Source organism: Rhizobium sp. C4 (assembly GCF_021026315.1).
GTDB lineage: Bacteria > Pseudomonadota > Alphaproteobacteria > Rhizobiales > Rhizobiaceae > Ensifer_A.
Genome location: NZ_JAJNCX010000008.1, coordinates 56,524 through 169,718 on the forward strand (window position 1 = coordinate 56,524; position 113,195 = coordinate 169,718).

The 113,195-nt window shown below is 62.7% G+C and carries 102 protein-coding genes (2 of these 102 only partly in view); 51 read left to right on the forward strand and 51 right to left on the reverse strand.

Translation table 11 applies throughout. From position 1 onward, the window contains the following. The 7 genes from LQK84_RS14985 to LQK84_RS15015 form a co-directional block, all read left to right on the forward strand. On the forward strand, positions 1 to 571 hold the 3' portion of the coding sequence (locus LQK84_RS14985; protein ID WP_269072089.1) for a Gfo/Idh/MocA family protein. It extends 461 nt beyond the left edge of the window; 571 of the gene's 1,032 nt are visible here — the last part of the coding sequence; its start codon lies off the left edge, out of view; it ends in the stop codon at positions 569 to 571. Positions 572 to 585: 14 nt separating this feature from the next. Further along, positions 586 to 1,518, forward strand: coding sequence for a sugar phosphate isomerase/epimerase family protein (locus tag LQK84_RS14990; RefSeq protein ID WP_230829536.1), 933 nt, complete (start codon positions 586 to 588; stop codon positions 1,516 to 1,518). 55 nt (positions 1,519 to 1,573) lie between these two features. Continuing rightward, positions 1,574 to 2,782, forward strand: a complete 1,209-nt coding sequence (locus LQK84_RS14995) for an ABC transporter substrate-binding protein (RefSeq protein ID WP_230829537.1) — start codon at positions 1,574 to 1,576, stop codon at positions 2,780 to 2,782. Between the two features lie 114 nt (positions 2,783 to 2,896). After that, entirely contained in the window at positions 2,897 to 3,799 is a 903-nt protein-coding gene (locus LQK84_RS15000) for a carbohydrate ABC transporter permease (RefSeq protein WP_230829538.1), read from the forward strand. Further along, complete coding sequence (locus tag LQK84_RS15005; protein WP_230829539.1) at positions 3,789 to 4,619, forward strand: carbohydrate ABC transporter permease; 831 nt, start codon at positions 3,789 to 3,791, stop codon at positions 4,617 to 4,619. Before LQK84_RS15000 ends, LQK84_RS15005 begins: the two co-directional genes overlap by 11 nt. Further along, entirely contained in the window at positions 4,616 to 5,698 is a 1,083-nt protein-coding gene (locus LQK84_RS15010; RefSeq protein ID WP_230829540.1) for an ABC transporter ATP-binding protein, read from the forward strand. Before LQK84_RS15005 ends, LQK84_RS15010 begins: the two co-directional genes overlap by 4 nt. Positions 5,699 to 5,851: 153 nt before the next feature. Beyond that, entirely contained in the window at positions 5,852 to 7,708 is a 1,857-nt protein-coding gene (locus LQK84_RS15015; protein WP_230829541.1) for a DEAD/DEAH box helicase, read from the forward strand. Between the two features lie 56 nt (positions 7,709 to 7,764). Here the strand turns inward: LQK84_RS15015 and LQK84_RS15020 are convergent, their stop codons facing one another. Beyond that, a complete protein-coding gene (locus LQK84_RS15020; RefSeq protein WP_230829542.1) occupies positions 7,765 to 8,676 on the reverse strand; it encodes a LysR family transcriptional regulator in 912 nt (303 codons plus the stop codon). Between the two features lie 105 nt (positions 8,677 to 8,781). On the opposite strand from LQK84_RS15020, the gene LQK84_RS15025 reads away from it, so the two are divergent. From LQK84_RS15025 to LQK84_RS15040, 4 genes are all read left to right on the forward strand, one after another. Continuing rightward, positions 8,782 to 9,111, forward strand: a complete 330-nt coding sequence (locus LQK84_RS15025; RefSeq protein WP_230829543.1) for a nuclear transport factor 2 family protein — start codon at positions 8,782 to 8,784, stop codon at positions 9,109 to 9,111. After that, positions 9,108 to 9,890 carry an SDR family oxidoreductase gene (locus LQK84_RS15030; protein ID WP_230829544.1) on the forward strand — a complete coding sequence of 261 codons (783 nt, stop codon included), beginning with the start codon at positions 9,108 to 9,110 and terminating at the stop codon, positions 9,888 to 9,890. Before LQK84_RS15025 ends, LQK84_RS15030 begins: the two co-directional genes overlap by 4 nt. Positions 9,891 to 10,151: 261 nt before the next feature. After that, positions 10,152 to 10,442, forward strand: coding sequence for a GIY-YIG nuclease family protein (locus tag LQK84_RS15035; protein ID WP_112693966.1), 291 nt, complete (start codon positions 10,152 to 10,154; stop codon positions 10,440 to 10,442). A 285-nt stretch (positions 10,443 to 10,727) separates the two neighbouring features. Then, the gene (locus tag LQK84_RS15040; RefSeq protein WP_230829545.1) at positions 10,728 to 11,540 is read left to right on the forward strand and encodes a hypothetical protein; all 813 of its coding nucleotides are present in this window, start codon (positions 10,728 to 10,730) and stop codon (positions 11,538 to 11,540) included. A gap of 64 nt (positions 11,541 to 11,604) precedes the next feature. Here LQK84_RS15040 and LQK84_RS15045 read toward each other — a convergent pair whose 3' ends face one another. Together LQK84_RS15045 and LQK84_RS15050 are read right to left on the reverse strand one after the other, a co-directional pair. Beyond that, a complete protein-coding gene (locus LQK84_RS15045) occupies positions 11,605 to 13,215 on the reverse strand; it encodes a cisplatin damage response ATP-dependent DNA ligase (RefSeq protein WP_230829546.1) in 1,611 nt (536 codons plus the stop codon). Continuing rightward, positions 13,215 to 14,225 (reverse strand): ligase-associated DNA damage response exonuclease, encoded by a 1,011-nt coding sequence (locus tag LQK84_RS15050; RefSeq protein WP_230829547.1) that lies wholly within the window; start codon positions 14,223 to 14,225, stop codon positions 13,215 to 13,217. Before LQK84_RS15050 ends, LQK84_RS15045 begins: the two co-directional genes overlap by 1 nt. Before the next feature lie 261 nt (positions 14,226 to 14,486). On the opposite strand from LQK84_RS15050, the gene LQK84_RS15055 reads away from it, so the two are divergent. Next, the gene (locus LQK84_RS15055; RefSeq protein WP_230829548.1) at positions 14,487 to 15,068 is read left to right on the forward strand and encodes a hypothetical protein; all 582 of its coding nucleotides are present in this window, start codon (positions 14,487 to 14,489) and stop codon (positions 15,066 to 15,068) included. 54 nt (positions 15,069 to 15,122) lie between these two features. On the opposite strand, the gene LQK84_RS15060 is transcribed toward LQK84_RS15055, so the two are convergent. From LQK84_RS15060 to LQK84_RS15075, 4 genes are all read right to left on the reverse strand, one after another. After that, the gene (locus LQK84_RS15060) at positions 15,123 to 15,836 is read right to left on the reverse strand and encodes an ABC transporter ATP-binding protein (RefSeq protein ID WP_230829549.1); all 714 of its coding nucleotides are present in this window, start codon (positions 15,834 to 15,836) and stop codon (positions 15,123 to 15,125) included. Beyond that, the gene (locus LQK84_RS15065) at positions 15,833 to 17,647 is read right to left on the reverse strand and encodes a branched-chain amino acid ABC transporter ATP-binding protein/permease (RefSeq protein ID WP_230829550.1); all 1,815 of its coding nucleotides are present in this window, start codon (positions 17,645 to 17,647) and stop codon (positions 15,833 to 15,835) included. Before LQK84_RS15065 ends, LQK84_RS15060 begins: the two co-directional genes overlap by 4 nt. A 3-nt stretch (positions 17,648 to 17,650) precedes the next feature. Further along, a complete protein-coding gene (locus LQK84_RS15070) occupies positions 17,651 to 18,682 on the reverse strand; it encodes a branched-chain amino acid ABC transporter permease (protein WP_230829551.1) in 1,032 nt (343 codons plus the stop codon). A 121-nt stretch (positions 18,683 to 18,803) separates the two neighbouring features. Further along, entirely contained in the window at positions 18,804 to 19,952 is a 1,149-nt protein-coding gene (locus LQK84_RS15075; protein WP_230829552.1) for an ABC transporter substrate-binding protein, read from the reverse strand. 329 nt (positions 19,953 to 20,281) lie between these two features. Between LQK84_RS15075 and LQK84_RS15080 the strand changes: the two genes are divergently transcribed. Beyond that, a complete protein-coding gene (locus LQK84_RS15080; protein ID WP_230829553.1) occupies positions 20,282 to 20,545 on the forward strand; it encodes a hypothetical protein in 264 nt (87 codons plus the stop codon). Positions 20,546 to 20,607: 62 nt separating this feature from the next. Here LQK84_RS15080 and iolB read toward each other — a convergent pair whose 3' ends face one another. From iolB to LQK84_RS15105, 5 genes are all read right to left on the reverse strand, one after another. Next, on the reverse strand, positions 20,608 to 21,402 hold the full coding sequence (iolB, locus tag LQK84_RS15085; RefSeq protein WP_230829554.1) for a 5-deoxy-glucuronate isomerase: 795 nt from the start codon (positions 21,400 to 21,402) through the stop codon (positions 20,608 to 20,610). A gap of 262 nt (positions 21,403 to 21,664) precedes the next feature. Then, positions 21,665 to 22,582 (reverse strand): myo-inosose-2 dehydratase, encoded by a 918-nt coding sequence (gene iolE / locus LQK84_RS15090; RefSeq protein ID WP_230829555.1) that lies wholly within the window; start codon positions 22,580 to 22,582, stop codon positions 21,665 to 21,667. Positions 22,583 to 22,637: 55 nt separating this feature from the next. Further along, positions 22,638 to 24,500 (reverse strand): 3D-(3,5/4)-trihydroxycyclohexane-1,2-dione acylhydrolase (decyclizing), encoded by a 1,863-nt coding sequence (iolD, locus tag LQK84_RS15095; protein ID WP_230829556.1) that lies wholly within the window; start codon positions 24,498 to 24,500, stop codon positions 22,638 to 22,640. Between the two features lie 40 nt (positions 24,501 to 24,540). Further along, on the reverse strand, positions 24,541 to 26,478 hold the full coding sequence (locus tag LQK84_RS15100; protein WP_230829557.1) for a bifunctional 5-dehydro-2-deoxygluconokinase/5-dehydro-2-deoxyphosphogluconate aldolase: 1,938 nt from the start codon (positions 26,476 to 26,478) through the stop codon (positions 24,541 to 24,543). Positions 26,479 to 26,576: 98 nt separating this feature from the next. Beyond that, positions 26,577 to 27,434 (reverse strand): MurR/RpiR family transcriptional regulator, encoded by an 858-nt coding sequence (locus tag LQK84_RS15105; RefSeq protein ID WP_230829558.1) that lies wholly within the window; start codon positions 27,432 to 27,434, stop codon positions 26,577 to 26,579. A 227-nt stretch (positions 27,435 to 27,661) separates the two neighbouring features. On the opposite strand from LQK84_RS15105, the gene iolG reads away from it, so the two are divergent. Beyond that, entirely contained in the window at positions 27,662 to 28,654 is a 993-nt protein-coding gene (iolG, locus tag LQK84_RS15110; RefSeq protein ID WP_230829559.1) for an inositol 2-dehydrogenase, read from the forward strand. Positions 28,655 to 28,710: 56 nt separating this feature from the next. Here iolG and LQK84_RS15115 read toward each other — a convergent pair whose 3' ends face one another. Together LQK84_RS15115 and LQK84_RS15120 are read right to left on the reverse strand one after the other, a co-directional pair. Next, positions 28,711 to 28,953 carry a WGR domain-containing protein gene (locus LQK84_RS15115; protein WP_230829560.1) on the reverse strand — a complete coding sequence of 81 codons (243 nt, stop codon included), beginning with the start codon at positions 28,951 to 28,953 and terminating at the stop codon, positions 28,711 to 28,713. Between the two features lie 386 nt (positions 28,954 to 29,339). Beyond that, on the reverse strand, positions 29,340 to 30,023 hold the full coding sequence (locus LQK84_RS15120; RefSeq protein ID WP_230829676.1) for a TetR/AcrR family transcriptional regulator: 684 nt from the start codon (positions 30,021 to 30,023) through the stop codon (positions 29,340 to 29,342). A 144-nt stretch (positions 30,024 to 30,167) separates the two neighbouring features. On the opposite strand from LQK84_RS15120, the gene LQK84_RS15125 reads away from it, so the two are divergent. From LQK84_RS15125 to LQK84_RS15190, 14 genes are all read left to right on the forward strand, one after another. Beyond that, the gene (locus LQK84_RS15125) at positions 30,168 to 33,029 is read left to right on the forward strand and encodes an amino acid permease (RefSeq protein WP_230829561.1); all 2,862 of its coding nucleotides are present in this window, start codon (positions 30,168 to 30,170) and stop codon (positions 33,027 to 33,029) included. Continuing rightward, the gene (locus tag LQK84_RS15130; RefSeq protein ID WP_230829562.1) at positions 33,026 to 33,844 is read left to right on the forward strand and encodes an SDR family NAD(P)-dependent oxidoreductase; all 819 of its coding nucleotides are present in this window, start codon (positions 33,026 to 33,028) and stop codon (positions 33,842 to 33,844) included. The genes LQK84_RS15125 and LQK84_RS15130 overlap by 4 nt, the downstream gene beginning before the upstream one ends. Before the next feature lie 314 nt (positions 33,845 to 34,158). Next, entirely contained in the window at positions 34,159 to 35,076 is a 918-nt protein-coding gene (gene osmF / locus LQK84_RS15135) for a glycine betaine ABC transporter substrate-binding protein OsmF (protein WP_230829563.1), read from the forward strand. 55 nt (positions 35,077 to 35,131) lie between these two features. Beyond that, complete coding sequence (locus LQK84_RS15140; RefSeq protein WP_230829564.1) at positions 35,132 to 36,334, forward strand: ABC transporter permease; 1,203 nt, start codon at positions 35,132 to 35,134, stop codon at positions 36,332 to 36,334. After that, positions 36,331 to 37,266: an ABC transporter ATP-binding protein gene (locus tag LQK84_RS15145; protein ID WP_230829565.1), complete on the forward strand. Its 936-nt coding sequence runs from the start codon at positions 36,331 to 36,333 to the stop codon at positions 37,264 to 37,266. Before LQK84_RS15140 ends, LQK84_RS15145 begins: the two co-directional genes overlap by 4 nt. Then, positions 37,263 to 38,009, forward strand: coding sequence for an ABC transporter permease (locus tag LQK84_RS15150; RefSeq protein WP_230829566.1), 747 nt, complete (start codon positions 37,263 to 37,265; stop codon positions 38,007 to 38,009). The genes LQK84_RS15145 and LQK84_RS15150 overlap by 4 nt, the downstream gene beginning before the upstream one ends. A gap of 146 nt (positions 38,010 to 38,155) precedes the next feature. Beyond that, a complete protein-coding gene (locus LQK84_RS15155; protein WP_230829567.1) occupies positions 38,156 to 39,250 on the forward strand; it encodes a LacI family DNA-binding transcriptional regulator in 1,095 nt (364 codons plus the stop codon). A 103-nt stretch (positions 39,251 to 39,353) separates the two neighbouring features. Continuing rightward, entirely contained in the window at positions 39,354 to 40,619 is a 1,266-nt protein-coding gene (locus LQK84_RS15160; RefSeq protein ID WP_230829568.1) for an ABC transporter substrate-binding protein, read from the forward strand. 228 nt (positions 40,620 to 40,847) lie between these two features. After that, positions 40,848 to 41,753 carry a carbohydrate ABC transporter permease gene (locus tag LQK84_RS15165; RefSeq protein ID WP_230829569.1) on the forward strand — a complete coding sequence of 302 codons (906 nt, stop codon included), beginning with the start codon at positions 40,848 to 40,850 and terminating at the stop codon, positions 41,751 to 41,753. Continuing rightward, positions 41,753 to 42,571 (forward strand): carbohydrate ABC transporter permease, encoded by an 819-nt coding sequence (locus tag LQK84_RS15170; protein ID WP_230829570.1) that lies wholly within the window; start codon positions 41,753 to 41,755, stop codon positions 42,569 to 42,571. Before LQK84_RS15165 ends, LQK84_RS15170 begins: the two co-directional genes overlap by 1 nt. 8 nt (positions 42,572 to 42,579) lie before the next feature. Next, the gene (locus tag LQK84_RS15175; RefSeq protein WP_230829571.1) at positions 42,580 to 44,826 is read left to right on the forward strand and encodes a glycoside hydrolase family 2 protein; all 2,247 of its coding nucleotides are present in this window, start codon (positions 42,580 to 42,582) and stop codon (positions 44,824 to 44,826) included. Positions 44,827 to 44,841: 15 nt separating this feature from the next. Then, entirely contained in the window at positions 44,842 to 45,915 is a 1,074-nt protein-coding gene (locus LQK84_RS15180) for an ABC transporter ATP-binding protein (RefSeq protein WP_230829572.1), read from the forward strand. A 321-nt stretch (positions 45,916 to 46,236) separates the two neighbouring features. Then, positions 46,237 to 47,019, forward strand: coding sequence for a 2-dehydro-3-deoxy-D-gluconate 5-dehydrogenase KduD (gene kduD / locus LQK84_RS15185; RefSeq protein ID WP_230829573.1), 783 nt, complete (start codon positions 46,237 to 46,239; stop codon positions 47,017 to 47,019). Between the two features lie 71 nt (positions 47,020 to 47,090). Continuing rightward, the gene (locus tag LQK84_RS15190; RefSeq protein ID WP_230829574.1) at positions 47,091 to 48,638 is read left to right on the forward strand and encodes a cryptochrome/photolyase family protein; all 1,548 of its coding nucleotides are present in this window, start codon (positions 47,091 to 47,093) and stop codon (positions 48,636 to 48,638) included. 4 nt (positions 48,639 to 48,642) lie between these two features. Here LQK84_RS15190 and LQK84_RS15195 read toward each other — a convergent pair whose 3' ends face one another. The 11 genes from LQK84_RS15195 to LQK84_RS15245 form a co-directional block, all read right to left on the reverse strand. Then, complete coding sequence (locus tag LQK84_RS15195) at positions 48,643 to 49,998, reverse strand: alpha-glucosidase/alpha-galactosidase (protein WP_230829677.1); 1,356 nt, start codon at positions 49,996 to 49,998, stop codon at positions 48,643 to 48,645. A 213-nt stretch (positions 49,999 to 50,211) separates the two neighbouring features. Further along, positions 50,212 to 50,589: a DUF6165 family protein gene (locus LQK84_RS15200; protein ID WP_230829575.1), complete on the reverse strand. Its 378-nt coding sequence runs from the start codon at positions 50,587 to 50,589 to the stop codon at positions 50,212 to 50,214. Further along, positions 50,589 to 52,193, reverse strand: coding sequence for a tetratricopeptide repeat protein (locus LQK84_RS15205; RefSeq protein ID WP_230829576.1), 1,605 nt, complete (start codon positions 52,191 to 52,193; stop codon positions 50,589 to 50,591). The genes LQK84_RS15200 and LQK84_RS15205 overlap by 1 nt, the downstream gene beginning before the upstream one ends. Before the next feature lie 81 nt (positions 52,194 to 52,274). Next, complete coding sequence (locus LQK84_RS15210) at positions 52,275 to 53,870, reverse strand: FGGY family pentulose kinase (RefSeq protein ID WP_230829577.1); 1,596 nt, start codon at positions 53,868 to 53,870, stop codon at positions 52,275 to 52,277. Then, complete coding sequence (locus LQK84_RS15215) at positions 53,863 to 54,570, reverse strand: HAD family hydrolase (protein WP_230829578.1); 708 nt, start codon at positions 54,568 to 54,570, stop codon at positions 53,863 to 53,865. Before LQK84_RS15215 ends, LQK84_RS15210 begins: the two co-directional genes overlap by 8 nt. A 12-nt stretch (positions 54,571 to 54,582) precedes the next feature. Then, positions 54,583 to 56,058 carry a mannitol dehydrogenase family protein gene (locus LQK84_RS15220; RefSeq protein ID WP_230829579.1) on the reverse strand — a complete coding sequence of 492 codons (1,476 nt, stop codon included), beginning with the start codon at positions 56,056 to 56,058 and terminating at the stop codon, positions 54,583 to 54,585. A 37-nt stretch (positions 56,059 to 56,095) separates the two neighbouring features. Beyond that, complete coding sequence (locus tag LQK84_RS15225; RefSeq protein ID WP_230829580.1) at positions 56,096 to 56,872, reverse strand: L-iditol 2-dehydrogenase; 777 nt, start codon at positions 56,870 to 56,872, stop codon at positions 56,096 to 56,098. Continuing rightward, on the reverse strand, positions 56,869 to 57,867 hold the full coding sequence (locus tag LQK84_RS15230; protein WP_230829581.1) for an ABC transporter ATP-binding protein: 999 nt from the start codon (positions 57,865 to 57,867) through the stop codon (positions 56,869 to 56,871). Before LQK84_RS15230 ends, LQK84_RS15225 begins: the two co-directional genes overlap by 4 nt. A gap of 10 nt (positions 57,868 to 57,877) precedes the next feature. Then, the gene (locus LQK84_RS15235; RefSeq protein ID WP_230829582.1) at positions 57,878 to 58,708 is read right to left on the reverse strand and encodes a carbohydrate ABC transporter permease; all 831 of its coding nucleotides are present in this window, start codon (positions 58,706 to 58,708) and stop codon (positions 57,878 to 57,880) included. A 3-nt stretch (positions 58,709 to 58,711) separates the two neighbouring features. Further along, positions 58,712 to 59,581 (reverse strand): carbohydrate ABC transporter permease, encoded by an 870-nt coding sequence (locus tag LQK84_RS15240; protein ID WP_230829583.1) that lies wholly within the window; start codon positions 59,579 to 59,581, stop codon positions 58,712 to 58,714. Positions 59,582 to 59,894: 313 nt separating this feature from the next. After that, a complete protein-coding gene (locus tag LQK84_RS15245; RefSeq protein ID WP_230829584.1) occupies positions 59,895 to 61,208 on the reverse strand; it encodes an ABC transporter substrate-binding protein in 1,314 nt (437 codons plus the stop codon). A 254-nt stretch (positions 61,209 to 61,462) separates the two neighbouring features. Between LQK84_RS15245 and LQK84_RS15250 the strand changes: the two genes are divergently transcribed. The 3 genes from LQK84_RS15250 to LQK84_RS15260 are packed head-to-tail and all read left to right on the forward strand — an operon-like array spanning position 61,463 to position 62,405. Continuing rightward, positions 61,463 to 61,729, forward strand: coding sequence for a type II toxin-antitoxin system Phd/YefM family antitoxin (locus tag LQK84_RS15250; RefSeq protein ID WP_230829585.1), 267 nt, complete (start codon positions 61,463 to 61,465; stop codon positions 61,727 to 61,729). Further along, positions 61,726 to 62,148, forward strand: coding sequence for a type II toxin-antitoxin system VapC family toxin (locus tag LQK84_RS15255; RefSeq protein ID WP_230829586.1), 423 nt, complete (start codon positions 61,726 to 61,728; stop codon positions 62,146 to 62,148). Before LQK84_RS15250 ends, LQK84_RS15255 begins: the two co-directional genes overlap by 4 nt. A gap of 47 nt (positions 62,149 to 62,195) precedes the next feature. Next, positions 62,196 to 62,405: a type II toxin-antitoxin system VapB family antitoxin gene (locus tag LQK84_RS15260; RefSeq protein ID WP_230829587.1), complete on the forward strand. Its 210-nt coding sequence runs from the start codon at positions 62,196 to 62,198 to the stop codon at positions 62,403 to 62,405. Between the two features lie 37 nt (positions 62,406 to 62,442). On the opposite strand, the gene LQK84_RS15265 is transcribed toward LQK84_RS15260, so the two are convergent. The 6 genes from LQK84_RS15265 to LQK84_RS15290 all read right to left on the reverse strand — a co-directional run bounded on the left by LQK84_RS15265 (position 62,443) and on the right by LQK84_RS15290 (position 68,736). Then, complete coding sequence (locus LQK84_RS15265; RefSeq protein ID WP_230829588.1) at positions 62,443 to 63,396, reverse strand: sugar-binding transcriptional regulator; 954 nt, start codon at positions 63,394 to 63,396, stop codon at positions 62,443 to 62,445. Positions 63,397 to 63,445: 49 nt separating this feature from the next. Then, entirely contained in the window at positions 63,446 to 64,705 is a 1,260-nt protein-coding gene (repC, locus tag LQK84_RS15270; RefSeq protein WP_230829589.1) for a plasmid replication protein RepC, read from the reverse strand. Between the two features lie 321 nt (positions 64,706 to 65,026). Further along, entirely contained in the window at positions 65,027 to 66,088 is a 1,062-nt protein-coding gene (repB, locus tag LQK84_RS15275) for a plasmid partitioning protein RepB (RefSeq protein ID WP_230829590.1), read from the reverse strand. Between the two features lie 26 nt (positions 66,089 to 66,114). Beyond that, positions 66,115 to 67,359, reverse strand: coding sequence for a plasmid partitioning protein RepA (gene repA, locus LQK84_RS15280; RefSeq protein WP_230829591.1), 1,245 nt, complete (start codon positions 67,357 to 67,359; stop codon positions 66,115 to 66,117). A 265-nt stretch (positions 67,360 to 67,624) separates the two neighbouring features. Continuing rightward, on the reverse strand, positions 67,625 to 68,326 hold the full coding sequence (locus LQK84_RS15285) for an RES family NAD+ phosphorylase (RefSeq protein WP_230829592.1): 702 nt from the start codon (positions 68,324 to 68,326) through the stop codon (positions 67,625 to 67,627). Further along, positions 68,323 to 68,736 (reverse strand): MbcA/ParS/Xre antitoxin family protein, encoded by a 414-nt coding sequence (locus LQK84_RS15290; protein WP_230829593.1) that lies wholly within the window; start codon positions 68,734 to 68,736, stop codon positions 68,323 to 68,325. Before LQK84_RS15290 ends, LQK84_RS15285 begins: the two co-directional genes overlap by 4 nt. Before the next feature lie 171 nt (positions 68,737 to 68,907). Between LQK84_RS15290 and LQK84_RS15295 the strand changes: the two genes are divergently transcribed. Beyond that, entirely contained in the window at positions 68,908 to 70,332 is a 1,425-nt protein-coding gene (locus LQK84_RS15295; protein WP_230829594.1) for a phosphomannomutase, read from the forward strand. Between the two features lie 129 nt (positions 70,333 to 70,461). Here the strand turns inward: LQK84_RS15295 and aroQ are convergent, their stop codons facing one another. Then, positions 70,462 to 70,920, reverse strand: a complete 459-nt coding sequence (aroQ, locus tag LQK84_RS15300; protein WP_230829595.1) for a type II 3-dehydroquinate dehydratase — start codon at positions 70,918 to 70,920, stop codon at positions 70,462 to 70,464. 98 nt (positions 70,921 to 71,018) lie between these two features. Beyond that, positions 71,019 to 72,098, reverse strand: coding sequence for an MBL fold metallo-hydrolase (locus tag LQK84_RS15305; RefSeq protein WP_230829596.1), 1,080 nt, complete (start codon positions 72,096 to 72,098; stop codon positions 71,019 to 71,021). Between the two features lie 238 nt (positions 72,099 to 72,336). Between LQK84_RS15305 and LQK84_RS15310 the strand changes: the two genes are divergently transcribed. From LQK84_RS15310 to LQK84_RS15320, 3 genes are all read left to right on the forward strand, one after another. Continuing rightward, the gene (locus LQK84_RS15310; RefSeq protein WP_230829597.1) at positions 72,337 to 73,365 is read left to right on the forward strand and encodes an enoyl-CoA hydratase/isomerase family protein; all 1,029 of its coding nucleotides are present in this window, start codon (positions 72,337 to 72,339) and stop codon (positions 73,363 to 73,365) included. Between the two features lie 15 nt (positions 73,366 to 73,380). Beyond that, positions 73,381 to 74,256, forward strand: coding sequence for a 3-hydroxyisobutyrate dehydrogenase (mmsB, locus tag LQK84_RS15315; protein WP_230829598.1), 876 nt, complete (start codon positions 73,381 to 73,383; stop codon positions 74,254 to 74,256). A gap of 402 nt (positions 74,257 to 74,658) precedes the next feature. Further along, the gene (locus LQK84_RS15320) at positions 74,659 to 75,975 is read left to right on the forward strand and encodes a TadE/TadG family type IV pilus assembly protein (protein ID WP_230829599.1); all 1,317 of its coding nucleotides are present in this window, start codon (positions 74,659 to 74,661) and stop codon (positions 75,973 to 75,975) included. A 131-nt stretch (positions 75,976 to 76,106) separates the two neighbouring features. Here the strand turns inward: LQK84_RS15320 and LQK84_RS15325 are convergent, their stop codons facing one another. Continuing rightward, complete coding sequence (locus LQK84_RS15325) at positions 76,107 to 78,797, reverse strand: ATP-binding protein (RefSeq protein WP_230829600.1); 2,691 nt, start codon at positions 78,795 to 78,797, stop codon at positions 76,107 to 76,109. Positions 78,798 to 78,967: 170 nt separating this feature from the next. Here LQK84_RS15325 and LQK84_RS15330 point away from each other — a divergent pair, with 170 nt between their 5' ends. Together LQK84_RS15330 and LQK84_RS15335 are read left to right on the forward strand one after the other, a co-directional pair. Next, on the forward strand, positions 78,968 to 79,450 hold the full coding sequence (locus LQK84_RS15330) for a response regulator (RefSeq protein WP_230829601.1): 483 nt from the start codon (positions 78,968 to 78,970) through the stop codon (positions 79,448 to 79,450). Between the two features lie 18 nt (positions 79,451 to 79,468). Then, the gene (locus LQK84_RS15335; RefSeq protein ID WP_230829602.1) at positions 79,469 to 80,209 is read left to right on the forward strand and encodes an EAL domain-containing protein; all 741 of its coding nucleotides are present in this window, start codon (positions 79,469 to 79,471) and stop codon (positions 80,207 to 80,209) included. 24 nt (positions 80,210 to 80,233) lie between these two features. Here LQK84_RS15335 and LQK84_RS15340 read toward each other — a convergent pair whose 3' ends face one another. From LQK84_RS15340 to LQK84_RS15350, 3 genes are all read right to left on the reverse strand, one after another. Continuing rightward, entirely contained in the window at positions 80,234 to 81,940 is a 1,707-nt protein-coding gene (locus LQK84_RS15340) for a M23 family metallopeptidase (RefSeq protein ID WP_230829603.1), read from the reverse strand. Between the two features lie 288 nt (positions 81,941 to 82,228). Next, positions 82,229 to 83,386, reverse strand: a complete 1,158-nt coding sequence (locus LQK84_RS15345; RefSeq protein WP_230829604.1) for a tyrosine-type recombinase/integrase — start codon at positions 83,384 to 83,386, stop codon at positions 82,229 to 82,231. Positions 83,387 to 83,789: 403 nt separating this feature from the next. Then, a complete protein-coding gene (locus LQK84_RS15350; RefSeq protein ID WP_230829605.1) occupies positions 83,790 to 84,362 on the reverse strand; it encodes a TetR/AcrR family transcriptional regulator in 573 nt (190 codons plus the stop codon). Positions 84,363 to 84,521: 159 nt separating this feature from the next. Here LQK84_RS15350 and LQK84_RS15355 point away from each other — a divergent pair, with 159 nt between their 5' ends. Genes LQK84_RS15355 through LQK84_RS15365 form a run of 3 tightly spaced genes read left to right on the forward strand, consistent with a single transcriptional unit; the run spans position 84,522 to position 88,316 of the window. Then, entirely contained in the window at positions 84,522 to 85,019 is a 498-nt protein-coding gene (locus LQK84_RS15355; RefSeq protein ID WP_230829606.1) for a (2Fe-2S)-binding protein, read from the forward strand. Then, positions 85,016 to 86,071: an FAD binding domain-containing protein gene (locus LQK84_RS15360; RefSeq protein WP_230829607.1), complete on the forward strand. Its 1,056-nt coding sequence runs from the start codon at positions 85,016 to 85,018 to the stop codon at positions 86,069 to 86,071. The genes LQK84_RS15355 and LQK84_RS15360 overlap by 4 nt, the downstream gene beginning before the upstream one ends. Next, positions 86,064 to 88,316 (forward strand): xanthine dehydrogenase family protein molybdopterin-binding subunit, encoded by a 2,253-nt coding sequence (locus tag LQK84_RS15365; protein ID WP_230829608.1) that lies wholly within the window; start codon positions 86,064 to 86,066, stop codon positions 88,314 to 88,316. Before LQK84_RS15360 ends, LQK84_RS15365 begins: the two co-directional genes overlap by 8 nt. A gap of 10 nt (positions 88,317 to 88,326) precedes the next feature. Here LQK84_RS15365 and LQK84_RS15370 read toward each other — a convergent pair whose 3' ends face one another. From LQK84_RS15370 to LQK84_RS15385, 4 genes are all read right to left on the reverse strand, one after another. Beyond that, complete coding sequence (locus LQK84_RS15370; RefSeq protein WP_269072116.1) at positions 88,327 to 88,842, reverse strand: ferritin-like domain-containing protein; 516 nt, start codon at positions 88,840 to 88,842, stop codon at positions 88,327 to 88,329. Positions 88,843 to 88,990: 148 nt separating this feature from the next. After that, a complete protein-coding gene (locus LQK84_RS15375; protein ID WP_230829609.1) occupies positions 88,991 to 92,149 on the reverse strand; it encodes an efflux RND transporter permease subunit in 3,159 nt (1,052 codons plus the stop codon). Positions 92,150 to 92,161: 12 nt separating this feature from the next. Further along, positions 92,162 to 93,358: an efflux RND transporter periplasmic adaptor subunit gene (locus LQK84_RS15380; RefSeq protein ID WP_230829610.1), complete on the reverse strand. Its 1,197-nt coding sequence runs from the start codon at positions 93,356 to 93,358 to the stop codon at positions 92,162 to 92,164. Between the two features lie 45 nt (positions 93,359 to 93,403). Further along, positions 93,404 to 93,958 carry a TetR/AcrR family transcriptional regulator gene (locus tag LQK84_RS15385; RefSeq protein WP_230829611.1) on the reverse strand — a complete coding sequence of 185 codons (555 nt, stop codon included), beginning with the start codon at positions 93,956 to 93,958 and terminating at the stop codon, positions 93,404 to 93,406. A 428-nt stretch (positions 93,959 to 94,386) separates the two neighbouring features. Here LQK84_RS15385 and LQK84_RS15390 point away from each other — a divergent pair, with 428 nt between their 5' ends. After that, positions 94,387 to 94,935, forward strand: coding sequence for a cysteine hydrolase family protein (locus tag LQK84_RS15390; RefSeq protein WP_230829612.1), 549 nt, complete (start codon positions 94,387 to 94,389; stop codon positions 94,933 to 94,935). Positions 94,936 to 94,984: 49 nt separating this feature from the next. Here the strand turns inward: LQK84_RS15390 and ggt are convergent, their stop codons facing one another. The 10 genes from ggt to LQK84_RS15440 form a co-directional block, all read right to left on the reverse strand. Further along, positions 94,985 to 96,580: a gamma-glutamyltransferase gene (gene ggt, locus LQK84_RS15395; RefSeq protein WP_230829613.1), complete on the reverse strand. Its 1,596-nt coding sequence runs from the start codon at positions 96,578 to 96,580 to the stop codon at positions 94,985 to 94,987. Between the two features lie 37 nt (positions 96,581 to 96,617). Then, positions 96,618 to 97,307: an ABC transporter permease gene (locus tag LQK84_RS15400; protein ID WP_230829614.1), complete on the reverse strand. Its 690-nt coding sequence runs from the start codon at positions 97,305 to 97,307 to the stop codon at positions 96,618 to 96,620. Continuing rightward, positions 97,304 to 97,966: an ABC transporter permease gene (locus LQK84_RS15405; protein ID WP_442966968.1), complete on the reverse strand. Its 663-nt coding sequence runs from the start codon at positions 97,964 to 97,966 to the stop codon at positions 97,304 to 97,306. The genes LQK84_RS15400 and LQK84_RS15405 overlap by 4 nt, the downstream gene beginning before the upstream one ends. 161 nt (positions 97,967 to 98,127) lie before the next feature. After that, entirely contained in the window at positions 98,128 to 98,979 is an 852-nt protein-coding gene (locus tag LQK84_RS15410; protein WP_269072119.1) for a lysine/arginine/ornithine ABC transporter substrate-binding protein, read from the reverse strand. Positions 98,980 to 99,069: 90 nt separating this feature from the next. Continuing rightward, positions 99,070 to 99,744 (reverse strand): GntR family transcriptional regulator, encoded by a 675-nt coding sequence (locus tag LQK84_RS15415; protein WP_230829679.1) that lies wholly within the window; start codon positions 99,742 to 99,744, stop codon positions 99,070 to 99,072. Between the two features lie 160 nt (positions 99,745 to 99,904). Further along, positions 99,905 to 100,825, reverse strand: a complete 921-nt coding sequence (locus LQK84_RS15420; protein ID WP_230829617.1) for a homocysteine S-methyltransferase family protein — start codon at positions 100,823 to 100,825, stop codon at positions 99,905 to 99,907. 19 nt (positions 100,826 to 100,844) lie between these two features. Beyond that, a complete protein-coding gene (locus LQK84_RS15425; protein ID WP_230829618.1) occupies positions 100,845 to 101,534 on the reverse strand; it encodes an ABC transporter permease in 690 nt (229 codons plus the stop codon). Further along, positions 101,531 to 102,271: an ABC transporter permease gene (locus LQK84_RS15430; protein ID WP_230829619.1), complete on the reverse strand. Its 741-nt coding sequence runs from the start codon at positions 102,269 to 102,271 to the stop codon at positions 101,531 to 101,533. Before LQK84_RS15430 ends, LQK84_RS15425 begins: the two co-directional genes overlap by 4 nt. A gap of 9 nt (positions 102,272 to 102,280) precedes the next feature. Beyond that, positions 102,281 to 103,054 (reverse strand): transporter substrate-binding domain-containing protein, encoded by a 774-nt coding sequence (locus tag LQK84_RS15435; RefSeq protein ID WP_230829620.1) that lies wholly within the window; start codon positions 103,052 to 103,054, stop codon positions 102,281 to 102,283. 46 nt (positions 103,055 to 103,100) lie between these two features. Further along, on the reverse strand, positions 103,101 to 103,880 hold the full coding sequence (locus tag LQK84_RS15440) for an ABC transporter ATP-binding protein (protein ID WP_230829621.1): 780 nt from the start codon (positions 103,878 to 103,880) through the stop codon (positions 103,101 to 103,103). 159 nt (positions 103,881 to 104,039) lie between these two features. On the opposite strand from LQK84_RS15440, the gene LQK84_RS15445 reads away from it, so the two are divergent. The 10 genes from LQK84_RS15445 to LQK84_RS15490 all read left to right on the forward strand — a co-directional run. After that, entirely contained in the window at positions 104,040 to 104,531 is a 492-nt protein-coding gene (locus tag LQK84_RS15445) for an Lrp/AsnC family transcriptional regulator (RefSeq protein WP_230829622.1), read from the forward strand. Between the two features lie 72 nt (positions 104,532 to 104,603). Next, complete coding sequence (locus LQK84_RS15450; protein WP_230829623.1) at positions 104,604 to 105,479, forward strand: helix-turn-helix transcriptional regulator; 876 nt, start codon at positions 104,604 to 104,606, stop codon at positions 105,477 to 105,479. Positions 105,480 to 105,564: 85 nt separating this feature from the next. Continuing rightward, positions 105,565 to 106,587 (forward strand): HupU protein, encoded by a 1,023-nt coding sequence (locus tag LQK84_RS15455; RefSeq protein ID WP_230829624.1) that lies wholly within the window; start codon positions 105,565 to 105,567, stop codon positions 106,585 to 106,587. After that, a complete protein-coding gene (locus LQK84_RS15460) occupies positions 106,584 to 108,023 on the forward strand; it encodes a nickel-dependent hydrogenase large subunit (protein ID WP_230829625.1) in 1,440 nt (479 codons plus the stop codon). The genes LQK84_RS15455 and LQK84_RS15460 overlap by 4 nt, the downstream gene beginning before the upstream one ends. 263 nt (positions 108,024 to 108,286) lie before the next feature. Then, on the forward strand, positions 108,287 to 109,369 hold the full coding sequence (locus LQK84_RS15465) for a hydrogenase small subunit (RefSeq protein WP_112693885.1): 1,083 nt from the start codon (positions 108,287 to 108,289) through the stop codon (positions 109,367 to 109,369). A gap of 22 nt (positions 109,370 to 109,391) precedes the next feature. Next, complete coding sequence (locus LQK84_RS15470) at positions 109,392 to 111,182, forward strand: nickel-dependent hydrogenase large subunit (protein ID WP_230829626.1); 1,791 nt, start codon at positions 109,392 to 109,394, stop codon at positions 111,180 to 111,182. A gap of 15 nt (positions 111,183 to 111,197) precedes the next feature. Further along, the gene (gene cybH, locus LQK84_RS15475) at positions 111,198 to 111,920 is read left to right on the forward strand and encodes a Ni/Fe-hydrogenase, b-type cytochrome subunit (RefSeq protein WP_230829627.1); all 723 of its coding nucleotides are present in this window, start codon (positions 111,198 to 111,200) and stop codon (positions 111,918 to 111,920) included. Between the two features lies 1 nt (position 111,921). Then, positions 111,922 to 112,509, forward strand: a complete 588-nt coding sequence (locus LQK84_RS15480) for a HyaD/HybD family hydrogenase maturation endopeptidase (RefSeq protein ID WP_230829628.1) — start codon at positions 111,922 to 111,924, stop codon at positions 112,507 to 112,509. Between the two features lie 59 nt (positions 112,510 to 112,568). Continuing rightward, entirely contained in the window at positions 112,569 to 112,865 is a 297-nt protein-coding gene (gene hypC, locus LQK84_RS15485) for a HypC/HybG/HupF family hydrogenase formation chaperone (protein ID WP_230829629.1), read from the forward strand. Positions 112,866 to 113,035: 170 nt separating this feature from the next. Beyond that, positions 113,036 to 113,195, forward strand: partial view of a hydrogenase accessory protein gene (locus tag LQK84_RS15490; protein ID WP_230829630.1) — the beginning only. The gene runs 290 nt beyond the window's last position; the window shows 160 of its 450 coding nt (coding positions 1–160); its start codon is at positions 113,036 to 113,038; the stop codon falls past the right edge of the window.

Here is a 113,195-nt window from a genome sequence, read left to right on the forward strand (position 1 = left end):
TGTCGATTTCTTCATCGGCGCCCATTTCGGCGGCTTCCGCGATGCGATGGACCATGTGCTGCTTCTCGACATGGCGATCCATACATTCGATGCCGCACGCTACCTGATCAACCGCAAGCCTGTTTCCGTCTATTGCCGCGAGACCAATCCCAAGGGCTCCTGGTATGCCCATGGCGCGGCGGCTGACGCGCTCTTCGATTTTGAAGACGGCGTCGCCATGACCTATCGCGGCTCATGGTGCGCGGAAGGGGCGAATACCGCCTGGGAAAGCACATGGCGCATCATCGGCACGAAGGGCACCGTCCTCTGGAACGGCAATGAGGGCTTCGAGGCACACGTGGTCGCCGGCGAAGAAGGCTTTTTCCGGCCGCTCGAAGCCATCGACGTTCCGCCGCTCTCCGAACCGCTGATCGAGGGCCATGGCGGCGTGATTGCCGATTTCGTCCGCGCGGTCTTGAGCGGCAGCACGCCGCTCACCGTCGGCTCGGACAATATCCAGAGCCTCGCCATGGTGGCCGCCGCCATCGAGAGCGCGACCGCCGGCGAGAAGCGCCGCGTTGATTTGACTTGATAAAGGAACCTCCCATGACCAATCCCGCAAAATCGATCCGCATCGGCACCATGGTCGCAGCCCATGGCGGTCAGGCAGCCGAGCGCATCGCCGAGATCGCCGATCTCGGCTTCGAGAGCTTCGAGCCGTTCTTCTGGCAGACGACCAACGGGCAGAACCTTGCCGATCTCGGCAAGCGCTGCGTCGAGGCCATCGGCGACCGCGACATCACGATCTCGACGCTCGGCATGTTCGGCAATCCGCTGGAAGCCGACACGATGGATCTCGAAACGCTGCAGGGCTGGAAGGATTGCATCGACAATGCCCATCACTTCGGCGCCACCTGCGTCGCCGGCTTTACTGGCCGTGTCCGCAACAAGCCGCTGACGGACAGCCTGCCGCGCTATCGCGAGATCTGGAGCGAGCTTGCCAGGCGCGCCGCCGACAAGGGCGTGAAGATCGCCTTCGAAAACTGCGCCATGGACGGCAACTGGCAGACCGGCGACTGGAACATCGCGCATAACCCGGATGCCTGGGAGCTGATGTTCAACGAGACGCCGGACGACAATCTCGGCCTCGAATGGGAGCCCTGCCACCAGCTCGTCTATCTGATCGACCCGCTGCCGCAGATCCGCAAATGGGTACACAAGTTCTTCCACGTTCACGGCAAGGACGCCACCGTGCGCTGGGATGTGGTGCGCGAGCACGGCATTTTCGGCAAGCACCCCTTCGTCCTGATGCGCACGCCGGGCTTCGGCGACAGCAACTGGACCGACATCATCAGCGAGCTTCGCCTCGGCGGCTATCAGGGCGCGATCGACATCGAGGGCTGGCACGACCCGGTCTATCGCGATGCGCTGGAGATGACCGGCCAGGTTCGCGCGCTCAACTATCTGAAGGATTGCCGGGGCGGCGACTTCGTCGACATCACGGCGCAATATGAAGGCGGCGACCCGTCGCTTTTGTGAGGAGGAGACGCCGGTAGACCGGCAACATCGTCATCATGATCAAAGGAGGAGTATCATGAATATTGCAAAGCTGATGGGCGCTGTCGCGCTTGTAACGCTGTCGACGCCCGCCTGGGCGGAGCCTGTCACCATCAATCTCTGGACCGTCGACCGGCCCGGCGAATATCACTACAAGATGGCCGAGGAGTTTTCGGCCAAGAACCCGGACATCAAGGTCAATGTCCGCTCGGTCCAGTTCCCGGACATGGTCAACGAGCTGGCGAAGGCGATGGCGACCGGCGAAGCGCCGGATGTCACCTATATCGACAATCCGGACGTGGCGCTCTTTGCCTCGCGCAAACTGCTGCTCGACCTGAAGCCGATGGTCGACAAGAGCTCGGTCATCAAGCTCGACCAGATCTTCCCCGGCCCGCTCGCCTCGGTGAGCTACAAGGGCGGCATCTACGGCATTCCGCGTGGCGCCAACACGATCGCGCTCTACTACAATGCCGACCTGTTCAAGGCCGCCGGCCTTGATCCGGCCAAGCCGCCGAAGACCTGGGACGAGGTCTATGATGCCGCCAAGAAGCTGACGAACAAGGACAAGGGCGTCTACGGCCTCGCCTTCTCGGCAGCAGCGTCGGAAGAAGGCACCTTCCAGTTCCTGCCCTGGCTGCAGATGGCCGGCGGCGACTATAACAAGGTCAATGTTCCGGGCGGCGTTCAGGCGCTGGCGCTGTGGAAGAAGTTCATCGACGAGGGTCTGGCTTCCAAGGACACGCTGATCCGCGGCCAGTGGGATTCGACCGGCACGTTCAATGCGGGCAACGCCGCCATGGACATTTCCGGTCCCTGGGAACTGCCGCGCATGAGCAAGGATGCGAAGTTCGACTATCGCGTCGCCCTCCTTCCCGTGCCGAAGGACGGCGCACCGCGCGCGTCGGCTCTCGGTGAAGGCGACAACGTCATCGTCGCCAACTCCAAGCATCCGAAGGAAGCCTTCAAGTTCGTCGAATACATGTACGAGCAGATGCCGCGCGTGTGGAACGAATTCGGCTACATGCCGGCCTATCCGGTGAAGGTCGACAAGCCGAACTATCCGCAGGCTTATGAGGTCTTCAACGAGTCGATGAAGTTTGCGCGCAATCGCGGGCCGAGCCCGGATTGGGCGAAGGTCTCCAAGGCGATCCAGACGGCCATCCAGACCACGCTGACCGGCCAATCCTCCCCGGAAAATGCGTTGGCGGCGGCCCAGAAGTCCATCGATGGGGTTCTGAGCAAATAAGGCCTCCGTTGGTCACCTTGTGAAACGGCCGCGGGCAGGCGTCCCTTGCCCGCGGCCAGTTGAGACATCGCGAACAAGATGCTCATCTGGAATCCATGCATGCTGGGAGGCGAGATGTTACGTTTCAACCGTGTTTTCCGCGATGGCGGCGGCTTTGACAGCGCGCTGGTGCTGCTGGCGCTCGCCTATCTCGTCTTCTTTTCCGCCTTCCCGCTTATCTACAATCTGGTGATTTCCTTCCAGAGCGTCGATCTCTTCACGATCGCGACCTTCGACCGGCCCTTTGTCGGGCTCGAAAACTATCGCGACATCGTCAACGATCCGCTGTTCTGGCCGGTCGTACGCAACACCATCCTGTTCGTCGGCGTTTCGGTCGTCTTCCAGCTCGCGATTGGCCTGGCGCTGGCGCTCTTCTTCCGGCTCGATTTTCCGGGCGCGACCTGGCTGCGCGGCCTGTTTCTCGCCGGCTGGATCATGCCCGGCCTCGTCGTCGGCGCCATCTGGGGCTGGCTGCTTGCCGGCGATTTTGGGGTGGTGAACTGGCTCATCCAGTCGCTCGGGCTGACGCAGCAGAAGATCTTCTGGCTCTCCGATCCGTCGATCTCGATCTACTCGGTCATCATCGCCAATGTCTGGCTCGGCGTGCCCTTCAACATGATCCTGCTGTCTGTCGGCCTCGCCGCGATCCCGGCGGATGTCTACGAGGCGGCAGAACTGGATGGCGCGACGCGGCTGCAGCGCTTCTTCACCATCACGCTGCCGATGATGCGGGCGCAGCTTGGCGCCGTCATCTCGCTCGGCATCATCTTCACGCTCCAGCAGTTCGACCTTTTCGCAGCATTGACCCAAGGCGGGCCGTCGAATGCCTCCAACGTGTTGCAATACTGGTCCTGGGAGCTGGCCTTCCGCGAATACCGCATCGGCCATGGCTCGGTCGTCTCGGTCTTCATGATCCTCGTGGTGATCTTCGTCGCCACCGCTTATGTCCGCTCGACGAGGCACGAACATGTTGTCTAGCACCCCCTGGAAACGCTGGCTGCTGCTGGCCATCGCCGTCGTGCTTGTCGCGATCTACCTCTTCCCGCTCTACTGGATGTATGTGACGGCGCTGAAGACGAATACCGAAACGTTTGCCAACCCGCCGACGCTCTGGCCGCATCATGCCGAGCTGAAGGTGACGCGCGTCTGGAACGACATGGGCATGGGCTCCTTCATCCAGAACTCGCTCGTCATCGCCTGCGGCACCGTTACGCTTGTCGTGCTCTTCGGCACGGGCTGCGCCTATGGGCTTGCCCGGGTGCGCTCGGTCTGGATGGATGTGGCGCTGTTCCTCGTGCTCATGCTGCAGGTCCTGCCGGCGTCTCTGATGGTTACGCCGATCTTCGTCGCCTTCAGCCAGCTTGGGCTTCTCTCCTGGCCGCGCACGGGCACCATTCTTGCCACCGCTGCCAACAAGCTGCCGCTCTATATCGTGCTCGTGCGCGCCGCCTTCACGCAGGTGCCGCGCGAACTGGAAGAGGCAGCCCTTGTCGACGGCAACAGCCGCATCGGCGCGTTCCTCTCCATTTCCGTGCCGCTTGCCCGCAACGGCATTCTCGTCTCGGCGATCCTCATCTTCCTGCAGGCGCTGGGGGAATATGTCTATTCCCGCTCGCTGATCACCGATCGCGCCTATCAGCCCGCGACCGTCGGCCTGCAATTCTTCGTCGGACCGAATGCCTCCGACTGGACCGGCATCATGACCTTCGCGGCGATCTATGTGACGCCCATCCTCATAATCTTCGTCCTGCTTCAGCGCCGTATCGTCAGCGGCCTGACTTCCGGAGCGCTCAAATGACCTTGCAGATCGAACTTGCCGGCATCCAGAAATATTACGGCGGCTATCACGCGCTGCGCGGTATCGACATCGCCATCCCCAAGGGCCAGTTCGTGGCGCTTGTCGGTCCCTCCGGCTGCGGCAAGTCCACGCTTCTGCGCACCATTGCGGGGCTGGAGACGATCACCAGCGGCGCGATCCGCATCAAGGGCGAGGACATCACCCGCCAGCCGCCGCGGCTTCGCGACATCGCCATGGTGTTCCAGTCCTACGCGCTCTATCCGCATATGACGGTGGAAAAGAACCTCACCTATTCGCTCCGCCTCAAGGGCGTTCCGAAGGCGGAAGCCCGGCGAAAGGCCGAGGAAATTGCGGAGATCACGGGGCTTGGCCAGCTGCTCGACCGCTATCCGCGCGAACTCTCCGGCGGCCAGCGCCAGCGCGTCGCCATGGGCCGCGCCATCATCCGCAACCCAAAAGCCTTTCTCTTCGACGAACCCTTGTCGAACCTCGACGCAGCGCTGCGTGTCCACATGCGCGCCGAAGTCCGCAAGCTGCATAACAGCCTTGGCGCGACCTCCGTCTATGTCACCCATGACCAGATCGAGGCCATGACCATGGCCGACCATGTTGTCGTCATGCGCGCCGGTGTCATCGAACAGCAGGGCGCGCCGCTCGACCTCTACGACCGCCCCGTCAACCGCTTCGTCGCCGGCTTCATCGGCTCGCCGGCGATGAATTTCATCGATGGCATCGTGACTGAGGCAGGCGACCGCGTGCGCCTGACCCTCCCGGGCGATCCGATCGTCAGCTTTGCCGGCCACCGCCCCGCCGGCGAAGCCGTGACCGTTGGGCTCCGCCCGGAACATCTGAACGTGGTCTCCGAAACTCAGACCGGCAACACGTTGCGCCTGCCGGTTTCACTCGTCGAGCAGACCGGCTCGATGACCTATGTCGTCACCGAAACCGAGCCCATGCTGACCATTGCCGCCAATATGAGCCGGGCGATCCTGACGGCGAAAAGCATCGACGTGCAGATCGACCCCGGCCATGTCTACCTCTTCGACCGGACAAGTGAGGCGGCGCTGCAGAGCCTCTGAAACCGCAGCCGCGCGGTAACCTTGAAACGGCATCTCCGCATGCCGTTTTCCTCTGCCCTGTACATTTTGCCAAAGTGCAGGTAGAAGGCGCGCATGATTGATCCCGCAGCATGCGTTCCCGCATCAGCCGGTCCTGTTCCGAAAGATTTCCGCATGACCCTATTCGACGGCGTTGCGACGCCGCTTGGCAACGCGCTTCAAAAGCGCGGCTACAGCCAGTTGACACCTGTTCAGGAAGCAATGCTCGCTTCCGACCTGCAGGGCCGCGACGCCCTCGTTTCCGCCCGGACCGGCTCCGGCAAGACCGTTGCCTTCGGCATCTCCATCGCGCCCGACATCCTGGGCGAGAGCCGCCTCTTCGGCCCGGCGGAGGCGCCGCTTGCGCTCGCCATTGCGCCGACGCGCGAGCTTGCCGTCCAGGTCGCCAGTGAACTCGAATGGCTCTATGGCGAAACCGGTGCGGTGATTGCCACCTGCGTCGGCGGCATGGATACGCGGAAAGAACGCCGCGCGCTGGAGCGCGGATGCCATATCGTTGTCGGCACGCCGGGGCGTCTGCGCGACCATATCACCCGCAACGCGCTTGACCTCTCCAACCTCGCCGCCGTCGTGCTGGACGAGGCCGACGAGATGCTGGACCTCGGCTTCCGCGACGACCTCGAATTCATCCTCGGCACGTCGCCGACCGAACGCCGCACGCTGATGTTCTCGGCCACCGTGCCGAAGTCGATTGCGGCGCTCGCCAAGAGCTACCAGCGCGACGCGCTGCGCATCACCACGTCGGCAGAAGAAATGCAGCACACCGATATCGAATATCGCGCGCTGCTGTGCACCGGCCATGACCGCGAAAACGCCATTCTCAACACGCTGCGCTATTACGATGCGGCCAGCGCAATCGTCTTCTGCTCGACGCGCGCCGCTGTCGCGCATCTGACGGCGCGCTTTTCCAATCGCGGCTTCCCGGCCGTGTCGCTTTCGGGTGAACTCTCGCAGAGCGAACGCAGTCATGCGCTGCAGGCCATGCGCGACGGACGCGCCCGCGTCTGTATCGCGACTGACGTTGCCGCGCGCGGCATCGACCTGCCGAGCCTCGAACTCGTCGTCCATGCCGACCTGCCGACCAATGCCGAAACGCTGAAGCATCGCAGCGGCCGCACGGGTCGCGCCGGCCGCAAGGGCGTTTCCGCCCTCATCGTGCCGCTGGCCGCCCGCCGCAAGGCCGAGCGCCTGCTCGACGCCGCCGGTATCCAGGCCGAATGGGCCAACCCGCCGACTGCCGCCGCCATCCTGAAGCGCGACGACGAACGGCTCATCTCCGACCCGGAACTGAGCATTGCCGTCGACGCGGACGACCGCGAAATGATCGCAAGCCTCATCGAAGCGCATGGCGCCGAGAAGATCGCCGCCGCCTATATCCGCCATTTCCGCTCAACGCGCTTTGCGCCGGAAGACATCCAGGAAATGGCCGTCTACGCGCCGAAGACCCGCGAGGCCAGAGAAGGCACGCGTGAACGCCGCACGTCGGATTTCGAGGCGCAACCCGCCCGCGCCCGCGAAGACTTTGACGAAAGCGTCTGGTTCTCGCTCTCGGTCGGCCGCAAGCAGAATGCCGAGCCTCGCTGGCTCATCCCCATGCTCTGCCGCGCCGGCAATATCGGCAAGCGCGACATCGGCTCGATCAAGATGCAGCCCAGCGAAACCTATGTCGAGATCCACGCCAGCGCCGCCGATGGCTTCCTCGCCTCGCTCGGCCCGAAGATGATGATCGAAGACAAGCTTCGCGTCAAAAAACTCGACGCCCGCCCTGAAATGTCCCGCAGCGGCCCCCGCGAGGGCGGCCAACGCGATGAGCGCCCGCAAGGCGACTTCAAGAAGCCGGACTGGAAGAAAAAGGGCGACTATGCCGGCAAGAGCGAGGCCGGCGCCAAGCCCTACAAGGCGAAGAGCTTTGACGGCAAGCCGGGCGGCGGCAAGGGCGGCAAGCCGGACTGGAAGAAGAAGAAGGGGTGAGGCGTCAAAGCCTCGCTTGAAGGCCTATTGCCGGTTTCTGAAACCGTGCTGTCCTTCTATGCGCCTTGCATCGCAGCCCTTGCAAAATTCCGCGCCATCTCAATGAAGGCGCGGAATGCTGCGGCCTGGTTCCTGCCCCCGGGATAGTAGAGACAGAGCGGCACCGTTGGCGGGGTCCAGTCCTGCAAGACGCGCTCGAGCCGCCCGGCGGCCATGTCTTCGCGCACATCGGCTTCCATGAAGAAGCCGATCCCCATTCCATCGAGAACGGCGATCCGCGAGAGCGTGCCCTCATCAAGGGTAATCGGCCCTTCGACCTCGATCTGAACAGACTTTCCGTCCTTCTCAAAGTGCCAGCGATAGGGCGCGCCGTTTGGCAGCCGGATGCGGATGCATTTGTGGCCGAGAAGATCGGGCGGCACGCGCGGCCTTCCATGCGCCTCGAAATAGGACGGTGTCGCCACCACGGCGAGGCTGCGCGGCAGCCCGAGCGGAACCGCGATCATGTCGCTCGGCACCAGATCAGCCGCCCGAAGCCCCAGATCGAACCCTTCCGCAACGATATCGACGATACGCCCCTCGGTGACGAGATCGACATGGACTTGCGGATAGCGCCGCAGAAAGGCCAGCACCAGCGGCGCCAGGATCTCGCGGGCGCCGGAGGCAAAGGCGTTGATGCGCAAAGTCCCCGATGGCGTGTCCTGTTGCGAACGGGCGGTTGCCATTGCGTGCTGAATGTCACGCAGCGCGGGCGATACCTGCTCGACGAAGGTTCTGCCGGCATCGGTCAACGAGACGCTGCGCGTGGTGCGGTTGAACAGCCGTATGCCGAGCTGCCGTTCGACCTTGCCGATCAGATTGCTGAGCGCGGTCGTTGACAGGCCGAGTTCCGTTGCCGCGGCGCGGAAGGAGCCCCGCGCGGCAATCACCAGCACCGCCTCGAGTTCGATGAGACCTTGTCGCGACATTATCCTGATTTTCGCAATATTAGATCCATCTTTGTCCCACTTATCGCAACGGGTGTCCAGCCTTAGATTGTCGTCATTGAACAACACCAGACATGGAGACGTGACATGGACATGCAGCTACCCAAGGCGATTTCCGCCTATTTCCAGGCCGACCAGAACACCGATGCCACCGCAATTGCCGAATGCTTCAGCGACGACGCGGTCGTGACCGACGAACAGAATGTGTACCGGGGACGGGACGCGATCCGCCGCTGGAAAGATGAATCCTCGGCAAAATTCTCCTACACGGTCGAGCCTTTCGCGATTGCCGACGACGGACACCGCACCGTCGTCACAAGCCACCTCGTCGGCGACTTCCCCGGCAGCCCGATCGACCTTCGCTATTTCTTCGTCCTCAAAGGCGACAAGATTGCTGAACTGGAGATCATCCTGTGATCCCCTTCATCAATCTTGAGGGCAAGCGCGCGCTCGTCACTTCGGGCACGCGCGGCGGCGGGGCCGCAACAGCGAGACTGTTGCGCGACCTCGGGGCCACCGTGCTGACCACCGCGCGGAACCGGCCGGAGGTGCCTGAAGACGGCATCGACTTCGTCGCCACAGACCTGACATCCCCTGAAGGCTGCGCCACGCTGGCGGAGGCCGTCCGCGATCGTCTCGGTGGCGTGGACATTGTCGTGCATATGCTCGGCGGCTCGTCGTCGCCCGCCGGCGGGTTCGCCGCACTCGGGGACGCGGATTGGATGCGCGAGCTCAACCTCAACCTGATGCCGGCCGTGCGGCTCGACCGCGCCCTCCTGCCCGACATGATCGCCCGTGGCCACGGCGTCATCATCCATGTCTCGTCCATCCAGCGGATCATGCCGCTGCCGGAGGCAACGACCGCCTATGCGGCGGCAAAGGCAGCGCTGTCCACCTACAGCAAGGCCCTGTCGAAAGAGGTGTCGCCCAAGGGCATCCGCGTCGTCCGCGTCGCGCCCGGCTGGATCGAAACCGAGGCGGCCATCCGCTTCGCCGAACGGCTCGGAACCGAAGCCGGCGGCGATATCGAAGAAGGCAAGCGCATCATCATGGCCTCCCTCGGCGGCATCCCCCTCGGCCGCCCCTCCACACCACAAGAGATCGCCAACCTCATCGCCTTCCTCGCCTCCGACCGCGCGGGGAGTATTACGGGTTCGGAGTTTGTCATTGATGGGGGGACGGTGCCGACGGTTTGAGAAGGCGAGGCTGGGGTATTTGGGGTCAGTCCGACGAAGCAGTTTGCGCCGCGAGCAACCCCATTCTCCGTCATACCGGCCTTGCGCCGGTATCCAGCCACGGCGCGTCTGCGCCGTGAAAGGACTCTTTCGCGATCACGGACGTGATCGCACTGGATGCCGGATCGAGTCCGGCATGACGGAGAGAATGGGAAGCCGTCGCGGCCAGACAGCCTTCGTCAGCGTGTTGCACCAAAATGCAACCTGAATTACAACCATAGCATGAAAGGCTATGTGTATATCCTCGCCTCGAAACGCAACGGAACGCTCTACACCGGCGTCACCAGCGACCTGCCGCGCCGACTCTACGAACACCAGAACAATGTGACACCAGGATTCACCTCGACCTATGGTGTGAAGACATTGGTCTGGTTCGAGGAATTCGATCTCGTGACCGATGCAATTGCGCGCGAGAAAGCGATCAAGAACTGGCCGCGCAAATGGAAGCTGGAACTGATCGAGGCGATGAACCCGGATTGGGAGGATATCGCGCATTATCTGCTGTTGTTGTGAGAGCCATACCACACCCGGAACGGCCAATGTGTCGTTTGGCGCTCCCCCGCACTCCGTCATCCCGGACTCGATCCGGGATCCAGCCAGCCTGCGTCTGCAGGCTGAAAGGACTCATCAACGTGCGTGCTTCGTAAGAAGAGTCTTCCGCGCGATGGACATCGCGCACTGGATGCCGGATCAAGTCCGGCATGACGGAGGATTATGTAAATGGAACCGCGATACAGGTTGCACCTTTACACCCTGAGACTGTAGGTTGACGAGACTGTGTCACCTACCGGGTATTTGATGATGAGCAAAGAACCAGAATTTGGGCAGAAATTCTCCAAAATCTATCTTGTACCGGCAGAGCTACTGCAAGATAGCACTCGTATGAGACGAAGAATTGGAGCGGTTGTTTTTGATCACGCTGGAAATGTAAGAGATTTACTTAACCGTGAAATCGGAACCGCACTTGATGCAGGCGGGTCCGCACTTGCTGACTACTGGCCTTCGGCATTCACAAGAATTGAGCTTAGGGACGTGCTCGACGCAATAACTATCATCGCCAAGCGATTGGATAACAGAGTCCGTTTTTTGAGAGAGGTTGAGCGAATATTCGATGAAGAACAAGTCCGCTATACGCTTGACCACCTCGGAGGTGTTCACTTCAGAGTGGATGCGGAATTCGAACGCTCTCGTACCTCAACAATAGGCACTCTGGTAGGTTCAAGATACGATGGGGTCAAAGATCAAATCGACCGCACATTCAGAGCTCTCGACAGTGTCCCACCTGATGGAAAGTTAGCCATCCGATCCGCGTTTTTTGCCACTGAAGGATTGTTCAGGTTGATGTTCCCTAACGCACACCAACTGAGCTCAAGCGAGATAGCTAAACATCTTAAGCCAATAATCGATCAGCGATTTTCTGGGACGCGCCCAGCTTTACAAGTTGTGCTGAAGCAATTGGAAGCCTTTAAGGACTGGATCGATGGCGCTCATTTCTATAGGCATGAGCCCGGATCGGAAGAGCCTACACAACCACCGCTCGACTTGGCGATTTTAATGGTGTCCCAGGCAACAGCTTACATCAGGTGGCTTCAACAGTTTGATCAGAACTAGATTCTATGTTTTCCGCATTCACAAAGGTCGTTGAACTGTGAGGCCGCAAGGCACTGATTTTTCCTCACCTCTCCCCCACCAACCCCATCAGCGTCTCCAGCCGATCCGCCTCGATCGGCGGCTTGTCCAGCCTCAGCCGTGCGATCCGCGGAAACCGCATCGCCACCCCCGACTTGTGCCGGTTTGACAGCGCAATCCCCTCAAAGGCCACCTCCAGCACGAAGCCCTTCTCCGCCTCGGCGCGCACGGCTCGGACCGGGCCGAAGCGGTCTGTCGTGTTGTTGCGAACGAATTTGTCGAGCACTTCCAGTTCCTCGTCGGTGAAGCCGAAATAGGCCTTGCCGACGGGGACGAGAACTTCTTCGCCGGGTGGGCCGGTCCAGACGCCGAAGGTGAAGTCGGAATAATAGCTGGAGCGTTTGCCGTGGCCGCGCTGGGCATACATCATCACCGCGTCGATGAGATAGGGGTCGCGCTTCCACTTGAACCATTCGCCCTTGACGCGGCCGGCCTGATAGGCGCTTTCGCGGCGCTTGATCATGACGCCTTCGATGACCGGATCGGGCGGATCGAGGCGGAGCTTTTCCAGGCTCTCCCAGCTGTCGAAACCGACGGTCGGCGAGAGGTCGAAACGGTCATGGGCGGCGCGCTCGATAAGGTCGCCGAGCCGCGCGCGGCGCAGCTCCAACCCCTCGCCGCGCACATCCTTCTCGCCCTCGAAAAGGAGATCGTATGCACGGATGAAGGCGGGATAATCGCGCAGATGCGCCGGCGTCACCGTCTTGCGGTTCAGCCGCTGTTGCAGGTCGGAAAAGGTCTGCGTTGGCGAATTGGTGCGCGCCGTGCCGCCGATCAGCAATTCGCCATCGATGACGCCCTCGAAATCCACCGCCTCCAGCACATCCGGGAAAGTCTCGGAAATATCGTCGCCGCTGCGCGAATAGAGTTTCTTGCGGTCGCCCGACGCGGAGAGCTGCACGCGGATGCCATCCCATTTCCATTCGGCCAGATAATCGGCCGGGTCCATTTTCTTCAGATCCTCGTCGCCAACGGGATGGGCCAGCATGACGGAATGGAAGATGGCGGGTGTCGCGAGCATGGGTTTGGCCGCCCGGCCTTCCAGCCAGGCGAAGAGATCAACGTAAGGCGGGGCCAACCCATGCCACAGCGTTTCAATCTCGGTAATGTCGATGCCGCTCATCTGGGCAAGCGTCTGCTTGGCAAGCCGCGCGGAGACGCCGATGCGCAAATTGCCCATGGCGAGCTTCAGGAAGGCATAGCGGCCGCTGGCATCCAGCCGGTCGAGCAGCGCGCGCAGATGCGTGCGGATATTGCTGCGGCTCAAGCCGTTCAGCTCCTCGACGACGGCGCTGAGGCGCGGCGGTTCCGGTTTTTCGCCCGGGGGAGCCTGCCAGACCAGCGACACGGTCTCCGCGAGATCGCCTACATAATCATAGGAATAGCGGAAAAGCTCCGGGTCCATCTGTTCCAGCACCAGCTGGCGGATCAGCGCTGGCTTGACGAGATGGATGTCGAGCGTGCCGGTGAGCGCGGCGAGCGCATAGCCGCGATCCGGGTCCGGCGTGGTGGCGAAATAGTCGGCCAGAAGCGTAAGCTTGCCATTACGCTGCGGCGTCAGCACGAGACGGTCGAGAAGATTGGCAAAGGCTTCCATCAATCGCCCTCGTCTTCATAGCCAACGAGATGCAGCGGCTTGGCGGCGATGCCGTTCAGCGAACACCAGCGCACCAGCGCCTCCTCGCGTCCATGCGTCACCCAGACCTCCTGCGGGCCGATCTCGCGGATCGTCGCCGTCAACTCGTCCCAGTCGCAATGGTCGGAAATGATGAGCGGCAGTTCGACGCCACGCTGGCGCACCCGCTGCCGCACCATCATCCAGCCGGAGGCAAAGCCGATCAGCGGCTCGGCAAAGCGCCGCGCCCAGCGATCGGAAAAGGAGGATGGCGGGCCGATGACCACCGCGCCGCGATAATCCGCGCGCTCGGATTTTTCAACCGTCGCGGGCCGCAGATCGCCGAGATCGATCCCTTCGCTCTGATAATAACGGCAGAGCTTGTCGAGCGAACCGTGAATGTAGATCGGCGCGTCATAGCCCTTTCGGCGCAGCAGCGCGATCACCCGCTGCGCCTTGCCGAGCGCATAGGCGCCGATCATATGGGTGCGCTCGGGGAAGAGTTTCAGCGATGCGATCAGCTTGCCCATTTCCTTGTCGGGATCGGGATGGCGAAATACGGGAAGCCCAAAGGTCGCCTCGGTGATGAAGACATCGCAGGCGATCGGCTCGAACGCCTCCGCCGTCGGGTCCGGCGAGCGCTTGTAGTCGCCGGAGACAACAATGCGCGTGCCGTCCATCTCGACAGCGATCTGCGCCGAGCCCAGCACATGGCCGGCGGGGTGAAAGCTGACGGTCACGCCATTGATATTGATGGTCTCGCCGAAGGCTGCGGCCTGTTCGGACCCGCAGAAATCCGCTCCATAGCGCAGTGCCATGATATCGAGCGTGCGCCGCGTGGCGAGCACCGCGCCGTGTCCGGGCCGCGCATGGTCGGAATGGCCGTGGGTGATCAGCGCCCGCTCGACCGGCCGCACGGGGTCAATGTAAAAACCGCCGGGCCGGCAATAAAGCCCTTCCGGTCTCGGGCTCAGAAGTTGCTCGGCATCCATGGGGTGATGGGACCTCATCAAGGGGCGGTGTGACATGATCAACGCCCATATGTTGCTTGGGTTCCGGAAGAATTCAAGGTTGGGCAGTGAGGTATACGGCAACGGCGGCCTCACGGTTTGCGCAACCGGGAGCACCGCAGCTGGCAGGAAAATCAAGGAGCGCCGTGACCATCGCTTCAATTACGTGATGTTTCGAGATAGTCTTCCGGATACTTGGAGTGCTGTTCTCTCCAAGTCCTTTTTTGAAGCACAATCCCGTCGATGCTCGTTTCACGCCAGACGGATTATGCTTCCAGTATAAAAGCTGTAAAACGTAGAAATGGGTTGATTTTCGTGAGAGCTTTACCTTTGTGCCTTGCCTGCATTTATCTATTCTTGGGTGTCAGCAATGCGCGGGCTGACGATTGGCCGTCCGATCGTCAAAAAATAGAAACACTCTTGGCTGGGCGCGATTGTGCAAGCGCCTGGAAGACGCTCTGGCCGTGGGCGAGGACCGGCAATAAAGACGCGTTGAATATGATTGCCGATGGCATGTTCGTGCATGGAATGGCGGTGCCGGGCATTTCCGACGCGATTTCAAGATTGCGATATGTCAATCTGTTCAGCATTTACGGCCTGCAAAGCAAGCGATCCTTTGCCTATAAATGGGTCTCGAATATGTACGAAATCAAGTATTTTACACCTTCGTTCCAGACTTGCGTCAAGGAAGCGAAGACACTCTCCAAATGCGCCCAGATTGCAATCGACGATAGAGTTTTACCGGAGTTTAAGCAGTTCGTCAGAGAGGTTGATTTTCTGTCCGAAGGCAAGAATTCCAAATGCTCACTTCAAGAGCTCCGCTGACATACTCCAGGTCACGAAACACGGCGAGACCGGGTCGATCGGATTCCGCCTCATTCAATGCAGCCCGAGATAGCTCCGTTCAATCTGCGGATCATTCGCGAGATCCGCAGCCTTGCCGCTCATGGTGATTTCGCCGAGTTCCATCACATAGGCGCGGTCGGCGGCATTCAGCGCGGCGCGGGCGTTCTGCTCGACCAGCAGAATGGCGACGCCGCTTTTGCGTAGATCCTCGATGATGGTGAAGATGTCGGCGACGATGCGCGGCGCGAGGCCGAGACTCGGCTCGTCCAGCATCAGCACTTTCGGCCCGGCCATCAGCGCCCGGCCCATGGCCAGCATCTGGCGTTCGCCGCCTGACATGGTGCCCGCCTCCTGGCGGCGGCGTTCCTTCAGGCGCGGGAAGCGGTCGAAGACGCCCGCCATGCGCGCCTGCGCCTCGCGCTCGGAAAAGCGCACGGCGCCGAGGCGTAAGTTATCCTCGACACTCATGGAGGAGAAAAGCTCGCGCCGTTCGGAGACGAGCGAAAGCCCCGCCGCCACGCGGTCCTCGACCTCCAGCCGGCCGATGGAGGCGCCATCGAATGTCTGCTCGCCCACCGCCGGCAGGATGCCCATGGCGGCGTTGAGAAGCGTCGACTTGCCTGCACCATTGGCACCGATGACGGTGACAATTTCGCCGGCAAAGACTTCCAGCGACACGCCACGCACGGCCTCGACCTTGCCATAGGACACCGAGAGGTTGGAAAGGGACAGAAGTGGTTTCGTCATGCCTCGGCCCCTCCGGAAACGGCGTCTGACCTCTTGGCGGGTTCGGCAGCACCGCCGAGATAGGCTTCCAGCACGGCCGGATGCTTGCGGATCACATCCGGCGGACCTTCGGCGATCTTGGTGCCGAAATCGAGCACGACGATATGGTCGGTCAATCCCATGACGAAGCCCATATCGTGTTCGACCAGCAGCAGGCTCATGCCTTCGGCGCGCAACTGGCTCAAGAGTTCCGAAAGCTGGCCCTTCTCGAAATGGCGCAGGCCCGCCGCCGGTTCGTCCAACAGCAGCAGCGAGGGGTTCATGGTAAGAGCGCGGGCGATTTCGACAATGCGCTGCTGGCCGAGCGCAAGACTGCCGGCGGGCTTGTGCATATGTTCGGAAAGACCTACGCGCTCGATCTGGCGCGCTGCTTCGGCAAAGAGCGATGCTTCCTCGCGCCGGTCGGCCCGGACAAGAGCCGAAAGGAAACCCTTGCGGCCACGCAAATGACCGCCAAGCGCCACGTTTTCCAGAACAGACATATCCGGCAACAGCTTCACATGCTGGAAGGTGCGGGCAATGCCGAGGCCGGCGATGCGGCGCTGACCGATGCCGGAGATCACCTGGCCGGCAAAGCTCACCGAGCCGGAGCTGAGGCTGAGCACGCCGGTGATCAGATTGAAGGTCGTGCTCTTGCCGGCCCCGTTCGGGCCGATCAGGGCGACGATTTCACCCGCCTTGACGCCGAAGTTGACACCGTTGACGGCTGTCAACCCGCCGAACTTTTTGGTGGCGTCGGTAACCTTCAGGATCTGCTCGCCACGCGCCGTCGGCATGTCGCGCCCGGCCAGCGTGTCGGCATGGACAGGCACGGGGCGCGGCTTCGGTTCCGGCAACAGGCGCTGCACCAGCGGCCAGAGGCCATCCGGCGCGACCTGCAGGAGAATAATCAGGAGCACGCCGAAGACGATCGGCTCATAAAGCGCGCTGTCGCTGAGAAGCGCCGGCATGACGCGCTGGATGACGTCGCGCAGTTCGGTGATGATGAAGGCGCCTGCTATCGCCCCCCAGACCTGCCCTGCACCGCCGACGACCGCCATGAAGAGATAGCTGATGCCGGAATTGAGATTGAACGGGCTCGGCGTCACCGCACTCTGGAAGAAGGCATAGAGCCAGCCGGAAAGGCCGGCGAGAACCGCCGCGTAAACGAAGACCGTGAGCTTGGCGTAGCTTGCCGAAATGCCGAAGGATTCCGCCATGGTCGAGCCGCGGCGGAGCGACCGGATGGCGCGGCCGACGCGGCTGTCGAGAAGGTTGAGCGTGGCAATGCCGCTCAGCAGCAGCGCACCCCAGATGACGGCATGCAGCCTTGCCGGCTCATGAAAGCTGAACCCGCCAACGGTGAGCGCCGGGATCGAGCTGATACCGTCATGCCGGCCCAGCAACTCAAGCTGGCCGAACAGATAGTAGAGCGCCAGCCCCCAGGCGATCGTGCCAAGCGGCAGGTAGTGGCCGGCCAGACGCACGGTGACGAAGCCGAGGAAGAAGGCGGCGAAGGCCGAAACGGCAAGCGCCACCGGCAGCGTTGCCAGCGGGCTCCATCCATAATGCGTGGTGAGCACGGCGGCCGAATAGGCGCCGAAGCCCGCCAAGGCGGCCTGCCCGAAGGACGTGAGGCCACCCACACCGGTCAGCACGACAAGCCCGATAGCCACAATGGCGGCCAGACCGATATTGTCGAGCAGGATGATCCAGAAGGGCGGGAAGCCCGGCAGGAAGGGCGCGAGAATGACGACGAAAGCGAAGAGGCAAAGGGCGATACGATTGGTCATGGCTCAGTCCTCATCCTCTGTGTGCTTGCCGGTAAACGACCGAACCAGAAGGACCGGGATCAGCAGCGTGAAGACGATGACTTCCTTGTAGTCGCTGGCAAAGAAGGAGGAGAAGCTTTCAATGAGCCCCACGGTGATGGCGGCGGCGGCCGTCAGCGGGTAGCTGGCCAGCCCGCCGATGATGGCGGCGACGAAACCCTTGAGGCCGATGACGAAGCCGGTGTCGTAGTAGATCGTGGTCATCGGCGCCAGAAGCACGCCGGAGACGGCGCCAATGCCGGCGGCAAGCGCCAGCGCGACCTTGCCGGTGCCCTTGGTGCGGATGCCGACGAGGCGCGCGCCCAGCCGGTTGACGGCGGTGGCCCGCAGCGCCTTACCCTGCACGGTGCGCTCGAAGAACCAGTAGAGCCCGGCAATCAGCAGCAGGGTCGCTGCATAGACGGCGATGTTCTGGCCGCTGACCGGCAGGGGGCCGAGATCGACCGAGAAATCGGTGAGTGCATCGGCACGCAGGCCTTCCGCGCCGAAGAAGACGAGGCCGAGCCCCGTCAGCGCCAGATGCGTGCCGACGGCGGCAATCAGCAGGACGAGAACGCTGCGATCGGCGAGCGGCTGGAAGGCGATGCGATAGAGATGCGGCCCGAGCGCGGAAACGATGGCCACCGTCAGGACGAGGCTTGCGATGGTGGAGACACCGGCCAGCTCGCGGGCAGCAAAGAGGAGCGCCAGCGGCACGACGATCTTCTCGATCCCCTGGCGGATCAGAAATCCGCCGGTGATGCGGCTGCGCTCGGCATAGAGATCGAAGAGAAGCGCGATGAGCGCAAAGATCGGCAGCAGATAGGCCGTGCCCGGCACATGGCCGGCCTGCAACATGGCATAGGTCAGCGCGCCATAAGCGACGAATTCGCCCTGCGGGATGAAGATGATGCGCGTCACCGCGAAGACAAGCACCAGCGCGAAGCCCAGAAGGGCATAGATCGCGCCATTGGTGACACCGTCCTGCACCAGAAAGAGCAGAATCGTCAGATCCAAGTTTTGTCTCCTCTGGACGCAGGTTTAGAGAAGCCGCAGTCTGCAGCCTGACATGATTGACTGTTTTGGGAAAGGGACCCGGCGCGGGGCCGGGTCCGATTTCGACACGATGCGGTTCGGCTTACTTGATCAGCTCGAACTTGCCGTCCTTGACCGTCAGCATGATGCGGGCGCGTTCATCGACGCCGTAACGATCCGTGGCGGTGAAGTTGTAGACACCCTGCGAGGCGCCGATATCCTTCTCGGTGACGAGCGCATCGGCAATCGCTTCGCGGAATTCCGGCGTACCGGGCTTGGCCTTCTTCAGCGCCACCGGAATGACGCGCTTCAGCACCTCGAACGCATCCCACGGATGGCCGGCGAACTGGTTGCGCGGGCCGAACTTCGGCTCATAGGCCTGAACCAGCGCGAGGCCGGGAGCCTTGGTGAGCGCGCTGTCGGGCTGGCCTTCCGGCAGCATGTCGGGGCCGGAAGCCATGATCACGCCTTCGGCAGCCTTGCCGGCAATGCGGATGAAGTCCTGCGACACCGCACCATGCGTCTGGTAGATCGGGCCCTTGTAGCCGCGTTCGCGCAGCGTGGCCTGCGGCAGGGCTGCCCCCGTGCCGGAAGCGGCAACAAGAACGGCGTCCGGCTTGGCAGCCACCAGCTTCAGCACCTGGCCGGTGACGGAGGTGTCGGCGCGGGCATAGCGCTCGTCGGCAACCAGCTTCAGACCATACTTGTCGGCGGCGGCCTTGAACTGGCCGAGCCAGAGATCGCCCCAGCTGTCGGAGAAGCCGATCATGCCGACCGTCTTCACGTTGTTCTTCTTCATGTGGTCGAAGAGACCGGCGGCCATCAGCGGCACCGGCTGCGGCATGACCACCGTGTAGCGTTCCTTGCCGGCAGTGATCGGCATCGGGCCGAGGCCGAAATGCGGAACCTTGGCATCGAAGGCGACCGCCGAAACGGCAATCGTCGGCGGCGTGGTCGAGGATCCGAGGATCACGTCGACCTTGTCATCGTTGATGAGACGCTTGGCGTTGGTGGTCGCCTGTGTCGGGTCGCCGGCGTCGTCCAGAACGATGAGCTTGACCTTGAGGCCGCCGATTTCGGTCGGAACCAGGGTCAGCGCGTTCTTTTCCGGAATGCCGAGCGCAGCGGCCGGACCCGTGGTCGACAGGGTCGCGCCAACCGTGAGAACACCGTCCTCAGCCTTGACGCTCGCATTCGAGACGGCCAGTGCAGCGACGCAGGCTGCGGCCAATAATGAGAATTTGTATTTCATGGAACTCCTCCCGTGACTTCCGATTGAAATGCCCGTCCTGGAAAATGAGTTCAAACGCGACCGCGCGCGGTCATCGCCTTGCTGCCATGTCCCCTCCGGACATGACACCCCCTCCCCCGACGGAAACCGTCAGATGATTATGTTATATAACTTGTAAGGACCCTGCAAGCAGTTCGCTCGGGAATTTCAATCGAGGCGAATGCACCGCAAGATACAGCCGAAAATAGAAAATTCCGGGCCATGGCGTGGCTCTGTTAACCTTAACAAATGGTTATCGGGAAATGTAGAGAAAATCGGTTATGATAATTCCGTGTCTTGGGGACATTTTCATGAAGAAACTAGAAATTTATCTTATTAGAATTTTCTTGATTGCAGTCTTGGCCGTCATGGCAGTGTCGCCATTTTTGGCGGCGAGCCATCTTGTGCATGGCCTTGCCACACGGACCATCGATATCACGCACGTTCTCTCGCTCGGATATCTTCTCCTGATCGCGCTGGCTCTTTTCCTGATCAGTCCGGCTTTCACCCATCACGGACCGCGGGACCGGCGTCAGGTGAGGCGCAGCATGCCAGGCGACGGCAACGCCGTCTGACGTCGTGACCGATCAGATTGAGGGCAGTTTTCGGGTGGGAACAGCCCCGCCCTCTTGCATCCTTACGCCAGCAGCCACTCGTGCTCTTTCTGATTGTGGAATTTCCAGACCCGCTTCGGGCCGGCCATGACATTGAGATAGTAAAGGTCATAGCCATGAATGGTGGCGCAGGGGTGATAGCCCTTCGGCACCAGCGCCACATCGCCGTCTTCCACGGCCATCGCCTCGTCGAGCGAGCGATCGTCCGTATAGACGCGCTGGAAGGCGAAGCCCTGCGGCGGGTTGAGGCGGTGGTAATAGGTCTCTTCCAGGAAGCTCTCGTTCGGCAGATCGTCCTGATCATGCTTGTGCGAGGGATAGGACGAGGTATTGCCGTTCGGCGTGATGACCTCGACAACCAGCAGCGAATGCGCCGAATTGTCATCCTCCGGCATGATGTTGTGCACGAGGCGGACATTCGAGCCCTTGCCGCGCGTGATCTGCGGATGGGAGCCTGGCGCAATGCGCTTGGCCTTGTAATCGCCGCCGCCGGGCGCCGAGCAGATGGCCAGTTCCAGATCGCTCTCCGCCGTCACCGACCAGTTAGAGCCCATCGGCACATAAAGCGCATCCGGCGCGCCCTCGAACGGGCTTTTACGGCCGCCGAGCGTCCCGAAATTCTCAGTGCCCGCCTTGGCCTTGGCGGAGCCTGAAATCCACACAAGGCAGACTTCGCGCTCGCCGGTCTCGGCAGATACCGTCTCGCCGGGCTTCAGCTTGTGCAGTTCAAACCCGACATAGGTCCAGCCCGCTGTTTCCGGCGTGACCTTCGTCACCAGACCATGATTGCCCTGCGGCTTGACGAGAAGTTTGGACATGGGTTGCTCCTGCTCAAGTTGACGTTTTGCGGAGGTGTTACCCCCCTCTGCCCTGCCGGGCATCTCCCCCGCAAGGGGGGAGATTGGCAGAACGGCACGCGCTCTGCCTAAAATGGGACGAAGGCAGCGCCTCTTTCCGTCTCCCCCCTTGTGGGGGAGATGGCGGCAGCCAGAGGGGGACTTTGCCACAGGCTCTTTTCTTAGCCGAGCGGCGCCCCTCATCCGGCCCTTCGGGCCACCTTCTCCCCGAGGGGAGAAGGGGTCACTTCAACGGAAACCCCTGCGTCTCGACCGTATAGCCAGCCGCCGTCATGACGCGCATCAGCTCGGCATGGCCGATCTCGGCCATCTTCTGCGGCGGGGCCTTCTTCGGGTCCTGCTCGGCTTCAACGACGAACCAGCCCTCATAGCCGTAATCGGCAAAGCGCTTGACGATCGCGCCGAAATCAAGCGAGCCGTCGCCGGGAACCGTGAAGGCGCCAAGCGCCACGGCATCGAGGAAGGATTGCCGGCTGCGGTCGAGGCTGTCGACGACCGAGCGGCGGATATCCTTCACATGCACATGGTTGATGCGGGCATGGTGGTTGTCGATGGCGCGCAGCACGTCGCCGCCGGCAAAGGCGAGATGGCCGGCATCCAGCAGCAACGGAATGCCCTCGCCGGAATTCCGCATGAAGGCGTCAAGCTCCGGCTCGGTCTCGACCACGGCAGCCATGTGGTGGTGATAGGAGAGCGGCATGCCCTGCTCCGCGCACCATTCGCCGAATGCGGTGACGCGGCGGCCATAGGCCTTCATCTCGTCGTCAGAGAGCTTCGGCTTTGTGGCGAGCGGCTTGGAGCGGTCGCCCTGGATCGAGAGGCCCACTTCGCCATAGACGATGCAGGGCGCGTCAACCGCCTTGAACAGCTCGATCATCGGCGCGATGCGGTCCTTGTTGGCGGACAGCTCTTCATTGACAAGCGTGCCGGAGAACCAGCCCCCGCACAGCGTCACATCGGCGGCGCGCAGGATCGGCAGCATGACGGCCGGATCGTCGGGAAAACGGCGGCCCTTTTCCATGCCGGTGAAGCCCGCAGTACGCGACTGGCGCAGGCATTCTTCCAGCGATACGTCGTCGGAAAGGTCCGGAAGGTCGTCGTTCCACCAGGCGATGGGCGACATGCCGAGTTTGGCTTTCATAGGTGTCTCCTCGAAAAGAAGCGGGAGCGGACTGCGCTCCCGGAAAATGGAATATTTAGCCGAGACGCTGGAAGGCGAGCGCCTTTTTATAGGCCTCGTGCGCCTTGTTGACCTCTGCGCGCGGGCTCACTTCCGGCACCGCGACATCCCACCAATGGCCGCCATCGCCGGTCGTCGTCAGCGGATCGGTATCGATGACGATGACGGAGGTGCGATCGTTCGACCTCGAGGCGGCCAGCGCCTGTTCCAGTTCGGCCAACGTCGCGACCTTGACGGCAATCGCCCCCATCGCTTCGGCATGCGCGCGGAAATCGATGTTGGACGGCACGACGTGATAGGCGTCATCCAGCAGATTGTTGAAGTTTGCCCCGCCGGTCGCCATCTGCAGCCGGTTGATGCAGCCATAGCCGCGATTGTCGAGCACGACGACGGTGATCTTGCGGCCGATCATGACCGAGGTGGCGATCTCGGAATTCGCCATCATATAGGACCCGTCGCCGACCATGACGACGATGTCGAGCTCGGGCCGCGCCATCTTGGCGCCGAGCCCGCCGGCAATCTCATAGCCCATGCAGGAGAAGCCATATTCCATATGGTAGCTGCCGGGCTTGGTCGCCGGCCAGAGCTTGTGCAGCTCGCCCGGCAAACCGCCGGCCGCACACAGAACCATGGACTTTTCCAGATCGATGGCGCGCGTCACCGCGCCGATCACCTGCGCATCCGACGGCAGGCCCGTGCCGGTGACGAAATCGGGCGAGAACATCCTGTCGACCGACTTCGCCCATGTCGCCTTGGCGAGATCGGCCTTGTCGGCGAGCGTCGTCGGGGCGCGCCAGTCGCCCAGCTTTTCGGAGATCAGCGTCAGCGCCTCGCGGGCATCCGCAATCAGCGGCTCCGCGCCATGCTTGCCACCATCGATCGGGGCAACGTTGATCGACAGAACCTTGAGGTCTTCATGCTTGAACAGCGCCCAGGAACCGGTGGTGAAATCCTGGAAGCGCGTGCCGATGCCGATGACCAGATCGGCCTCTTCGGCAATCGCATTGGCCGCCGAAGTGCCCGTCACACCGACCGAGCCCAGCGCCAGCGGATGGCGCTCGTCAATCGCCGACTTACCTGCCTGTGTCACGACAACCGGAATGCCATGCTTGTCGGCAAAGGCGGTGAGTTCGTCGCTCGCCAGCGAATAGAGCACGCCGCCGCCGGCCACGATGACCGGCTTTTTCGCCGCCGAAATCAGCGCGATGGCGTTCGCCAATTCATTCTCGTCCGGGCGGATGCGGCGGTTGGTGGTCCAGACGCGTTCCTCGAAGAAGTTTTCCGGGTAATCAAAGGCTTCCGCCTGCACATCCTGGCAGAGCGACAGCGTCACCGGACCGCAATCGGCAGGATCGGTCAGAACCTGCATGGCGCGGCGCAGGGCCACGATGATCTGCTCCGGCCGGGTGATGCGGTCGAAATAGCGGGACACGGGGCGGAAGGCGTCGGAGGCCGAGACAGTGCCATCGCCGAACGCCTCGATCTGCTGCAAGACCGGATCCGGCGCACGATTGGCGAAGACATCGCCGGGCAGGAACAGAACCGGCAGGCGGTTGACATGGGCAACGCCCGCCGCCGTCACCATGTTCAGCGCGCCGGGGCCGATGGAGGTCGTGCAGGCCATGAAGCGGCGGCGGAAATTCGCCTTGGCATAGGCAATCGCCGAATGCGCCATCGACTGCTCGTTATGGGCACGATAGGTCGGGAAACCGTTGCGGGCCTGATAAAGCGCCTCGCCGATGCCGGCGACATTGCCATGGCCGAAAATCGCCCAGCAGCCGCCAAAGATCGGCTGCTTGACGCCATCGATCACCGTCATCTGGCTGGAAAGAAACTTCACGAGGGCCTGCGCCATCGTCAGCCTGATCGTCTTGCCCATTGGGGACCTCCCGGTATTTTCTTGTTCAGTTCAACCTGACTTAGTTCAGGCCGCGCGTCTTCAGCCAGGCTTTTGTCAGCCCTTCAAACCTTGCAGCCATATCGGCGATCGCCGCCTCGTCGTCCATCTTGCCGCCAAGCCACTGGCGCGCCGCATCCGCAAAGATCGTCCGACCAACCGCGAAACCCTTGACCGAAGGCGCGACCAATGTCGCGGCAAAGGCCTTTTCCAGCTCCGCCGCCGGGGCTTCGAGCCCGAGAAGCACGATGCCACGGCAGAAGGGGTCGTTTTCGGCAATCACGGCCTCGATCTTGCCCCAAGCGATTTCGGAGGCCTGCGGCTCCAGCTTCCACCAGTCCGGCTTGATGCCGAGATCGTAGAGCTCGCGAAGCGCGGTCGCAATGGTGTCGTCGGTGAGCGGGCCATTCTTGCCGGCGATGATCTCAACCAGCAATTCGCGGCCAACCTTGCGGGCGGCATCGAACAGCGCGCGCAGCTTTTCCTGCTGCTCGGCCTTGAGAGCTGCCGGATCATCAGGATGGTAGAAGCAGAGGCACTTGATGCAATGCTCAACCGGCCAGGCAACAAGCTGCGAGCCGATATCCTGCGAGAATTCGAATTTCAGCGGCTTGGAGCCCGGCAGTTCCACCGGACGGCCGATCCATGAGAAATTCTGCTTCATCGCATCAAAGAAGGCATCGCGGCCGAAGCGCTCGTCAATCAGCATGCCATAGCCCGGACGCCCCTTGGCGACGCGGGCGGCAGCGGCCACGGCGAGGCGCTTGAAGGCGGGAATGCGTGTCTCCGGCACGTTGAGTTCGCGGGCGACGTCGACCAGCTGCGACCGGTGGTCGATGGCGAGCGCCATCAGCAGCGGGATCTCGCCGGCAATGCGCGTCGTTGCCCAGTGGACGTGGTTGAGGTCGGCATCCTTGCGCAGCGCATGTTCCTTGCTGCCATGCTTGAGGAAATATGTGAGCTCGGTGAAGGTCGGGATTTCCGGCGAGCAGAGCAGGCGCGAGACGGCAAAGGCGCCGCAGGCATTCGCCCAGGTCGCCGAGGTCTGATGCTCCTCGCCGCGCAGCCAGCCGCGCAGGAAACCGGACATGAAGCTGTCTCCAGCGCCGAGCGTATTATAGACCTCGATCGGGAAGCCCTGCCCCACGATCCCCTGGTCCAGATCGTCCGGGATCGTCCCGTCATAGACGATGCAACCCATCGGCCCGCGCTTGAGCACGATTGTGGCGGACGATGAGGCACGGATCGCTTTGAGCGCGGCCAGAAGATCGGCCTCACCAGAGGCGATCAGCACTTCCTCTTCCGTGCCGACAATGAGGTCGCATTCGGCGAGAACCGGCTTAAGGCGATTGGAAACGGCGTCCGAGGCAATATAGCGCTCCTCGCCCGCCCGGTGGCCGGCAAGGCCCCAGAGGTTCGGGCGATAGTCGATATCGAAGATTACCTTCGCGCCGTTTGCCTTGGCGATGCGGATCGCCTTCTTCTGTGCGGCTTCGGTGTTCGGCTTCGAAAAATGCGTCCCCGTGACCAGCACGGCGCGGGCGGACTTGATGAAATCCTCGCTCACATCCTCTTCCGCAATCGACATGTCGGCGCAGTTTTCGCGATAGAAGATGGTCGGGAAGGTCTTGTCGTTCTCGACGCCGAGGAGAACCAACGCGGTCAGCCGCGTCGGATCGGTCTTGATTCCTCGCGTCTCCACGCCCTCGCGGGTCAGATGTTCCTTGATGAAGGAGCCCATCTGCTCGTCGCCAACGCCGGTGATGATCGCCGATTTCAGCCCCAGCCGCGCCGTGCCGATGGCGATATTGGCCGGGCAGCCGCCGACAGAGCGGGCAAAGCTCACCGTGTCTTCGAGACGCGCGCCGATCTGCTGGCCGTAGATGTCGACGGAGGAGCGGCCGATGGTGATGACATCGAGTTCAGCCTCAGGCTTGAAGCCCGGATCAAGGCGCGGCATGCGGTCCTCCACGTTCTGTTTTATCGACCGTCAGGTCGCTTGCGGCGGATGAAACACAAAAGCCATTAAGTTGTCAATTCGGAATTTATATTCCAAATTTATTCCGCGTCATTCTGTTGATGCCGGCGATATTCCGCAATGCCAACAGAGAGCGCCATGGTCAGCGCCATCGAGGCCGAGAGCGAGCGAAACCCGGCAAAATCGGCCTCCGCCACCTCGAACCAGAGGGTGGAAATGGAGGCGAGCGGCGAGAAGGCGGAATCGGTGATGGAGACTAGCGGCACACCTTGGGCGTGGAGCGCGCGGGCATGGTCCAGGCTTTCGGCCGCATAGGGCGAGAAGGAGATGGCGAGCGCGGCATCTTCAGGCCTCGCAAACTGCACGGTTTCCAGATCCACGCCATTGGTCGATGCCACCATCTGGTGGCGGATGCCGAGCTTGGAGAAGGCGTAAGATAGATGCGCCGTCAGGGAGTAGGAGCGCCGCTTGGCGATCAGATAGATCGTGTCGGCCGCGCCCAGGACATCAATGGCACGCTTGAAATCCTCCTCGCGGATTGCCTCCTCCATCTTGATAATGGACGAACGCGCGGCGCCAAAGAACCCATGCAGAAGTGCGGATTCCGGAGCGGCATCGCCGGATTTCTCGATCTGCGTCAGCCGCTCCTCATAGGAGGGCGTGCGCAGGCGCAGGCGCTCCTTGAAGATGGTCTGGAAATGCGAGAAGCCGTCATAGCCGAACTGATGCGCCAGCCGCACCAGCGTCGACGGCTGGACGGAGGCCGCCTGCGCGATGCTCGCAGCCGTGCCGAAGGCGATCTCGTCGGGATTTTCCAGCGCATAGGCTGCAGCCTGTTTCAGCCGCTTCGGCAGCTTTACGTGATTGCCGACCACCTGGGCTTTCAGGCTGTCGAAATCCGCAGGTGGCGCAGCACCCGTCTCGTTCACGTCCGGCAAATCAGTTCTCCGCGTCCCCATCCAATGATGGAATATTTATGCCAAAAATGGAATTCAGCAACTGCCTCTTCCAAAATTGATGAGAGACCCGTTGTTTGAGGCGAGACATTCCTTTATGACCCTTGAAATGAAATCTTCGTTCCAGTCGGATCGGCAGTTCCACAAAGGCCTGTTGTGGCTTTCGATGGAATCGCGGCAAACAAAGTGACTATTTCGGGAGCACACTCATGACAGTGAAATTCGGACTTTTGGGCGCAGGCCGCATCGGCAAGGTACATGCCAAGGCTGTCGCCGGCAATGCGGATGCCAAGCTGGTCGCCGTTGCCGACCCTTTTGCGGACGCCGCAAACGCCATTGCCAAGACCTACGGCTGCGACGTGCGCACGATCGAAGAGATTGAAAAGTCGGCCGATATCGATGCCGTCATCATCTGCACGCCGACCGACACCCATGCCGACCTGATCGAGCGCTTTGCCCGCGCCGGCAAGGCGATCTTCTGCGAAAAGCCGGTCGATCTGGATGTGGCCCGCGTCAAGGCCTGCATCAAGGTGGTCGAGGAAACCAAGGGCAAGCTGATGGTCGGCTTCAACCGCCGCTTCGATCCGCATTTCATGGCCGTGCGCAAGGCCATTGCTGACGGAAAGATCGGCGCCGTCGAAATGGTGACGATCACCTCGCGCGATCCCGGCGCTCCGCCGGTAGACTATATCAAGCGTTCGGGTGGAATTTTCCGCGACATGACGATCCACGACTTCGACATGGCCCGCTTCCTGCTCGGTGAAGAGGTGGCTTCCGTATCCGCCCATGCCGCCGTTCTGGTCGATCCGGAAATCGGCAAGGCCGGCGATTTCGACAGCGTGACCGTGATCCTGGAAACCAAGTCCGGCAAGCAGGCCGTCATTTCCAACTCGCGTCGCGCAACCTATGGCTATGACCAGCGCATTGAAGTGCATGGCTCCAAGGGCGTCGTGTCGGCCGAAAACCAGCGCGCCGTGTCCATCGAGATCGCCAATGGCGATGGCTATACCCGCCCGCCGCTGCATGATTTCTTCATGACGCGCTACACGGAAGCCTATGCCAACGAAATCGCCGCCTTCATCGCGGCCATCGTTGACGGCGCCGCCATCAGCCCGACCGGCACGGATGGCCTCAAGGCCCTCCAGCTCGCCGACGCAGCACTTGAAAGCGCCAAGACCGGCAAGCGCGTGTCGCTCGCCTGATATTCTGATTTGAAGGCCTGCGCGGACAAAACCCGCGCAGGCCACCAATTCCGCCCTCACGCTTCGCCATAGCCGCGCCGGCGCTTGGCCTTCAGCAGATGGGTGAACAAGGCCTGCGCCTCTTCGCGCCTGGCAAAATCGTGCAGCTTGACCTGCCCCCGCGTCCCGATCCGCCCCCAATGCCGCCGCAGCCGCACATCGCCGAACAATGTCGGCTCGATGGAGAGCATGTAGAAGCGCGCCATGTTTTTGTCCGCATCGCGCCGTTCCAGATAGATATCGTCGGAATTCATCGTCATGCGCGCAAGAGTCGCCGATCGCGACTCCCGCGTCCAATGAGACTTATGAATCCAAGGGGTTGCACCGATTCACGGGCGTGATGCGTTGGCCTTGCGGAGACTGTCTTTCAGGGATTTTCCGGAAGCCAGAATCGAAAAAGCCTGCCGCGGGAGGAGGTGCGGCAGGCTTTTCGAAATTCAGAACAGCGACGGGGAGGAGGAGTGCCGCTGCTCTATTTCAGGCCCTTCGGGAGGAGAGAAGGCCTGAGCTTCGAAGCGGGCGGGAGGAGGTGCCGCGCTTCGATGAGTTCAAGATACCAAACCGCGCGGCGATCGCCAGCACTTATATTGCATTGCAGCCATGCAAATGCTGCATTGCAACAAAGACGGGATGGCGCAGCGGGCTTTCACCTGTTCGACAGCTGCAGGCCGCGCACTGTCACGGTGGCAAAGCGGGCGAGCGACTGCATCAAAGCCGGCTGCCGCTCGGGCGGTGCATGCATGATCACCATGAGATTGCTCTGCAGCGCCTCGATGAGGATGAGGCAGAAGTCCTGCATCTCGTCCGGCGTCATGGTGCCGGCAATGCGCGCCATGTAGGGCGCAATGAAGCGCGCGTTTGCTGCCGTGTCTTCCATGTCGAGCGCCCGCAGTTCCGGCACGGCGCGCAGCGCATCCCAGATCGTGGCGGTCGCCGTGCGTGAGGAAAGATAGATCGCGACATCCATCACCACCCGGCCCACCGCCTCCGGGGCATCGTCAGCCTTGATGTCCGCCTCCATGTGGCGCTCCATCGAGGAGGCGATCACGGCCTGCAATTCCGCCAGATGCTTCTCGGCGAGCGCCCTGAGCACGGCCACATTCGAGGGGAAATAGTGGTAGATCGAGGCGATCGGCAGGCCTGCCGAGCGGGCCAGTTCCCGCATCTTCAGGCCATCGAACCCTTGCGCCGTCACCAGCGCTTCGGCGGCGTCCAGCAGTTGGTCGACCCGCTCGCGGCTGCGCGCCTGCTGGCCAACGCTCCGTCGCGAAGAACGGCCTTTCGGCGCTTCCTCGGTCGCCTCGGCTTCTGCGGTCGATGGCTCATCCACTTGATTCAAAAGATCTTCCTCCAGTCGCACCAAATGCTCATAACTCGATCAATGCTCGACTATTGACAGCCATCAAAAATCGATCAATGCTCGAATTATCAATTATCCCAACATAAAACGTCAAGAGAGCGGGAGCAAATGGGGATGACAGAGACGATAGCAGCGAAATTTCCATCCACGGGAGGCAAGGAGAAGAAGAAGATTTCCACCGGACGCGTCATCGTCCTGGTAATCGCGGCGGCAGCACCGCTGGCCGCCATGGTCGGCAACACGCCGCTGGGGCTTGCGCAATCGGCGGGCCTCTCCATGCCGATCGCCTATCTGCTGGTCGGCCTCACCCTTCTTGCCTTTGCCGCCGGCTATACCGCGCTCAGCCGCGAGATCGTCAGCCAGGGTGCCTTCTACACCCAGGTCGGGCAGGGTCTAGGCCGCCCGGCCGGCGTCGTCGCCGCCTATTGCGCGGGATTTGCCTATGCCGTCTATTCGGTCGGCATGGCCGCCGCCTTCGGCTATTTCACCTCGCTGCTCTTCCATGAGCTTGGCATCGACATTTCCTGGATGGCCATTGCCGCCGGCGGCATGGCGCTGGTCGCGATCCTAGGCTATCGGTCGCTGGATTTGTCAGCCCGCGTGCTGATGTTCTTCATGCTGGCCGAATTCGCCATCCTCTTCGTCTTCGACATCTGCGTGATTGCGCAGAAAGGTCTTGCCGCCTTCCCGCTCGAGGTCTGGTCGCTCGGCAATCTCACCAATCCCGGCATCGGCGCGGTGATCCCCTTCGTTGTCGTCTCCTTCATCGGCTTCGAGGCGGCAGCACTCTACGGCGAGGAAACGCACCAGCCCCGCCGCTCGATCCCGCGCGCGACCTTCATCGCGCTCGGCGTCATCATGGTCTTCTACATGCTCTCCGTCTGGGTGATCATCGGCGCTGCCGGTGCCGCCGATGCGCAGGCGCTTGCGGCCAGGGAAAGCGGCAATTTCGTCTTCGCGCTCGCCCAGACCTATGGCGGCGAAGGGCTTGTCGCCGTCATGGGCCTCTTCCTCGTCGCCTCGTTCCTCGCCAGCTATCTGGCGATCCACAATGCGGCGAGCCGCTACCTCTTCGCGCTCGCCAATGACAAGCTGCTGCCCGGCGCGCTCGCCTCGATCCATCCGGATCACCATGCGCCGCATGTCGGCAGCGTCGCCATGTCGGTGCTGGAATTCCTGCTGGTCATCGGTCTCGGCCTTGCCGGTGCCTCGCCCTATGTGGGCATTGCGTCCGGCATGATCGGGCTCGGCACGATCGGCATCATCGCCATGCAGATCGCCTCGGCGCTCGCCGTCTACGGCTTCTTCGCCCGCCTTGGCCGCGGCGGCCTCTGGGCCACGCGCATCCTGCCGCTTGCAAGTGCCGCCGTCATGACGGCCTTCCTGATTGCCATCTTCATGAGCTATGGCCAGCTGACCGGCAGCGATCTCTGGATCGTCAACCACCTGCCCTGGCTCTTCGTCCCACTGGTCGCCGCTGCCCTCCTCTATGCGAACTGGATGAAGCGCAACCGGCCGAACGCCTATGCGCAGATCGCCAGCACGTCCTATCGCTTCAACGGCGAACGGGCTGCACCCTCGGTCGCCAGCTACAAGCGCCGCTACTGCATCATCGGCGCGGGTCCGTCGGGTCTCATCATGGCGCGCGCCTTTCTGAAGGAGGGCGTTCCCTTCGACTGCTTCGAGCGCCACGGTGATGTCGGCGGCCTCTGGGACCCGGAAAACGAAGGTACGCCGATCTATGACAGCGCACATTTCATCTCGTCGAAATGGACCTCCTATTTCTACGGCTTCCCGATGCCGGCGAACTATCCGGATTATCCGTCCGCATCCCAGATCCTCGACTATATCCGCGCCTTCACGGACGCCTATGGCCTGCGCGAGCACATCACCTTCCAGACGGAAGTGAAGAAGGCCGAACCCGAGGGCGATCGCTGGCGGGTCGAACTCGGCAATGGCGAGGTGCGCTATTATGACGGTGTCATCGCCTGCCCCGGCGTCACCTGGCATGCCAGCATGCCGAAGCTTCCGGGCGCGGAGACATTCGCCGGCGAAATCCGCCATTCGGTCAGCTATCGCTCGACGGACGAATTTGCCGGCAAGCGCGTGCTGATCGTGGGCGCCGGCAATTCCGGCGTCGACATCGCCTGCGACGCCGCCAAGCATGGGGCGAAGGCCTTCTTCAGCGTGCGGCGCGGCTATCGCTTCGTGCCGAAGCACATTTTCGGCATTCCGACCGATGTGCTGACAACCGGAAAGGCCCTGCCGCCGAAGGGCGCACCCATCATCACCGACATCAACAAGATGCTCGACACGATGAATGGCGACCTCACCCGCCTCGGCCTGCCCAAGCCCGACCACGATGCACTGTCCAGCCATCCGATCATGAACACGCAGATCCTGCACTATCTCGGCCACGGCGATCTGATCGCCAAGGGCGACGTCAAGGGTTTCGACGGCAAGGACGTGATCTTCGCCGACGGGTCGCGCGAGGAGATCGACCTCGTGATGTTCTGCACCGGCTACGAATACAAGCTGCCCTTCTTCGCCGACGATCTCTTCGAATGGAAGGGCGGGCGGCCGCAGCTCTATCTCAACATCCTGCATCGCAAGCAGCGCGGTCTCTACATTCTCGGCTTCACCGAGTTTGCCGATGCCGCCTATCGCCGCTTCGACGAGATGGCGCAGCTGATCCTCGCGGACGTGAATGCGACGGAGACCGGCGTCGGTCGCGCCTATCTGGACGATCTGCGCGCCCATGACCGGCCGGACCTGCGCGGCGGCAAGGTCTATCTCGATAGCCCCCGCCACGCCAATTACGTCTACACGCCGACCTTCATCCGGCTGCTGGCAGAGCTGCGCCGCAAGCTGGGCTGGCCGGATCTCGATGACGCGAGCTATGAGGCGCTGCGCCGTCAGACCGCGACGCGCGTCCAGCCCACCGCGACCGAAGCACGCAAGGAGAACGCGGCATGACCCGGTTCGACGGTAAGCTCGCCCTCATCACAGGGGCCGCCGGCGGCATCGGCTCGGCAGTTGCCAGGCGCTTCCATGCGCTCGGTTTCAGGCTCATGCTGGTCGATATCGACCTCGCCCGGCTGGAAGCCAGCGCCCGGAACTATCCGGGCGCGATCCTGAAGGTTCTGGACCAGCGCGATCCCTCAGCACTCAACCGCTTCTGCGACGAGGTGATCCGCGACGGCGATTTCATCGACGTGGCGGTCATCAATGCGGGCATGCTGGTGATCGGCGATCTCGGCGATATCACCCAACAAGGGATGCTCGACCAGCTTCAGGTGAACCTGATCAGCACCTCGATCCTGATCCAGGCGCTGGCGCGGCGCATGACGCTCGCCCGCAAGGGTCACATCATGGCGACCGTCTCCATGGGCGGCATTGTCTCGCTCAAAGGCTCGGCCACCTATTCGGCCTCCAAGTTCGGCGTACGCGGCCTGCTCTGGGGGCTGAAGGATGAACTCAAGCCTCATGGAGTCCACGTCACCGGCATCTATCCCGCCGGCGTCGATACGCCGATGCTGCGCCACGAGGCGATGCATGGGGGCTCCGCCCTCAACTTCGTCGGCGTGCCCGTGACGGCCGACGATGTCGCCAAGGCCTATGAAAAGGCGCTGAGCAAGCCGAAGCTTGAGGTTTACGTCCCCTATTCGGAAAGCATCACCGGCCGGATCGCCGGGGCGTTCCCCTGGTTGCTCGGCGGGCTATATCCGACGCTCGAAAAGATGGGCGAAGCGGGGCGGAAGAAATTCCTGAAACGCATCGGGGTGACCTAGACCACCCTTCAACATCGGGTCACCCAAGGGGGCGTCTCATCGCCCCCTTTCTTGCGCCTACCTTCCTCCTTAACGATCCTGTCCGAAAAAACATCGGTCCCCACTGAACGGATCGGCTCCCGCCAACGTATCCACTCCTGACAATCTTTGGCAGCAAGGCGGTTTACGAAGAATCTGACGCAGACGGCAGCTGCCCTGGAACCTTGGCGGCCGCCATCCATTTTCATCAACGTAAGCCACAAGACTGAAAACGATCGGGACAGACGCTGCATCGGCCCTCGGACGCCGGCAGCCGTGAGAGGAAGGGAAGAAACATGAACAGGCTTCTGAAATTTGCCGGAGCGCTGGCACTGGCCGCATTCACCGCCGCCCAGGCCACAGCCGCCGACAGCGTGGTCGTCTCCTCGAAGATCGACACGGAAGGCGGGGTCCTCGGCAACATCATCCTGCAGGTGCTGAAGGCCAACAACATTCCCGTCGAGAGCAAGATCCAGCTCGGCGCGACGCCCATCGTCCGTCAGGCGATCACCCAAGGCCAGATCGACATCTATCCCGAATATACGGGCAATGCCGCCTTCTTCTTCAACAAGGCCGACCTGCCGGTCTGGAACAAGGCGGATGAAGGCTATGCGCAGGCCAAGGAACTCGACTATGCGGCGAACAAGATCGTCTGGCTGACGCCGGCCAAGGCCAACAACACCTGGGCGATTGCGCTGCGCGGCGATGTGGCGGACGCCAACAAGCTCGCCACGCTCTCCGATTTCGGCGCCTATGTCGCCAAGGGCGGCCAGGTGAAGCTCGCGGCCTCTTCCGAATTCGTGACCTCGCCCTCGGCGCTCCCCGCGTTCGAAAAGGCCTATGGCTTCAAGCTCAAGCCTGACCAGCTGATCACGCTCTCCGGCGGCGACACGGCCGCCACGATTTCCGCCGCTGCCCAGCAGACCTCAGGCGCCAACGCGGCCATGGTCTATGGCACCGACGGCGGGATTGCGCCTTCCGGCCTCAAGGTGATGGAAGACGACAAGGGCGTGCAGCCGGTCTACCTGCCCACGCCGATCATCCGCGAAGAGAAGCTGAAACAGTATCCGAAGATTGCCGACCTGCTGAAGCCGATCTTCGAGGCGCTCGATCTGCAGACGCTGCAGACCCTCAACGGTCGCGTTCAGGTCGGCGGCGAGCCGGCCAATGCCGTTGCGGCGGATTTCCTGTCGTCTCACGGTTTCGTCAAGTAACATGCCAGGCCGGATGGGCCGGGCGCAGACGGCCGGCACCGGTTTGGCGGTGGGGATGAGAACAGGCACGTACACGGATGCGGGACGCAAACGACGCTCCGGGCTGGACAGGCTCGGGGCAGTGCTTGTCGTGATCGCGGCGGCTGGCCTCGTGTTTCAGCCCTTCAGCCTCGTGCGGCCCAATCGGATCGTGGCTGCAAAACCGGTGGCTCTCCTTTCGGCGCTGCCGCCGCTGGAGGCCGGGCTGGTTCTGGCAGTTGTCATCGCGGCCTGCGCAGTCCTGCTGTTCCGCACCGGACCTGCCCTTCGGCTTGGTGTTTCCGTATTGACGCTTGCGGTTCTTGCGATGGCGATCGGGCGGGCGGGCGTCTATCTGACGCCAACCGCCAACAGCTATGCCCGCGTCGCACCCGGCGGTGCATTCTGGATGATGGCCTTCGCCTTCTCCATCGTTCTCGCCGATGCATCCGCCCGGCTCAGGTTGACGCCGCTCAGCCGACTCGGGCTGCTGGCGCTCATCGCCGGTGCTGTGGGGCTGCTTCTGTATTCCGGCGCATGGGATTCGCTCTCGATCCTGCGCGAATATGCAAACCGCGCCGATGTGTTCTGGCGCGAGGCGCGCGTGCATCTGCTGCTGGCGGTCGGCTCTCTCGCGGCTGCCGCGCTTGTCGGCATTCCGCTCGGCATCCTCTGCTTCCGCGTCCGCCCGTTGAGGGCGGCACTGCTGAACAGTCTCAATATCCTGCAGACCATCCCCTCCATGGCGCTTTTCGGCCTGCTGATCGCGCCGCTCGCCTGGGTCGGTGCGCATGTGCCGGGCGCTTCGGCCATCGGCATTGCCGGCATCGGCGTCGCGCCGGCCTTCGTCGCGCTCTTTGCCTATTCGCTGCTGCCCATGGTTTCCAACACTGTGGCCGGGCTCGAAAGCGTGCCACCGCAGGCCCGCGACGCGGCGCGCGGCATGGGCATGACGGCGCGGCAACGCTTTTTCGAAGTCGACATGCCGCTCGCCTTCCCCGTGGTGCTCACCGGCATCCGCATCGTGCTGGTGCAGAATCTGGGCCTTGCCGTGCTCGCCGGTCTCATCGGCGGCGGCGGGTTCGGCACCTTCGTCTTTCAGGGCATCAGCCAAACGGCGACCGACCTCGTGCTGCTCGGCGCGCTGCCCACCGTCGCGCTCGCCTTTGCCGCAGCCATTGTCCTCGACGCACTGGTCGAGATTGCCAATCCCACACCCGCACGGAGCCCCGAGGCATGATTGAAATCCAGGGGATCACCAAAGCCTATGACGATGTCCGCGCCGTGGACGATGTCTCGCTGACCATCGAAAGCGGCGAGATCGTCACCGTCGTCGGTACCTCCGGCTCGGGCAAGACGACCCTGCTCCGGATGATCAACCGCCTTGTCGAGCCGACCGCCGGCGCGATCCTGATCGACGGGCGCGACAACCGCGACCTTCCCGGCCACGAACTGCGCCGCGCCATCGGCTATGCCATCCAGGGCTATGGCCTCTTCCCGCACCGGACGGTCGCCGAAAACATCGCGACCGTGCCGAAACTGCTGGGCTGGGAGAGGAAACGGATCGACGCCCGCGTCGATGAATTGCTCGCCCTCTTTCATCTGGAGCCGGACCAGTTTCGCGCGCGCATGCCGCATGAGCTTTCCGGCGGTCAGCAGCAGCGCATCGGCGTTGCCCGTGCGCTCGCCGCCGAGCCTGCCGTTCTCCTGATGGACGAGCCCTTCGGCGCGCTCGACCCGATCATCCGCGGCAAGGCGCAGGATGATCTCATCGACATCCAGCGCCGGTTTTCAACCACGATCGTGCTGGTGACCCATGGCATGGAGGAGGCCATTCGGCTGGGTGACCGGATCGCGGTCATGGACAAGGGCAAGCTTTTGCAGTTTGCCACGCCGGCCGAGATCATTGCGCATCCGGCAACCGATTTCGTCGCAGAGCTTGTCGGCAGCGACGACCGGGCCTTTCGGCTTCTCTCTCTGGCACCCGTCGCGGACCTGCTGGAGCCGGGAGACGCATCGGGAGAGCCGATCGACGCGGCAGCCTCGCTGAAGGACGCCCTGGCCGAGGCCCTGTGGTCGGGTCGCGCGGCGCTGCCGGTCCGGCGCGATGGCGCGATCGTCGGGCGGGTTACCCGCGACAGCCTGATCGCCAGGGCGGGACGGCCACAATGAGCGTGTCTTTCCTTCTGCGGCTGGCGCTTCTCGTTCTACTTCTCACTTTCCTCGCCAACCCGCAGGCGTTCGAACCTGTCTTCGCACCCTTCGCGGCCAATGGCGCGCCGGCCATCTACACACAGTCGAGCCTTGTGGCGCTGACGCTCAGCCATCTTGCCATGGTGGCAGCGGCGACACTTGCGGCCACCATCGTCTCGGTCGGGTTTGCCATCCTCGTCACGCGCCCCTCGGGCCGCGAATTCCTGCCGCTCTCACGCTCGATCGCCAATATCGGCCAGACCTTTCCGCCGGTCGCGGTGCTGGCGCTGGCCGTGCCCGTCTTCGGCTTCGGGCCGATCCCCACGCTGATTGCATTGTTTCTCTACGGCCTCCTGCCTGTCTTCGAAAATGCGCTGACGGGGCTTACCTCCATTCCCGCGTCTGTCCAGGAAGCCGCACGCGGCGTCGGGATGACCGGTGGGCAAAGGCTCGTCGGTGTCGAGCTGCCGCTGGCGCTTCCGATCATTCTCGCCGGCATCCGTCTCACCGCCGTCATCTCGCTCGGCACGGCAACCATCGGCTCAACGGTTGCGGCCCGCACACTTGGCGAGGTGATCATTGCCGGTCTGACCTCCAACAACACAGCCTTCGTGCTGCAGGGCGGGCTCATCGTCGCAATGCTTGCCCTCTTCATCCACGAGGGCTTTGCGCTACTTGAAACGGCGCTGTCCCGGCGCACCGGCGGCGCCCAGCCGGCCTGAAGCGCGGGCAAGCTCTACACGCGCTAAAACTCCGTGACCAAACCGTGACAAGGGGCAGACAATCGGCTGAATTTGCGCTATCAAGGATAAATGGCGCAGTAAAATTTTACTAAACTCACGACGCCGTGACGATCGAGGCAAGAAGCATGGTCACCATCAAGGAGATCGCAAAGGCTGCCGGCGTTTCCGCCGCCACGGTTTCGCGCGTCCTGAATTATGACCCGACGCTGTCGATTTCGCCCGGCAAACGCCAGGCCGTGATCGAAACGGCGGAAGCGCTGAACTACGAAACACCGCGCAACCGAAACCGGGCGGCCGCGCCCCTGCCGCTCGGCGCGTCGGCCGTCGCGCTCTCGCGGCTGGTTCTCGTGCATTTCCTGCAGTCCTCGGAAGAGCTCGCCGACCCCTATTACATCGGCGTTCGCCTCGGCATCGAGAACCGCTGCCGCGACATGAAGACCGAGATCGTAAAAGTTTACCACAGCGACCAGCTTCCGGACCCCGTGATCCTGCACGGCGCCTCGGGCGTCATCGTCATCGGCAAGCATTCGCCGCGCGAAATCGACTGGCTGCAGGACAATTGCCGCAATCTCGTCTTTGCCGATTTCAACCCGAAGCGGGACGATCTCGACAGCGTCTATAGCGACCTCAACGAGACGACGCGGAAGCTCCTCGACAATCTCTCCAGCCTTGGCTACCAGCGCATTGCCTTCATCGGCAGCTACGAGAATATCGACGGCCGCTCCGAGCCGCATGGCGAAACGCGCTGTCGCGCCTATATCGAATGGCACAAGGAAAAGGGGCTGTTCAACCCCGACCGGCTGGTGCTCGGCAATATCTGCGACACGGGGCAGAACCTCCGCCTTGAAACCGGATATATGCTGGCGAAACAATTGCTTGAGCGCGGCGAACGGCCGGACATCGTTGTCACCGCCAACGACAATATGGCAATTGGCGCCTATCGCGCCTTCCAGGAGGCAGGCCTCTCCATCCCGCAGGATATCTCGGTCGCCTCGTTCAACGACATTCCGGTCTCGCAATTCCTCAATCCGCCGCTCTCCACCGTTCGCATCCGCAGCGAAAGCATCGGCGAGACGGCGGTCGATCTGCTGGTGGAAAGGCTCGCGGGGCGCGACTATGCCAAGCGCGTGATCATCCCTACCACCATGATTTGGCGGCAGAGTTGCCTGTCACCCGCAGCGCCTGCGACATCCGTCCCCAGCCTCGCTGCAGCGCAATAAATATTTACTAAAAATTTTCTTGCACGGCAAAATGATTTAGGCTTTACTCCCGGTCAGCGGATGGAGATACCGCGCGACTTTTGCATTCTCGGGAGGAGATCTGATGAACAAGACTTTCAAGACGTCGCTCGCTGCGCTCGTCTTCAGCACGTCGAGCGTGCTGGCGATGGCAGCTGCCCAGGCCAAGGAAATCACCATCTGGTGCTGGGACCCGAATTTCAACGTTGCCATCATGAAGGCAGCTGGCGAAATCTATTCGAAGACGCATCCGGACATCAAGATCAACGTCGTCGACTTCGCCAAGGCCGACGTGGAAGCCAAGCTGCAGACGACGCTCGCCTCGGGCGTGACGACCAGCCTGCCGGATATCGTTCTCATCGAAGACTACGGCGCGCAGAAATACATCCAGTCGTTCCCGGGCGCGTTTGCGTCGATGAACGACGTTGTCGATTACTCCAAGTTCGCGCCCTACAAGGTCAAGCTCGCCACCGTCGACGGCAAGACCTATTCCATGCCCTTCGATTCCGGCGTGACCGGTCTCTACTACCGCAAGGACTACCTGGAGCAGGCCGGCTTCAAGCCGGAAGACATGCAGAACCTGACCTGGGACAAGTATATCGAGATCGGCAAGAAGGTCTCCGAAAAGACCGGCAAGAAGATGATGGGTCTCGACCCGAACGACGCCGGCCTTATCCGCATCATGATGCAGTCGGCTGGCGGCTGGTACTTCAACGACAAGGGTGAGCTGAACATCACCGGCAACGAGGCGCTGAAGGCCGCGCTGAAGACCGAAGGCAAGCTGCTGTCGTCCGGCATCACCAAGCCGGCTTCCGGCTGGTCGAACTGGGTCAGCACCTTCACCTCGGGCGATGTCGCAACCGTCATCACCGGCGTCTGGATCACCGGCACGATCAAGGCCACCAAGGACCAGGAAAACAAGTGGGGCGTCGCCCCCATTCCGAAGCTTGACGTCAAGGGCGCCACGGATGCCTCCAACCTCGGCGGCTCCAGCTGGTACGTGATTGCGTCTTCGCCGGAAAAGGCAGAAGCGATCGACTTCCTGAACTCGGTCTATGCCAAGAATGTCGACTTCTACCAGAAGATCCTCGTCGATCAGGGCGCCGTCGGCTCGCTGATGGAAGCCCGCAAGGGTGCAGCCTATGAAACCGCCGACAAGTTCTTCGGCGGCGAAAAGATCTGGCAGAAGTTTGCCGACTGGCTCTCCAAGGTACCGTCGGTCAACTACGGCGTCTTCACCAACGAAGTCGACTCCGCCGTCGCAGCCCAGCTGCCGGCCCTCGGCAAGGGTGGCGATGTGGACGCAGCCCTGAAGGCGATCGAGGCACAGGCCAAGTCGTCGATGCAGTAAGATCCTCCCCCGTGGCGGCGGGCCGTTCGAAAGATCGGCTCGCCACCGCACCTCTGCATGGATGACAGAACCCTGCCAAGGGTCAGAGCAATTCCAGCAAAAGTGGAAACCGGTTTCGCGTCCGGAATTGCGTAGAGACAAAACGATCGAGCCGCGCCTCCCACGGCGCAAGTCCTGCCCGCTCGCGCGGGCGGGCAATACCCTGGACAAGAAAACCGGATAATCACGATGGCAAGCGCAAACCGCAGCCTGAACCGCTATTTCAACATCAACGGCTGGTTCTTCGTCGCACCCGCCGCGCTGCTGATCGGCGTCTTCATGGTCTATCCGATCCTTTACTCGCTCTGGATGTCGTTCCAGACCGGAAAGGGAATGATGACGCAGTTTGGGGGGCTCGCGAATATCAAGCGGCTCTTCGATGATCCGATGTTCGTGCTGGCGCTCTACAACACGATGATCTTCTTCATCGTGCAGGTGCCTGTCATGCTGACGCTGGCGCTCTTCCTTGCGTCGCTGCTCGACAATCCGAACCTGAAATTCCGTGGGCTTATCCGCACCGCCATCTTCCTGCCCTGTGTGTCGTCGCTCGTCGGCTACGCCGTGCTCTTCAAGAGCATGTTCGTGCAGGATGGCCTGATCAACTCGACGCTCGTCGGCCTTCACATCACCGACCAGCCGATCCCGTGGATGACCGATCCCTTCTGGGCGCGCGTGCTGATCATCATCGCCATCACCTGGCGCTGGACCGGCTACAACATGATCTTCTTCCTGGCCGCATTGCAGAACATCGACAAGTCGATCTACGAGGCCTCGCGCATCGATGGCGTGCCGTCCTGGGGCCGGTTCTTCTACCTGACCGTGCCGATGCTCAAGCCCGTGATCCTGTTCACCACCGTCACCTCCACGATCGGCACGCTGCAGCTCTTCGACGAGGTGCGAAACATCATGACGAGCGACGCTGGGAGCGCGGCCGGGCCGTCGAATTCCGCGCTGACGCTCTCGGTCTATATCTACAATCTCACCTTCAAATTCGTGCCAAGCTTCGGCTATGCGGCCACTGTCTCCTACGTGATCGTGCTGGCCGTCGCGCTTCTCGCCATCATCCAGTTCTATGCACTGAGGGAGAAGGACTGATGGACCGGTTCACCCGCGCGCTCGCCGCCTTCTTCACCTATGCCTTTCTCGGCATCATGGCATTTCTCTCGGTCTTCCCCTTCATCTGGATGGTGATGGGGGCGACCAACACGTCGATCGACATCGTCAAGGGCAAGGTCGGCATCGGCTCCGCGCTGATGGACAATATCCGCGCCTTCGCCACCACCGTCGATGTGCCGCTGGTTTTCTGGAACTCGATCAAGATCGCGCTGATCGCGACGGCGCTGACGCTGATCGTTGCCTCGCTCGCCGGCTACGGCTTCGAGGTCTTCCGCTCGAAATATCGCGAGCGGGTCTATAGCGCGATCCTGCTCACGCTCATGGTGCCGTTTGCGGCGCTGATGATCCCGCTCTTCATCATGATGGGCAAGCTCGGCCTCATCGACACCCATTGGGCGGTCATCCTGCCGACCATCGGTTCTGCCTTCGTCATCTTCTATTTCCGCCAGTCCACCAAGGCCTTCCCGTCGGAGCTGCGTGACGCAGCGCGCGTCGACGGCCTGAAGGAATGGCAGATCTTCCTGCTGATCTATGTGCCGGTGATGCGCTCGACCTATGCGGCGGCCTTCATCATCGTGTTCATGGCCTCCTGGAACAACTATCTCTGGCCACTCATCGTTCTGCAGAGCAACGAGATGAAGACGATTACCCTCGTCGTCTCGTCGCTCGCCTCGGCCTATTACCCGGATTTCGGCGCCGTGATGGTCAGCGCCATCCTCGCCACCCTCCCCACCCTCATTGTCTTCTTCGTCATGCAGCGCCAGTTCGTGCAAGGCATGATCGGCTCGGTCAAATAGGACTTCCCATGCGCAATACCTCCCTTTTCAACGACAACTGGCTCTTCGCGCACGGCTTCGACAAGGCCTCCGTCGGCGCCCCGCTCAAGGGCGAGACCGTGCGCCTGCCGCACAACGCGCTTGATCTGCCGCTGAACTACTTCGACGAGACGAGCTATCAGAAGCCCTTCACCTACCAGAAGGTTCTCGCCTGGGCGCCCGAGTTTGAAGGCAAGCAGGTCTCGATCGTCTTCGACGGCGCGATGGCCGATGCCGTCGTCTATGTGAACGGCACAGAAGTCGTCGCCCACAAGGACGGCTATACCCCCTTCGAGGCGCCCCTCTCGGGCCTCCTCAAGCAGGGCGACAACCTGATCACGGTGAAGATCGACGGATCGGAAAACCCTGCAATCCCGCCCTTCGGCGGCCGCATCGACTACCTCACCTATGCCGGCATCTATCGCGACGCCTGGCTGAAGGTCGCAAGCCCGATCTCGATCGAAAACATCAAGATCGAAACGCCGGTGGCGCTGGCCGAAAAGAAGTCCGTCACCGTCCGCGTCGACCTGCGCGCCGCGTCCGGCCTCGCGCTGGAAGGCACACTCACGCTCGCCGTGAAATCCGCCGACGGCACGGTGATCACGTCGACGGAGAAGACCGTTTCCGGCGCCTCCGAAATCGTCTCCTTCACCGACATGGCAGGCCTTTCGATCTGGGAGCCGGAAAACCCGGTTCTCTACACGATCGAAGCCGTGCTTACGACCGCAAGCGGCACCGACAATCTCTCCGCCAATTTCGGCTTCCGCACCGCGCAGTTCACGCCGGAAGGCTTCTTCCTCAACGGCAAGCCGCTCAAGATCCGTGGCCTCAACCGCCACCAGTCCTGGCCCTATACCGGCTATGCCATGGGCAAGCGCGCACAGGAGCGCGACGCCGAGATTCTGAAATATGATCTCAAGTGCAATCTGGTGCGGACCTCGCATTATCCGCAGTCGCCCTGGTTCCTCGATCATTGCGACCGCATCGGCCTTCTCGTGTTCGAAGAAATCCCCGGCTGGCAGCACATCGGCGACAAGGGCTGGCAGGCCGAGAGCGTCAAGAATGTCGAGCGCATGATCCGCCGCGACTGGAACCACCCCTCCATCATCATGTGGGGCGTGCGCATCAACGAGTCGCAGGACAATCACGACTTCTATGTCGAGACCAACAAGACGGCGCGTGCGCTCGACCCGACCCGCCAGACCGGCGGCGTGCGCTACATCACCGACAGCGAATTCCTCGAAGACGTCTTCACCATGAACGACTTCGTTCTGGGCTCGGAAGAAATGCCCGGCGCCAATCGCGGCCGCATTCCGCTGCGCGACCAGCAGGAATGCACCGGCCTCAAGCAGAAGGTGCCCTACATCATTACCGAATTCGGCGGCCATATGTATCCGACGAAGCGGCATGACCAGGAACAGCGCCAGGCCGAACACGTCACCCGCCATCTTCAGGTACTGAACGCCATGTATGGCGACCCGTCGATTTCGGGCGCCATCGGCTGGTGCATGTTCGACTACAACACGCACAAGGATTTCGGCTCCGGCGACCGCATCTGCCATCACGGCGTGATGGACATTTTCCGCGAACCGAAATTCGCCGCTTACGCTTACAAGAGCCAGTGCGAGCCGTCGGATGAAGTCGTCATGCAGCCCGCCTCCTTCTGGGCGCGCGGCGAGCGCAATATCGGCGGCATCCTGCCGCTGATCGTGCTGACGAACTGCGACGAGGTCGAGATCGCCTATGGTTCCGGCATCCGCAAGCGCATCGGCCCGGATCGCGAGCGCTTCCCGCATCTGCCGCATCCGCCCGTCGTCATCGACCATCGCCATTTCTCCAAGGACGAACTCGGCCTCTGGGGCATGGAATGGCAGCCGGGCGAGCTGATCGGCTTCATCGGCGGCAAGGAAGTTGCCCGCCTCAACATGGTCGCAGACCCGGTTCCGGCAACGCTTCAGGTCGTCGCCGACGACAAGACGCTGCCTGCCGCCACCAAGGATCAGGTCCGCTTCATCGTCCGCGCGCTCGATCAGGCCGGCAATATCCTGCCCTTCCTCGACGAACCGGTGACAGTCGAGGTGACGGGCGCTGCCAAGCTCCTCGGCCCGGAGACGATCATTCTGACGGGCGGCGCGACAGGCTTCTGGATTGAATCGACCGGAACAACCGGTGCCGTTACGGTCAAGGTCACCTCGCCGCGCTTTGCGGCGCAGACCCTGTCACTGACTGCCGTTTAAGGGGACATCATGGCGATGAGCGAGCTGTCACTGAAATCCGTCCGCAAGACCTTCGGCGCGCTGGAGGTCATCAAGGGCGTCGATCTGGAGATCGAAAAGGGCGAGTTCACCGTCTTCGTCGGCCCGTCCGGCTGCGGCAAATCCACGTTGCTGCGCATGATCGCGGGGCTGGAGGATATTTCCTCCGGCGACCTCGAAATCAGTGGGCAGCGGATGAACGAGACCGATCCGTCGAAGCGCGGCATCGCCATGGTCTTCCAGTCCTACGCGCTCTATCCGCATCTGACGGTGCGGCAGAACATGGGCTTTGCGCTGCGCTTCGCCGGCGTTCCCAAGGCCGAGATCGAGAAACAGGTCATGGATGCCGCCCGCATCCTCGAGCTTGAAAAGCTGCTCGACCGCAAGCCGAAGGCGCTCTCCGGCGGCCAGCGCCAGCGCGTCGCCATCGGCCGCGCCATCGTGCGCCACCCCAAGGTCTTCCTCTTCGACGAGCCGCTGTCGAACCTCGACGCCGAACTGCGTGTCCACATGCGCGTCGAGATCGCCAAGCTGCACAAGAAGCTCGGCTCGACCATTGTGTACGTCACGCACGACCAGGTCGAGGCGATGACGCTCGCCGACAAGATCGTCGTGCTGCGCGATGGCCGGATCGAGCAGGTCGGCTCGCCGCTCCAGCTCTACTCCGACCCGGACAACCGGTTTGTCGCCGGCTTCATCGGTTCGCCGAAGATGAATTTCCTGCCCGCGACGGCTGTTACGCAGAACGGCCAGTCTCTCATCCGCCTGGACGATTCCGGCATTCTGCTGCCGGCCGGTCATCTGGCGACACAGCTCGCCGATGGGACGCGGCTTGTCGCCGGGCTCCGCCCGGAAATCTTCAAGGATGGCGGCGATTCGAGCCTGCTGCTCGATGTCGAAATGGTCGAGCATCTGGGCTCCGAAACGCTGGTCCATGCCCGCAGCGGCGAAACCCTCCTCATCGTGAAATTCGGCGGCATCCGCCCGATGAAGGATGGCGAGACAATCCGCGCGGAATTCGATGCGGCCAGCGTCCTGTTCTTCGGGGCGGATGAGCAGCGGATCAGGTAACGGTGCATTTGGCGATGGGCTGACATCTTACGGCGCGAACCGTCTTCCGTTCTGCCGTGCCGCCCCCTCACCCCGCCTCCGCTATCGCTCGGCGGACCTCTCCCCGATGGGGCGAGGATATCCGGGAGGCTGCGGCAAAACCTCTTCTCCCCACCGGGGAGAAGATGCCGGCAGGCAGATGAGGGGGCGTCCCGCAACCGCAAAATGCCCTGCCCGACGAGCCTAAAACCCCAACCGAACGCAAATTATTTTCAGACTTGCACGCGCGGCACGGAGCCTTCATGACTTCGCTCGAAAGACGACCACATGCGGGAGGATACGATGACGGCGACATTCGATTGGGCAAAGGCTTTTTCGCTTGCAGGCAAGCGGGCGCTGGTCACGGGCGGAGCCGCCGGCATCGGACAGGCAATTGCCGTGGCGCTCGCCGCCTCCGGCGCCGATGTCGCCTTCACCACCCATTCGCGTCCCGGCGATGAAACCGCCGCTGCCATTGCCGCCCAAGGCCGCAAGGCAAAGGACGTTCACGCCGATCTCGGCACGCTCGATGCCGCCGGCGCCGAAGCACTGGTGGACAAGCTCGAAGCCGAATTCGGCGGCATCGACATTCTGGTCAACAATGCCGGCATCATCCGCCGCGCCGATCTTGCCGTGCATAGCGAGGAAGACTGGCGCGCGGTTCTCTCCACCAATCTTGATTCGGTCTGGTATCTCTCGCAGGCCGCCTCGCGACGGATGCAGGAACGCAAGCACGGCCGCATCATCAACATCGCCTCGCTGCTCTCCTTCCAGGGCGGCATCCGCGTTCCGGGCTACACCGCCTCCAAGCATGCCGTCGCCGGCCTGACGAAGGCGCTCGCAAACGAGCTTGCCCCGCATGGCGTGACGGTCAATTCGATTGCGCCCGGCTATATCGCCACCGACAACACGACGGCGCTACGCGCCGATCCCGATCGCTCGCGCCAGATCCTCGAGCGCATCCCCGCCGGCCGCTGGGGCGAGGCCTCGGACATTGCCGGCACCGCCGTCTTCCTCGCATCGCCCGCCGCCAATTACATGACCGGCGCGATCCTCAATGTCGATGGCGGCTGGCTGGCGCGCTGATCAGACGCGCAGCAATCTGTCCAAGCCCTGCCCTCGTATCTGCTGCATGACCCCAGCCAAAGCCGGAGCCCATGCAGCAGACCCGCAACCTCATCTTCATCCTCGGCGACCAGCTGTCGCCGGCCCTGTCCAGCCTGAAGGATGCCGATCCTGCGCACGACGTGGTGCTCATGGTCGAGGTCGCGGAAGAGACGACCTATGTCCGGCATCACAAGAAGAAGTTGCTGCTCATTCTCTCGGCCATGCGGCATTTCGCCGAAGAGTTGGAGGGGCTGGGCTTCACCATCCGCTATGTCCGGCTGGATGATGCAGGCAATAGCGGCTCGTTCACGAAGGAACTCGTCCGCGGCGTTGAGAGCTTGAAACCGGAACGCATCATCGCCACCGAGGCTGCCGAGCGCCGCGTGGTCGAGGCAATGCAAGGCTGGGAGCGGGAGACCGGCATACCCGTCGAGATCCGCGAGGACGATCGCTTTCTGGCAACGCATGCCGAGTTCGAGCAATGGGCGGAAGGTCGGCGCGAACTGACGATGGAATATTTCTACCGCGACATGCGGCGCAAGACCGGTCTTCTGATGGAGGCCGACAAGCCCGCCGGCGGGCGCTGGAACTTCGACGCCGAGAACCGCAAGCCCGCCAGCGCCACGCTGTTCAGGAAGGAGCGCAAGGGCATTCCGCCGGACGCGATCACGAAGACGGTCGCGGCCCTTGTCGAACTGCGCTACCCTGATCATATGGGCTCAACGAAGGACTTCTCCTTCGCCGTGACCCGCAAGGACGCCGAGGCGATCGCGGACAGGTTCATCGCCGACTTCCTGCCCGCCTTCGGCGAAACACAGGATGCGATGCTGGCCAGCGATCCGTTCCTGAACCACGCGCTCCTCTCCTTCTACATCAATATCGGCCTTCTCGACCCGCTCGCCCTCTGCCGCGCCGCCGAGCGCGCCTATATGGAAGGCAATGGTCCGATCGAAGCGGTGGAAGGGTTTATCCGGCAGATCATCGGCTGGCGCGAATATGTGCGCGGCATCTACTGGCTGGCGGGTCCGGGCTACGAACACAAGAATTTCTTCGAGGCGAAACGCCCCCTGCCCGACTTCTTCTGGACGTCAAAGACCGAGATGCGCTGCCTTTCGACCGTCATCGGCGAGACCATCGATCACGCCTATGCGCATCATATCCAGCGGCTGATGATCACCGGCAATTTCGCGCTGCTGGCGGGGCTTGATCCCCATGCGCTGCATGTCTGGTATCTGGAAGTCTATGCGGATGCGTTCGAATGGGTCGAACTGCCCAATGTCATCGGCATGAGCCAATATGCCGATGGTGGCTTCCTCGCCTCCAAGCCCTATGCGGCCAGCGGCGCCTATGTCTCGCGCATGTCGGATTATTGCGCCGGCTGCCGCTATGACGTGAAGCAGAAGACGGGCGACAAGGCCTGTCCGCTCAATGCGCTCTACTGGCATTTCCTCGACCGCCACACTGACAAACTCTCCCGCAACCGCCGCCTCGCCCAGCCCTATGCCACATGGCGACGGATGGACGAGGGGCAGAAGGCGGTTTACCGCGCCAGCGCGGAAGCGTTTCTGGCGCGGCTCGATAAGGGCGAGAAGGTGTGAGGCGTCACTTCGCCCGCACCCATTCCGGCAGCCAGTCGCCGTGCGCAGCGATCAGATCATCGGTCATCGACCAGATCTGGTCGAGATCGAGTTCGGCGGCCGTGTGCGGGTCCATCATCGCGGCGTGATAGATATGCTCGCGATTTTCCGTCATCAGCGCCTGAACGGTCAGTTCCTGCACGTTGATATTCGTCCGGATCAGCGCGGTCAGCTGCGGCGGCAGCGCGCCGATGAAGGTCGGCTGGATGCCGTTATTGTCGACCAGGCAGGGCACTTCCGCGGCACAGTTTTCCGGCAGCGAGGTGATGCAGCCATTGTTGCGGACATTGCCGTAAATGACCGAAGGTTCGCCGGTCCAGACCGAGTTCATGATTGAGGAAGCATATTCATGGCTCGCCTTCACCTCGATCTTGTCGGCCGCCTTGTAGGCATCGGCCTGCGACTTCCAGCGCTCGATCTGTTCGATGCAGCGCTTGGGATATTCATCGAGCGGAATGCCATATTTCTCGATCAGGTCCTCGCGGCCTTCCTTGATGAAATAGGGCGTGTATTCGGCGAAATGTTCCGAGCTTTCGGTGACGAAATAACCGAGCCGCGTCAGCATTTCGTAGCGCACCTTGTTGGGGCAGCGCGGGTTCCAGTGGCTGGGCTTGGGGAAGCGGCCTTCGCGATAGCCCTTCAGCAGCTCCGGATAGAGGTTCTTGTAGGACCCGTCCGCCTGGCGATGCTCGAAGTTGAGGTAGAAGGCCATGTGGTTGATGCCGGCGGCGCGGTAGCGGATTTCCTCGACCGGAATGTCGAGATCGCGCGCCAGTTCGTAAGCCGTGCCCTGCACGGAATGGCACAGCCCCACCTGCTTGATCGTCGGGTACTTCTCCGCAATCGCCCAGGTGTTGATCGCCATCGGGTTCACATATTGCAGCATGACCGCATTCGGGCAAACGGCAAGCATGTCCTCGCAGATCGACCAGAGATGCGGCACGGTGCGAAGCCCGCGCATGATGCCGCCAATGCCGAGTGTGTCGGCAATGGTCTGGCGCAAGCCATATTTCTTCGGCACGTCGAAATCGGTGACGGTGCAAGGCTCATAGCCGCCGATCTGGAAGGCGACGACGACGAAATCGGCCTTGTCGAGCGCGCGGCGCTGATCCGAATGCGTCTCGATCTTCGCCGGAACGCCCAGCGTGGCAATGAGCTTGGAGGCGACGATCTCGCTTTCGGCAAGCCGCTGCGGGTTGATGTCCATCAGCGCGATCGTCGCGCCGGCCAGCGCCGGGCGCTGGAGAACATCGCCGATGATGTTCTTCATGAAAACGGTCGAGCCTGCGCCGATAAAGGCAATTCTCGGGTTCCTGCTCATGATGGTCTGGCGCTCCTCGCTTTTGGCCCCGAATTTCGCTGAGGCCATATTATGCTTATCCGACGGCGAAGCGCGATTTCACGCGCAAACGCCTATGAACGCTTGAATATCCTTGCGGACGCGCGGAAGAAAAGAGAAGGCTTGTGCTTTTGTGGGTAATTTTGTGCTGATAGCGGTGTGGCAGCACCGCCTCATGCAGAGAAGAGGAAATCCTCACGCATAGGGGCGGTAGGACTTTTCCTCGACCAGTTCCGACGACAGTGCAAAATTGATCTCGCGCTTCACATCCGCGCGCTGGTCGTTCGTCACGTAGACGGCGCGGGCGAGCTCGATGAAGCGGGGGCCGAAATTCTGCTCGCGCTCGCAATCGCGGATCTCGTCCTCGATCTCCCAGAGCGCCGTGTTGACCTCTTTCAGCTTCAGCTTGAGCCGCAGCACCTGCGTTGCGACGGGCGTCAGCTTGCGGTTCAGCAGCCAGAGTTCGCGTGTCACATTGGCGAGCTTCTTCGCATCGTCGATGCGCTCCGCCTTGATTTCGAGGATCGTGATCTTGTCGACGAGTTCACCCCAGGAGACCGGCACTTCGATCATCAGTATTTTTCCTTTTCTTGTGCAAGCACATCAATATCGTTGGCAATACGTTCAAACAATTCAAACCAGTCGTCGCCGGCCTTCGCCCGCATCAGCCGCATGGTCGGGTACCAGGGCGAGGTCTCGCGATCGACCATCCAGCGCCATTCGGCAATGTGGCGCAGCGTCACCCAGACCGGCAGGCCGAGCGCACCGGCCAGATGCGCAATCGATGTGTCGCAGGTGACGACGAGATCGAGATTGGCCATCACGGCGGCGGTGTCGACAAAGGCATCCGGCCCGCGATCGAACCCGTCGCCGAAGACATGGATGCGGCTGGCAATCGCCGCCGGCAGTTCATTGGCGCCGACATCCATGTGCAGGGCAAAGAACTGGACACCGGGCAGAGCCGCCAGCGGCGCAAGCGTTGCGGGCGGGGGCGAGCGGCGCGGATCGACACGGAAGTCCTGGCTGCCGCGCCAGCAGAGCCCAATCTTCAGCCCCGAGCCCGGCATCCTCTGGCGCCAGAACGCCACCCGTTCCGGATCGGCCGAGAGAAAGGGCACATCGGCGGGGATGGAGTCTTCAACAGTTGCAAAGGCACGCGGCAGCGAGCTGATCGCAATCCTGGCGTCGAAGGTGCCGGTAAAGTCGTTCGTGTCGCGCCAAGAAACCTTCGCGCCGCAGGTCGAAAGCAGGCGTTGCAGCTTGGCGGGTCCGGCAAAGGTCACGTCCGCGCCGTGATCGGAGAGGAGCTTCACATAACGGAAGAACTGGATCGTGTCACCGAGCCCGTGGTCGTTGACGACAAGCACCCGCTTGCCCGCGATGGTTTCCGGACGCGCCAGATCAAAACGGGCATCCGACACCGGAACCGGCCGGTGCCCGTCCACCCAGCGGCTTTCGTAACCTTCCCAACCCGCCTCGAATTGCCCCAGAAGCAGTTGCAGGCTGCCCTTGCTGCTCAGCGCCTCTTCCAGAGTCGGGTCGAAGGCAAGCGCGCAATCATAGTAATCGAACGCCTCCCTGAACTCGCCGCGGGCGCGGGCGACGATGCCGAGGCCGCAATAGGCTTCCGCACAATCGGGCTTCAGGAGCGCGGCACGCATGAAGGCCTCATGGGCCTCGTCTTCGCGTCCCATCCGGCGCAGCGCACTGCCAAGATTGAGTTCGGCCTCGACAAGCGCGGGGTCGAGCTCCAGCGCCCTGCGCAAGGCATCGACGGCTTCGGCAAGCCGGCCGCTCTGGTGGAGCGCAGCACCCAGGTTTGAATACGCGCCGGCATCCTTAGGTTGAAACGCTGCCGCACGGGAAAAATCCGCAACCGCAGGGTCCAGTTGGCCCAGCGCGAAAAAGAGGCACCCACGATTGAACAGCGCGTCGAAATAGCCCGGATCGAGTTCGATGGCGCGACCGTAAAAGGCCAGTGCTCCATCATAATGTCCCGTGGTCTGCAGGATATAGCCGCCGGAGCAGAGCGCTTCGGGAAAATCTGGCTGCGCCGCCAGTGCCGCATCGAAGAATTCGATCGCCCGTTCGAGCCGCCCTTCGGCCTTTTCCTTCAGGCCGAGATGATAGAGCGCGCGCGCTTCATCCTGCACGGTCTGAGGTGTGGGGCTGGTCATCGATGCGGGTCCTTGGCCGCACGCGGGGCAGGCGTGCGTGTGTCAGGACTCACAATGCAGCCAAGGACTTGCGCGAAGCTTTCACCCTCTCGGCCGCAGCAGGGCTGCAAGCTCCGCCCGCTGGCGCTGCAGGGTGAGGAAGACGGCATAGTCGCGCTCATGCGCACGCGCCGCCTCGGGCCTCGGCTCAACCGTCTTCGTCGCCGGCTTCATGCGGCCGGAGGCATCGGCGAAGTCAAGATAAAGCCCAGCCGCCAGCCCGGCATTGACGGCGGTTCCGAGCAGAACGGCGTCGCGTCCCTCATGCAGGCGAAGCGCACGACCGGTCACGTCGGCATAAAGCTGCGGGATGAGCGGATGGCCGGCGAACCCGCCGGTCATGAACAGGCTTTCGATCTCGCCACCCTGGGGCAGGTGTTCGAGGATCTGGCGGATATTGCAGGCAAGCGCGATGCAGGCGCGCCAGTAGAGCTGCGCCAGCCCGTCGAAACTCGTGTCGAGCGTCAACCCGGTGATGAGACCCGTCTGCGTCGGATCGGGAACGGGCGAACGCGACCCGTGGAAATCGGGGAGCAGCGCCAGCGGCAGCCCGTAGCCGACCCCCATCTCCGCGACACGCGCCGCGATATGGTCGAGAAGCTGCAGATGCTTTTCCCGTGTCGGCGCGCCACCCGCGGGATGCGTGCGGATCACATGATCGAGCAGCGCCCCGGAGGCCGACTGCCCGGCCTCCATCAGCCAGTGCCCCGGAAGGCCCGCATCGCGGAAACCGCCCCAGCAGCCGGGGTGGTTGAACTCGCGCTCCGAAAAGGTGACGAGGCAGGTCGAGGTGCCGGCAACCAGCGCCGCCTTGCGCTCAAGGGTCGCGAGATCCGCTCCACAGAAGACCCCGATGGCGCCGGCATAGCCATCGATGAGACCGGAGGCGACGACGCAATCCGGCCCGAGCCCGAGTTCCTGTTGCGCGGCTGCGCACAGGCGCCCCGCTGCCTCGGAGGACGGTCGGGAGGTTGCCGGAAGCCCGGCCCTTTCCGCCAGATCGCTCAGCCCGATGCGTGCATAGAAATCATCCGGCCGGGCGCCGGGTGCTGCGGGCTCATAGGCCCATTTGGAGGAAAGCGGGGAATGCGAACGACTGCCGCCGTCGGTCTCCCGGCCCGTGGCACACCATGTGAGATAGTCGCAGAGGTCGAAGGCAAGGCCCATGCCCGCCCAGGTCTCCGGCAGATGGCGCTTCAGCCAGAGAAGCTTCGGCACCTGCATTTCGGGCGAGAGCTTGCCGCCGAAGCGGGTGACGAGCGGATCGTCAATCGAGCATTCCTCCGCTTCCGAATTGGCGCGGTGGTCCATCCAGAGCAGGGTATCGGCCTGCGTTGCGCCAGCCGCCGTCACCGGCAGAGGGCGACCTTCACCGTCGCGCACGACCAGCGAGCAGGTGGCGTCGAAGCCGATGGCGGCAACCTCGGCGGCGTCGACCTGCGCATCGCGCAAGGCGGCGCGCACGCTCTCGATCACCGCCTGCCAGATCTCGTCGCTGACCTGTTCGTAATGTCCGGCCTGTGGTTGCAGAACCCGCATGGGTGAAACGGCGCGCGCCAGCTGGCGGCCATCCAGCGTGAAGACCCCTGCCCTAGCACTGGCGGTCCCCACGTCCACCGCAACGATAAACTCACCCATGAAGGCTGTCTTCCGAACTCCTCAACCCGTCGACAAACTGCAGCAAATCCGCCATGGCGTCAAACCATGCATCGGGCTTCAGGCTCGCAATCTTCTGCCGGAAGGCGGGTGAGCGCGCATGGCCGCCGCCGCCAAAGGCAAGCACCAGCATGCCCGCCGCCCGCGCCGCCTCGATGCCCGCAGGACTGTCCTCGATGACGATACAGTTCGCCGGCGAAAAACCGCATTGCCGGGCGGCATGGAGAAAGAGATCGGGCGCCGGCTTGCCCGCCTTCACCATGCTGGCGCTGAAGAGACGAGCGCCGAACGCTTCCGATAGACCGGTGACGGAAAGGCTCTTCGCAATGCGTTCCGGGAGGCTGGACGAGGCAACGCAGGTCGCAACACCGCGCGCGGCAAGTCCGTCCAGCGCCGACCGGATCCCCGGCATTGCCCGCAGCTCCGTCTCGTAGCGGGCGAAGAGCCGACGCCGGATCATGGCCGGGAAGTCCTCCGGCAAACGCCGGCCGAATTCCTGCTCGACGATCTCGGCGACTGCGCCGAGGCTGCGGCCGAGGAAGCGTTCGGCAATCTCCTCGTCGGACAGCGCAACCTGCTGGCCCTTCAGCATTTCGCCGAGGACTGCGAGCGCAATCGGCTCGCTATCGACCAGCACCCCGTCGCAATCGAAGATCATCAGGAGATCAGGCGCGCGCCGCATCGCTCCCGGCCTTCAGAGCTTGCCGTCGATATAGTCGGAGAGCGTTGCCGCCGTGCCCTTGGTTCGCAGGCTTGCCAGCGCCTTGGAGAAGCTTTCGACAAAGCGCGGATTGGTCCCGACCTCGCCGAAAATATCGCCCAGCGCCAGAAACACTCTCGGATCGTCGCGCGAGGCAAGGGCGGCCTTTTGCAGCCGCTCGGCGCTCTCGTCATTGAAGACAATCGCCTTGCCGCTGTCCGACACGCCCTCGAAATATTTGCACCAGAGTGCGGAGACGAGCGACAGGCCGGTGACGTCCTGCCCCTTGGCAAGTCTTGCTGCGGTCGCAGGCAGGATGAATTTCGGCTGCCGGTTCGAACCGTCCTGCGCCAGACGCGGGATCGTATCGCCGATCTTCGGGTTGGAGAAGCGGCGGTCGATCAGGTCGAAGTAATCGGCAAGGCTCGTCTTCGGCACCGGCGGCACGACCGGAATGATCTCGTTGTGCTCGAGCCTGGCGAGAAACGCCTTGATCAGCGGGTTCTCCATCGCCTCATGGACGAAGTGGATATCCATGAGCGATGCCGGGTAAGCAATGGCGGCATGACCACCATTGAGGATGCGCAGCTTCATCAATTCATAGGGCGCGACATCGGGCACGAATTCGGCGCCCGCATCCTCAAACGCCGGGCGGCCGAGCGGGAACTTGTCCTCCAGCACCCATTGCTTGAACTCCTCGCAGAAGACCGGCCAGCCGTCCTCGATGCCATAGGTGTCGCGGGCGATATCGATCTCGCGCTTGCCGGTGGCCGGCGTGATGCGGTCGACCATGGAATTCGGGAAGGCCACGTTCTTCTCGATCCAGTGGGCGAAGTCGGGATCGGAGAGCGCGGCAAGACCGGCGACTGCCGCCTCCGTCACCTCGCCATTGCCCGGAATATTGTCGCAGGACATGACGGTAAACGGCGGATGGCCGGCGGCGCGGCGCTTCTTCAGGCCCGCGATGATCAGGCCGAAGACGGTCTTCGGGTGATCCGGGTTCGCAGCATCGGCGGCAATGGCCGGATGTTTCGGATCGAACTTGCCGGTCGCCGGATCGATGAAATAGCCACCCTCGGTGATCGTCATCGAGACGATGCGGATCGCCGGATCGGCAAGCTTCGCAATGATGGCGTCGAAATCGGGGGCGGCAATGAAGTCGATCATCGGCCCTGTGATTGTTGCGGCAGACCTGGAGATATCCTGCTCGACGACAGTGGTCAGATAATCCTGCGCCTTGAGAACCTCCTTCATCTTCGCATCCGACGCCATGACGCCGGCGCCGATGATGGCGAAGTCGAGGTTCCTGCCCTGATTGAACAGGTCGTGCAGATAGACGGCCAGATGCGCGCGATGGAAATTGCCGACGCCGAAATGCAGGATGCCGGGTGACAGGTCTTCGCGCCGATAGGTCGGCACGGAGGCCTTGTCGGCTAGTTTCGGCAGGTTGGCTAAGGATAGTTTGGTCATCGTCATCTCCCCGGCTTGGCGGGTATCAAGGGTCTGTTCAGCTCATCCAGTTGCCGCCGTCGACATTATATGTCTGGGCGACAATGTAATCGGCTTCCGGGCTTGCGAGGAAAATTGCCATACCTAAAAGGTCATTCGCGGTCCCCATGCGGCCAAATGGCACTTCCTTTCCGACGAGTTTCTTCTTTTCGCCGAGCGGACGGTTCTCATACTTTGCAAAGAGCGCATCGACGCCGTCCCAATGTTCGCCGTCCACGACACCGGGCGCGATGGCATTCACATTGATGCCGTGCTTGATGAGATCGAGCCCTGCCGACTGCGTCAGCGAAATGACCGCCGCCTTGGTGGAGCAATAGACCGCCACCAGCGCCTCGCCGCGCCGGCCGGCCTGGCTTGCCATGTTGATGATCTTGCCGCCTTGGCCGCGTGCGATCATCGACTTCGCCGCCGCCTGCAGCGTGAAGAGCGTGCCGGCAACGTTGATCGCATAGAGCGTGTCGAAGCTCTTGCGGCTGATCTCGACGATGGGTGCGAGATCGAAAAGCGCTGCATTGTTGATCAGGATATCAATGCCCCCGGTCCGCGCGTCGACAGCGGCAATCGCCGCCTCGATGGAGGCCTGATCCGTCACGTCCATTTTCAGCGCATAGGCCTGGGCCCCAAGCTCCCGCGCGGTTTCCTCGGCGCGCTCGATATTGATGTCGGCAATCGCAACGGTCGCGCCCTCGCGGATATAGGCTTCCGCAAAAGCCCGGCCGATGCCGCGCGCCGAACCCGTGATCAGCGCCGATTTTCCATGCAGACGTCCGGTCATACGGCCAGTCCCTCATTGTTGAATTTGTGGATGCGCCGGTCGTCCGGCGTCAGATAGATCGTGTCGCCATGTTTCAGCATGGCGTCGCCTGCTGTGCGCAGTGTCAGCGTGCCGGCGGTTTCGGTGTGGACATGGCAGAACGTATCGGAGCCGAGATGTTCGGCGACGCCAACCGTCCCCTTCCACGCACCCTCGGTGGTCGAGACGGCGATGTGTTCCGGGCGGATGCCGATGGTCTTGACGCCGTGCTTGGCCGCTTCCGCACCTTCGATGAGGTTCATCTTCGGCGAGCCGATAAAGCCGGCGACGAAGAGATTGCGCGGGTGGCTGTAGAGTTCCAGCGGCGAGCCCACCTGTTCGACATTGCCGCGATTGAGCACAACAATCTTGTCGGCCATGGTCATGGCTTCCACCTGGTCATGCGTCACATAGATCATGGTCGTTCCGAGCTGCTGGTGCAGTTCGGAGATTTCGAGGCGCATCGTCACGCGTAGCGCCGCATCGAGGTTCGACAGCGGCTCGTCGAAGAGAAAGGCCGTGGGCTGGCGGACGATGGCGCGGCCGATCGCGACGCGCTGGCGCTGACCGCCCGAGAGCTGGCCGGGCTTGCGCTCGAGATAGTCGGTGAGGTTCAGGACCTTTGCGGCTTCGGCCACCTTGCGGTCGATGACCGACTGTTCGTCGCCCGCCATTTTCAGCGGAAAGGCGATGTTCTTGCGCACCGTCATATGCGGATAAAGCGCATAGGACTGGAAGACCATGGCGAGCCCGCGCTTGGCCGGGGCTTCCGAGGTCATGTCCTTTCCGTCAATCTCGATCGTGCCGCCGGATGTGTCTTCAAGGCCGGCAATGAGCCGCAGCAGCGTGGACTTGCCGCAGCCGGAGGGACCGACAAAGACGACGAATTCGCCGTTTTGGATTTCGAGATCGATGGAGGGAATGACCTTCAGCTCGCCGAAAATCTTGGAAACCTTGTTCAATCGAATGCTGCCCATGTCGGTCTCCTTACTTGACTGCGCCGAAGGTGAGGCCACGAACGAGCTGCTTCTGCGAGAACCAGCCCATCACCAGGATCGGTCCGATGGCGAGCGTGGAGGCCGCGGAAAGCTTCGCCCAGAAGAGGCCTTCGGGACTGGAATAGGATGCGATGAAGGTGGAAAGCGGTGCTGCCAGCGAGGCCGAAAGGTTCAGCGTCCAGAAGGCTTCGTTCCACGAAAGGATGATGTTGAGAAGCACGGTCGAGGCAATGCCGGGCACCGCCATCGGGGCGAGCACATAGACGATCTCCTTGCCGAGCGTCGCCCCGTCCATGCGGGCGGCTTCAAGGATTTCGCCGGGGATTTCCTTGAAATAGCTGTAGAGCATCCAGACGATGATCGGCAGGTTCATCATGGTCAGGATGATGATGAGACCGAGCTTGGTGTCGAGCAGCCCGAGATTCTTGAAGGCGAGATAGAAGGGCACCAGCACCGCCACCGCCGGCATCATCTTGGTGGAAAGCATCCACATCAGGATGTCCTTCGTCCGCTTGCCGGGGTTGAAGGCCATCGCCCAGGCGGCGGGAATGGAGATCAGCAGCGCAATCAGCGTCGAGCCGAAGGAAATGGCGGCCGAATTCCAGACATGCAGCAGATAATCCGAGCGCTCCTGCACTTCGCGATAGCTGTCGAGCGTCCAGTGGAAATTCAGGAAGACCGGCGGAAAGGCAATCGCATCGCCTTCCGACTTGAAGCTGGTGATGATCGTCCAGAGGATCGGGAAGAAGAGGATGAGCGCAATCACCCAGGCAATGATGGTGAAGGTGATGCGCCGCGATGTCGTGACCGATCGTGCCATGGTTCAAGCCTCCAGGTTCTTGCCGATGATGCGCATCAGGAAGAATGCGACGATATTGGCGACGACCACCGCGATGATCCCGCCGGCGGATGCACTTCCGACATCGAAGTTCAAAAGCGCCTGCGTGTAGACGAGGAAGGGCAGGTTCGTGCTCGCCGTGCCCGGCCCGCCATTGGTGGTGACGAGGATTTCGGCAAAGACGCCCAGGAGAAAGATCGTCTCGATGAGAATGACGACGGTGATTGCCCGCGAAAGATGCGGCAGCACGAGATAGATGAAGCGGCTGACAACGCCCGCGCCATCCATTTCGGCCGCTTCCATCTGCTCGCCATCCAGCGATTGCAGGGCCGTCAGCAGGATCAGCGTCGCAAAGGGCAGCCATTGCCAGGCGACGATGAGGATGATCGAGAGCAGCGGGATCTGCGCCAGAAAGTCGATCGGCGGCAGGCCGACCAGCGACAGAAGCCAGGCGAAGATCCCGTAGATCGGGTTCATCAGCATGTTCTTCCAGACGAGTGCAGCCACCGTCGGCATGACGAAGAAGGGGGAGATCACCAGAATGCGCACGATCCCCTGCCCGAAGATCGGCTGGTCGATCAAAAGCGCCAGGAAAAGCCCGCCAACCACGGTGATCAGCAGCACGCCGCCGACCAGATAGATCGTGTTCAGCACCGCCGCGCCGAAGTTCGGATCGGTGATGAAGTAATAGTAATTGTCGAGGCCGGCAAAGGAGACGACGGGGTTCAGAAGCGTGTAATTCTGGAAGGAATAATAGAGCGTGGCGGCGAGCGGCACTGCCATCCAGACCAGCAGCAGGATCACGGCCGGGGCCATCATCGCGCGTGCTGTCGTGCGCATCTGCATCGTTGCCATGGCTCAATTCCTCTCCGGTTATGGCGTCAGGTTTCGGCGAAAGCAGCCGGTCCCGGCATCCAGGTTTTTGATGAACAATCGCAAGGTTTGGGGGGCGCGCCCCCCCTCATCTGCCTGCCGGCATCTTCTCCCCGACGGGGAGAAGGGGGGCTGAGCCGCAGCGTCCCGGTCCCCCTCTCCCCCTTGTGGGGAGAGGTCCGCCAAGCGAAGCGGAGGCGGGGTGAGGGGTTTTCCCTCGCCAACGTTTCCGCACCCCCTTGGCTTCGGACCGCCGCCTCGCAAGACGGCGGCCCTTCAGCGCCAGGAGGAAGCCTTACTTGATATAGCCGCCCTTCTTCATCTCGCGCTCGGTCGCGGCCTGGGCAGCCTTCAGGGCCGCGTCCACCGTTTCCTTGCCGGCAAGGGCTGCGGAGAACTGCTGGCCGACGGCCGTGCCGATGCCCTGGAATTCAGGGATCGCGACGAACTGGACGCCGACATAAGGCACCGGCTTGACCGTCGGCTTCGTCGGATCTGCCGCATTGATCGAGTCCAGCGTCATCTTGGCGAAGGGTGCTGCCTTCTGGTAATCGGCATTGGCATAGAGCGACTTGCGCGTGCCCGGAGGTACGTTCGCCCAGCCTTCCTTGGAGGCGACCAGCTCGGTGTAATGCTTGCTGGTTGCCCAGGAGACGAACTTCTCGGCGGCTTCCGTCTTCTTGGTGCCGGCGGGGATCGCAAGGTTCCAGGCCCAGAGCCAGTTGGCGCGCTTGCCGAGACCATTGTCGGGCGCGAGCGCATAGCCGACCTTGTCGGCAACCTTCGAAGCCTTCGGATCGGAGACGAAGGAAGCGGCGACCGTTGCGTCGATCCACATGCCGCATTTGCCCTGCTGGAAGAGCGCGAGGTTTTCGTTGAAGCCGTTGGACGAGGCGCCATCGGGGCCGGCGTCCTTCATCAGCTTGACGTAGAATTCCAGCGTCTTCTTCCATTCCGGCTGGTCGAATTGCGGGGTCCACTTTTCGTCGAACCAGCGGGCGCCGAAGGAGTTGGACATGGCCGTCAGGAAGGCCATGTTCTCGCCCCAGCCGGCCTTGCCGCGCAGGCACACGCCGTTGATGCCTTCCTTGCGGTCGGTCATCTTGCGGGCAGCATCCGCAATGAAGTCCCAGGTCGGCGCGTCAGGCATTTTCAGCCCGGCCTTTTCCATCAGGTCCTTGCGATACATCACCATCGAGCTTTCGCCGTAGAAGGGCGCGGCATAAAGCTTGCCATCAGCGCTGATGCCGTTGCGGATCGCCGGCAGCAGGTCATCGACGTCGTAGTCGGGACCCAGCTTGTCGAGCGCCACGAGCCAGCCGTTCTTCGCCCAGATCGGAACTTCATAAGTGCCGATGGTCAGCACGTCATACTGGCCGCCCTTGGTGGCGATATCCGTCGTCACCTTCTGACGCAGCACGTTTTCTTCCAGCGTCACCCAGTTCAGCTTGATGTCCGGATTGGCCTTGGTGAAGTCGTCGGTCAGCTTCTGCATGCGGACCATGTCGCCATTGTTGACCGTGGCGATCGTCAGCGTCGTCTCGGCATGGGCAGCGCCAGCGATTGCGAGCGCCGAAACCGCGCCCAGCATCCATCCTTGAAATCTCATCTTTTCCTCCCAGAGAAGCAATTGAGCAAATGCTATGCTCATGGGCAAATAATCGATTTAAAGACGAACTTGTCAACGGCAAATCGTCGCTGCGGCGCACAAGAGCGGGTTAAGATATTGGCTTATTTCGAGAAATTCGCTTCATTGGGGCCGTTCCCCTCGGCGTGCCCGAGATACAACGAAAGGCCGCAATTGCCGGCCCGATCAATTTGGACTATATAGTCATTCTAGTCACACTGGTCAGGAGAGAGCCCATGAAGACCCCTGCCCCCAAACACGCAGACTGGACCGTCGCAAGCGCGAAGGCGAAGCTGTCGGAAGTGATCGAACGCGCGCAGACCGAGCCGCAGACGATTACCCGAAATGGCAAACCCAGCGTCGTCGTCGTGTCGGCGGAAGAATGGCAGCGCAAGACGGCCCGGAAGGGAACCCTTGCCGAATTCCTGATGGCTTCGCCGTTGCGGGGGCGCGACCTGGATATGGATCGGCTTCCAGACCCGCCGCGCGATCTTGATCTATGAACGTACTTCTCGACACGAATGTCCTTTCCGAGCCGATGCGGGCTCGGCCGAACAGCCGCGCTTTGCTCTGGCTGCATGAACTCGACGAAGATCGAGCCTTCATGAGCGTCGTTACGCTCGCGGAAATACGGCGCGGTGTGCCGCTTCTGGATCCTGGCCGTCGCTGGCAGGCGCTGTCAGACTGGCTTGAACATGACCTGCCTGAACGGTTCGAGGGCAGGCTTCTTCAGATTGATGCGGCAATTGCGCTCGCTTGGGGCGATGTGATGGCGGGCGCGAAACGCGCCGGGCGGGGCTTGTCGTCCATGGATGGTCTATTGGCAGCGACAGCCCTTGCGCATGACCTCACATTGGCAACACGCAACATCAAGGATTTCGAAGGTCTGGGCATCAGGCTCATTGATCCGTGGTTGACGTAAGGCCCCGAGCAACTGAAACTCTTTTGCGAAAGCGAGGATTTCCGGAGATGAGAAGGACAATCAATCTCGATGACTCCCTTTTGGAGCAAGCCCGTTCGCTCACCGGCATAAACGGGACCTCCGCCCTTATTCGAGAGGCACTCGAAACGCTCGTTCGGCTGGAATCCGGAAGGCGCCTGATCGCATTGGGCGGTTCCATGCCGAATGCAGGCATCGAACCGCGCCGCCGGGCTTCAAAGATGAAAGGCAAAGGTTAGACACCTCAAGACGCCGGGTCACCACCCTGCAGTCGTTTCACCCTTTCAGCAGCATCCTTGCGGCCTCTTCGTCCGTGATCAGCCCGTTGATATGGCCGCCCAGCACGGCGGCCTTGATGGCCGCATGCTTGCGCGCGCCGCGCGCCAGACCGATGACGGTGGAGGTCGCGCGATCGGGGATCGGCAGGCTTGCCACGCGCTGGTTGACGGGATGGTCGAGCAGCGTTCCATCGGCCCCGAAGATCCATCCGCAGATCTCGCCCGCCGCACCCGCCTTCAAAATGTCCTCCATCTCGTCGGGTCTCAGGAAGCCGTCGAGGACCAGCGGGGCTTTCAGCGCCATTTCGCCGATCCCGATGAAGGTCACATCCGATCGTCTGGCAAGATCGATCGCGGTTTCCATCAGCGGCTGACGATGCATCAGGTCCCGCTCGGCCCGGGACGAAACGATAACCGGCAGCGGCATCGGAAAATGCGGCGCCTTCACCGCATCGGCCATCGAGAAGATGACGTTGAAATAGGCGGCCGACCCGTCCGGACTGATATTGCCGGTCAGCGACACGATCTTGTGCTGCGGACATTCCATCGGCGGCAGCTGGTCGATGACGGCACGCAGCGTTCGCCCCGTTCCCATGGCAATGATCAGCGGTTCCGGCTGCTTCAGCCAGCGTTCCAGTTCCGCCGCACCCGCCTCGGCGACCCCCACCGGCAGGCCATCAGCCCCGGGATCCGTCGGAACGATTTCGACGCGCTTGAGGCCAAACCGGTCCATCAGCGCCTCAGCCAGCTCCATGCAGGCGGCAATCGGATGGTCGAGCCGAACCTTGATCAGCTTTTCGGCGACGGAGAGGGAGATCAGCCGCTGCGCGCTCTGGCGCGAAATGCCCATGATGACGGCAATCTCGTCCTGCGTGCGGCCGGCGACATAGTAGAGCCAGCCCGCGCGCGCCGCGTCGTCCAGTCTCGAATTGCTCTCGCCTCGCCTTGCCATCAGTCCTCGCTTACCCGGTGCCGCAAGCTGCCAAGTTTCGTTTGCGCTGTCAAACAGCTCGCGCCGGTTCGCAATGACGTCGTTCTCCGCTCTGCTCAAGAGCTCGCAACACGGGTCCCAGTGCAAATTTGCCGCTCAGGGCCTTGCTGGCGAGCGCTCGCAGATACCCTCCGGGAGCCCGGATATGCTCAGCCCGCTCCAGAATTGCCGCCACCGCGATGGCGGCCTGTATTTCTCCCATCGCCGCACAAGCCGTGTTCCAGGCCGCCGGCGAAATCCTGAGCATCGCCCTGACAAGCACCACCGCGCCCATGAAGTCGGCCCAGTTTCCGATCCCGTTCCGGCTATAGTCGGCAATCTGCGGGCAAGCTGTCAGAATCCGGGAAAGGGAAATCGTTTCGCGGCTCTGTTTGCCTGCAGCTTCGGCCTTCTCACCCGCATCATCAGTTGCGGTCTGATCGATCTCTTCTCTGATCTTCATAGCCGATTCATGAGTCTGATCTGATTCAGGATTCTGTATGTGGTGCTCAAATTGGTGCACAGAGGCGCTCAGTTCCGCCGCCGAAATTGTCTCGACATAGGCATTTTCCAGCTCGGCCCGCAGACGAAGCAGGCCATCCCGGCGCTCTGTCAGAGCCTCGATCGTCGCGTTGCGTCCGACCCGGCCGGAGAGCGCTTCGAGCCGAGCTTCGAAATGCTCCCAGTCCCCTGCCCTTCCTTCGTTCAGCGCCGCCTGCAACAGCTTGGCGATATCGCGGAGATGCAGCGTCACCTCGCCGCGCAAGCCCTGCCGCCGGCGTTCTTCGCCACGGATGCGCTCTGCCTGTGCGTGGATGGCATCGGCGGCAAGGCCGAGGGGCGCAAGATCGAAGCCGAACATGTCCTGTGGTGCACCATGGGCGTCGCGGCGGCAGTAGCGTTTGCCGTTCGGGCTGTCGCGGCGGAAGATGAGGCCGGCTTCCACGAGGGTCGCAATATGGCGGCGGATCGTTGCCGGCGACATGCCGCGGGCGCGCAGGGAGAGCTGCTGGTTGGACGGAAACACGATCAGCGGCTTCGAACCATCCAGCAGTCGTTCGGGATGAAAGCTCAACAATGCCTCCAGGACCGCAATGGAGCGGTCGGAGAGCCCGTAGGCGGACTTTGCCTCGGTGAGCGCCCGCAGCAATTGCCACTTGTCGGCCCCTGCCCCAGGACGCTTTGTCTCAGCGAGCTTCGCCTGGGCCTCTGTCACCTGCTTTCGCCGCAAAAATTGGCGCGCAACCATCCTGCCGCCGCCAAATGGCGTCGTTGCTATGTCGTCGTTCATGATCGCCCTCTTCCTTCAAGAGGCAAGACGGCGCCCTGACGGCACTTGATCTACGGGCACAGACCATCGCCGCGCATTTTCATGCACGGGACGCTTACGCATAACATATTGAAAACAGTTACACTTCTTCGTTTCGGCGCAAAAAGCTTTGCGCAGACTCTTGACTTTGCCCGGTGGAAGTGATTCTCTTGAACTGCTAGATAGAAGAGGGCTTCCGGGATGGTGACGTTTCGGGGGCCTTTTTTCTTGCTCGCTCTGCTCCTGTTGCTCGTTTCAGTGGACCGGGGCCGCGCTCATCGAGCCCTTCCCCTGCCTTGATCTCTATTTCGCCTTTGCCTCTTGCTGATGGGCGTTCCACGCCTCCTCGATCAGCGACGTGACGGTGGCGAGAAACGCGTCGGGGACCGGCGCGGTAAATTCTATCCTTGGCTTTCCGCCCCCCGCATAGACCTTGCCGAATGCCTTGCCGTCGCGGCCGGAAAGCGGCTCGCCACGATCGGGCTTGGGCTTCTGCTTGCGCGACAGGCGGTCGAACAGCATCTGGAAGCGTCGGTTGGTTTCGGCGGCGCGGAAACGCTGCGAGCCGGCCTCGTCGCTGGCGATCTCTTCCGCCGCCGGACGTGCCGTAAAGATCGCGCCGAGCGCCATCCAGCGCTCGCGGCCGACCTTGGGGGCCGGGCCGATATCGCGGGCAATGTGGAGCGGAATGCTGTCGGCGACCTGCAGAAGCCGCGACACTTCGCTCTTCTGCACGCCGAGGGAATCTTCCACCACCTTGCGGGCGAAGCCGCGCTGGACGAGCGCCTGCGCGAAGAAGGCACGCTCGATGAAGGTGAGATCGCGCCGCTCGGCATTTTCCTTGCCCTGCGCCAGCACCAGTTCGTCGTCGGTCAGCGGGCGAACGATCGCCTTGACCTTTCGCTCCAGGCTGCGCACGGCGGCAAGCCGGCGGTGGCCATAGGCGGTCTGGAAGTGGCCGGGCTTGTCCGGATGCGGGCGAACGAGAATGGGCACCTGCTGGCCACTCTCGCGAATGCTGTCGACCAGCCCCATGAACTCGCCATCGGTTTCGCCACGGGCGAACCGATCCTCGACGAAGGAGGAGGACACGAGTGCGCAATCGAGTTCGACGATGCGCTCGCCGTCCTCGAAAGCCTGACGCAGATTGCGCGCCTCTTCCGCCTCGCGGGCGAGCGAGCCGAGCGACAGCCCCATGGCCCGCACGGCGCCGGAGGCCGCACGCTGCGGGTCGGGCGCGCGCTGAGCCGCAGCCGGCTCAGCTTCCGGCATGGGCTCGGCCGACTTCGTTTCAGGCGCGACGGGTCCGCCCGGTCTCCCGGTGAACAAGGCCTTCAGTTCGTCGCGTCGCTTGCCGCTGGACATGGGTGTCTTCACTTCAGTTCAACTCGTCAGGCGCGGCCCCAGGCCGCATGGATCAATTGTTCGATTTCCGAATTCACCGCGTTCAGGCTTTCGAGCGCCCGGTCATAGGTCGCGCGGGTGAAATTCTCGCGGCCGACTTCATAGAGCGTCTGCTTGGTCAGGCCGGCATCCGAAATGGCGGTCGACTTGACCATCGGCGCGGTCAGCACGCGGTCGCCGAACAGCGAGCGCATGAAACCGGCAATCTGCGTCTGCGGCCCGTCATTCGGTTCGTAGCGGGTGACGAGATAGCGCAGGAAGTCGAAATTCAGCGTGCCGCCGGCTTCCCGCACGACCGACAGAAGGTCGGAGGTCATGAACAGGAACTGGCTCATCGAGGCGACGTCGAGCATCTGCGGGTGGACGGTGACGATCACCGAGGTCGACGCACAGAGCGCCGAGAGCGTCAGATAGCCGAGCTGCGGCGGGCAATCGAGCACGACGACGTCGTAATCGTCGGCGACCGTCTGCAGCGCTTCCTGGACGCGGGAGAAGAACAGCGCTTGCGAATGTTCGCCGGCTTTGCGGTTCGCCAGCACCTGCGGCGTCACATGCTCGAATTCCTGCAGCTCGAGATTACCCGGCACAAGATCGAGACCGGCGAAATAGGTCTTGCGAATGACCTCTCGCAGCGGACGCCGCTCGGCGTCGTAGCGGATGGCGCCATAGAGCGTGTCATTGCCGGTGAGATCGAGTTCCGGCTGGTAGCCGAAGAGCGCCGAAAGCGAGGCCTGCGGATCGAGATCGATGGCCAGCACGCGGTGCCCGCTCATCGCCAGATATTGCGCCAGATGCACGGCCGACGTCGTCTTGCCGGAGCCGCCCTTGAAATTGGTGACGGAGAGGACCTGCAGATGTTCGCCGCGCTCGGCATCGCGCCACTTGAGATAGCTGCGTGCCTTCTGTGCATTGCCCTTGGCGAGCGCCTGTTCGGCCAGATGCTGGCGCAGCGCATGGATGTCGGCAAGCGAATAGAAGCGGCGGCCGGCCACGCCGGTCGAAGGCTGCGGCCCCTCGCCTGCCAGCGACAGCTGGCGCAGATAGCCGTCGGAGACGCCGATCATGCGGGCGGCCTCGCCGGAGGTGAAGCCACGCAGCACCTTTTGCGCCGCTGGCGGAAACAGCCGCTCGCGCATCGCCTTCAGCTGATCGGAAAGAGCCGAGGCATCCGCCGCGATGGTGATATCGGCGGGGGGAAGCGATCGTGTATTTGCGGTCGCGGTGTTCGTCACGCGTCATCTGCCTTGCTGCGCGCGATGCTCATTGACGCTTCATGGATGCGATACGAAGGTGAGGTACCTCTTACATCGCGGAACGTCAGTTACGCTTCTGCGCGGATTATATCCAACTTGGCGTAAAAGTGAGACCAAAGGCGAGTCGCGTCAAGCATTAATTGCCGCCTCTTTCCCTTTGTTGTGACTCGTGATTTTGGCAGGCACGCCGCCATTTCAGGCGTCTTTCCGGCGACTGTTGACAGCTGTCAACGGCCCTGCCCGGTCACGACCGGTCGATCTTGAGCACGGCGTCGGTGTCGTGCTCGCGCACGTAATCGATCGCATGGCCGTTCCAGTGGAGATCGTAGAGGCGACCGGGAACGGGGTTGGCGGCAAGATCGGGATAGAAGAGCGCGACGCATTCGCCGCCCGGCCAGCGCGTGCTCGGATAGACGATGCCATGGGAGCCGGAGGCGTGCAGCGGTTCGGCCACCCCTTGCGCACCGGCATAGTTTTCCGGGTGCAGCCAGGCGGAGAATTCCGGGTCGCGGATGTCGTGCAGGTCGGCGCTGACGGAGAGCGTGATCTCCTGGCAGGTCGACACCCAGCCGGCAACCTCGCCGGTCGCCTTCAGAAAGCGCTCGTGGTGATGGATGGTCTGCAGGAGGGCGGCTTCCAGGGAATTGGCGGCATAGAGCACGCCGTAGCGGCCGGTGGAAAAGCGGCTCGGCAGATCGTAGCTGACCTGGGTGAACGGTCCCATGAGGACGCCGGTCTCGTCCTCGACCCGATGCGCCTCCGCTACGAGGTCGATATTGCCGACGGATTCCGACAGCCGCGCATCGGTCTTGCGCTCGGACGATGCGAGATGCGTCCAGTCATCGGGGCTTGCGATATCGTCGAAGATATTGACGCAGGCGGTGGCCACGCGAATGAAGCGGCGCGCCTGCGGCCATTCGATGCGGGTGACGGACGGAAGCTTCACCAGCCGCCCCGCCCGGAATCGAGGAAGCGGCGGATGCGCATGATGTCGGTCAGTTCGCCGTTCAGCATGATTTCCAGGGCCGACTTGCCGCCGAAGACGGAATTGCCCTTCGAGATCCATTCATAGGTGCGCTCGGGATCGCGGAAGATCATGCGCAGCGCCTTGTGAATGCCCATGAGGTTGGAAAGCCGCGCCTTGCCGTCGCGGGAAAGCCTGCCGATCTCGCCGGCCTTCCAGCGCCGATAGGTGCGCACCGGCATGTCGACCAGCGTGGAGGATTGTTCATCCGTCAGCGACCAGCTCTTGAACAGCGCGACGGCCGCGCGAAACATGGCTTCGCCCTCCTCGTCGGTGATCGGCGAGGCGACATATTCGCGGGCAAGCGTTTCGAGCGGCTGCAGGGATACCATGCAAGGTCCTTTGCGGGATCGTCCTTTTTGCCGGAAAATAGGAAGTTAAATGCCATATGGCAATAGGATTCACTTTCGGACGGCAAAGTGACGCCGGAACCGCGCCGTTTCGTTGACCGTTGATGAACAGATGTTACAAAGCGGCGCAGTTTATCGCAAAGGGGTGACGACATGAGCCTGAAGTTTGGAACTAGCGGCCTACGCGGTCTTTCGGTCGATCTGAAGGGCGAGCCGTCCTTCATCTATGCCAGGGCGTTCGCGCTATACCTCTTCGAGAGCGGCCTGGCCAAACCGGGCGACCGGGTGCTGGTCGGCCGCGACTTCCGCGATTCCAGCCCAGAGATTGCCGCCAATTGCATTGGCGCGCTGAGGCAGGCGGGGCTTCAGCCGGTCGATTGCGGGACGATCCCGACGCCGGCGCTCGCGCATTTCGGGCTGAAGCTGAATGCCGCGTCGCTGATGGTCACCGGCTCGCATATCCCCGCCGACCGCAACGGCATCAAGTTCTATCGGCCGGATGGCGAGATCGGAAAGAGCGACGAGACCGCGATCAACGTTCAGGCAGACCGTGTCCGTGCGGATCGCGCGGCGCTGGCATTCGTGGCGGGCGAAGGCGAGCAGCGCGGCGCGGAAGCGGCCGATCTCTTTGCCGCCCGCAACAAGGCTTTGCTGACGGCGGGTGCGCTGAGCGGCCTGAAGATCGGCGTCTACCAGCATTCGACGGTGGCGCGCGACATGTTCGTCGATGTGCTTGCGCATTACGGCGCCGAGGTCGTTCCGCTCGGCCGCTCCGAGACCTTCATTCCGGTCGACACCGAAGCTGTCTCTGCGGAATCCGTCCTGCTGATGCAGGGCTGGGCGCGCGAGCACGGGCTGGATGCCATCGTCTCCGCCGATGGCGACGGCGACCGTCCGCTGGTGGCCGACGAGACAGGAACGCCGCTGCGCGGTGATCTCCTGGGGTTGGTCGCTTCGCTCTTTCTTGGCGCCGACACCGTCGTCACGCCGGTCACGTCCAATTCCGGCATCGAGGCGGCGGGCGACTATCGCGTGGTGCGAACCCGCGTCGGCTCGCCCTTCGTCATTGCCGGCATGGAGGAGGCACGCGCAGGCGGCGCCTCTGCCGTCGTCGGCTTCGAGGCGAATGGCGGCACGCTGACGGGCAGCGACTTCACAGTCAACGGATCGACCTTCACGGCGCTCCCGACCCGCGATTGCTTCCTGCCAGTTCTCGCCGTTCTGGCGCGGGCGGCGGGCGAGAAGGTTTCGCTGTCGGAACTCGCAAAGGATTTTGCGCTTCCGGTGGCTGCAGCCGACCGGCTGGAGAATTTCGCGACGGAGCGGAGCGCGGCCCTGATGGCCTATCTGCGCGGCTCCGCCGAAAACCTCGCCCGCTTCCTCGCGCCGATTGGCGAAGCCGCGGAAACGAGCGATATCGACGGTCTCCGCGTCACGCTCAGGGATGGCCGCATCATCCACTTCCGCCCCTCCGGCAATGCGCCGGAAATGCGCTGCTATGTCGAGGCAAAGACGGAAGCGGATGCGGCGACGCTGCTTGAGGCAGGGCTTTCGGAGATCCGCAACTTCAAGGCCTGAGGCGAACCGCCCGGTTCTCACCCTGAGGAGCCTGCGCCATGCGCAGGCCTCGAAGGGTCGCGGCGACAGGATGATCCTTCGAGGCCGCCCCAAGGGCGGCGCCTCAGGATGAGGGCTGCAGCGCTTTGCTCAGACCTTTGCGGCCTTTGCCGCCGCGACCTTTTCCACCACGCTGCGCAGGCCAAGCTGGTAGCCAAGCGTGCCGCAGCCGGCAATCACGCCATCGGCGCGCAGCGAGACATAGGAGTGGTGGCGGAAGCTCTCGCGCTTGTGGACGTTGGAAATGTGGACTTCGACCACCACGCCTTCGAAGGCATTGAGCGCATCGAGAATGGCGACCGACGTATGGGTGAAGGCGGCCGGGTTGATGACGATGCCGACAGCCTTTTCGCGTGCTTCATGGATCCAGTTGATGATCTCATGTTCGGCATTCGACTGGTGGAAGCGGATGTCATAGCCGAGTTCGCCGGCAAGGTTCCGGCAGTCGGCCTCGACATCGTTGAGCGTCTCATGGCCGTAGATATGCGGCTGGCGCTTGCCGAGCAGATTGAGGTTCGGGCCGTTGAGAACGAAAATCGTGTCCGGCATGTGCGGGCTCCTGGATGACGAAAAGCATTGTCCGTTTGCTTACCCGCTCGCGCCGGCTTTTTCAAATGAGGTGTTGCGGGTGACCGAGTTGACAGCTGTCAACGCGTCGGCAGAACCACACGAAGAATGCCGTCCGCGTCCTTTGTCCAGACCAGTTTTTCCCGGTGAATCAGCAGGTTCACATGAGCATGCGTTTCGGAAAAGGCAAAGCTCATCTGGTGCGGATCGAGCGCGCGGGGGAAGAGAACGGGGACCAGATCGGCAACCGTCATCGGCTGTGACCGCACGGCAGACACGATGAGCTCGCAGCGTTCCTCGTGATGGGCAAGGATTTCCCCGACGCGGGTGTGAAGCCCGTAGAAAGGAAGCTCGTGCCCCGGCAGGATGAGTGTCTCTTCCGGCAGGCTGGCGGCAAGTGCGCCAAGGCTGCGGGTATAGAGGCCGAGCGGATCGCCATCCGGCTCCACGGCCCAGACGCTGACATTCGGCGTGATGCGGGCAAGCACCTGGTCTGCGGCGAGAAGCAGTTTCGCGGAGGCATCGTAGAGCATGATCTGCTCGGGCGCATGGCCGTCGCCGGAGAGGATGTCGAAAACCCGCGCGCCGATCTTCAGCTTCTCGCCTGCCACAAGCCGGAAGAAGGTGAGCGGCAGCGGGGTGACCATGCGCAGGTAATAATTGCCCTGTGTCGCGACCATCTCGGCGGCCGTTTCGCTCATCCCGTGGGCGCGATAGAAGGTGCGGTAGGCATCCGCGCCCAGCGCGTTCGGGCTCAGCGAAATGTTGTTGCAGGCGAGAAAGCCGGTCTGGCTGGTGAGCAGCGGAATGTCGAATTCGGCGCAGAGCCATCCGGCGAGACCGATATGGTCGGGATGGTGATGGGTGACGATCAGCCGGGTGAGGCGCTTGCCCTTCAGCGGTCCCGAAAGCAGCGCCTTCCAGGCCTCCCGTGTGGCATCATCGGCAATCCCCGTGTCGACCGCGGCATAGCCGTCGCCATCCTCGATCAGGAAGATGTTCACATGATTGAGCCGGAAGGGAAGCGCCAGGCGCGCCCAGAGAATGCCGGGCGCCACTTCGATGCAAGCGCCGGCGGCAGGCGGCGTTTCGATCGGAAAGCTGACGGGTCGGTAGGTGGCGGCCGTGAGGTCGGCTGTCGCCGGGCGGGAAATGGTCACTCGGGTTTCCTTCTGGTCTTTTCCCGCAGAGTGCCGTGTTGAGGGCGGCCATGGCAAGCCCTAAGCAGGGCTTATCATCCTAAAGGTGACTTGCCGGGACGGCTTTCCTCTTCCTATAGTCACCCGGCTTTCAGGGAGGAAGGAAAGGCCGGACAAGGGCCTAAGCCCTCTTGCGAGCTGATTCCTGCATGGGAATCAAAGAATTGAAGCAGACAGGCATGAGGAGGAGATGGTGCTGATGGGCGATGTGATCACGAGGATCGAGGGGCGGGCAGGGGTTGTCACGCTCAGCCGGCCAAAGGCGCTCAACGCGCTCTCCCACCCCATGAGCCTGACGATCGAGGCCGCACTGGACGCCTGGCGCGACAATGCCGATGTGGCGCTCGTCATCCTGGAGGCCGAGGGCGAGAAGGCCTTTTGCGCCGGCGGCGACATCGCCAGCATCTATCATCAGTCGAAGGCCGGCGAACTGCAGCCCGCCCGCGACTTCTGGCGCGAGGAATATCGGCTCAATGTCAAGATTGCCGAATATCCCAAGCCCATCCTCTCCTTCATGCAGGGTTTCATCATGGGCGGCGGCGTCGGGCTTGGCTGCCATGGCAGCCACCGCATTGTCGGCGACACCTCGAAGGTGGCGATGCCCGAATGCGGCATCGGTCTCATTCCCGATGTCGGCGGCTCGCTGATCCTGGCGCGGGCCCCCGGCCGGGTTGGTGAATATGTCGGCCTGACGGGCGAACGGCTGAATGCGGCGGACGCAATCCTCGCCGGATTCGCCAACCTCTATGTTCCGGAGACAGATTGGCCGGCGCTGAAGGCAGCGCTGATCGAGACGGGCGACGCCAGCCTCGCGAACAAGGCCGGCCGGCAGGCGGAGCGCGCGACGCTGCCGGCCCTGATGCCGATGCTCGATCGTGTGTTTTCGGCCGAAACCCTGACCGACATTCTCAAACGTCTGGACCGGGAGGAGGGCGAGGCCGCTGAGAAGGCGCTTGCCGCCATCCGCCGTGCGTCCCCCATTTCGCTGGCGGCGACCCTCGAGATCGTCCGGCGCGCCCGTGGCTTCTCCTCGGTGCGCGAGGCCGTGGCGCTGGAATATCGCTTCACCTGGCGCTCGCATGAAAAGGGCGACTTTGTCGAAGGGATCCGCGCGCAGCTGATCGACAAGGACCGCAACCCGCGCTGGAAGCATCCGGCGGCCGATGCGGTCCCGGCGGACTACATTGCCATGATGCTTGCGAGCCTCGGCGAAAACGACATTCGATAATCGGGAGGAAACAACATGAAGATCGGTTTTATCGGGCTCGGCAATATGGGCGGGCCGATGGCCCATAATCTTGCCAGGGGCGGGCACGAGGTCCGGGGTTTCGATCTCGCAGCGCCGATGCCGGAGGGGGTGACGAAGGCTGCGACCGCGGGGGAGGCGGCCCAGGGCGCCGATGTCGTCATCACCATGCTGCCGAACGGGGCGATCCTGCGCGCCGTCGCCGCCGACATCATCCCCGTCATGAACAAGGGTGCGGTTTTCCTCGATTGCTCGACGGTGGATGTCGCCAGCGCCCGTGCCGTTGCGGCAGACGCAGAAGCGGCCGGCCTGATGGCGATCGATGCGCCGGTGTCTGGCGGGATCACCGGTGCTGCTGCCGGAACGCTGACCTTCATGGCCGGCGGCCCGGATGCGGCCTTCGCCATCGTCAAGCCGCTTCTCGACATCATGGGCCAGAAGGCGGTGCATTGCGGCGCGGCCGGAGCAGGGCAGGCGGCCAAGATCTGCAACAACATGATCCTCGGCGCAACGATGATCGCAACGTGCGAGGCCTTTGCGCTCGCCGACAAGCTGGGTCTCGACCGCGCCAAGATGTTCGACGTCGTTTCGACCTCCTCCGGCTATTCCTGGTCGATGAACGCCTATTGCCCGGCGCCCGGCGTTGGACCCAAATCGCCCGCCGACAACGGCTACAAGCCCGGCTTTGCTGCCGAGCTCATGCTGAAGGATCTGCGGCTTTCGCAGGAGGCTGCTCAAAGTGTCGACGCCGATACGCCCATGGGCGCCCGCGCCACCGAGCTTTACGCCGCCTTTGTCGAACAGGAAGACGGCCGCGGCCGGGATTTCTCCGCCATGCTTCCCCGTTTCGAGACGCGGGGCAGGGGCGATTGAGGTCTTGTCGCGTCGCCCGGATTGATGCCGGGCGACTGCGGTGATCGACGCTGAATCCTACCGAGACCTTACAGCGATACCGCGACGCGTCGAATAGATGCTATCTGAGGTTATACAGTTTTCACGCGAAAGTTGGGCGCGCGCACTATAAGGATTATTCATTTATTAATAACATAAAATACATGCGAAAAATCGCATCTGGATCGGACTCTCAAGAATATTTTCAGAAATAAATAACGCCTTCGTGCGACGTTTTTTGACATCAGTCAAAGAGGTGCAACGCAACACAGTTGTCTCGGCCTCGGCGCACTAACAGCCGTGCAGGCAGAGGCGGAATATCTCTTGAGAAGCAAGTTCCCGTTTCAACTGTTGAAGCTCGTTGTTCGGGATCGTCGTGCCAGCATGCCGATCATGTTCGCCATGCTGTTTGGCGGGCTGATGCTCGCAGCCGGCGGCACAATCGATATAGCCACCATCATGCGGGTTCGCTCGAACATCCAGAACGTGTCTGACAGCGCCGCTCTTGCGGGCGCTTCGCAATACCGGCTGGGAAACAGCGACACGAATGTGGTCCGGCAGGTGGCGCTCTCATTTGCCAACTCCGCACTGTCTTCCGCCGGGATCGATGGAGAGCCCACGGTCACGGTGAATGATGCCGATCGATCGGTGAAGGTGGCCATTGCGGCCAAGGTGCGCCTGCATTTCATCCGGCTCGGTGGAAGCGCCGGCTATAGCGTCAATTCCAACGCGACCGCGCGGGCCGGAAGTTCGAGCGTCATCTGCCTGCTGGCGCTGGGAGACGGTTCGACCAATCTCGGTGTCGACAATGGGAGGGTGACTGCCTCCAAGTGCAACACGCATTCGAATTCCAAGAGCAGCGACGGTCTTATTTTGAACGGCTTGTCCACGATGTCCGCGAAAGTGAACTGCACGGGTGGCGGATATGTCGGCTCCGACGCCGCCTTCGATCCTAAGCCGGCGACGGACTGTCCGGCAGCAGCCGACCCGCTGGGCTCGCGTCCAGCGCCCAGCGACACGAAATGCGACTTCAAGGACTACAAGGTTGAGATCGGCCTGCAGACGCTTCATCCCGGCGTCTATTGCGGAGGGCTTGTCATCGACAAGCCGAGCCGCGTTCGCCTGATGCACGGAACCTATATCATGAAGGACGGCCCGCTTATTCTGACGAATGGAGCAATGCTGAACATGGTGGATGCCGCCGTCTATCTGACGGGAAAGGATGCGGTACTCTATTTCGACTACACGACGACCCTGGACCTCAGTGCGCCCGTCTCCGGACCCATGGCCGGCATCCTGTTCTTCGAGGACAGGGGCGCGCCGACCGGGCGGCTTCACCAGATCGGAAGCCGCATCGCGCCCCAATTGTTGGGCACGATCTACCTTTCGCGGGGAAAGCTTGTCGTTGGCCAGCTTCCAACAGACGATGTGCTGCAGTTCGATTGCAAGTCGCAGGCCGCCAACAATGCCAATCTTCTGGCGCGTAATCCGGCCTTGAAGGGCCGCCTTTCGTCGCTGGTCACGGTGCCGTGTCCCATGCCACCCATCCACGTCTCGCTGCAATCCGCATGGACCCTGATCGTTGCCCGGCATGTCGCGATCAATGGTGGCGTCGACCTCGTGCTCAATGCCAATTATGACGCAGCCCCTGTCGCTCCGCCGTCCGAGGCGATGAAGGACTCGACGATATTGGTCCATTGACGGCCCGGCGTTGCGGTTCCGGATAACGGAGCTGCGGATCGCCAGCAATAGAGCAGGGGATGTCAGGATCGTAGACGCGGCATGCAGTCACCGCGGAGCGCGAGAAGTACCAACCCTTGCCTGTCAGCGGTTCAGATGCGGCTGCGCCAGTCGCCGATCTCGCGCATGACCGTCTCGCGGTCTTCCGCCAGCTTTTCGATGTCTGCGGGATCGACCAGCGCCTGATCCTCGCGGGCGAGGCGCTCAAAGCGGGCGGCTGTCTCGGCAATGGCGCGCGCGCCGACATTGAAGCTCATCGATTTCAGCGCATGCGCGACGCGGCCCAGCCGCTCGACATTCTCCGTCGCCACGGCTTCGCGCAGCTCGGCGATCCGGTCGGCCGATTGCGTTTCGTAGAGGCCGATGATGCGGTCGACGACCGCCACGGCGCCGCCAGCCATCTTGAGCAGGTCTTCGAGCACGGCCAGATCCAGCTGGCCTTCCGTCGCCTCCGCCGTGGCCGTCTCCTCGATGGCAAGCGCATCCGCGCCGGTAGCATGCGTGGCGATCACCTCGGCAAGGCGCGCCAGCGTGAAGGGCTTGTGCAGCACGCCGTCCATGCCCGCCTCGCGCCAGGCATCCGCCGCCGTGCCGATGACATGCGCCGTCAGCGCGACGATCGGCGTGCGCTGGCGGTCGCCACTGTCCTCTGCCGCACGGATTTCGCGCGTGGCATCGAAACCGTCGAGCTCCGGCATCGAGCCGTCCATGAGCACGAGGTCGTAACGGGTCTTGAGAACCGCATTGACCGCCTGCCGTCCGTCCTCGACGAAATCGGCCACAATCCCAAGCCGGCGCAGCGCCGCGTCGGCCACTTCGCGGTTGACCTCGGCATCGTCGGCGACAAGCACCTTGAGGCCGGTGAAGCTCGGCGTGGAATTGTCGCGCTGATCGGACCCGCGCGTCTCCTCCGAAAGCGGGCGGCCCTCGATAAGCCGGCTAACGATCTCGTTGACCTCGAAGGCCGAGACGGGCCGCGTCAGCGCGCCATCGGCGCGGCGCGCCGAAAGCAGGCTTTCCGGCCGCTCGTCGGCAAAGCCGACAGCCACGATCGCGCCCGATCCGACAAGGTCCAGGCGGGGGCGGTTGGCGAGGCGATCGAATGCTGCGACCACCAGCTGGGCGCCGGCAGCGCGCGCGGGCAGGGCCTCGCCTGATACCGTTTCGACTGTAAAGCCGGCCTGTTCGAGGTAAAGATGAAGCGCCTTCTCCGTCTGCTCGCCATCGACCGAGACCAGTGCCACCGGTGCGGCGGCCTGTTCGCCGCTCCAGCGCGCCCAGTCGGTGTCCGATGACGGCGTGGCAAGCGGCAGCGAGAAGTGGAAATTCGTACCGGTACCGAGCCTGCTGGTCACGGCAATCTCGCCGCCCATGGCGGTGACGAGCCGGCGGGCGATGGTGAGGCCAAGCCCGGTGCCGCCGAACTGGCGCGTGGTCGTCTGGTCAGCCTGCGAAAAGGCCTCGAAGATCGTGCCGAGCTTGTCCTCTGCAATGCCGATGCCGGTGTCGATGACCGAGAAGCGGATGCGGTCCGCGCCATCAAGGCCGACCTGGATGGTCACGCCACCCTTTTCGGTGAATTTCAACGCATTGTTGACGAGATTGCCGAGCACCTGGCCAAGCCGTGTCGGATCGGCATCGATGCGGGTGTTGCGCGGCAACTCGATCCGGGCGGCGAGATCGAGTTTCTTGCCGTGGGCGCGATCGGCAAACAGCCGGAGCACGGTGTCGACCGCCTCGAAGGGGCTGACCTCCAGATGCTCGACGTCGAGCTTGCCAGCCTCGATCTTCGAGAGGTCGAGAATGTCGTTGATGATGGCGAGAAGGCTGGCGCCGGAGCGGGCAATGACCTCCGCCTGCTTGCGGGCGCGCTCCGGCATCTCGCTGGCGGCCAGCAGTTCCGCCATCACGAGGATGCCGTTCATCGGCGTGCGGATTTCGTGGCTCATCGTGGCCAGGAAGTCCGATTTGGCGCGGTCGGCGGCCACCGCTTCGGAGGCAGCGCGCTGGTAGTCTGCCGTGCGGTCGGCAACGTCCTGTTCCAGCCGTTCGCGATGCCGGGCCAGCCGCTCGTCGCGCTCGTGGATGTCGGCAATCATGCCGTTGAAGCCTTCGACCAGCAGGCCGACCTCGTCATTGCTTTCGCGCGGCAGCGCCACGCGATAGTCGTGTTTGACCTTGATCTGCGCCATCGCGCCGGCAAGCCGCATCAATGGCCGTGTGATGGCGCCCTGCAGGCGCAGCGCGATGAAGATGGCAATCACGAGGGCCGCGCCTCCGCCGAGCAGCGCGGTCTCGACAGCCGACCAGACGAGTGCGGGAAGATCGCGCGTATCGCCGATGAGGCGCAGAAGACCGATCTGCTGGCCCGCCTGGATCACCGGAACCTGAACTTCGATCGTACGGCTTCCCAGAATGTCGGTCATGGAAACCGTCTGGTCGGGCTGGGTGAGTACGAGGTCGCTGGCCAGCTGTTCGGTGGCGCCGAAATCCGCAAGCGTCTCGCCATCCGGCAGGTTCAGGCCGACATAGACAAGCCCCTCGATCCGGCCCATGCCGCGCAGCGCCCCTTGCGCTGCCGGCACGTCGCGCGACGCCATCGCATGAGCGGCGGAGGAGGCGATCACCTCGGCCACCGAAAACAGGGCCTGCGGGCGCGAAACGGCGTAACGGGAGGCTTCCTGCCAGGCCGTGAAGGTAATGACAAAGACCTCGGCCAGGGAAATCGCACCAATAACAAGCAGTACTAATTTAGTTCTGATGGAAAAAGATCTGCTCGCCATGGTCATGTTTTCTACAAATTCGTGCGGTTTATGGAAAAGTAAACGAATCGTCCTTACAAACCCTTATCAATTTAGGGGTAGGATAACGTTGATTGTTGGGGATGTTCGACGGTTGCGGCCAGTATCTGGCCGGGCTCTCGAAAGTCTCTTTCTCAGGCATGTGAGTTGAAATGGCGACCGTCGCGCGAAACGCTAAATTCGATTACGTCGAGTCCGAGACGCTGCAGATCCTCGCCGTGGATGACGATCCGATCCAGCGTGAATTCTGCTCGGTCTACATGACGACGCCGGCCGTTTCGGTGGAAACCGCCGATTGCGCCGAGGCAGGGCTTGAGCGCCTGGAAGCCGGCGGCTTTGGCGCGCTTCTGGTCGATGTGGACATGCCCGGCATGAGTGGCATCGAACTGGTCGCGCTCCTGCGAAGCCGTCCGCGCTATGACAAGCTGCCGATCATGGTGATTACCGGCAACGACGACATTCCCTCCATTGACGCGGCCTATGCGGCTGGCGCGACTGCCTTCATGTGCAAGCCGGTCAACTGGCGGCTGCTGTCGCATCAGGTGCGCTTCATGGTCCGGGCTCATCGCGCCCTGATGGCTGTTGGCGACGATGCGTCCGCAGAGGCGGCGCATATGTCCGCCGTAACGCAATAGGGAAGTGCGGGTTTCGGCGTGCAGGATGAGCTTTTCAAAAATCTGACGCTGCACTATCAGCCGCAGATGACGGCCGATGGGAAGACTGTTGCCGCGGCCGAAGCGCTCCTGCGGGTGATCGAACCCAGAGGGCGGTTCCGGCATACGGGTGACGTGCTCGCCTATGTCGAAGAGACGGACCAGGTCGCAGCGCTCGACTGGTGGATTGCGGAACGCGCCTGCCGCGACGCGCTGCGCTGGCCGGGCCTCTCCATCGGCATCAATCTCTCGGCGGGACGCTTCCGCGATCCCGAGCTCGCGCCACGCCTCATCGGGATGGTCAAGACCATCGGCGTGCCGGCGAAGCAGATCGAACTCGAAATCGTCGAAAGCTCGTATATCGAGGACTTCGATGCCGCCAACCGCAATATCAACCAGCTTCGCGCCGCGGGCCTGCGCATCGCGCTCGACGATTTCGGCACCGGCTTTTCATCGCTGACCTATCTGCTGAAAATGCCGGTCGACAAGCTGAAGATCGACAAGTCCTTTGTCGACGGGCTCGGCGAGATCAAGTCGACCGCCATCGTTCACGCCGTCGTGGCGCTTGCCCGCGCCGTCGGCCTCAAGATCACCGCCGAGGGGATCGAGAGCGAGGACCAGTGGCGGCTCCTCAAGCTTGCCGGCTGCCACTACATGCAGGGCTGGTATTTCCATAAGGCCATGGAGCCGGACGCGCTGACCGCGCTTCTGGCCGAGCAGCGGATCCCCAGACCGCTCTGACCGTCCCATCCCGAACCTGGCGGCTCAACCGTGATCGGGGGCGTGCGCGCTCTTGTCCGAGACGCCGATGAGCTTGCCCATGCCGTCGATCTGATCGGCCTGCCGGCGGAAATCGTCGAGCGATGCGCCGGACAGAACCGTGCCGGCGGGGAGGGGCGTCGCCGTGGGGTCGAGATAGCGATTGTCCTTGCGCAGCTCGTAATAGAGATGCGGGCCGGTCGATAGGCCCGTCGATCCGACATAGGCGATGGTCTGGCCCTGCGTCACCCGCTGGCCGACCGCGAGACCCTTCGCGGCCCTGGCGATATGAGCATAGGTGGTGAAATAGCCCTGGTCGTGGCGGACACGGACATAGCGGCCATAGCCCGGCTGCCAGGAGATGAGTTCCACGGTGCCGTCGCCGGCCGCCAGAATGGGCGAGCCCATGGGCCCTGCGTAATCCACGCCGTCATGATGCTTGCGCACCCGCAGGATCGGGTGGATGCGCCAGGCGAAACCATCGCCAAGCCGCCCGCCCGGCACGGGGTTGGCCAGCAGCAGCTTCGACACCGAATGGCCCTGGGCATCGAAGAATTCCGCCGGTGCAGCCTTGTCGAACTTGTAGCGATAGAACTTCCGCTCGCCATCCTTGGTGTTGAAGGAGACGGAGATGAGCTCGCGCCGGCCGCGGCCTTCGCGGAAGACCAGATTGATCTTCTTCGTCAGGTCGTCATGGCTGGCGGCCTTGATGCCGTTCTTGCGGGCGAGATCCACGACCTCGACGATGATCTTTGCCGGAACATGCGCGGCGAGCATTTTCTTCACGAGAAGCGGCGCGAAACTGGTTTCGGCCTTCAGGTCCGGCGCGGCGTCTGCCTCGACGGTGACTGCGTTGTCCTGCTGGTTGGCAATCGCCTCGCGCTTCAGCCGCTCGTACAGCGCCGGCTTGGTGATGCGCTGGAAGCTCTGGTCCTCGACGCGGGCAAGGATCGTGTCTTCGCCGGAGGGCTTCTGCAGACGGGCCATGACGATGTGCTTGCCATCGCTGTGGTCCGCCAGAATGACTTCGAACGCGTCGCCGAAATGCAGCGTGGATGTCGACAGCGCCTCCGTCAGGCGCTGGCACTCGAAGGCCGGCACCTGCAGCCCGCCCAGCGCCTCCTCGATCACCTCGTCGCGTTTCGGCATCAGGGCGACGCGCGAGACCGGCTCGGCCTGCTGCTTGACCGAGAGGCTGACATTGACAGGCTTGCCGGCATGGGAGCCACCCGAGGCGAAATCGGCATAGGCGAGCGGCATGCCCGCGATCCTGTTTGACCGCACCGGTTTGACGTCACGAAGCACGGCGGCGAAGACATCTTCCGCGCCCGGCCGGCCGGGTCGTTCGGCGAAGGCCTGCTGAGGCGCCGGCTGCGCCTTGTCGTCTGCGGCCACCTGCGGCGTGTCCAGATCGATATCGGTGCGGAAATAGGTATATTCCGCGAAGGACCCGTCCATGCGCGCTTCGAGCATGTCGATGCGGGCGAGGTCGGAACCGGCAGCGGCGGGCAGCTGCAATCTTGCCTGCTTCGGACTTGCGGCAGGAGCTCGTTGCTCAGGCGCGGCCGACGCGAGAACCGGTGCGGCAACGACCGCTGGCTCCTCACGGACGGTCGCCCGCAGTGCTTCCCAGCCGCAGCCCGCACCCGCTGCACCCAGCAGGATGATCGCGCCAAGGAGGCGGCTATGGGTCTGCACACGAAAGGGAATCATGCCACGGCTGATATGAAGTCTGCCCAAATCTTGTCGTCCCCAGCGGAAAAATAATCTCTTTTCAGAGAGTTAGACGAAGTTGAGGGCAATCCATCCGGTTTCGGCTTGCCACTGGCCGCTATAAGCAGGCGGCTCCCGAGCGACAAGTTAAAACTCTGTTAGGTTATTGTAAGGCGACGAACGCGCCCTGATGCCTGTGAATAGAGTGGAAAAACCGAGCTTCCGGAAAGGGCGACACGGAATTGCCGCATCCTGGTGGGTAGCGACCGGAGGCGCCGGGGCCGCTGATCAGATCACCACTCTCGCCGCCTTGCCGTTCCTGCGGTTTTCGTCGTTGTAGTAGCTGGCGGCCTGCGCCAGCGAGCGGTGCTGCGATTGCTGCATGGCCTGCTGCAAGGGCACGCCCAGATTGGCGGCCTCGGTGAGGTAACCGGCCCGGAGGCCGTGGGCGGAGAACTTGGCCGGATCAAGCCCTGCCTTTTCGCAGCGCGACTTCAGGATGAGGTTGACGGCCTGGGGGGTGAGCGGTCGGCGGTCGATATTGCCCCACTGATCGATACGGCGGAAGACCGGACCGGTCTCGATGCCGGCGGCGGCAAGCCAGGCCTTCAATGCGGCAACCGGTCGGCCGACCATCACGGCGCGTGCGTCCTCGTCGGCCGCTGTCGTCTTGGTCCGGCCAAGGCGCAGGATCATGCAGGGCATCTGCCGCGAATTCGGATCGTTCGGATTTTCATGCACGGGTTCGTCGTCGATGAGATCGTCGACGCGAAGCGCCGCGAGCTCCGAGCGCCGGCGTCCGCCGGAGGCAAAGGCGGTGAGCAGAAGCGCACGATCGCGCAGGTCGGCCAGCCGATCCGTCGCGCAGGTGGCCAGCAGCCTCGAAAGCACATCGCCGGTGATGGCCGACTGGCTCTTCCTCCCCCGCGGTCGGGCCTGTGCCCGCACGGCAAGCCGCAGTGCCGCGCGCACCGAGCTTGCCAGGAAGTCGCCTTCAAGCCCGCGCCATTTCGTCAGCACGGACCAGGTGGTCAGTCGGCGCTTGACCGTTGCCGGCGCGTGCGGGCCGGTGGCGCGCAACAGTCCCTGACTGCGCAACGGCGCCTCGACGTCCGCTGGCATGCCATGCGCCGGGTCGATCTCGCGCCGCGCCGGGTCCCAAAGATGATGGGCGATGAATTTCAGCACCAGGCTTTGCGGCGCCGGCCAGGGCAGGGGGCCCTCGGTCGCCGCCATGCACCAGGCCTCCAGGTAGCCGAGATCGGAGGCAAAGGCCCGCAACGTGTTCTCGCCCATGCCTTCAGTCGCCAGATGTTTCAGCGTGGCGACATCCTCATCCGTGAGCAACGCGGCCAGCTGGTCGCGCCGGTCGAAGGGCAGGATCGCATCCAGCGCATCAAGCTGCTCGGCGCGCGCCAGAACTGGACCGGAAAGAGAATTACTCATCGAATGGACGCCCTGAAATCGTTGATCGGGTGACAGGTGCCGGTTGGTTCCGCTGCGAATCATCGGTCGCGGAAACGAAGCACCGTGAACACGAGCCATAACCGGTCGAGCCCGGCCATTGCAAGATTTCACTATCGATATCAGAAGCTTATCGTGAGAGAGCGCTACCTTAATTCTCAGTTCGCGCTGTGAATCTTTCTGGCGCTTTCTCTTTCGTTTACCATCTGTTTACCATGAAAACAGGGTGTTAGGTTGGAGCCTCGCCGACGACATTTCCTCCCTGCGGGAGGTCATATCCCGTCGTGGTCCTTTTGGGCTGTGCCTGCGGCTGTGGGTTGACTGGTCGCGCCGCTGCCAAGGAAAGCTGAGGGGGCTGGCGAGCCATCGTGCTTTCAGCAGACCCTTACCGGATCTTCATTCCGTCGAGGAAAATGTCGATGACGCGCAGGACATGCGCCTTCCACTCGGGGCCGGCCGGGCGGGAATAGCCCACGGCATAGGCGGTGGAGAGCAGGTCTTCGGCCGTGATGTCGGAACGAATTTCACCGGTTGCGATGGCGCCTGCGACCAGCTGGCGGACGGCCTCCTGCAGGCGGCCCGAAACTTCCGCATACATGGCCTTGGACCCTTCGGTCGGCACGAGCGACAGCGTGCCGAGAAGCCCGCGCTTGGTTTCCACCAGATCGACCAGGGCATGAATCCAGTGTCGCAGCGCTTCGAGCGCGGAGGATTGAACTTCCAGCGCGCTCGCGAGTTCTATCAGCTGTTCGACCTCGCGTCGGTACACGGCCTGGAAGAGGGCTTCCCGGGTCGGAAAATGGCGATAGAGCGTGCCGATGCCGACCTCCGCCTCGCGGGCCACGGCCTCAAGGCTCGCGCCCGGGCCGCCGCCGGCCAGAACGGTCTTGGCGGCTTCGATCAGGCGTTCGCGGTTCCGCGAGGCGTCGGATCTCGGTTTGCGCCGGGCGGATTCCATAATTGTCGAACGTCTCTCTTGCTAAACGGAGGCCGCCTCCGTATATTGTTCTTGCCGGTGGGCGAAGTATGTACTCTCCCCGGCCCCCTGCCAAGGGCCTTCACCCCCGTTAGAGCCCGGCCTGCCCATTCACCGCTTACTGAACAGCATGGAGATTGCATGTCCTACTCCATAAGCCTGACTGTCAACGGCGCCCAGCGCCGGGTCCAGCTTGACGATCCGCGCGTGACGCTGCTCGACCTGCTGCGCGAACGTCTCGACCTCACCGGCACCAAGAAGGGCTGCGACCGCGGCCAGTGCGGCGCCTGCACCGTGCTTGTCGACGGACGGCGCATCAATTCCTGTCTCGCGCTTGCCGTCACGCTCGACGGCGCCGACATCAGCACGATCGAGGGCCTCGCCGATGGCGACACGCTGCATCCCGTGCAGGCGGCCTTCATCGAGCATGACGGTTTCCAGTGTGGCTATTGCACGCCCGGCCAGATCATGAGTGCGGTCGGCCTCATTTCCGAGGGCCACGCGGGCGACGATCCCGAGCGGGTGCGTGAAGGCATGAGCGGCAATCTCTGTCGCTGCGCCGCCTATCACGGCATCACCGAGGCCGTTGTCGACGCCACGCGCCGCATGGCCGAGACAACCGAGAGGAAATCGGCATGAAGCGCTTCGACTATATTCGACCCGTCTCGGTGGACGACGCCGTGGCCGCCTTCCGTCCGGGTGCGGCCTATCTCGGCGGGGGAACCAACCTGCTAGATCTTATGAAGATCGGGGTGATCCAGCCCGACACGCTGATCGATCTCGGCCGGATTGCGGAACTCGGGCCCATCGAGATGCTGCCCGGCGGCGGCGCGCGGGTCGGTGCGCTGGTCAGGAACAGCGATCTGGCCTACGACCGCGCTTTTGCCGCCGCCTTCCCGATGGTCGCCGAGGCGATCCTTGCCGGTGCGTCCGGCCAGCTGCGCAATGCCGCCACCGTTGGCGGCAACCTGATGCAGAAGACCCGCTGCGCCTATTTCCAGGATCCACATTCGGCCTGCAATCGCCGCGAGCCCGGGTCGGGCTGTGCCGCACGCGGTGGCGACAATGCCAATCTCGCCGTGCTCGGCTGGAGCGACGCCTGCATTGCCACGAACCCGTCCGACATGTGCGTGCCGCTGGCCGCCCTTGGCGCGGTTGTCGAGGTGCAGGGACCGGCGGGCAAACGCGATATCCCGATCGCCGATTTCCATCAGCTGCCGGGCGATCAGCCTGAGACCGAAACCGCGCTGCAGCCCGGCGAGCTGGTCATCGCCATCCGCCTGCCGACGGAGGCTGCCGACTTTGCCAGGAACGCGCGCTATCTGAAGGTGCGCGAGCGCACCTCGTTTGCCTTCGCCCTCGTCTCCGTTGCTGCCGCGCTGAAGCTTGACGGACAGAAGATCATCGCCGCCCGGATTGCGCTGGGCGCGGTCGCCGCCAAGCCCTGGCGGGTGACGGCGGCGGAAGACCTGCTTGTCGGACAGGCGCCGACGGAGGAGGCTTTCGCCCGTGCCGCCGATGCCCTGCTCGAAGGCGCGCGTGCCTCCGGCGACAACGGCTACAAGATCGAGTTGGCACGTCGCGCGGTCATTCGCGCGCTGCAGATGAGCGCTGCCGGTACGCCGAAGCGCATGCCGGCGCTTCCAGCCTCCCCGTTTGGCGATGTCGCCGAGGAGCATTCCCATGTCTGATCCTGTCACCATGCCCATCCGCTTCGGCTCGAATTCGGGCCAGTCTGTCACCCGCCGCGACGGGGTCGCCAAGGTCACGGGGCGCGCGACCTATGCCGCGGACAACCATCCCGATGGCATGCTCTACGCCGTCTTTGCTCCGGCCACGATCGCGCGGGGGCGGGTCACCCATCTCGATACCGCAGCGGCCAAGGCGCATCCCGGCGTTGTCGAAGTCTTCACGCCGCAGAACCGCCCGCCGGTCGTCGGCGATCCGGACAAGAAGCCTTTCATGTTCGCGATCCCGCTGGAGCTGCTGCAGGACGATACGGTGCGCTATGCGATGCAGCCGATTGCCCTTGTCATCGGCGAAACGCTGGAAGCAGCAACGGAAGGTGCGCGGCTTCTCAACCCGCAATATGCGGCCGAGACGCCCCGCACGGGCATGGATGCGGAGGCTGCGAAGCCTGCGCCCAGCGGTCCCTTTGGGCGCCCGGCGGAGGTCGTGCACGGCGATACCGCGGCGGGGCTGGCAAAGGCCGTCGAGACGCTTGACGTGACCTATGACACGCCGGCGCAGTATCACAATGCGATGGAGCCGCATGCCATCGTCGCCAAATGGGATGGCGACCGGCTGGAGATCGACACGCCGAACCAGGCGATCGTTCTGTCGCGCGCCTTCTATGCCTATTATCTGGGGATTCCGGCCGACCATATCCTCATCCGCAGCCCCTATCTCGGCGGCGGGTTCGGCTCCAAGGCGGTGCCCTACAGCCCGCTGGTGCTGACGATCGCGGCTGCCCGGGTGCTCGATCGGCCCCTCAAGCTCGTGCTCAGCCGCAGCCAGATGTTCGGACCGGTCGGCCATCGCGGCGCGACGCGGCAGCGGCTGCGCATCGGCATTGACGATCAGGCGCAGATGACGGCGCTGGATCATGTGGCGACGGCCATTGTCGACAGTTTCGACAGCAGCTTCCCGGAGCCGGCGGCCGGCGCTTCGCAAGGTCTTTATGCCGCTTCGGCGCTGCGCTCCGCGCTGATGGTCGTTCACAACGACATCGGCGTTCCGGGTGCCATGCGCGCGCCGGGCGAAGCCTCCGGGTCGGCGGCACTGGAATGCGCGATCGATGAAATGGCGGAAAAGGCCGGCATTGATCCGCTTGAGTTCCGCCTGAAGAACTATGCCGATATCGAGCCGGGAACGGGCAAGCCCTATTCGTCGAAGGCTCTGCGGGAGTGCTACGCCAAGGGCGCCCAGCGTTTCGGCTGGGCCGGCCGGCCGCTCGCGCCGCGCCAGATGGTGGACGAAAACGGCTTCCTCACAGGTTGGGGCATGGGCACGGCGCTCTTCGGCGCGCCGATGTTTGCGGCACAGGCCCGCGCGGTTCTGAGGCCCGATGGAACGGGTCTGGTGGAAACGGCCGCCGCCGATATGGGGCAGGGGGCCTGGACGGCGCTTGCCCAGATCGCCGCAGACAGCCTCGGCCTGCCGCTCGACAAGGTCGAGTTCCGCTCTGGTTCGTCGGACCTGCCAGATGGCGGCGTTGCCGGTGGCTCGGGCCACACGGCGACGGCCGGCGGTGCTCTCCATGCGGCCGGCACGGATGCGATCCGCAGGCTCGGCGAACTGGCAGCCGCCGATCCGGCGTCACCGCTTTTCGGAACCGGCAACCAGGGCTTCATACCCCGGGACGGCCGGCTTTATGCGGCGCGCGACGAAAGCCGCAGCGAGGCCTATGCCGATATCATCGCCCGCGCCGGCGGCGAGGCAATCGAAGGCAAGGGAAGTGCGTCGCGACCGCCGGAAGATGCCGGACGCTATGCGATGTATTCGCATGGCGCGGTGTTCGCCGAGGTGAAGATCGATCCGGTTCTCTTCCAGATGCGGGTGACCCGTCTCGTCGGCGCCTTTGCCGCCGGGCGGATCATCAATCCCAAGCTCGCCGAAAGCCAGCTCATGGGCGGCATGATCTGGGGCATTTCCTTTGCCCTGCATGAGGAGGCCCGTTTCGACAAGCGGACCGGCCGCATCATGAACAGCGATCTCGCCGGCTATCACATTCCGGTCAATGCCGATGTGCGCGGCCTGGAGGTGATGACGGTTCACGAGGACGATCCTCATGTGAACCCGCTCGGGATCAAGGGCGTCGGTGAGATCGGCGTCACCGGCACGGTCGGCGCCATCGGCAACGCGATCTGGCATGCCACGGGTCGCCGCATCCGGCATTTCCCGATCCGCATCGAGGACCTGCTCGCGCAGGATTGATCCCGGTTGCTTACGCTTTCGCCGTCAGGTTCGCCTGACGGCGGGCGACGAATTTCAACGTTAGCTTTTCCATGTTTTCATCCAGCCAGCGCGCCATGGCGGTTTCTTCGTCAAGGCTGGTGCGCAAGGCTTCGACGGCCGTCGAGAAGCCGCCGCGGGCGCCGATTGCAATCAGCGACCGATAGACCGCGATCTCGTAATTCTCAAAGGCGAAGTTGGCGAAGCTTTTCTTCAGGATCTCGTCGCCACCCATGGCGTGACCGAGTGCCGCAAGGCTGCCGGTGATCGACAGCGCCGCATCCTTCAGGGTCGAGTTGCCTTCCCCCAGATTTTCGAGAATGGTGGCGAGCCTTGCAAGCTGGCCCTCGGTTTCGCGGATATGGATCTCAAGGCGCTGGGCGACGTCCGGATAGCTCTCCATCCGGGATACCTGCGGCCGCATGATCGACAGCGCCTGGTTTTCCATCGCGTGGGCGTTCTTGAGCCCGGTCACGAAGATGTCACGGATGTCTGAATTCTGAGCCAAGGTATCGTCCTCCCGTTTGTACTGCGCAGATATAACCCGGCTTGCGGGCATCTGTTCCAGCAGGGAGAAAAAGGGTGCCCCACCCCTCGGCAAAGGAAGAGGGGTGGGGCTGGCCGACCGGCTTTGGGGGGCTCCGGTCGGTTTCTGCTTACGGCGCGTCGGCGGGAGGCGCAGACGGTGCCGAATGCTGGTGGCCAGGCACGATCTCCAGATCGGGCCGCTTCGTGCGGAACAGGCCGAGGATGAAGACGAAGAAGGTCGGTACGAAGACGACGGCGAGAAGCGTCGCCGAGATCATGCCGCCGAGAACCGTGATCCCCAGCGCGTTCTGGCTGGCGGCACTGGCCCCGCTGGCGATGGCCAGCGGCACGACGCCAAGCGTGAAGGCGAGCGAAGTCATGACGATCGGGCGGAAGCGGAGGCGTGCCGCTTCGATGGCCGAGTCCAGCAGCGACTTGCCCTGGGCATAATTGTCCTTGGCAAATTCGATGATCAGGATGGCGTTCTTGGCGGAAAGCCCGATGATCGCGATGAGGCCGACCTTGAAGTAGATGTCGTTGGGCATATGCACGCCCATGACGGCAAGCACGGAGCCGATCAGGCCAAGCGGCACGACGAGCATCACGGCGAGCGGGATCGACCAGCTTTCGTACAAGCCTGCCAGAAGCAGGAAGACGAAGAGAAGGCTGATGCCGAAGAGGAACGGCGCCTGCGAGCCGGACTTGATTTCTTCCAGCGTCTGGCCGGTCCATTCAAAGCCGATACCGGCCGGCATGGTATGGGCGATCCTCTCCATTTCGGCAATCGCCACACCGGAGGACAGGCCGGTTGCCGGTTCGCCGGCAATGCGGACGGTCGGGTAACCGTTATAGCCGACGATCTGCGGCGAGCCCTTCTGCCATTGCGCAATGGCAAAGGAGGAGAGCGGCACCATGCCACCGCTGGCATTGCGCACGTTCAGCTTCAAGAGGTCCTCGACCTGGAGACGGCTGTTGTCGCGGGCCTGCACGATGACGCGCTGCATGCGTCCGGCATTCGGGAAGTCGTTGATATAGGACGAACCGAGGTTTGCCGTGATCGTGTTGTTGATGTCGGCGAAGCTGATGCCATAGGTGTTGGCCTTCTCGCGGTCGATGACCAGCACGACCTGTGCTGCATCGGGAAGACCTTCCACGCGCATCCCCTTCAGCAGCTTGCTTGCACCTGCCTTCTGCATCAGGTCGGCGGCGGCGGCCGAAAGGGCAGCCTGGCCGAGGCCGTTGCGGTCCTGCAGGCGGAAGGAGAAGCCGCCGGTTGCGCCGAAGCCCGGAATGGGCGGCGGCGAGAGCGCGAAGCTGGTCGCGTCCTTCAGCCCGAAGAGCTGCATGTTGGCACGGTTGGCGATATCCTGAGCCGAGTTGTTCGGGCCGCGCTCGCTCCAGTCCTTCAGCGTCACGAACATGAGCGCTGCGTTGGGGCCGGTGCCCGAGAAGCTGAAGCCCTGGATGACGACGACATCCTTCACGGCGGACTCGGCCTTGAAGATCTTTTCGATCTGCTCGACGGTTGCCTTGGTGCGGTTGGCGCTGGCTTCCGGCGGGCCCTGGACGTCGACGATCAGGTTGCCCTGGTCTTCAGCCGGTACGAAGCCCGACGGAAGATTGACATAGAGATAGCCAAGTCCTGCGACCAGTGCGAGATAGATGACCATCATCCGGCCGGCGCGGCGCGTCAGGCCGTGCGCGGTCTTCGAATAGCCCCGGGTGATGCGGTCGAAGCCACGATTGAACCAGCCGGCAAGGCCGGTCTTTTCGTGATGGCCCTTGGCGATGGGCTTCAGGAAGGTGGCGCAGAGCGCCGGCGTCAGCGACAGCGCCAGGAAGGCCGAGAACAGGATCGACACGACCATGGTCAGCGAGAACTGGCGGTAGATGATGCCGGTCGAGCCGGGGAAGAAGGCCATGGGCACGAAGACGCAGGTCAGAACCAGCGTGATGCCGAGAATGGCACCGGTGATCTGCGACATCGCCTTGCGGGTCGCCTCCTTGGGTGAAAGCCCTTCATGCGCCATGATGCGCTCGACATTTTCCACCACCACGATGGCGTCGTCGACGAGGATGCCGATGGCCAGAACCATGGCGAACATGGTCAGCACGTTGATCGAGAAACCGGTCGCATACATGATCGAGACCGTTCCCAGCAGCGCCACCGGCACGACGATCGTCGGGATCAGCGTGTAGCGGAAATTCTGCAGGAAGATGAGCATGACCACGAAGACGAGAAGCACGGCTTCAAGCAGCGTGTGGAACACCTTCTCGATCGATGCCTTGACGAAGGGGCTCGTGTCGTAGGGCGTTGAATAGGTGACGCCCTTGGGGAAATATTGCGACAGTTCCTGCAGCTTCGCCTTCACGGCCGAGGAGGTCGCGACGGCATTGCCGGTCGATGCCAACTGGATGCCGACGGCGGCACTGGGCTGGCCATTGAGGCGGCTGGAGAAGTTGTAGGTTTCGGCACCGAGTTCGATGCGTGCGACGTCCTTCAGGCGCACGGTGCTGCCATCGGGATTGGCGCGCAGGATAATGTCGCCAAAGGCCTTCGGATCGGAAAGCTGACCGGCAACGATGATCGAGGCAGTCAGGTCCTGTGTCACCGGGTTGGGGGCAGCGCCGATGGAGCCGGCAGCGACCTGGGCGTTCTGAGCGCGGATCGCGGCATTGATGTCGTTGGCCGTCAGGTTGAGGCCGACCATCTTGTCCGGATCGATCCAGATGCGCAGTGCCCGCTGGGAAGCAAAGAGCTGCGCGCGGCCGACGCCCGGGATACGGCGGATTTCGCCAAGCACGTTGCGGCTGATGTAGTCGCCAAGGGCCACTTCATCCATGCTGCCGTCGGTCGAGGTCAGCGCGACCATCATGAGGAAGCCGGAGGAGGCCTCTTCGACATTGATGCCCTGCGAAGTAACGGCAGCGGGAAGGCGGGGCTCCACGCGGCGGATGGCGTTCTGAACGTCCACGGAGGCCTGCTGGATATTGGTGCCGGCCTTGAACGTGGTGTTGATGGTGATCATGCCGGCCGTGTCGGAGGTCGACTCGAAATACATGATCCCCTGAACGCCGTTCAGTTCCTCTTCGATCAGGCGCGTCACGCCCTGATAGATTTCCTGTGGCGATGCGCCGGGATAGGTCGTGTAGATGGTGAGCTGCGGCGGCGCCACCGTCGGATACTGCGCGATCGGCAGGAAGGGCAGGGCGATGAGGCCCGCAATCGAGATGAACAGCGCGAAAACCCAGGCAAGGATCGGCCGGCTGATGAAAAACTGTGCCATGATCGTGCTGTCCTACTTCGCCGGAGCCGCGGGAGCCTTGTCGCCGCCTGCCTGCGGTTGTGCGTCAGGCGACCAGGGCTGCGGCACGACCTTCGTGTCGGGACGGACCTTCTGGACGCCATCGACGATGAGCTTGTCACCTTCCTTGAGACCGGATTCGACCACCCAGTCCTGACCCAGCGACTGGCCGAGCGTCAGGCTGCGCAGCCGCGCGGTGCCATCGGCTTCGACGATATAGGCCTGGGCCTTGCCGTCGGGGGTTCTGAGGATCGAACGCTGCGGTACGGTGATCGCGCCCTGGCGCACGGCCTGTTCGATGCGGATGCGGACATACATGCCCGGCAACAGCTCGCTGCGCGGATTGCCGAACTCGGCACGCAGGGTCACCTGGCCGGTCGTCGGATCGACGCTGGCGCTGGAGAAGAGCAGCTTGCCCTTTTCGCGATAGGTGTCGCCGCCGTCAAAGACGAGGTTGACGCTGGCCTGGCCGGGCTGCGGGCTTTCGAGCTTGCCTTCGCTGACGGCGCGGCGGAGCGCATTGAGATCCTGTGCCGACTGCGTGAAGTCGACATAGACCGGATCGATCTGCTGGATGAGCGCGAGGCTCGACGGACCGTCACCGGTTACGAGAGCGCCTTCGGTCACGAGGGCGCCGCCGATGATGCCGGAGATCGGCGCACGGACTTCGGTATAGTCTAGATTGATCTTGGCTTCGTCGAGCGCCGCCTGCGCCAGCGCGACGTCGGCTTCGGCCTGGGCGAGTGCCACGGAGGCATTGTCGAAATCGATGCCGCTGGCGACATTGCGTTCGCGGAGCGTCTTCTGCCGTTCGAACTGGACCTTGGCATTGTCGCGCGTGGCTTCTGCGCGGCGTAGCGAGGCTTCGGCACTGGCTACGCGGACGCGGAACAGGCGCGGGTCGATGCGGTAGAGCACGTCGCCCTGCTTGACCAGCGTTCCCTGCTGGAACACGCGCTCCTGCAGGATGCCGGAAACGCGGGCGCGCACTTCCGATGTCCGCGTTGCGGCCACACGGCCGGGCAGTTCGCTGATGACGGGAACGGAATGTGTCTTCAGCTCGAGCACGCCGACAGCCGGCGGCGGCATTTCCATGGCGCCTTGCGCAAAGGCCCCCGAGGCTGAGAGTGCGAGTACGGAGGCAGCAAAAACGCACGCCCTCAGGCGCCGCAGGTTCTGACCGTGGTACATGACGGTATTCCTTCAATGTGCGGATGGGCCCTCAAGGCCTCGATGCTATGTCTCGGGGTAGGTGGCGTACATGTTCCGGATGCTTTCCAGGATCCGGGCCTGCTCTTCGGGCTTCCAGCGATGGAATCCGAGGAACGAGTTGCATTGGAAGCCCGTGAGGGCGAGCAAGGCGAGCAGAGCCGCCTCCGGTTTCGGACCGGTGGACATGGCCTTGATATCCATGGCTGTCCACTCGCGTAGCTGATGGTGAAGCTCTTCTTCGTGCGATACTGACGCGCCAATGGCCATGGCAACGGCGCGATCGACGTCATCGATTTCGCGTTCCGCAGCCTTGAGCCGGCCGAAGAGTTCCGGATGAGGCGTGTCCTTTGCGCCAGCGATGGCCTGTTCCTGCCGCGCCTGTTCGGCACTCACACGTCGATCGATCAGGGCGCACAGAAGGGCGCTTTTTGATTTGTGGTCATAGACGACGGTCGATTTGCTGACGCCCGCCTCCTGCGCCACGGCGTCGATCGAAAGCCCGGCAGCGCCGAGTTTCATCACGACCCGCTCAGCGGCATCGAGAATGTCGTCCTTCTTGATCTTACGGATTCGGCCCACGGCGCTCTCCAAACGTTATGCTGGGTATTTACGAACGGTCGTGTTTTTTTGCAAGATAAAAAAACGATCGTTCGGCAAAAAAATGGAGTTTGGCAAACGGGGGCTATTCCGGCGATTTTCCGACCCTGTGTCGGTACAAAATTCAGCCCTTCGCGACCGCAGGCGTCTGCGCCCATCCAGCGTACTCGGCGAAAAGGCCTTCTCGGAAATCCCTGCGCGGACGCGAAAACCCACGAACCCCGTTGACGATCGGCAAGATTCGATCATAATCGAATACGATTTGATCAAATTATGGAAGAGGTTCGGCTTTTCCGAAATGGGTGATTGCGCCTTGTGCCGCGAGGCCGCCATGCCCTGATTTTTCGTCTCTTCGCATGACGCAACGTCCGCGAATATCTGCCCCCACCGCCTTTGAAGGAGTGTCCAGCATGTCCGAAAACGCCCTGATCCTCATCGACTTCCAGAACGATTACTTCGAAGGCGGGGCATTTCCGCTGGTCGAGACCGACATTGCCGCGGCCAGGGCGGCAAAGCTCGTTGATAGGTTCCGCAAGGCTGGCCGGCCGGTCATCCATGTCCGCCATCATTCGACGGAGAGCGACGCGACCTTCTTCGTTCCAGGAACCGAGGGAGCTGAAATCAACGGGCTGGTTGCACCGGCAGCCGGCGAGCCGGTGGTCACCAAGTCCAACATCAATGCCTTTCTCGACACCGATCTGAAGGCGCTGCTTGACACGCGGGGTATCGGCCATGTGACCGTGGTCGGCGCGATGAGCCACATGTGCGTCGACGCATTCGTCAGGGCGGCGTCGGACTTCGGCTATGGGGTGACGGTCGCGCATGACGCGGTTGCGACGCGCGATCTCGATTTCGGCGGTCGCACGGTGCCGGCAGCCGAGGTGCATGCGGCATTCATGTCGGCGCTCGCCTTTGCCTATGCGGAGGTCGCCTCGACCGAGGACCTGCTGCAACGCTAAGCAATCGCACCGCCGCCGGGTTTTCCCGCGGCGGTGCGAACCATCGAGTTTAGAGACCGAGCGCGATCCCGTCCTTGCGGGATTCCGATCCGCCGGTGAGCGTGCCGTTTTCCCAGTCGATGCGGATCACCTGGGCGCCGCCGATCGGGTCTTCGGTCGGCACGATCTCGAAGCCGCGGGCCTTGAGCTCGGCAATGGTCGCCGCCGGCACAGTATGTTCCACCTCGATCTTCGGCTGCAGGCCGCTTGCCGGCACCAGACGCGGCAGGTCGATCGCGTCCTGCATGTCCATGCCATAGTCGATCACCTTCGAAATCAGATGCGCATGGCCCATGGCCTGATAATAGCCGCCCATGACACCGAAGGACATCTCCGTGCGACCATCACGCGTCACCATGCCGGGAATGATCGTGTGCAGCGGCCGTTTTTCCGGCGCGATCATATTGGGATGGCCGCGCGTCAGCGAGAAGCTCTGGCCGCGATTGTGCAGGATGACGCCCGACTTCGGCGCGACGATGCCGGTGCCGAAACTGTCGAAGATCGAGTTGATGAAGCTGACCGAATTGCGCTCGGAATCGACGACGGAAATATAGACCGTGTCGCGATGGCGCGGCAGTTCGAAGGGCGGCAGATCGGCAATGGCCTGTTTGAGATCGATCATGCCGGCAAGCCGTTTTGCGAGATCATCCGACAGCATTTCCTCGACCGGCACATCGGCTTTGGCGGGGTCGGCGAGCCATGAATCGCGCGCGGCGTAGGCCAAGCGCGTCGCCTCAAGCTCGATATGGATGCGATCGACCGTATCTGGCGCGCCCTGAGCCTCGAAATGCGAGAGGATGTTGAGGATCATCAGGGCGATGATGCCCTGGCCGTTCGGCGGGCATTCGTGGATCGTATAGCCGCGGAAATCCGTGGTCACAGGCTTCACATAGTCGCCCTTGGCGGCGGCAAAGTCTTCCAGCGTATGCAGTCCGCCGAGTTCGCGCAGGCGCGTCACCATGTCTTCGGCCACCGGTCCGCGATAGAAGCCGTCTCGGCCTTCGGCGACGATGCGGCGGAAGGTTGCGGCGAGTTCCGGCTGGCGATGCATTTCGCCGATGCGCGGCGCGCGGCCTTTGGGCAGGAAGATGCGGGCGGCGGCTTCATCGGCAGCCAGCAGCGGCTCCTCCTTTGCCCAGTCACGATGAACGCGCGGCGAGATGGCATAGCCGTTCTCGGCAAAGGCGATTGCCGGCGCGAGAACATCGGCCAGCGGCAGGCGGCCGTGATCGGCATGAAGCTGCGTCCAGGCGTCGATGGCACCGGGGATGGTGACGGCCGACGGCGACTGGCGCGGGACTTCGGTGAGGCCGCGTTCCTCGAACCAGTCGACGGTGAGTGCGGCCGGTGTGCGGCCCGAGCCGTTATAGGCGATGACATCGGCCCCACCCTTCGGGGCATAAAGCGCGAAACAGTCGCCGCCAATGCCGGTCGAGCCGGGTTCGACGACGCATTGCACGGCGCAGGCGGCAATGGCGGCATCCATGGCGTTGCCGCCGGCCTGCAGGATGTTGATCGCGACAAGCGTTGCGGAAGGGTGCGAGGTGGCGGCCATCGCCTGAGCGGACACGGCGACCGACCGCGTCGGCGTCTCGAAATTGCGCATTGCGTTGTGAACTCCCTGGTATGCAGTCATGCGGACCTCAGCGCTGGCGGTAAGGCGTCAGCCTTGCCTCGAGCAGCGTCAGCCCCCGTACGATGAGGAAATTGAGGATGAGATAGATGGCGCCGGCGGCGATGAAGACTTCGATGGCACGATAGGTCTGCGAAATCAGCTCCTGCGCGATGCCGGTCACTTCCGTCAGCGTGATGATGGAGGCGAGCGACGTGCCCTTCACCATCAGGATGATCTCGTTGCTATAGGCCGGCAGCGCCTGGCGCAGCGCCAGCGGCAGGACGACCAGCCGCATGGTGCGGAAACGGTTGAGGCCGAGCGCCAAAGCCGCTTCGGAGAGGCCGCGCGGCACGTTGCGGATCGCGCCGCGCAGGATTTCGCTGCCATAGGCGCCTGTGTTGAGCGTCAGCGCGATGATGGCGCACCAGTAGGGTTCGCGGAACAACCACCAGAGGCCGACCGATTGCAGCGCCGGGCGGAACTGGCCGAGGCCGTAGTAGATCAGGAAGATCTGCACCAGAAGCGGCGTGCCACGGAAGATGGCGACGAAGATGCGGATCGGCAGGACGGCATAGGTCCGTTCGCCCTGCTGCGCGAGCGCCAGCACAAGGGCCAGTCCGAAACCCAGCAGAACCGATGTGCCGGCGAGCTCCAGCGTCAGCGGCAGGCCGGCGAGAAGCTTGGGGATGATTTCGAGGAAGAAGCCGGGATCGATCATCGGTGTGCGATCCCCCGCGAGGCATTGGCTTCTGCACGGTTGAAGACGAGGTCGGTGAGGCCGGCAATGGCGAAATAGAGTGCTGCGGCGGCGCAATAGAAGAGGAACGGCTCGCGCGTCGAGCCGGCGCCGATCTGAGCCTGGCGCATCAGCTCGACAAGGCCGATGACCGAAATCAGCGCAGAATCCTTCAGCACGAGCTGCCAGACATTGCCGAGACCGGGAATGGCGTGGCGCAGCAATTGCGGCACGATGACGAGGCGGAGCGTCTGGAGGCGGGTGAGCGCGAGCGCCTTGGCGGCATCAAACTGGCCCTTGTCGATGGCAAGATAGGCGCCGCGATAGACTTCCGACTGATAGGCCCCGGAAATGAAGCCGATCGTCAGGATACCGGTCGCCAAGGTCGGCAGGCCGACAAAGCCCTGCGAACCGAAGAGGCGCGCGATCGAGGTCAGTGCGATACTGCCGCCGTAGTAGAAAAGATAGATGCTGAGCAGGTCCGGCACGCCGCGAAACACCGTGCCGTAGACTGAGGCAAGCCCGCGCGGCACCTTTGACGAGTAGAGCCGTCCGGCCGCTGCCAGTCCGCCGAAAACGGCGCCCAGGAAAAAGCCGAGGACGGAGAGGAGGAGCGTGACGCCGGCCGCTTCGAGAAGCATGGCGCCCCAACCTCCGGTCCCGAACCCGAGCAGATGGAGTTTGTCAAACATAAGGTTTCAAGACCTGTCAGACGGCGCGACACGACGGGCGCGAACGTGGCTGTTCTGGAAAAGGGGAAAAGGGACCGGGCCTTGCCCGATCCCCTCCGGTCCGCCTTGGGTTACTTTACCGGCGTAACGTCGGTATGCACCCACTTTTCGGAGATGCGCTTGATCGTGCCGTCGGCGATTGCTGCGTCGATGGCCTTGTTGAACATGTCCTTCAGCGCCTTGTCTTCCTTGCGCAGACCCGCACCCGTGCCGAGGCCGAAAACGCCGCCGACGAAGCCGGGGCCGGCGATCGTGTAGTCGGCAAATTCCGGCTTGGCGAGCGTGGCGGCGAGCGCCGTCTGCTGGGCGAAGAGTGCGTCGACGCGGCCGGCAGCGAGGTCGAGGTCATGCTGTTCGGTGGTCTTGTATTCACGGATTTCGACCGTGTCGGCGAAATACTTCTTCAGGAAGTCGAGATTGGTTGTGCCGGACTGCACGCCGACAACCTTGCCCTTGAGCAGCGGCTTCAGCTTTTCAATGGCAGCCTTGGAGGCGGCTTCGTCTTCCAGCTTGAACTTTTCCTTCGAGATGCCGAGCTTGCCGAGGTCGCTGTTCTTGGCGACGGCGAAGCCCGAGGGGTCGACGGCGTAGGGCTGGGTGAAGTCGATCGTTTCCAGGCGCTTCGGCGTGATGAACATGCTGGCCATGATCACGTCGAACTTGCCGACGGTCAGCGAGGGGATGAGGCCGTCCCAGTTCTGGGCGACGATCGTGCACTTGATCTTCATGCGGGCGCAGAGATCGTTGGCGAGCTCGATTTCAAGCCCGTCGAGCTTGCCTTCGGCATTGGTGAAGTTCCAGGGCGCATAGGCACCCTCGGTCGCGATCTTGATTTCCTTCGGTGCATCTGCAGCGCCTGCAAGCGGCGCCGACAGGAGTGTCATGAAGGTAGCCGCGACTGCGGCCAAACGACGAAATGTCATGGCTGGTCCCCTTTTGTTATGCCGCGTCTGCGGCTGTTCCCCGTCCTTGCCGGTGTTTCCCGGCTTCGGACAATAATGACCGATCGGCGTTCAGCGCCGACCGGGACTTGCGAAATCGGCCAGCAGCGATGCCGTGCCGAGAACATGATCTTCCATGACGCGCTCGGCCTCGACCGGATCGCCCGATTTCAGCGCGTCGATAAGGTTCTGGTGCTCCTCGCGCGCCGAAAGCGGCTTCTGGACGTCATCGAACCAGATGCGCATGTAGGGCTCGATCGCCACATGCAGCGCGGCGATCTGGCGGATGAGCTTGGGCCGCCCGCTGAGGCTGTAGATATAGGCGTGGAATTCCTGGTGACGCAGCACCCAGTCATTGCTGCCGGCTTCTCCGGCGCGCTCCATGCGCACGAAAAGCCGGTCCAGCTCCTCGAAATGCTCCGCCGTCAGCCGGGGCGTCACGAGGCGGACGGCGAGACCTTCCAGCACGGAGCGGATCTCGAAGGCCTCGTTCATTTCCTCAAGCGTCAGACCCGCCACCACGCAACCGCGATTGGGCCTGAGCGTCACGAGACCATCGGCGGCGAGCCGGCGAAAGGCCTCGCGCACAGGCATGCGGCTCATGCCGATCTCGGCAGCAATATCTTCCGGGATCAGCCGCTGGCCCGCCTTGTAGCGTCCAAGCCGCAGCGCCTTGTGGAGATAGAGATACGCTTCCTCCTCGGCCGTGGAGGCGGCATGCGATGGGGAGGAAAGATTGGCGATCATCTGGCTCACTGGATTTTTGTATCCACTTATCCAAACATCCACAAAGACCGCCGTCAAGAGCCCTTCTCCGGATTTTCAGATCCGGAGAAGGGGAAATGTGGATGAGGTGAGAAAGCCGGGCCGGATGTCGGGTTTTCAACATCCGGCAAATGCAGCCTGTTCAGGCCGCTTTCGCGCTGGAAAGTGTCTGCTTCAGGCGATGGATATGGGCCGCGCCGATGCCGCAGCAGCCGCCGACCATGGAGGCCCCGGCATCGACCCAGGTGCAGGCAAAGCGCGAATAGGCGTCGTCGTTGAGGTCCTCGCGGGTGGCGTGCAGGCCTTCATTGGCCGCCGATTCGCCCTGTTCGCCTTCAAACGCATTGGCATAGACGCCGATCTGAAGGTCGGAGTTTGCGGCCTTGATCACGCGGTTGGCGGTGTCCACCGCCTCGCGCATGATTTCCGGCTTGCTGCAATTGAAGAGCAGGGCTTGAGCGCCCGATTGCACCGCCCATTGGGCCGCTGCCTCGACCGTCTCGCCGGAGCGCAGTTTCGGCACTTCGGGATGGTCGCGCCTGGCGTCATCATCAAGCGTGAAGGAGATCCAGAACGGCTTGCCCGTGACGGCGACCGCCTGACGAACGGCTGCGCCCTCGGCGATCAGGCTCAGGGTTTCGCCGAGCCAGACATCGATATGGGGCGCAAGATTGTCGACCAGCACCTTGAGATAGGTCTGCACCCGCGACGGATCGAAATTCTGCGGTTCATAGGAACCGAAGATCGGCGGCAGCGAGCCGGCAACGCGGATCTTGCGGTCCTTGCAGGCATCAGCTGCAGCGCGGGCGAGCTGACCGGACAGCGCGATCAGCCGCGCGCCGTCCTTCTCGAACCGCTCTTCGCCGATATGGAAGGGCACGAGCGCATAGCTGTTGGTGGTGACGACATCGGCACCCGCTTCGATGAATTCCTCATGCACCTGCTGCACGATCTCGGGCGAGTTGATCAGCGCCAGTGCCGACCATTCCGGCTGCTTCAGTTCGGCACCGAGGCGCAGGAGTTCGCGGCTCATGCCGCCGTCGAGAATGGTGAGTTTGGTCATTGGGTCAGACTCCAGACTGCTAGCGCCGCATCGGGACCTGCCGTTCCAGAAGACGGAACGTGCCGGCGATGATGGCGGTGATGACGAGATAGAAAACGGTGACGACGATGAGCGGTTCGTAGACCAGCAGCGTGTCCTGCCGGACCTTGGTGGCGACCGCGTAGAGGTCCATGACCGTCACGGTGAAGGCGAGCGGTGTGGACTTCAGCTGCATGACGATTTCGCCGCCGATGGTGGGCAGCGCGATGCGGATGGCGCGCGGCAGCCAGATGCGCCGCGTCAGTTTCCAGCGGCTCATGCCGAAGGCGCGTCCGGCCTCAAGCTCGCCTTTGGGTACGGCGAGCAGCGCCCCGCGCAACACTTCCGCCTCATAGGCCGCATAGTTCAGCGTGAAGCTGACGGCGGCGAAGAAGAAGCCTTCGCGCAGGATCGGCCAGAATAGCGACTGGCGAATGCCGGGGATCATCGGCAGAAGCGAGCCGACGCCATAATAGAGCAGCCAGAGCTGGATGAGCAGCGGCGTGCCGCGAAAGAAGGTGCAATAGCCGCGTGACAGCGCCCGCGTGACCGGCCCGCCGCTGACCTGCGCAAAGGCAAGGCCGATGGCGATGAGGAAGCCGAAGACGACGGAAATGACAAGCAGCGCAATGGTCTGCCAGGCACCGGTCAATAGCAGCGGCCAATAGGCGTCGATCCAGGAGAAGGTCATGGCGCAAAACCTCCCGCCGGCTTCGGCTGGCCGCGCCGCACGCGCTTCTCAATGAGGTTGAACAGCGCATTGGAGATCAGCGTCAGCGCCAGATAGATGAGCGCCGAGGCCATGAAGAAGATGAAATAATGCTTGGTGCTGGCCCCTGCGAGCCGCGTGGCAAGCGCCAGTTCCTGATAGCCGACGACGGCGATGAGCGCGCTGTCCTTCATGATCGACATCCAGAGATTGGCCAGACCCGGCAGCGCATTGGGCAACAGCGCCGGCAGCACGATGCGGCGGAAGCGCAGGCCAGGGCCCATGCCGAAGGCCTTCGCCGCCTCGATCTGGCCGACGGGGATGGCCAGGATCGCGCCGCGCAACACTTCCGTCATATAGGCGCCTTGGACGAAGCCGAGCACGGCAATCGCGACGGCAAAACCGTTCAGCTCGAAACCCGGCAGGTTGAAAAGCGCCAGCAGGCGGTTCAACCCATCCATGCCGGCATAATAGAGGCCGACGATGAGGATGAGTTCGGGGACCGCGCGGATGGCGATTGTATAGAACTGGAGAAGCAGGCGTAGCGGCCTGCTTCCCGAAAGCTTGCCCAGCGCCCCGCCGGTCCCGAGAACGAGACCGATCAGGAAGGCGCCGGCGGAGATGGCGACGGTCGAGGCGGCTCCGGTCAGCAGCACCCCGCCCCATCCCGGAGGATAGGGGGAGAGCAGATCGAAGATGCCTTGTGGTGCCGTCGCCATCGGTGTTGCTTACTTCGCGCCGTAAATGTCGAACTTGAAGTATTTCTTGGTGATCTCGTCATACTTGCCGCTGGCGCGCACGGCGGCGATGGCGGCGTTGAGCTTGGCCTTCAGCGCTGTGTCTTCCTTGCGCAGGCCGCCCGAAACGCCGGCACCGAGGATTTCCTTGTCGTCGGCGACATCGCCCATCTTGGCGCAGCAATCCTTGCCGGCATCGCTGTCGAGGAAGGCCTGGAGCGCCAGCGAGTCGCCGAAGACATAGTCGATACGGCCGGCCTGGAGGTCCTGGAAGGCTTCGTCGAGCGTTTGGTAGGTCTTGTCCTTGGCGACCTTGGAGAAGTACTTCTTGAAATAGTCCGACTGGATGGTCGAGACCTGAATGCCGATCGTCTTGCCCTTGACGTCATCGGCGGTCGCGCCCGTCTTCTGGTCCTTCGGGCCGATCAGCGTGCTCGGCGTGTTGTAGTATTTGTCGGTGAAGTCGATGATCTTCGAGCGTTCCTGCGTGTTCGACATGGAGGACCAGATGACGTCGAACTTCTTGCTCTGGAGCGCCGGGATCAGGCCGTCCCAGGAAAGCTCGACGATCGAGCACTTTTCCTTCATTTCCGCGCAGACGGCGTCCATAAGGTCGATTTCCCAGCCGTTCCACTTGCCGCTCGCATCCTTGGCGAAGAAGGGCGGATAGGATTCGTTCATGATCCCGAAGCGGACTTCGGCCTGGGCAGTAAAGGCGGTGAGCGCGAAGGCGGCGCCGGCGATCAGCGTGGACATCAGTTTCATTTCAGGGTGTCTCCCAAGAGTTGTCAGGTATTGTTTGTTGCAAGGTTCAGCGCGACAATGCGCCGGTGAAGTCACGGCAGCGCGCGCTGACCGGGGCGTCGAAAATCTGGTGCGGCGGCCCTTCTTCCTCGATCAGTCCCTGATGCAGGAAGAGAACGTGGCTGGAGACGTCGCGTGCAAAGCGCATTTCATGGGTGACGAGCAGCATGGTTCGCCCCTCTTCGGCGAGTTCCCGGATGACCTTCAGCACCTCGCCGACGAGTTCCGGGTCGAGCGCCGACGTCGGCTCGTCGAAGAGCATCACGGCGGGGTCGATGCAGAGCGCGCGGGCAATCGCCGCACGCTGCTGCTGGCCGCCGGAGAGAAAAGCCGGGTAGCTGTCGCGCTTGTCGTAGAGCCCGACCTTGTTCAGCAGTGCTTCCGCCTTGTCGATCGCCTCGCGGCGGTTGAGCCCGAGAACATGGATCGGGGCTTCGATGATGTTTTCCAGCACCGTCATATGCGCCCAGAGATTGAAGCTCTGGAACACCATGCCGAGCCCGCTGCGGATGCGTTCCACCTGCCGCCAGCTTTTCGGCTGCAGATGACCGCCGCGCGCAGGCTTCAGGTCGACCTCTTCGCCATTGACCGTGATGCGCCCGCGATCGGGCATTTCCAGGAGATTGATGCAGCGCAGGAACGTGCTCTTGCCCGAGCCGGACGAGCCGATGATCGAGATCACATCGCCCTGGCGGGCCGTCGTTGAAACGCCTTTCAGCACCTCTTGCGCCCCGAAACGCTTGTGCAGATCTTCAACGCTAAGTGCCTGTGGGCGCAATTCAGCCATGCAAGGGTCCGGTCAATGACAGATGTGACAAACTATCGCGGACAAACGGGATTTTTGCGCGCAATTTTATATCATAATGCGCAAAATATGCAGAAAGCTTTTCCGTATGCGGATTTTCTGATAGTTTTGTGATCTGAGAATGCTACGGAGACATGCACCATGGCGACAGAGCAGCTTGATCGCTTCGACCGCGACATCCTCCAGATTGTCCAGCGCAATTGCCAGCGGACCGCCGAAACCATTGCCGAAGAGATCGGTCTTTCGACCTCCGCGGTCCAGCGGCGGCTGAAACGGCTGCGCGAGGATGGCATCATCAAGGCGGAAATCGCCGTCGTGGACCGCAAGGTCACGGGTACGCCGATGGTCTTCATCGTCGGCATGGAGATCGAGCGCGACAATTACGATGCGCTCGCCAAGTTCCGCGTCTGGGCGGAAAAGCAGGACCATATCCAGCAGGTCTATTATGTGACCGGCGCGGTGGATCTGATTGCCATCGTCACAGCGCAGGATGTTGAACACTATGACGACATCGCTGCCGTCATCATGGCCGAAAACCCGCAGATACGCCGCATGCATACCAATGTCGTGCTGCGCGACGTCAAGCTCGGCCTCTTCGTGCCGATGGCGGGCGGGGACGAGCCGGGCAAGTAACCCAACGGCTCTTGATCGGGCAGGCGAAGGATGAGATGAACTTTCGGACGCCGGCTGTCCGAGGGTAAAATCATGCTGACCGATCTGATCGACCATGGCCTAGGAATGCGAACCGTTTCGCTCCTGCGTTCGCGGGTCACGCTGCACACGATGCCGACCAGCGCCGGCTATGAAATCCGCGAGAATACAATCTATTCGTGGGATGGGCGGCTGCGTGGCAACACGCCCTTCACGGTTCTGCAGCACACGATTTCGGGACGCGGGTCGCTGCGCTACGAAAACCGCAACATGAAGATTCATGCTGGCGAGACGCTGCTTGTCATCATCCCGCACAATCACCGCTACTGGCTGGAGCAAGGCGACCGCTGGGAGTATTTCTGGATATCGATGAACGGCATCGATGCGCTGCGCATCCACGAGATGGTGGTGAATGCGCAAGGGCCGGTGCTGAAGCTGAAGCCGCAGACGATCGACCGGCTGGCCGATTGCACGTTGCGCCTGATGAAAGGCGAGGGCGAGACCCCTGGCCTTGCCTCCGCCATTGCCTATGAGGCGGCGATGCATCTCTACGATGATGTCTTCGGCCCCTCCGACCGGATCCTGCGCGAACAGAATGCCGTTACCCGAACACTGCAGTTCATCGCCGAAAACCTCAGCAGCGATCTCAATGTCGACCGGCTGGCGGAAGTGGCGGGCCTCAGCCGCGCGCACTTCTCCCGCAGCTTCGCCACCATGGCGGGCCTGCCGCCGGCGGAATATGTGCAGGAACAGCGCATGCGCCGCGCCGCGCGCCTCCTGATTGCCAATCGCGACATGAGCGTGAAGGAGATCGCGGCGCGCTGCGGCATGTCGGAAAACAACTATTTCTCCAAGGTCTTCCGCAAGGCCTATGGCGTCAGCCCCACGGAATTCCGCACCTCCGGCATGTATGCCTCCGCCGATGGCTAGCCGTTCCAGCGAAAGCGGAAACCTGTTTCACGGCCGGAACTCTCCGCCCGTTGACGTCGTTTCGGGCCGGTGCGACAAGGATGGCATGAACGCAGTCCCTTCATCACGCGCCAACAAGACTTTGCTCTGGCTCCAGGCCGGAAGCTGCGGCGGCTGCACCATGTCCGTGCTGGAAGTGGGCGCCAAGGGCCTCATGCGCGAGCTGCAAAGCTTCGGGATCGATCTGCTCTGGCATCCGTCGCTCAGCGAGGAATCCGGCAGCGAGGCGATCGAGATTTTTGAGGATGTGGCCGAGGGGCGCCGCCCGCTCGACATTCTCTGCATCGAAGGCTCCATCATGATGGGGCCGGACGGGACGGGGCTCTATAGCCGCATGGCCGGCACCGGCAAGACGACGCTGGACTGGGTTCGGCGGCTCGCCCCGCGGGCCAATTATTGCGTGGCCGTCGGCACCTGTGCGGCCTTTGGTGGCATCCCGGCAGCCATGCCCTTTTCCGATGACGTCAGCGGCTTGCAACATGGCGACCGGCTCGACGGCGGGGCGCTGGGACGCGATTTCCACTCGCTCTCCGGCATGCCGGTGATCAATATCGCCGGCTGCGCGCCGCATCCGGGTTGGATCATGGAAACGCTGGGCGCCATTGCCTTTGACGAGTTTGGGCCAAGCGATCTCGACAAGCTCGGCCGGCCGCGTTTCTACGCCAAGACGCTTGCCCATCACGGCTGCGACCGCAACGAATATTACGAGTTCAAGGCGAGCGCCGAAAAGCTCTCCGATCTCGGCTGCATGATGGAACATCTCGGCTGCAAGGCGACGCAGGCAGTGGGCGATTGCAACCAGCGCGCCTGGAATGGCGGCGGCTCCTGCACCCATGGCGGCTTTTCCTGCATCGCCTGCACCTCGCCCGGTTTCGAAGCCGCCAACGGCTTCCTCAAGACGCCCAAGGTCGCCGGCATCCCGGTCGGCCTGCCGCTCGACATGCCGAAGGCCTGGTTCGTGGCGCTCGCAGCACTTTCGAAATCCGCGACGCCTGAACGGGTGCGCAAGAATGCCACGTCCGACCGGGTCACGACCGACCCGCAGCGCGGCAAGGCGGGTCGCGAATGACGCGCGTCATTGCCGGGCCGTTCAATCGCGTCGAGGGCGATCTGGAAGTCACGCTCGACATTCAGGACGGCGTGATTGCCCGCGCCGAGGTGACGACGACGCTCTATCGCGGCTTCGAGGCAATCCTTTCCGGTCGCCCGCCATCGGATGCGCTGGTGATCGCGCCGCGCATCTGCGGCATCTGTTCGGTGTCGCAATCGATTGCCGCAGCCAGTGCGCTGCGCAATCTGGCTGGCGGCAGGGCCGCGCCGAACGGCTATCTGGCGGCCAATCTGGCGCATGCCGCAGAGAATATCGCCGACCATCTGACGCATTTCTATCTTTTCTTCATGCCGGATTTCGCCCGCGCGGAATATGCGGAGCGCGGCTGGTTCGATGCGACGGTCGAGCGCTTCAAGGCGGTGAGCGGCAATGCATCCGCCGACTATCTGCCTGCCCGCCGTCGGCTTCTGGAAATCATGGGCATCATCGCCGGCAAGTGGCCGCATTCGCTGGCCTTCCAGCCGGGCGGGGTGACGAAGGCGATCGATATCGGCGAACGCGTGCGGCTTGCCGCGATCCTCGCCGACTTTCAGGTGTTTCTTGAACAGACGCTTTTCGGCGTGTCACTGGACGATATCCTGTCCATGCAGACGGAAGACGATCTCGATGCGTTTCGCGAAAGCAGCAAGGGCGACTTCGCGTCTTTCCTCGACATCGCGGATGATCTGGCGCTGCGCAATCTCGGCCGTGGACCGGGCCTACTTCTGTCTTACGGAGCCTATCACGAGGCGGAAACCTCACTTTTCCCAGCGGGCATTGCCGGGCTTGGCGGCGTGACACCCTTTGATGGCAGCCGCATTTCCGAAGATGTCGCCTTTTCGTGGTTCAGCGATACGGCGACAACGCCATTTGACGCGGAAACGACGCCGGATGCGCTGAAAAGCGGGGCCTATTCCTGGGCCAAGGCGCCGCGCATAGACGGCCAGCCGATGGAGACGGGGGCGGCAGCCCGGCTCACCATTGCCGGCCATCCGCTGATCACGGCGCTCATTGCCCGCGACGGCGGAACCTCGGTGCGCACGCGCGTCATCGCCCGCCTTGTCGAGACGGCCATTCTCGTTCACGCGATGCAGGGCTGGCTCAGGGAATTGCGCCTCAAGGACGCCTTTTCCACCCATTTCGCCCTGCCGGACGATGCCCGTGCGGCGGGCATGGTGGAGGCGGCGCGTGGGGCGCTCGGCCATTGGGTGACGCTCTCCAACGGCAAGATCGAGCGCTACCAGATCATCGCGCCCACCACCTGGAATTTCTCGCCCCGCGACCGTTCCGGTCTTGCCGGCCCGCTGGAGCAGGCGCTGGAGGGTGTCGAGACCGGCACGCTCGGCGCAAAATCGGCAGCGCTCCAGCATGTCATCCGCTCCTTCGACCCCTGCATGGTCTGCACCGCGCATTGAGCCGGCGCGTGGACACTGCGCTGTAAGCCGCCTTTCCAGACCCCGGTCATTGCCTTTCCATTGATGGCTCCTGCGAGGGGCGTCTGACCTCCTCCAGGCCTGCATTCTGCCGCTTCGGCCTCGAAATATATCGTTAAAATTCAACACGTTTTATCCGGCTTTCCATCTCCCTGCAAAACTGGTCCGGTTCTTGCTGTTCTCCCGATCATGTCTGCCAGAGGGTCGGCGCGGACAGAACAAACTTGAAAATGTCGGAGGAGAGCATGGCCGCAACCGAAACCTTTTATGATGTCATTCGCCGTCAGGGGATCACCCGGCGAAGCTTCACGAAATTCTGCAGCCTGACAGCGGCGAGCCTCGGCTTCGGCCCGGCTGGCGCGAAGGCCATGGAACAGGCGCTGGAAACCAAGGAGCGCGTTCCGGTCATCTGGATGCATGGTCTGGAATGCACCTGCTGTTCGGAAAGCTTCATCCGTTCGGCCCATCCGCTGGTCAAGGATGTGGTCCTGTCGATGATCTCGCTCGACTATGACGATACGATCATGGCGGCCGCCGGCAAACAGGCCGAGGCAATCCTCGAAGAGACCAAGCAGAAATACAAGGGCAAGTATATTCTCGCCGTCGAGGGCAATCCGCCGCTCAACGAAGACGGCATGTTCTGCATCGACGGCGGCAAGCCCTTTGTCGAGAAGCTGAAATGGATGGCCGAGGACGCCATGGCGATCATCGCCTGGGGCGCCTGCGCCTCCTGGGGTTGCGTGCAGGCCGCCAAGCCTAACCCGACACAAGCCACCCCGATCGACAAGGTCATCAAGGACAAGCCGATCATCAAGGTTCCGGGCTGTCCGCCGATCGCCGAGGTCATGACCGGCGTCGTCACCTTCATCACCACCTTTGGCCGTCTGCCCGAGCTGGACCGTCAGGGCCGGCCGCAAATGTTCTATTCGCAGCGCATTCACGACAAATGCTATCGCCGCCCGCATTTCGATGCCGGCCAGTTTGTCGAGGAGTGGGACGACGAGGGCGCGCGCAAGGGCTACTGTCTCTACAAGATGGGCTGCAAGGGCCCGACGACCTACAATGCCTGTTCCACCGTGCGCTGGAACGGCGGCGTCTCCTTCCCCATCCAGTCCGGCCATGGCTGTATCGGCTGCTCGGAAGACGGTTTCTGGGACAAGGGCTCCTTCTACGACCGCCTCACCACGATCAACCAGTTCGGCATTGAGGCCAATGCGGACCAGATCGGCCGGACGGCCGCAGGCGTCGTCGGCGCCGGCATCGTTGCGCATGCCGCCATCACGGCGGTGAAGCGCGTCACCACGAAACGCGAAAAGACCGACGCCTGAGACTTCCGGGGGAGATACCGAAATGACAATCCAAACGCCGAACGGCTTCAATCTCGACAATTCCGGCAAGCGCATCGTTGTCGATCCTGTGACCCGCATCGAGGGTCACATGCGCGTCGAGGTGAATGTCGACGAGAACAATGTCATCCGCAATGCCGTGTCCACCGGCACAATGTGGCGCGGGATCGAGGTGATCCTCAAGAACCGCGATCCGCGCGACGCCTGGGCCTTTACCGAGCGGATCTGCGGTGTCTGCACCGGCACGCATGCGCTGACTTCGGTCCGCGCGGTGGAAAATGCGCTGGGCATTCTCATTCCGGAAAATGCCAACTCGATCCGCAATCTCATGCAGCTCGCGCTGCAGGTGCATGACCATGTCGTGCATTTCTATCACCTCCATGCGCTCGACTGGGTGGATGTCGTCTCGGCTCTTTCGGCCGACCCCAAGGCGACCTCGGCGCTGGCGCAGTCGGTCTCCGACTGGCCGCTCTCCTCGCCCGGCTATTTCAAGGATATCCAGGGCCGCCTGAAGAAATTCGTCGAATCTGGCCAGCTCGGGCCGTTCAAGAACGGTTACTGGGGCTCCAAGGCTTACAAGCTGCCGCCGGAAGCCAATCTCATGGCTGTGGCGCATTATCTCGAAGCGCTCGATTTCCAGAAGGAAATCGTCAAGATCCACACGATCTTCGGCGGCAAGAACCCGCATCCGAACTGGCTGGTCGGCGGCGTGCCCTGTCCGATCAATGTCGATGGTGTCGGCGGCGTCGGCGCGATCAACATGGAGCGGCTGAACCACGTCACCTCGATCATCGACCAGCTGATCGAGTTCAACGACAAGGTCTATGTCCCGGACATCATGGCGATCGGTTCCTTCTACAAGGACTGGCTCTATGGCGGCGGGCTGTCGGGCAAGAACGTGCTCGCCTATGGCGACGTACCGGAACATGCCAACGACTATTCCGAGGCAAACCTGAAGCTGCCGCGCGGCGCAATCATCAACGGCAATCTCAACGAGGTCTTCCCCGTTGACCATGCAGACCCGGAACAGATCCAGGAATATGTCACCCACTCCTGGTACAAATATCCGGACGAGAGCAAGGGTCTTCACCCCTGGGATGGCGTCACCGAGCCGCATTACGAGCTCGGCCCCAAGGCCAAGGGCACGAAGACCAATATCGAAGAGCTCGACGAGGGCGGCAAATATTCCTGGATCAAGGCCCCGCGCTGGCGCGGCCATGCCATGGAAGTCGGCCCGCTCGCCCGCTGGATTGTCGGCTATGCGCAGGGCAAGGCCGAGTTCAAGGAGCCGGTCGACAAGGTGCTGAAGGATCTCGGCCTGCCGACCTCGGCGCTCTTCTCGACGCTCGGTCGTACTGCTGCCCGCGCGCTGGAATCGCAATGGGCCGGCTACCAGATGCGGCATTTCCAGAACAAGCTGATCGCCAATATCAAGAACGGCGACAGCGCCACGGCCTTTGTCGACAAGTGGAAGCCGGAAACCTGGCCGAAGGAGGTCAAGGGCGTCGGCTTCACCGAAGCGCCGCGCGGCGCGCTGGCCCACTGGATCAAGATCAAGGACGGCAAGATCGACAACTATCAATGCGTCGTGCCGACCACCTGGAACGGTAGCCCGCGCGACCCGAAGGGCAATATCGGCGCCTTCGAGGCCTCGCTCATGGATACGCCCATGGCCGACCCGACCCAGCCGCTCGAAATCCTCCGGACCATCCATTCCTTCGACCCGTGCCTGGCCTGCTCGACGCATGTCATGAGCCCGGATGGACAGGAAATGGCCAAGGTCCAGGTGCGCTGAGGGGAGGATGGGGGGATGTCATATTCCGAAACCAAGGCCGCCGACGCGCATGGCGAACAGGCGATCGACCGCAAGAGCGTCTATGTCTATGAAGCGCCCGTGCGCATCTGGCATTGGGTCAATGCGCTGGCCATCCTGACGCTGGCGCTGACCGGCTATTTCATCGGTTCTCCGCTTCCCTCGGTTCCGGGGGAGGCAAGCGCCAACTTCCTGATGGGCTATATCCGCTTCACGCATTTCGCCGCCGGGCAGATATTGGCGATCTTCCTGATCCTGCGTGTCTACTGGGCCTTCGTTGGCAACAAGCATGCGCGCCAGATCTTCTACGTGCCCTTCTGGAGCGGCCGTTACTGGAGCGAATGGCTGCATGAGGTGAAGTGGTACACATTCCTCGCCCGCCAGCCGAAGAAATATGTGGGCCACAACCCGCTCGCCCAGTTCACCATGTTCTTCATGGTGACGCTGCCGCTCTTCTTCATGGTGATCACGGGCTTTGCGCTCTATAGCGAAGGCACGGGCCGCGACAGCTGGGAATACAAACTCTTCGGCTGGGTTTTCTCGATCTTCCCGAACAGCCAGGACATCCACACCCTGCATCATCTCGGCATGTGGGTCATTCTCACCTTCGTCATGGTGCATATCTACGTCGCCGTGCGCGAGGATATCATGAGCCGGCAAAGCATCATCTCCTCGATGATTTCCGGCGAGCGCCTGTTCAAGGACGAGGAGGACGACTGAGATGGCGGATCAGAAGCCCAAGGTTCTCGTTCTCGGCATCGGCAATATCCTCTGGGCCGATGAGGGTTTCGGCGTCCGCGCCGTCGAAGCCTTCCATCAGGCCTATAAGGTAGCCGACAATGTCACTATCCTCGATGGCGGCACGCAGGGGCTCTACCTCGTCCACTACGTGACCGAGGCTGACTATCTCATCGTCTTCGATGCCATCGACTATGGGCTCGTCCCCGGCACGCTGAAACTCGTGCGCGACGACGAAGTGCCGAAATTCACCGGCGCGAAGAAGATGAGCCTGCACCAGACCGGCTTTCAGGAAGTGCTCAGCGCCGCCGACCTCATGGGCGGCTATCCGGAACGCCTCGCGCTGATCGGCTGCCAGCCAGTTGACCTTGAAGACTGGGGCGGGCCGGTGACGGAGCCGGTCCGGGCCGTGATCCCGCAGGCGCTCGACGTGGCCGTTGATCTCCTGCGCTCCTGGGGCATCGGTGTCGAGCCGCGTGCGCCGGGCGAGATCGCCCCGCCGCTTCTCGAAAACGATATCGACTTCGAACGCTACGAGCGGCGCGCGGACGCGGACGCGCTTTCCGCCTGAGACCCCGCCCGGCGATACGCTCGCCGGGCCTTTGCCTTTTGAAGACAAGGACTGAACCCATGTGCATCGGCATTCCCATGCAGGTCGTCATCTCTGGCCCCTTCGAGGCCATCTGCGAACGGCATGGAAAGACGCATTCGCTGTCGATGATGCTGATCGGCGAACAGCCGGTCGGCACATGGGTCCTGACGCATCTCGGCTCCGCCATTCGCGTGCTGGACGAGGCGGAAGCGCGCAGCATCGATGATGCGCTGACAGGGCTTTCCGAAGCGGTTGAAGGCCGTTCCTTCGATGCGCTTTTTGCCGATCTGATCAATCGCGAGCCGGAACTGCCGGCGCATCTGCGCGAGATGTGAAAAGAACCTTTCCAGACTGGAAGCTCTCTTTTCACAAATTCGGCGACCACAAAAATCGCCGCTGCAAATTCTCCTTACATTTCAGTGGAATCCCGCTTTACCCCCAACTGGCATGCGCTTTGCTAAGTTAGAGCTAAGGAAAAAATCCTGGCAATCAGGGGAGGAAGCCCATGCCGTCAGCACTGGTCCGTGCGCTCAGCGAGCGCATGAATTTGCCGTTACTGGACGAAACCAATATCGACGCCTTTCTCGCGCCCACGGCCGAAGAGGTCGATCACACGATCATCTTCTTCACCGGTGATCCGGCGCAGCGCAGCGAAACGAATGACG

Excerpts from the sequence above, each read along its gene's own strand:
- osmF (WP_230829563.1), top strand. The coding sequence starts at position 34,159 with ATGAACAGGCTTCTGAAATTTGCCGGAGCGCTGGCACTGGCCGCATTC.
- LQK84_RS15350 (WP_230829605.1), bottom strand. The coding sequence starts at position 84,362 with ATGGAATCCGCCCGGCGCAAACCGAGATCCGACGCCTCGCGGAACCGC.
- LQK84_RS15055 (WP_230829548.1), top strand. The coding sequence starts at position 14,487 with ATGCTCGTTTCACGCCAGACGGATTATGCTTCCAGTATAAAAGCTGTA.
- LQK84_RS15125 (WP_230829561.1), top strand. The coding sequence starts at position 30,168 with ATGACAGAGACGATAGCAGCGAAATTTCCATCCACGGGAGGCAAGGAG.
- LQK84_RS15060 (WP_230829549.1), bottom strand. The coding sequence starts at position 15,836 with ATGACGAAACCACTTCTGTCCCTTTCCAACCTCTCGGTGTCCTATGGC.
- ggt (WP_230829613.1), bottom strand. The coding sequence starts at position 96,580 with ATGCGCAATTTCGAGACGCCGACGCGGTCGGTCGCCGTGTCCGCTCAG.
- LQK84_RS15390 (WP_230829612.1), top strand. The coding sequence starts at position 94,387 with ATGTCCGAAAACGCCCTGATCCTCATCGACTTCCAGAACGATTACTTC.
- LQK84_RS15290 (WP_230829593.1), bottom strand. The coding sequence starts at position 68,736 with ATGGTATCCCTGCAGCCGCTCGAAACGCTTGCCCGCGAATATGTCGCC.
- cybH (WP_230829627.1), top strand. The coding sequence starts at position 111,198 with ATGTCATATTCCGAAACCAAGGCCGCCGACGCGCATGGCGAACAGGCG.
- LQK84_RS15195 (WP_230829677.1), bottom strand. The coding sequence starts at position 49,998 with ATGAGCAGGAACCCGAGAATTGCCTTTATCGGCGCAGGCTCGACCGTT.
- hypC (WP_230829629.1), top strand. The coding sequence starts at position 112,569 with ATGTGCATCGGCATTCCCATGCAGGTCGTCATCTCTGGCCCCTTCGAG.
- LQK84_RS15045 (WP_230829546.1), bottom strand. The coding sequence starts at position 13,215 with ATGGAAGCCTTTGCCAATCTTCTCGACCGTCTCGTGCTGACGCCGCAG.
- LQK84_RS15205 (WP_230829576.1), bottom strand. The coding sequence starts at position 52,193 with ATGACCAGCCCCACACCTCAGACCGTGCAGGATGAAGCGCGCGCGCTC.
- LQK84_RS15020 (WP_230829542.1), bottom strand. The coding sequence starts at position 8,676 with ATGTCGCGACAAGGTCTCATCGAACTCGAGGCGGTGCTGGTGATTGCC.
- LQK84_RS15145 (WP_230829565.1), top strand. The coding sequence starts at position 36,331 with ATGATTGAAATCCAGGGGATCACCAAAGCCTATGACGATGTCCGCGCC.
- LQK84_RS15265 (WP_230829588.1), bottom strand. The coding sequence starts at position 63,396 with ATGGCAAGGCGAGGCGAGAGCAATTCGAGACTGGACGACGCGGCGCGC.
- LQK84_RS15005 (WP_230829539.1), top strand. The coding sequence starts at position 3,789 with ATGTTGTCTAGCACCCCCTGGAAACGCTGGCTGCTGCTGGCCATCGCC.
- LQK84_RS15415 (WP_230829679.1), bottom strand. The coding sequence starts at position 99,744 with ATGATCGCCAATCTTTCCTCCCCATCGCATGCCGCCTCCACGGCCGAG.
- LQK84_RS15325 (WP_230829600.1), bottom strand. The coding sequence starts at position 78,797 with ATGGCGAGCAGATCTTTTTCCATCAGAACTAAATTAGTACTGCTTGTT.
- LQK84_RS15375 (WP_230829609.1), bottom strand. The coding sequence starts at position 92,149 with ATGGCACAGTTTTTCATCAGCCGGCCGATCCTTGCCTGGGTTTTCGCG.
- repC (WP_230829589.1), bottom strand. The coding sequence starts at position 64,705 with ATGAACGACGACATAGCAACGACGCCATTTGGCGGCGGCAGGATGGTT.
- LQK84_RS15410 (WP_269072119.1), bottom strand. The coding sequence starts at position 98,979 with ATGACATTTCGTCGTTTGGCCGCAGTCGCGGCTACCTTCATGACACTC.
- LQK84_RS15360 (WP_230829607.1), top strand. The coding sequence starts at position 85,016 with ATGAAGCGCTTCGACTATATTCGACCCGTCTCGGTGGACGACGCCGTG.
- iolG (WP_230829559.1), top strand. The coding sequence starts at position 27,662 with ATGACAGTGAAATTCGGACTTTTGGGCGCAGGCCGCATCGGCAAGGTA.
- LQK84_RS15455 (WP_230829624.1), top strand. The coding sequence starts at position 105,565 with ATGAACGCAGTCCCTTCATCACGCGCCAACAAGACTTTGCTCTGGCTC.
- kduD (WP_230829573.1), top strand. The coding sequence starts at position 46,237 with ATGACGGCGACATTCGATTGGGCAAAGGCTTTTTCGCTTGCAGGCAAG.
- LQK84_RS15460 (WP_230829625.1), top strand. The coding sequence starts at position 106,584 with ATGACGCGCGTCATTGCCGGGCCGTTCAATCGCGTCGAGGGCGATCTG.
- LQK84_RS15180 (WP_230829572.1), top strand. The coding sequence starts at position 44,842 with ATGAGCGAGCTGTCACTGAAATCCGTCCGCAAGACCTTCGGCGCGCTG.
- LQK84_RS15295 (WP_230829594.1), top strand. The coding sequence starts at position 68,908 with ATGAGCCTGAAGTTTGGAACTAGCGGCCTACGCGGTCTTTCGGTCGAT.
- LQK84_RS15355 (WP_230829606.1), top strand. The coding sequence starts at position 84,522 with ATGTCCTACTCCATAAGCCTGACTGTCAACGGCGCCCAGCGCCGGGTC.
- LQK84_RS15250 (WP_230829585.1), top strand. The coding sequence starts at position 61,463 with ATGAAGACCCCTGCCCCCAAACACGCAGACTGGACCGTCGCAAGCGCG.
- LQK84_RS15440 (WP_230829621.1), bottom strand. The coding sequence starts at position 103,880 with ATGGCTGAATTGCGCCCACAGGCACTTAGCGTTGAAGATCTGCACAAG.
- LQK84_RS15240 (WP_230829583.1), bottom strand. The coding sequence starts at position 59,581 with ATGGCAACGATGCAGATGCGCACGACAGCACGCGCGATGATGGCCCCG.
- LQK84_RS15260 (WP_230829587.1), top strand. The coding sequence starts at position 62,196 with ATGAGAAGGACAATCAATCTCGATGACTCCCTTTTGGAGCAAGCCCGT.
- LQK84_RS14990 (WP_230829536.1), top strand. The coding sequence starts at position 586 with ATGACCAATCCCGCAAAATCGATCCGCATCGGCACCATGGTCGCAGCC.
- LQK84_RS15160 (WP_230829568.1), top strand. The coding sequence starts at position 39,354 with ATGAACAAGACTTTCAAGACGTCGCTCGCTGCGCTCGTCTTCAGCACG.
- repB (WP_230829590.1), bottom strand. The coding sequence starts at position 66,088 with ATGTCCAGCGGCAAGCGACGCGACGAACTGAAGGCCTTGTTCACCGGG.
- LQK84_RS15175 (WP_230829571.1), top strand. The coding sequence starts at position 42,580 with ATGCGCAATACCTCCCTTTTCAACGACAACTGGCTCTTCGCGCACGGC.
- LQK84_RS15465 (WP_112693885.1), top strand. The coding sequence starts at position 108,287 with ATGGCCGCAACCGAAACCTTTTATGATGTCATTCGCCGTCAGGGGATC.
- LQK84_RS15430 (WP_230829619.1), bottom strand. The coding sequence starts at position 102,271 with ATGGCGACGGCACCACAAGGCATCTTCGATCTGCTCTCCCCCTATCCT.
- LQK84_RS15015 (WP_230829541.1), top strand. The coding sequence starts at position 5,852 with ATGACCCTATTCGACGGCGTTGCGACGCCGCTTGGCAACGCGCTTCAA.
- LQK84_RS15220 (WP_230829579.1), bottom strand. The coding sequence starts at position 56,058 with ATGACCAAACTATCCTTAGCCAACCTGCCGAAACTAGCCGACAAGGCC.
- LQK84_RS15400 (WP_230829614.1), bottom strand. The coding sequence starts at position 97,307 with ATGATCGATCCCGGCTTCTTCCTCGAAATCATCCCCAAGCTTCTCGCC.
- LQK84_RS15190 (WP_230829574.1), top strand. The coding sequence starts at position 47,091 with ATGCAGCAGACCCGCAACCTCATCTTCATCCTCGGCGACCAGCTGTCG.
- LQK84_RS15480 (WP_230829628.1), top strand. The coding sequence starts at position 111,922 with ATGGCGGATCAGAAGCCCAAGGTTCTCGTTCTCGGCATCGGCAATATC.
- LQK84_RS15340 (WP_230829603.1), bottom strand. The coding sequence starts at position 81,940 with ATGATTCCCTTTCGTGTGCAGACCCATAGCCGCCTCCTTGGCGCGATC.
- LQK84_RS15140 (WP_230829564.1), top strand. The coding sequence starts at position 35,132 with ATGAGAACAGGCACGTACACGGATGCGGGACGCAAACGACGCTCCGGG.
- mmsB (WP_230829598.1), top strand. The coding sequence starts at position 73,381 with ATGAAGATCGGTTTTATCGGGCTCGGCAATATGGGCGGGCCGATGGCC.
- LQK84_RS15225 (WP_230829580.1), bottom strand. The coding sequence starts at position 56,872 with ATGACCGGACGTCTGCATGGAAAATCGGCGCTGATCACGGGTTCGGCG.
- LQK84_RS15405 (WP_442966968.1), bottom strand. The coding sequence starts at position 97,966 with ATGCTTCTCGAAGCGGCCGGCGTCACGCTCCTCCTCTCCGTCCTCGGC.
- LQK84_RS15115 (WP_230829560.1), bottom strand. The coding sequence starts at position 28,953 with ATGACGATGAATTCCGACGATATCTATCTGGAACGGCGCGATGCGGAC.
- LQK84_RS15230 (WP_230829581.1), bottom strand. The coding sequence starts at position 57,867 with ATGGGCAGCATTCGATTGAACAAGGTTTCCAAGATTTTCGGCGAGCTG.
- LQK84_RS15420 (WP_230829617.1), bottom strand. The coding sequence starts at position 100,825 with ATGACCAAACTCACCATTCTCGACGGCGGCATGAGCCGCGAACTCCTG.
- LQK84_RS15165 (WP_230829569.1), top strand. The coding sequence starts at position 40,848 with ATGGCAAGCGCAAACCGCAGCCTGAACCGCTATTTCAACATCAACGGC.
- aroQ (WP_230829595.1), bottom strand. The coding sequence starts at position 70,920 with ATGCCGGACACGATTTTCGTTCTCAACGGCCCGAACCTCAATCTGCTC.
- LQK84_RS15320 (WP_230829599.1), top strand. The coding sequence starts at position 74,659 with ATGCCGATCATGTTCGCCATGCTGTTTGGCGGGCTGATGCTCGCAGCC.
- LQK84_RS15170 (WP_230829570.1), top strand. The coding sequence starts at position 41,753 with ATGGACCGGTTCACCCGCGCGCTCGCCGCCTTCTTCACCTATGCCTTT.
- LQK84_RS15000 (WP_230829538.1), top strand. The coding sequence starts at position 2,897 with ATGTTACGTTTCAACCGTGTTTTCCGCGATGGCGGCGGCTTTGACAGC.
- LQK84_RS15255 (WP_230829586.1), top strand. The coding sequence starts at position 61,726 with ATGAACGTACTTCTCGACACGAATGTCCTTTCCGAGCCGATGCGGGCT.
- LQK84_RS15080 (WP_230829553.1), top strand. The coding sequence starts at position 20,282 with ATGAAGAAACTAGAAATTTATCTTATTAGAATTTTCTTGATTGCAGTC.
- LQK84_RS15130 (WP_230829562.1), top strand. The coding sequence starts at position 33,026 with ATGACCCGGTTCGACGGTAAGCTCGCCCTCATCACAGGGGCCGCCGGC.
- LQK84_RS15200 (WP_230829575.1), bottom strand. The coding sequence starts at position 50,589 with ATGATCGAAGTGCCGGTCTCCTGGGGTGAACTCGTCGACAAGATCACG.
- LQK84_RS15065 (WP_230829550.1), bottom strand. The coding sequence starts at position 17,647 with ATGACCAATCGTATCGCCCTTTGCCTCTTCGCTTTCGTCGTCATTCTC.
- LQK84_RS15210 (WP_230829577.1), bottom strand. The coding sequence starts at position 53,870 with ATGGGTGAGTTTATCGTTGCGGTGGACGTGGGGACCGCCAGTGCTAGG.
- LQK84_RS15245 (WP_230829584.1), bottom strand. The coding sequence starts at position 61,208 with ATGAGATTTCAAGGATGGATGCTGGGCGCGGTTTCGGCGCTCGCAATC.
- LQK84_RS15035 (WP_112693966.1), top strand. The coding sequence starts at position 10,152 with ATGAAAGGCTATGTGTATATCCTCGCCTCGAAACGCAACGGAACGCTC.
- LQK84_RS15445 (WP_230829622.1), top strand. The coding sequence starts at position 104,040 with ATGGCGACAGAGCAGCTTGATCGCTTCGACCGCGACATCCTCCAGATT.
- LQK84_RS15155 (WP_230829567.1), top strand. The coding sequence starts at position 38,156 with ATGGTCACCATCAAGGAGATCGCAAAGGCTGCCGGCGTTTCCGCCGCC.
- LQK84_RS15310 (WP_230829597.1), top strand. The coding sequence starts at position 72,337 with ATGGGCGATGTGATCACGAGGATCGAGGGGCGGGCAGGGGTTGTCACG.
- LQK84_RS15010 (WP_230829540.1), top strand. The coding sequence starts at position 4,616 with ATGACCTTGCAGATCGAACTTGCCGGCATCCAGAAATATTACGGCGGC.
- LQK84_RS15450 (WP_230829623.1), top strand. The coding sequence starts at position 104,604 with ATGCTGACCGATCTGATCGACCATGGCCTAGGAATGCGAACCGTTTCG.
- iolD (WP_230829556.1), bottom strand. The coding sequence starts at position 24,500 with ATGGGCAAGACGATCAGGCTGACGATGGCGCAGGCCCTCGTGAAGTTT.
- LQK84_RS15425 (WP_230829618.1), bottom strand. The coding sequence starts at position 101,534 with ATGACCTTCTCCTGGATCGACGCCTATTGGCCGCTGCTATTGACCGGT.
- LQK84_RS15215 (WP_230829578.1), bottom strand. The coding sequence starts at position 54,570 with ATGCGGCGCGCGCCTGATCTCCTGATGATCTTCGATTGCGACGGGGTG.
- iolB (WP_230829554.1), bottom strand. The coding sequence starts at position 21,402 with ATGTCCAAACTTCTCGTCAAGCCGCAGGGCAATCATGGTCTGGTGACG.
- LQK84_RS15470 (WP_230829626.1), top strand. The coding sequence starts at position 109,392 with ATGACAATCCAAACGCCGAACGGCTTCAATCTCGACAATTCCGGCAAG.
- iolE (WP_230829555.1), bottom strand. The coding sequence starts at position 22,582 with ATGAAAGCCAAACTCGGCATGTCGCCCATCGCCTGGTGGAACGACGAC.
- LQK84_RS15050 (WP_230829547.1), bottom strand. The coding sequence starts at position 14,225 with ATGGATGCCGAGCAACTTCTGAGCCCGAGACCGGAAGGGCTTTATTGC.
- LQK84_RS14995 (WP_230829537.1), top strand. The coding sequence starts at position 1,574 with ATGAATATTGCAAAGCTGATGGGCGCTGTCGCGCTTGTAACGCTGTCG.
- LQK84_RS15380 (WP_230829610.1), bottom strand. The coding sequence starts at position 93,358 with ATGTACCACGGTCAGAACCTGCGGCGCCTGAGGGCGTGCGTTTTTGCT.
- LQK84_RS15435 (WP_230829620.1), bottom strand. The coding sequence starts at position 103,054 with ATGAAACTGATGTCCACGCTGATCGCCGGCGCCGCCTTCGCGCTCACC.
- LQK84_RS15075 (WP_230829552.1), bottom strand. The coding sequence starts at position 19,952 with ATGAAATACAAATTCTCATTATTGGCCGCAGCCTGCGTCGCTGCACTG.
- LQK84_RS15330 (WP_230829601.1), top strand. The coding sequence starts at position 78,968 with ATGGCGACCGTCGCGCGAAACGCTAAATTCGATTACGTCGAGTCCGAG.
- LQK84_RS15100 (WP_230829557.1), bottom strand. The coding sequence starts at position 26,478 with ATGCCGCGCCTTGATCCGGGCTTCAAGCCTGAGGCTGAACTCGATGTC.
- LQK84_RS15235 (WP_230829582.1), bottom strand. The coding sequence starts at position 58,708 with ATGGCACGATCGGTCACGACATCGCGGCGCATCACCTTCACCATCATT.
- LQK84_RS15150 (WP_230829566.1), top strand. The coding sequence starts at position 37,263 with ATGAGCGTGTCTTTCCTTCTGCGGCTGGCGCTTCTCGTTCTACTTCTC.
- LQK84_RS15025 (WP_230829543.1), top strand. The coding sequence starts at position 8,782 with ATGGACATGCAGCTACCCAAGGCGATTTCCGCCTATTTCCAGGCCGAC.
- LQK84_RS15040 (WP_230829545.1), top strand. The coding sequence starts at position 10,728 with ATGATGAGCAAAGAACCAGAATTTGGGCAGAAATTCTCCAAAATCTAT.
- LQK84_RS15345 (WP_230829604.1), bottom strand. The coding sequence starts at position 83,386 with ATGAGTAATTCTCTTTCCGGTCCAGTTCTGGCGCGCGCCGAGCAGCTT.
- LQK84_RS15365 (WP_230829608.1), top strand. The coding sequence starts at position 86,064 with ATGTCTGATCCTGTCACCATGCCCATCCGCTTCGGCTCGAATTCGGGC.